Origin of the sequence: Curtobacterium sp. 179-B 9B NHS (assembly GCF_045370965.1) — a bacterium.
GTDB lineage: Bacteria > Actinomycetota > Actinomycetes > Actinomycetales > Microbacteriaceae > Curtobacterium.
In genome coordinates this window covers 1-102,181 of the sequence record NZ_JBIQDQ010000013.1, presented here as the reverse complement: position 1 = coordinate 102,181, position 102,181 = coordinate 1, and the positions used below count along the sequence as shown (strand labels likewise).

Sequence of the window (102,181 nt, the reverse complement as noted above, 5' to 3'; positions counted from 1 at the left end):
CCGTCGGACCGCGACCGCCGGGGCCGCGTCGTGAGCGCCCTGGCGACCGTCGCCGCACGGGCGGACGCGACCACGGGCCTCCCGTCCGTCCACCCGGTGGTCCCGGACCGCGACGCCGCCGTCGTGCAGGCGTGGCTCGCCGCCCCGGCGTCCTCGTGGTGGGCGATGTCCGACCACGACACCGACGCGGTCCGCACGTACCTCCGTTCGGTGCAGGAGGACCCGGCGCAGGCGGGGTGGGTGCTCCGGTGGGAGGGCGAGCCCGTCGCGTACGCGGAGACCTACGACCCGGCGGCCGTGCTGCTCACCGACGTGTGGGACGCGGAACCGGGCGACGTCGGCATGCACCTGCTCGTCGCTCCGCCGCCCGACGAGGGACGTGTCCACGGGCTGACACGTGCCGTGATGCGAGCGGTGGTCGAGCACTGCCGCGACGCCCTCGGCGCGCAGCGGGTCGTCGTCGAGCCGGACGTGCGCAACACGGCGGTGCAGCGGAAGAACGCCGAGGTCGGGTTCCGTGTCCTGCGCGAGGTCGACGTCGACGGCAAGCGCGCGCTGCTGTCGGTCCTGGACACCGGCCGGATCGGCACGCCCGACGACGACGGACCCGCCGCGCACCTGCGGCCGGAGCACCTCGAGCCGGCCGAGCGGCACCTCGTCGCCAAGGCGATCGCGGAGTTCACGCACGAACGGTTGGTCGCCCCACGGCCCGACGGTGCGGGCTGGGTGCTCGACGCCGGGGACTCGACCTACCGCTTCCGCGCGCGGGTGCACACGCTCGAGCACTGGGTCGTCGACGAGGCCTCGCTCACCCGCAGCCGCGCGGGCGTCCCGGCGCCGCTCGATGCACAGGACCTCGTGCTCGCGCTGCACGAGCAGCTCGGGATCCCCGACGCCCTCCTCGGGACGTACCTGGAGGAGATCGCCTCGACGCTCGCCAGCGCCGCGGCGAAGCACCGGCGCGGCGGCCCCTCCGCCGCGCAGCTCGCCCGCGGCCGGTCGGACGGCGACGTGGTCGCGGGGTTCCAGGACGCCGAGGCCGCGATGACCGAGGGGCACCCGGCGTTCGTCGCCGCGAACGGGCGGATCGGGTTCGGGCTCGACGAGTACCGCGCGTTCGCCCCCGAGTCCGGCGGGCGCTTCCGGTACCGGTGGCTCGCAGCCCGTCGTGAGCACACGCACCTGGCGCTCGCCGCGGACCGGTCCGAGCACCATCACTGGGACGCCGAGCTCGACGCGTCGACGGTCGCGCGCTTCCACGAGGTGCTCGACCGACGCGGGCTCGACCCCGCGGAGTACACGTGGTTCCCGGTGCACCCCTGGCAGTGGCAGCACCGGATCGCGGTGACGTTCGCCCCGGACCTCGGGCGGCAGGACCTCGTCGACCTCGGCGAGGGGCCGGACGACCACCAGCCGCAGCAGTCGATCCGCACCGCGTTCAACCGTTCCCGGCCGGAGCGGTCGTACGTGAAGACGGCGCTCGCCGTGCAGAACATGGGCTTCCTGCGGGGAATGTCACCGGCGTACATGCGGACCGCGCCCGCGGTGAACGACTGGGTGGCCGACCTCGTGGGGTCCGATCCGGTCCTGGCCGACGCCGGCTTCGGGGTGCTCCGCGAGCACGCGGCGATCGGGTACACGGGGGACGTCTGGCACCGGATCGGGGCCGTGTCCGCGCAGCAGGGTGCACCGCAGCGGAAGATGCTCGCGGCGCTCTGGCGGGAGAGCCCGGTGCCGCGCCTGCTGCCGGGGGAGCGGCCGATCACCATGGCGGCGCTGCTCCACCGGGACGCGAGGGGGCGGTCGGTGGCTGCTGCGCTCGTCGCGGAGTCGGGGCTCGACGCCGCGTCGTGGGTCGAGCGGTACCTTCACGCGTACCTCCGCCCCGTCGTGCACTGCCTCACCGAGCACCAGCTGCTGTTCATGCCGCACGGCGAGAACCTCGTGCTCGTGCTGCGCGACGGTGCGGTGTCCCGCGTGTTCATGAAGGACATCGGGGAGGAGGTCGTGGTCGTCGGGGACGTCCCGGTGCCCGCCGGGATCGAGCGGATCGTGCACCCCGTGGACGACGACGAGGCGGCGCTCGGCGTCTTCACCGACGTGTTCGACGGGGTGCTCCGGTACCTCGCGGCGATCCTCGACGACGACGGAGTCCTGCCGAGCCGCGTCTTCTGGCGGCTCGTCGGCTCCTGCGTGGACGACGCCGCGGCGGGACGGGCGCGGCCGATCGACCTCCGCGTGCCGGACTTCGAGCACTCGTGCCTGAACCGGCTGCAGCTGCGGAACACCCTGCAGATGGTCGACCTGTCGGCGCAGACCGACTCGCTCATCCGGGCGGGTCGCACGGCGAACCCCGTCGCACGCTGAGGGTCCGCTCACACGGGCGGCTCCGGGCCGGTCCCGCGGGCGGCGGGCACGCTCCCGCGGGTCCGGTCGTGGCAGGCTGGCAGGGTGACCAGCGCCGTGCAGCTCATCCGCTCCGACCGACTCAGCTCCGTGGCGGAGTACGCGTACGCCGCCACCGCGCCTGCCGGTGCCCGACTGGTGTTCCTCGCCGGGGCCTGCCCGCTCGACGAGCAGGGTCGCACCGTCGCCGTGGGGGACCACCGTGCCCAGGCCGCTCGGTGCATGGCCAACCTCGAGACGGCGCTCGCCGCGGCCGGCGCCGGACTCGGCGACCTCCTGCACACCCGCGTGCTCGTGGCGTCGTCCGACCGGGCCGACCTCGTCGCCGCGTGGGAGGTCGTCCGGGCCGCGATGGGGGACCACGACGTGCCCAGCACGCTGACGGGGGTGACCGTCCTCGGCTACGACGACCAGCTCGTCGAGGTCGAGGGCGTGGCCGCCCTGGTGGACTGACGTCCGTGGACACCCGCACGACCGACCGGCCCCCGCACCGTCGCTGGCGGTACCTCGGACTCGTCGCGCTCGGCGGTGCGATCGGCACCGGCGTGCGGGCTGCGCTCGCCGCAGCGTTCCCCGCGGTGGACGGCATCAGCTGGACGATCCTCGGCATCAACGTCGTCGGAGCGTTCTGCCTCGGGGTGCTCCTGGAGGCACTCGCGCACGCGGGTCCGGACCTCGGCCGACGTCGGGCGCTCCGGCTGTTCGTCGGCACGGGCGTCCTCGGTGGTTTCACGACCTACTCGACCCTCGCCGACGACACCGCCCGGCTGCTCGACGTCGGGCGGTGGGGCGCCGGCGCCGGGTACGCGCTGCTGTCGGTGGTGCTCGGGCTGGCCGCCGCGGCAGCGGGAGCGTGGGTCGCCGGCGCTCGGCGCTCCCGGGGCGCTCGGAGCGGGGGTGCCCGGTGACCGTGCTCGGACTCCTGCTGGTCTCCCTCGGCGGCGGGGTCGGCGCTGCGCTGCGCTGCTGGCTCGACGGCACCGTCAAGGCCCGGGTGGACGGCACCGCGCTCGGACGCTTCCCGCTCGGCACGCTCGTCATCAACGTCACGGGATCGCTCGTGCTCGGGCTCGTCACCGGGCTCGGGGAGACCGGCGCCCTCGGCCCCTCGGTGGTCGCCGTGCTCGGGACGGGCATGATGGGCGGGTACACGACGTTCTCGACGGCGAGCGTCGAGACCGTGCAGCTCCTCCGATCCGGCAAGACCCGGACCGCCGTCCTGAACGGCCTCGGGATGCTCGTCGTCTCGGTCGGCGCAGCCGCGCTCGGCCTGCTCATCGGAAGGAACACATGACCTCGGAACGCCCCGGCGAACTCGTCCTCGTCCGCCACGGAGAGACGGAGTGGTCGAAGAGCGGTCAGCACACCGGCCGCACCGACATCCCGCTCACCGACGAGGGCATCGAGCAGGCGAAGCGCGCCGGCCGGTACCTCGCCGACCGCACCTTCGCGCTCGCGCTCTCGAGCCCGCTGCAGCGCGCGCGGGACACCGCTGCGCTCGTCGGCGTCGACCCCGAGCTCGACGAGGACCTGTACGAGTGGGACTACGGCGCGTACGAGGGCCTGACCACCCCGCAGATCAAGGTCAAGCGGCACGGCCCGTGGGACCTCTGGACCGACGGGGTCCCTGCCGGCGACACCCCGGGGGAGAACGCCGCCGAGGTCCGGGTCCGCGTCGAGCGGGTCCTGAACCGCGTCCGTCCGGTCCTCGCCGAGGGCGACGACGCGATCGTGGTCGCGCACGGACACGTGCTCCGCGCGCTCGGTGCCGCCTGGATCCGCCTCGCGCCGCAGGACGGAGCCGTGCTCAAGCTCGGCACCGCCACCGTGAGCTCGCTCGGCTACGAGCACGGCCGCCCCGTCATCGACTCCTGGAACGTCGCCCCGCGCGACTGACGCGCGCGCGCTGGTGCGTCCTGCTCCCGCACGACCCGGGGCACGTCGCGCCACGTGTTCCCGCGGCGCGACGTGCTCGCAGTCGTGCGCGCGACAGGCGACCCGGTTGCGGTCGGGAGGCGCGGTGCGGGCTGACCACGCGCCTCCCGTCCGGCGCGCGCTCGCTGGTGCGTCCTGCTCCCGCACGACCCGGGGCACGTCGCGCCACGTGTTCCCGCGGCGCGACGTGCTCGCGGCTGTGCGCGCGACAGCGGCGCCGGCACCGGCGCGCCGCGTCGGCGCCGCGCCCCGTCAGACGGTGCGGATCGCGCTCGTCGCGCCGAGCGGCCGGCCTCGTCGACGCTCGACGAACCGCCCGACCACCAGGAGCGCGACGCTCACGAGCGCACCGAGCAGCGTCTGCGCGATGCGGTCGAGTGCGAGGAGCTCCGGCGCCTCGGGCAGGCTCAGCCACGACACGGCGAGCGCGAGCGGCGTGAGGAAGAGCAGGGTCACGGCGTAGTGCCGCGCGACGAAGATCTCCGCGAAGAACTGCCCGACGACGGCGATCACGACGATCCACCAGACGCTCGGCTCGAGCAGCAGGATCCCCACGGCCACGACCGTGCCCCCGACGGTGCCGACCACCCGCTGCCAGGCGCGACGCAGCGTGTGCCGCTGCCGGAGCGCGGGGAGCGTCGACACCACAGCGATCACCGCCCAGTACGGGTGTCCGAGCCCGGGGATCGTGACGGCGACCGCTCCGGCCACGACGGACCCGACGACGTTGAGGGCGACGGTCTCCCGCAGCGCCGGCGTGCGCAGGACGTCGAGCGTGCGGTGCTTGCGTGCCGCCAGCGGCCGGAAGCGGTGCGGCGCCCGTGGGTGCAGGAGTCGACGGAGCACCGCGCCCGACATCGCCACGAGCCACGCCCACGCGACCGAGCCGACGATGATCAGCAGGACCGTCGGCAGGTCGGCGGGCCGCAGCGGGACGAGCGAGGAGACGACGAACGCGAAGACCGGGAAGATCGGCTGCGCGGGGATCGTCTGCAGCGCCGTGAGCGTGCACACGGCGACGACGAGCACCACCACGAGCCCGACCGCCTGCAGCCACAGCGGGTGCCCGAGCAACGCGACGCCGATGCCCGCGAGCATGCACGCCGCCTGGAGCGCACCGGCGACGCCGGTCGTGACGGCACGCTGGCGGTACGGCTCGGTCGCGCCGAAGATCGCCGTGAAGCCGGCGAACATCGCGAACGCCGCGTAGCCCGGCATCCCCAGGGCGATGAGCAGCGCGAGCGGTGCGCCGCCCGCGATCGCGGCGCGGGCTGCGCCCTCGAGGTTGGTGGTCCGGGTCGAGTGCGCAGGCGTCGTCATGTCGTCACCATCTTCCCACCGCGACGGGTGTCGCCGACGCGGGTCGCCTCGTCCGAACCGCACCACGGCCGGACGGGAGGCGCGTGGCGGCGCCGAACCGCGCCTCCCGTCCGTCCCGGCCCGCGTTGGTATACCAACCTGCTAGACTCGCCGGACCGAGCCGCGAGAGCGGTACCGCAACGTCGATGAGGAAGGGCCGGGCCGATGGGAAAGACGCTCGCCGAGAAGGTGTGGGACGACCACGTCGTGGTCAAGGGCGAGGACGGGAGCCCGGACCTCCTCTACATCGACCTCCACCTCGTGCACGAGGTCACGAGCCCGCAGGCCTTCGACGGCCTCCGCCAGGCCGGCCGCCCGGTGCGTCGCCTCGACCTGACCATCGCGACCGAGGACCACAACACCCCGACCCTCGCGATCGACCGGCCCATCGCCGACCCGACGAGCCGCACGCAGATCGAGACCCTGCGTCGCAACTGCGAGGAGTTCGGCGTCCGTCTGCACTCGCTCGGCGACAAGGAGCAGGGCATCGTCCACGTGGTCGGCCCGCAGCTCGGCCTGACGATGCCCGGCATCACCGTCGTGTGCGGCGATTCGCACACGTCGACCCACGGTGCGTTCGGTGCGATGGCGTTCGGCATCGGCACGAGCGAGGTCGAGCACGTCCTCGCCACCCAGACCCTGCCGCTGAAGCCGTTCAGGACGATGGCGATCACGGTCGAGGGCACCCTGCGCCCGGGCGTCACGGCGAAGGACATCATCCTCGCCGTGATCGCGAAGATCGGCACCGGCGGCGGGCAGGGCTACGTGCTGGAGTACCGCGGCTCGGCGATCCGCTCGCTCTCGATGGAGGGGCGCATGACGATCTGCAACATGTCGATCGAGGCCGGTGCCCGCGCCGGCATGGTCGCCCCCGACCAGACCACCTACGACTACGTGCAGGGCCGCGATCACGCACCGACCGGTCAGGACTGGGACGACGCCGTCGCGTACTGGGACACGCTGGCGACCGACGACGACGCCGTCTTCGACGCCGAGGTCTTCATCGACGCGGACGAGCTCGAGCCCTTCGTCACGTGGGGCACGAACCCCGGCCAGGGCGTGTCGCTGTCCGAGACGGTCCCGGACCCCGCGGGCTACAGCGACCCGAACGACCAGGCCGCCGCGCAGCGTGCGCTGGAGTACATGGACCTCGAGGCCGGCACACCGATGAAGGACATCGCGGTCGACGCGGTCTTCATGGGGTCGTGCACGAACTCGCGCATCGAGGACCTCCGGGCCTTCGCGTCGGTCATCCGGGGACGGAAGAAGGCCGACGGCGTGCGGGTCATGGTCGTGCCGGGGTCCGCCCGGGTCCGGCTCGAGGCCGAGGCCGAGGGGCTGGACAAGGTGTTCACCGACTTCGGCGCGGAGTGGCGGTTCGCCGGCTGCTCGATGTGCCTCGGCATGAACCCCGACCAGCTCGCACCGGGGGAGCGGTGCGCGAGCACCTCGAACCGCAACTTCGAGGGGCGGCAGGGCAAGGGCGGCCGCACGCACCTGGTCTCGCCGCTCGTCGCCGCCGCCACCGCGGTCCGGGGCACGCTGTCGAGCCCGTGGGACCTGGAGACCGACGACGCGATCGCGACGGTCACCGACGACACCGCCGCGACGGCAGCGACCGCTGAAGGAGCCAACTGATGGACAAGATCACCACCGTCACCGGGATCGCCGCGCCGCTGCAGCGCTCGAACGTCGACACCGACCAGATCATCCCCGCGGTCTACCTCAAGCGCGTCACGAAGACCGGCTTCGAGGACGCCCTGTTCGCCGGGTGGCGCCAGGACCCCGACTTCGTGCTGAACCAGCCCGTCTACCAGGGGGCGCAGGTGCTGGTCGCGGGCCCGGACTTCGGGACCGGGTCGAGCCGCGAGCACGCGGTCTGGGCGCTCCGCGACTTCGGCTTCCGCGTGGTGGTGTCGAGTCGTTTCGCGGACATCTTCAAGGGCAACGCGGGCAAGCAGGGCCTGGTCACCGCGATCGTGACCGAACCGGAAGTCGAGGCACTCTGGGCCGAGATCGCGGCGAACCCGGGCATCGAGGCGACCGTCGACCTGGTCGCGCAGCGCGTGTCGCTCGGCGCGGTGGACGTGCCCTTCGAGATCGACGCCTACACTCGTTGGCGGTTGATGGAAGGGCTCGACGACATCGGGCTCACCCTCCGTGACGAGTCCTCGATCACGGAGTTCGAATCCCGCCGCTCCCGATGGCGGCCGAAGACATTGCCGGTGAAGTAGTGAACTCCCTCGTACAGGACGCAGCAGCAGCAGGGGCCCGCGTCGGCCTCAAGTCGGACGAGATCGTCATCCGGGGCGGCAAGCCGCTCGTGGGGCGCATCGAGGTCCGCGGCGCGAAGAACCTCGCGACCAAGGCGATGGTCGCCTCGCTGCTCGGCGACACCCCGTCGATCCTCAAGGACGTGCCGGACATCTCCGACGTGAAGGTCGTCCGCGGCCTGCTCGAGGTGCACGGTGTGCGGATCACGGACCCTGCACGAGGCGAGCTCATCCTCGACCCGGCGAACGTCGAGTCGGCGCACTTCGCCGAGATCGACGCCCACGCCGGCTCGAGCCGCATCCCGATCCTGTTCTGCGGTCCGCTGCTGCACAAGCTCGGCGAGGCCTTCATCCCCGACCTCGGCGGCTGCCGCATCGGCGACCGTCCGATCGACTTCCACCTCGACGCCCTGCGCGCGATGGGTGCCGTGGTCGACAAGCAGCTCAACGGCATCCACCTCACGGCCCCGGACGGTCTCAAGGGTGCGAAGATCGAACTGCCGTACCCGAGCGTCGGGGCGACCGAGCAGGTCCTGCTCTCGTCGGTCCTGGCCGAGGGCGTCACCGAGCTCCGCAACGCGGCGATCGAGCCCGAGATCATGGACCTCATCGCGATCCTGCAGAAGATGGGCGCGATCGTCACGGTCGAGCCGAGCCGCACGATCTTCATCGAGGGCGTCGAGTCGCTGCGCGGGTACACGCACCGCGCGATCAACGACCGCAACGAGGCCGCGAGCTGGGCCTCCGCCGCGCTCGCCACCAACGGCGACATCTTCGTCGAGGGTGCCGACCAGCAGGACCTCATGACGTTCCTCAACGTCTTCCGCAAGGTGGGTGGCGGGTTCGACATCCAGGAGGACGGCATCCGCTTCTACCGCGAGCGCGAGACCCTGCGCCCGGTCGTCGTCGAGACTGACGTCCACCCCGGCTTCATGACGGACTGGCAGCAGCCGCTCGTCGTCGCGCTGACCCAGGCCGAGGGCACGAGCATCGTGCACGAGACCGTGTACGAGAACCGCTTCGGCTTCACCGACGCCCTGAACGAGATGGGTGCCGACATCGTCGTGCACAAGGAGGGGCTGCCCGGGCACGACCGCCGTGTCGCCCGCCGCCCGTTCGAGCAGGCCGCGGTCATCACCGGCCCGACGACGCTGCACGCCGCGAACGTCCGCGTGCCCGACCTGCGCGGCGGCTTCAGCCACCTCATCGCCGCCCTGACGGCCGAGGGCGAGTCGCACATCACGAACGTCGGCATCATCAGCCGCGGGTACGAGCACTTCATCCCGAAGCTGCGCAAGCTCGGCGCCGACTTCGACTTCGCGGGCTAGGCGCGTGGAGGGCACGACGGGCGGCGACGGCACGGCGAGCGGCGCGGGTGACGGCCTGGAGGCACGGCGTGCGTCCGCCTCCGACGTCACCACGGGCCTCCCGAACCCGGGGCGCCGGTGGCGGCGCGGCGAGCTGAACACCGCCTTCCGCATCACGGCGTCCGTGGTGATCCCGGTCTTCCGGTTCACCGCCCGCTACCACTGGCACGGACCGAAGCGCCTGCCGGAGGGCGGCGCCTTCGTGCTGGCCCCGAACCACTTCACGAACATCGACCCGCTCGTGGTCGGCACCGCCGTCTGGCTGTCCCGCCGTGCGCCGCGGTTCCTCGCGAAGGCGTCGATCTTCCGGGTGCCGGTCGTCGGCAAGCTCATGGCCGGTATGGGGCAGATCCCGGTCGAGCGTTCCGGCCGCACGCGCCTGAACGACCCGCTCGGCGGCGGCAGGTCCGTCATCGAGCAGGGTGGAGCGATCATCGTCTACCCCGAGGGCACGCTCACCCGTGACCCCGACCTGTGGCCCATGCGCGGCAAGACCGGCGCGGTGCGGATCGCGCTCGAGAACGACGTCCCGCTCATCCCGATGGCCCACTGGGGCACGCAGCGGATCATGGGCCGGTACGCGAAGAAGCTCCGGCTGTTCCCGCCGTCGCGCGTCGACGTGATCGTCGGCGACCCGGTCGACCTGTCGGCGTACCGCGGGAAGCCGCTCGACCAGAAGACCCTGCTGGCGGCGACCGACCTGCTCATGCGCCGGATCACCGAGCTGCTCGAGGAGCTCCGTGGCGAGCAGGCACCGGCGACCCGGTGGGACCCGGCCGCCAACGACCAGAAGGAGACCGGGAAGTTTGACTGACGACCGCTCGGGCCTGCGCCCGCACGACGACCACCCGGACCCCGCCGTGGCAGCCCCAGGCGCCGTCGACACCGCAGCCATCCGCGTGGTCATGCAGTCCACCGACAAGCCGCGCGTCGCCGTCATCGGTGCGGGCAGCTGGGGGACCACCTTCGCGAAGGTGCTGGCCGAGGGCGGTGCCGACACCGTCGTCTGGGCACGTCGGCCCGAGGTCGCACGGGAGATCACCGAGACGAAGCGGAACTCCGACTACCTGCCGGGCATCAACCTGCCGCGCACGCTGACCGCGTCGACGTCGCTGTCCGCGGTGCTCGACGGCGCCGAGCAGGTGTACGTGTCGGTGCCGTCGCAGACGCTCCGGTCGAACCTGTCCGCGATCGCGCCGCTGCTGCCCGAGGGCGTCCCCGTCGTGAGCCTGATGAAGGGCGTCGAGAAGGCCACGGGCCTGCGGATGAGCGAGGTCCTGCACGAGGGTCTCGGCATCGATCGCGACCGGATCGCGGTCGCGAGCGGACCGAACCTGGCGCTCGAGATCGCCCGTCGGCAGCCGACCGCCGCGGTCGTGTCGTCGACGTCGCTCGAGACGGCGACCGCGGTGGCCGCGGTCGCCACGAACCCGTACTTCCGCTCGTTCACGAACACCGACGTCATCGGCACGGAGTTCGGCGGCGTGCTGAAGAACCTCATCGCGGTCGCGATCGGCATCGTCGACGGCGTCGGCTACGGCGAGAACACCAAGGCGTCGATCATCACCCGCGGGCTCGCCGAGATGACCGACTTCGCGGTGTCGCTCGGTGCGCAGCCGTCGACCCTGTCCGGGCTCGCCGGCCTCGGCGACCTGATCGCGACCTGCCAGTCCCCGCTGTCGCGGAACAACACGGCCGGCCGCCTGCTCGGTCAGGGGTACCGCTTCGACGAGGTCGTGCGCCAGATGAACCAGACCGCGGAGGGCCTGGCATCGGTGGCCCCGATCCTCGAACTGGCGGCGGCGAACGGCGTCGACATGCCCATCGTCGGCCAGGTGGCCGAGGTCCTCGCCGGTAGGCTCGACCCGCGCAACATCGCGCCGCACCTCACCGAGACCGACGAGCCGCAGGGCGAGTGACCGGTCCGGTCCCGACCACCAAGGGGACTGCCATGCCCACGATCGCTCCCGCTCCCACGACCGTCGCCGTGCTGTTCGGCGGCCGGTCCAGCGAGCACGAGATCAGCTGCGTGACCGCCGGCGGGATCATGGACGTCGTCGATCGCTCGGTCTACGCGGTCGTGCCGATCGGCATCACGAAGGAGGGCGCCTTCACCCTGCAGTCCGACGACCCGGCACAGTGGGCGCTCCGGGACGGTGCGCTCCCCGTCGTGCCGGACAACGGCACCCGTGTGGCGTTCCCCACGTCGCCAGCCACGAACGAGCTGGTCGTGTCGCACCCGGACGGCTCGGTCACGACGATCGCGGTCGACGTGGCGTTCCCGATCCTGCACGGTCCGTTCGGTGAGGACGGCACGGTCCAGGGGCTCCTCGAGGTCGCCGGGCTGCCGTACGTCGGCGACGGCGTCCTCGCGAGCGCCCTGGCGATGGACAAGCACACCGCGAAGGCCGTGCTCGAGCACGCCGGGCTGCGGGTCGCGCCCTGGACGACCGTGCTCCGCCGGCAGTGGTCGGCCGACCCCGACGGCGTCGCCGAGGCCGTCGCGGTGCACGGGTGGCCGCTCTTCGTGAAGCCGGCCCGCGCCGGGTCGAGCATGGGCGTGTCCCGGGTCGACGAGCCGTCGCAGCTCGCGGCCGCGATGGACCTGGCGTTCGCGCACGACGCGAAGGTGATCGTCGAACCGCGCGTCGTCGGGCGCGAGGTCGAGGTCGCGGTGCTCGAGGGCCGCGACGGTGTCCCGCGCACGAGCCTGCCGGGCGAGATCGTCGTGGCGGAGGACGGTTTCTACGACTTCGCGTCGAAGTACCTGGGCGGCGACGAGGCGCTCCTCTGCCCCGCGCCCCTGACCGCCGACGAGACCGACGCGATCCGGTCGATCGGTGCACGGGCGTTCGAGGCGATCGGCGGTGCGGGTCTCGCGCGCGTGGACTGCTTCCTGACCGACGACGGCTTCGTCGTGAACGAGGTCAACACCATGCCGGGGTTCACGCCGCTGTCGATGTACCCGCGCTGCTGGGCGGCGTCCGGGATGTCCTACGGCGAACTCGTCGCCGAGCTCATCGAGCTGGGACGGGTCGCCGTCCGCTGACGTCCGGCGTCGCGTGCAGCAGGCCGTGCGCGCCGCACGCGGTCGTCAGCCCTGGACGTCCGAGGGGTCGAGGCAGCGGTGCCCGTCCTCCGGCAGCGTCGACACGACGTCGGACAGGTCCTGCACGACCTGGTCGGTGGTCTTCGTCGAGTCGATGACGACCTGCACCGCCGGTGACCGGCCGAAGGTCGTGTAGACGACCTGCGCCCCGCGGTCGTCGCGGATCCAGTCGACCCCGCCCTTGCTGAAGCACGGCAGGTCGGACACCGTCGGCACCGCGACGCCGCAGTGGTAGAGCGCTGCGGCCGGGTCGCCCCACGCGGCCGTCGACTGCGCGTTCGTGTTCCGCAACGGCAGGTCGTTCCCGACGGTCGTGGGGAGGCGGACCTGCACGGCTGCGCACGCGGCGGTGTCGGCGGACGGAGCGGGTGCCATCGACACGGCGTTCGTGCACCCGGTCAGCCCGGCGGCGAGTGCCACGGCGACACCCGCGATCGCGGTCCAGCGGAAGGGTCGGCGCACGGTGTCCATCGACGTCCAGGCTACCGTTGCGGACGTGGACGAGATGGACGACGCCTGGACCGGACCGACCGTGGGACAGCTGGGGGAGCTCGCCGTGCTGGACCGGATCGTCCGTCGACTGCCGGCGGGTGCACCGGACGTCGGTCCCGGTGACGACTGCGCCGTCGTCGCGGCCCCGGACGGCCGGTTCGTCGTCACGACGGACATGATGGTGCACGGGCCCGACTTCCGGTGGGCGTGGTCGTCGCCGGCGGACGTCGGGTGGAAGGCGGCAGCGACGAACCTGTCCGACGTCGCAGCGATGGGCGCGACGCCGAGCGGACTCGTGATCGCCCTGGCCGCGCCGCAGGAGACCCCCGTCGCGGTGCTCGAGTCCTTCGCGGACGGGGTGCGGGCTGCCGTGGACGCGCTCTCCCCGGGCTGCGGCGTGGTCGGCGGGGACCTGTCGACCTCGGCCGTGTTCACGGTCTCGGTGACGGCGTTCGGCGACCTCGGCGGGCGAGCGCCGGTGCTCCGCTCGGGTGCTCGCCCCGGGGACGTCCTCGCGGTCTCGGGGGAGCTCGGCCGCGCCGCTCGTGGCCTCGCACGGCTGTTCCGCGACGGCGTCGACGCGCACGGGGAGCCCTCGCGGTCGGCGACCGTCGCGAGCGGCGCGGACACCGACCCCGACGTGGACCGGCAGCGTCGCCCGGTCCCGCCGATCGCCGACGGTCCGCGCGCGGCCACGGCCGGGGCGACCGCGATGCTCGACCTGTCCGACGGGTTGGCGATCGACGCCGGGCGGCTCGCCCGGGCCAGTCGGGTGACGCTCGACCTCGACATCGACCCGGACGCCGACGGTGTCGCGGGCGCCGACGACCTCGCACTGCACGGCGGCGAGGACCACGGGCTGCTCGCGACCTTCTCGCCCGGCGTGGCGCTGCCCGGCGGCTTCCGGCGCATCGGCGCGGTCGTCGCCCGCGGCGGCGCGGACCTGGTGCGCGGAGGCGAGCCGGTCCCGACGACCGGGTGGGACCCGTACGCCGACTGGGACGGCGCCGCGGGCTGACCGTCGGGGCCGCGCCGGGCCTCCCGGCCGCCCGATCGCGCGACCGCGCGCGTCCGACCGCCTGCGTCAGGCCGGGGTGACGGCCTCCCACGCCACGGTCTCGCCGTAGCTGCGCTTGCTGAAGGGCTCCAACCCGGCCGGCCACGTCGGCTCCGGCGACCGCTTGCTCCGCTCGACGACGACCACCGCGCCCGCCGTCAGGCGCGGCACGAGTGCTTCGAGCACGTCCGCGATCTCCTGCTCGGCGACCTCGTACGGCGGGTCGACGAAGACGAGGTCGAAGGTCCGCACCGTGCTCCGCAGGTAGCCGAGCGCCGGCTGGGGCTGCACGTCGATCCGCACCCCCGGCACCCGCTGCTGCACGGCCTTCGCGTTCGCCCGGCACGCCTGCGCGGCAGCGGACGCGCGGTCGACGAGCACGACCTCCGCCGCCCCGCGGGACGCCGCCTCGAGCCCGAGCGCGCCCGTCCCGGCGTAGAGGTCCGCGACCGAGGTGCCCTCCACGAGCCCGCGCGCGCCGAGCGACGAGAACAGGGCCTCGCGCACGCGGTCGCTCGTCGGCCGGGTGCCGGACTTCGGCACCCGGAGCGTCGTGGAACCGGCGGCGCCGGCGATGATGCGGGTCATGCAGCCACCGTAGCGGCGTGCACGGTCTCCACAGGCCGGACGGGAGGCGCGCGGTGCGTCGGACCGGCCCGGTACCGTGGTCGCGTGGTCACCTCCGACACCCCCGACACCGAGGCGCCGCCGGTGCGGCCCGACCTCGGCCCCGCGCCCCTCGACGCCCGGCTGGGCGGGGTCCTCGGCGGGCGGACGGCGAAGGCGATCGAGAAGGCCTTCGGGTACCGCACCGTCGGTGAGTTCCTCGAGCACGCACCCCGGCGGTACGCGGAGCGCGGCGCCCTGACGGCGCTCGACTCGCTCGCGATCGGCGAGTCGGTCACGATCGTGGCCGAGGTCATCGACGTGCGCGAACGGACCATGCGCGCTCGACGCGGGTCGATCCTCGAGGCGAAGATCGGTGACGGCAAGGGCCTGCTCACGCTCACCTTCTTCAACCAGGGGTGGCGCACGAAGGACCTCGTGCCCGGTGCCCGTGGGATCTTCGCCGGCAAGGTCGGCGACTACCGGGGTGCGCGGCAGCTGGCCCACCCGGACTACGAGCTGTTCGACCGCGACGACCCCCGCGCGACGGCGGACCCCGAGGACGAAGAGGCGATCCGCTGGTCACGGCAGCCCATCCCGATCTACCCGGCGACGGCGTCGCTGACCTCGTGGCAGATCGCGAAGGCGATCGCCGTCGTCCTCGACACCCTGCCCGACGTGCCCGACCCGATCCCGGCACCCGCGCGAACGCGACTCGGCCTGGTGCCGTTCCGCCGAGCACTCGAGCTCCTGCACCGTCCGGAGAAGGTCGCCGACTTCAAGCGCGCGCAGGACGCGCTGCGCTACCGCGAGGCGTTCGTGCTGCAGACCGCCCTCGTGCAGCGGCGCATCGCTGCCCGGGCGACCGCTGCCACCCCGCGTCGGGCGGCGCCCGGCGGGACCCTCGAGCGTTTCGACGCCTCGCTGCCGTTCACCCTGACCGACGACCAGCAGGTGGTGGGGGCCGAGATCGCGCACGACCTGGCGGGGGACTGGCCGATGCACCGGCTGGTGCAGGGCGAGGTGGGCTCCGGCAAGACCCTGGTCGCGATCCGGGCGATGCTGACGGTCGCCGAGTCCGGTGGGCAGTCGGCCCTCATCGCCCCGACCGAGGTGCTCGCGGCGCAGCACCTCCGGTCGATCGTGAAGTTCCTCGGGCCCGACCTGGCGGCCGAGCTCCGGCCGGTCATCCTGACGGGCTCGCAGTCGACCGACGAACGGCGCCGGGCACTGCTCGCGGCGGCATCCGGCAGCTCACGGCTCGTCGTCGGCACGCACGCGCTGCTGGGCGACCGGGTCGACTTCGCGGAGCTCGGCCTGGTCGTGGTCGACGAGCAGCACCGGTTCGGCGTCGAGCAGCGCGAGGCCCTGCGGACGAAGGGCGCGACCCCACCCCACGTGCTCGTCCTCACCGCGACGCCGATCCCGCGCACCGTCGCGATGACGGTGTTCGGCGACCTCGACGTGTCCACCATCACCGGGCTGCCGTCGGGCCGTGCCGGGGTCGAGACCTTCGCCGTCGGGCTGGCCGAGCACCCTGGGTGGGAGGGGCGCATCTGGACCCGGATGGCCGAGGAGCTCGCCGACGGGCGGCAGGCCTTCGTGGTCTGCCCGGCGATCGACGACGCCCACGCCGAGGACGACGGCGGCCCCGAGCCCGCCGAGGACGACGCGCCGAAGCACGCACCGGCGACGGTGCTCGCGACGGCCGAGCGGATGCGGGCCATGCCGGTCCTGCAGGACCGACGGATCGAGGTCCTGCACGGGCGGATGACCGCGGACGAGAAGGACCGCGTCATGACGTCCTTCGCGGCCGGCGACGTCGACGTGCTCGTCGCGACGACCGTGATCGAGGTCGGCGTGGACGTGCCGAACGCGTCGATGATGGCGGTGCTCGACGCCGACCGCTTCGGGGTCTCCCAGCTCCACCAGCTGCGCGGTCGCATCGGTCGTGGGCAGTACGCCGGGGTGTGCCTGCTCGTGACGACGGCCGAGGCCGAGACGACCGCACGCGAGCGCGTCGACGCGGTGGCGGCGTCCGACGACGGCTTCGAGCTCGCCCGCGTCGACCTGGAGCTCCGGCGCGAGGGCGACGTGCTCGGCGAGCGGCAGTCCGGCGGCCGGTCGTCGCTGAACCTGCTCCGCGTCGTCGAGCACGCCGACCTCATCGTCGACGCACGCGGCGAGGCCGAACGCGTGCTCGAGCCCGACCCCGAGCTGCGGGACCACCCCGCCCTGCGCGAAGCCCTGGCACGGCGGCTCGACGAGTCCGACGCCGCGTTCCTCGGGAAGAACTGACGCCGGCGGCCGGTAGCGTGACGGACATGGCCCAGATCGCCGTCGTCCCCGGATCCTTCGACCCCGTGACCCTCGGGCACCTCGACGTCATCGGGCGTGCTGCTCGGCTGTTCGACGAGGTGCACGTGCTCGTCGTCCACAACCCGGACAAGCAGCCCGCGATGTTCGCCGCCGCCGACCGGGTGCGGTTGATCGAGCAGTCCCTCGTCGAGACCGGGGCGCCGGACAGCGTCCGGGTCGGGGAGTGGACCTCCGGCCTGCTCGTCGACTACTGCCGACAGGTGGGTGCGGGTGTGCTCGTGAAGGGTGTGCGCTCGGGCGAGGACGTCGCGTACGAGACCCCGATGGCCATCATGAACCGGCACCTGGCCGACGTCGAGACGGTCTTCCTGCTGCCCGAGGCGTCGCGGGCGCACGTGTCGAGCTCCCTCATCCGCCAGGTCGCGACGCTCGGGGGCGACGTGACGCCCTACGTGCCCGTCGTCGTCGCGGACGCGCTGGCCGAGCACCTCGGGCGCTGACACGCCGCGTCCCGGGCGTCCTCGACGTCCGCAGGAGATCGCGGTAGACTCGTCGATCGTGTCTTCCCCCGTGAACAGCCCCTTCGCCCTGCGCGTGCGCGACCTCGCGCACCGGCCGGGCGAGATGCGCGAGCACTCGCTCGACGTCGAGGTGCCGGACGCGATGGGCGCCGGCGTCATCGCCGTGCGCGAGGGCGCCACGCTGCAGCTCGACGTGAAGCTCGAGGGCCTGCACGAGGGTGTCCTGGTCTCCGGACACGCCTCGGCCGAGGCCACGGGGGAGTGCTCGCGCTGCCTCATCGACATCAGCGAACCGGTCGAAGTCGACTTCGCCGAGCTGTTCGCGTACGATGTCTCGGAGGATTTCGACTTCTTCGTTCACGATGACCACGTGGATTGTGAACCGGTCGTTCGAGATGCGGTAGTGCTGGCGCTGCCGTTCCAGCCGGTCTGCCGGCCGGACTGCCCCGGCCTCGACCCCGTCACGGGTGAGCGGCTGGCCGACCTCGGCGAGGTCACCCCGCGCGAGGTCGTCGACCCGCGTTGGGCCGCGCTGAGCGGCTTCCGGGGCGCCGACACGGACAGCGCCGACGCCGACAGCACCGACGCCGACGACAGCACCCCCACCCAGAGCCCCGAGGGCGACGGCCGCACGGCCTGACGCACCTCGACCCTGACCACCGACCAACCGAAAGAGAACCACCATGGCCGTTCCCAAGCGCAAGCAGTCCCGTGCCAACACGCACGCCCGTCGTTCGCAGTGGAAGGCCGCGCCGGTCCAGCTCGTGAAGACGATCGAGAACGGCAAGGTCACCTACAGCCTCCCGCACCGCGCGAAGGTCGTCGAGGACTCGGCCGGCACCGCCCTGTACATGGAGTACAAGGGCCGCAAGGTCGCCGACGTCTGATCGGACCGGACCACATGACAGCGACGTCCGGCGCCACGGGGTCCCGCCCCGTGGGGCCGGACGTCGTTCGTCTGCAGGGCATCCTCGACGTCCAGATCGACGCCGAGCTGCTCCAGCTCGCCCTCACGCACCGCTCGTACGCGTACGAGCACGGGGGCATCAAGCACAACGAGCGCCTCGAGTTCCTCGGGGACTCCATCCTCGGCCAGGCCGTGACCGTGAAGCTCTTCCGGTCGTTCCCCGACCTCGACGAAGGTGAGCTCGCCAAGCGGCGCGCCAGCCTCGTCTCGACGGTCGCCCTGGCCGAGATCGCCCGCATGATCGGGCTCGGCTCCTACCTGCGCCTCGGCAAGGGCGAGGAGCAGACCGGCGGCCGGGGCAAGGCGTCGATCCTGGCCGACACGGTCGAGGCCGTCATCGGTGCGACGTTCCTGTCCGCGGGCCCCGACGCCGCCACGGACCTGGTGCTGCGACTGGTCGAGCCGCTGCTCGTCGACCCGGACCGCTTCGGCGCCGCCATGGACCCGAAGACGAGCCTGCAGGAGCTCGCCGCGAGCCTCTCCCTCGGCAACCCGGCCTACCGGGTGACCGAGGAGGGCCCCGACCACGACAAGACCTTCCACGCGACGGTCGTGCTGCAGGGCGAGGACGTGTCGACGGGGTCCGGTACCAGCAAGAAGACCGCCGAGATGGCCGCCGCGCTCGAGGCGTGGACGCGGCTCTCCGGCCGGGCGGCCTGACCGCGTGCCCGAACTCCCCGAGGTCGAGGTCGTCCGCGCCGGCCTCGAACCCGCCGTCAGCGGTGCCCGCGTGCTGCACGTCGACGTGGTCGACGACCGCGCACTCACCCGGCACGACGGCCCGGCCGAGGACTTCGCCGAACGCCTGACCGACCGCACGATCGCCGCGGCCGTGCGCCGTGGCAAGTTCATGTGGTTCCCCCTCGTCCCCGAGCGCGACGGCGACCGACCCGAGGCACTCGTCACCCACCTGGGGATGTCCGGTCAGGTCCTGCTCGGCCGCGACCGACCGGCCGCGAGGCACCGCCGCATCCTGATCGACGTGCAGCCGACGGGGACCGACCGCGACGGCCGTCCGGAGGCACCGGTCGAGCTCGAGTTCGTCGATCAGCGGACCTTCGGCTCGATGGCGATCGACGCCATGGTGCCGACGGCGGACGGCGCCCCGGCCGGGTCCGCCGGTGCGGTCGACGCCCACGACCCCGACGCGCCGTGGCGGAGGAGCATCCCGACCCAGGTGTCGCACATCGCCCGGGACCCGCTCGACCCGGCGTTCGACGACGACCGCTTCGTCGCGATGGCGCGGAAGCGTTCCAGTGGCATCAAGCGCGTCCTGCTCGACCAGGGCGTGGTGAGCGGCATCGGCAACATCTACGCCGACGAGTCGCTCTGGGCCGCGCAGCTGCACTTCGACCGTCCGGCCGACCGCCTGCCGCGGGCCGACCTGCACCGGCTCCTGGCCGAGGTCCGCAGCGTGCTCGCCCGTGCCCTCGAGGACGGCGGGACGAGCTTCGACGCGCAGTACGTCAACGTGAACGGGCAGTCCGGGTACTTCTCGCAGCGTCTCGCGGTGTACGGGCAGCAGGGGAAGCCGTGCCCGCGCTGCGGCACGACCATCGTGCGCGAGGCCTTCATGAACCGGTCGAGCCACCGGTGCCCCGTGTGCCAACCCGCTCCGCGCCGACGCAGGCGTTAGCCTGACGCGCAACCGAGCACCCGGAGACCCGCATGTACTTGAAGAGCCTGACCATCAAGGGGTTCAAGTCCTTCGCGCAGCCGACGACGTTCGCGTTCGAGCCCGGCGTCACCTGCATCGTCGGCCCGAACGGCTCGGGCAAGTCGAACGTGGTGGACGCCCTCGCCTGGGTGATGGGGGAGCAGGGTGCGAAGACGCTCCGCGGCGGCAAGATGGAGGACGTCATCTTCGCGGGCACCTCGACGCGCGGTCCGCTCGGTCGCGCGCAGGTGCTCCTGACCATCGACAACACCGACGGCCTGCTGCCGATCGAGTACTCCGAGGTGACGATCGCCCGCACGCTCTTCCGGAACGGTGGCAGCGAGTACGCCATCAACGGCGAGAACTGCCGGCTGCTCGACGTGCAGGAACTCCTGAGCGACACCGGGCTCGGTCGCGAGATGCACGTGATCGTCGGGCAGGGCCAGCTCGACAAGGTGCTGCACGCCACGCCGGAGGACCGCCGCGGCTTCATCGAGGAGGCCGCCGGGATCCTCAAGCACCGGCGTCGCAAGGAGAAGACGCTCCGCAAGCTCGACGCCATGCAGACGAACCTGACGCGGTTGTCCGACCTCGCGGGGGAGATCCGTCGGCAGCTGAAGCCGCTCGGTCGGCAGGCCGAGGTCGCGCGCAAGGCGCAGTCCGTCGCCGCGGTGGCCCGCGACGCCAAGGCCCGCCTCCTGGCCGACGAGGTCGTCCGGCTGCGCCGTGAGCTCCACGATCACCAGGAGGTCGAGACGGGCCGGAAGTCCGAGCGCATCGTCCTGCAGGAGCGCCTCGACCAGACCCGTGCCCGGCAGCAGCAGGTCGAGCAGAGCATGGTCGGTGACGCCGTCGACCGCGCCCGGACCGTCGTGCACCGGCTGGAGAGCGTGCAGGAGCGGCTCCGCGGGCTGTCGAGCCTGGCGAACCAGCGCCTGATGTTCCTCGCCCAGCAGGCCGACGCGCCGCAGCAGGGCCCCACGATCACGCCGGAGCGGGTGCAGGGCGTCCGTGCCGAGGCGGACCGGCTCGAGGCCCGTGCCGCCGAGATGGCAGCCGGGTCCGGGGCAGCGGCGGCGGCCGTCGAGCAGGCGCGGGCCCGCCTGGACGCCCTCGACGAGCAGATCGCCGCGCAGGCCGCGCTCGTCTCGCAGCACGACCTCGAGGCCCAGCGCCTCCGCAACGCCGTGGACGTGCAGCGGTCGCGCCGCGCCTCCGTCGTCGCGGACCGCGAGCGCCGGACCCGGGCGCTGGCCGAGGCCGAGGACCGAGCGGCCCGTGCCGCCGGGGCCCTGCACGACATCGGGGACGACCCCTCCGCCGGGGTGGACGCGGACGCACTCGCCGCCGCGCACGACACGGCGCGGCAGCGGCTCGAGGCAGCGCAGACGGCGCGCGAGACCCTGCGCGACCGGCTCCACGCCCTGGAACGCGAGCGCGACGCACTCGATGCCCGGGTCGCGGCCCTCGGCATGTCGATCGACGTCCGGGACGGGTCGCAGGCGGTGATCGACGCCCGGCGCGACGGCGTGCTCGGTCGCCTCGCCGACGCGCTGACGGTCGAGCCCGGGTTCGAGGCCTCGATCGCCACAGCGCTGGACGGGCTCGCCGACGCGGTCCTCGCCACCGACCGCGGCACCGCCCTCGCCACGGTCGCCCACGCGCGCGGCGCCGACCTCGGCCGCGTGGACGTCGTCGTCGCGGACGCGGAGCTCGACGGGCCGGGGCTCCCCGCGTCGCTGCCGCCGGGCGTGCGTCCCGCCCTCGACGTGGTGCAGGGGCCGACCGCGATCACCGCGGTGCTCCGCGGGACGTTGGTCGCCGTGGCGGACGACGTCGACCTGGAGGCCGTGCTCGCCGCCGCCCCGCACGCGACGGTCGTCACGCGGTCGGGTGACCTCGTCCGCACCGTCCGGGTGACCGGCGGTGGCGCGCGCACGGTGTCCCGCATCGAGCTCGTGGCGGAACGCGACGACGCGGAGGCCCGCCGTGACGCGGTCGCGGCGGACGCGGCGGACGCGGCCACGGGCCTCCAGGCCGCGCGCCAGGAGGTCGAGGACGTGCGCCGCCGTGCCGACGAGGCCGATCGCGCGCTGCGCGCGCACACCGCGGCGGTCGCCGACTACGACCGCTCCAGTGCCGCGGTCCGCGCCGGGGCGGAGAACGCCGCGGCCGAGGTGGAACGTCTGCGCGCCGCCCTGGGCGAGACGGACGGTGCGGTCGAGGCGGTCGACGCCGCGCTGGCCGGGGCCGAGGACGCGCTGCGGGGGTTCGAGGAGCGACCGCGACCCGTCTTCGACGCGTCCGGGCGCCCGGCGCTGCAGGACGCCGTCGAGTCCGCGCGGGCCGCGGAGATCGAGCAGCGCATCCAGGTGGAGACCGTGCGGGAGCGGGCCCGGTCGGAGCGGAACCGTGCGGCCGGTCTGCAGCGGCAGCTCGAGGCGGAGCGTGCGGCTGCGGAGGAGGCAGCGCGGCTCGCGGTGATCCGGCGCGGACAGATCGCCGTCGCCGAGGGGGTGCTCGCCGACCTGCCGGGCGTGCTCGGCGCGGTCGACCGGTCGCTCGCCGAGGCCCGGGTGCAGCTCGCGACCGAGGAGGCCGAGCGCACGAAGCGGAACACCGAGCTGCAGGTCGTCCGCAACGAGGAGCGCGAGCTCCGCGAGCGGCTGCAGACCATCACCGACGGCGTGCACTCGCTCGAGATGGAGATCTACGAGAAGAAGCTGCACGTGTCCGGCGTGCTCGACCGCGCGCAGAGCGACCTCGGGCTGAACGAGGCCGTGCTCGTCGCGGAGTACGGGCCGGACGTGCCGGTGCCGGTGGACGTCCTGGTCGACCCACGGGTGCTCGCGCGTCGGCACCGCGAGGCCGACCGGGCACGGGCGGCGGCGGAGGCCGCAGCGGCGCCCGACGCGGACGCTCCCGATGGCGACGCCGCCACGACCGCCGTCGCCGATGTCGATGTCGACGCCGACCTGCCCGGGCTCGTCGACGCCGAGTCGACACTGCCCGGCGGTCCGGCGCTGCCCGAGCTCGACACCACCGACGAGGTCGACCCCGCCGACGTCGAGACGGTGCCGTACGTCCGCGCGGAGCAGGAGCAGCGGCTCGCAGCGGCGGAGCGGGACCTCGGCCGGCTCGGCAAGGTGAACCCCCTCGCGCTCGAGGAGTTCCAGGCGCTCGAGCAGCGGCACGCCTTCCTCGCGGAGCAGCTCGACGACCTGCAGAAGACCCGGACCGACCTCCTCACCATCATCGAGGAGCTCGACACGAAGATGCAGACGATCTTCGAGGCGGCGTACAACGACACGAAGGCCGCGTTCGACGTGATCTTCCCGATCCTGTTCCCGGGCGGCACGGGATCGATCACGCTGACGGACCCCGACGACATGCTCGCGACGGGGCTCGACGTCCAGGTGAAGCCCGCGGGCAAGAAGATCGACCGGTTGACGCTCCTGTCGGGCGGTGAACGCTCGCTCGCGGCGGTGGCCCTGCTCGTGGCGATCTTCACCGCCAGGCCGTCGCCGTTCTACATCATGGACGAGGTCGAGGCGGCGCTCGACGACGCCAACCTCGGGCGGCTGCTCACCGTGTTCGAGCGACTGCGGGAGTCGTCGCAGCTCATCGTGATCACGCACCAGAAGCGCACGATGGAGATCGCCGACGCGCTGTACGGCGTCTCGATGCGGCAGGACGGCGTGTCCGCCGTGGTCGGCCAGCGCGTGCAGCGGCGCGAGCCCGCGGACGCGGTCGTCGCGTAGCGCGCCCGCGCCCGGCCCGCGTCGCGCTGGCGCGCTGGCGGCCGCACGGCGAGACTCGGCTCGGCGGGCACGTTCGCGATCGGGACACCGCGAAACCGTCCGCTGGGGCGAGTCTCGGGGTGCGGAGACGGACGGGAGGCGCGGTGCCAGCCGGCACCGCGCCTCCCGTCCGCCACGTGGTCGCGACTACTTCGCGTCGGCCTCCACGGCCTCCTTCGGCTCGCCCGTCGGGGTCAGGCCGCGCTCCTGGCGCTTCTTCGAGACGATGAGCGAGGCGGCCGTGGCCACCGCGATCGTCAGCGCGATGAAGCTCAGCGAGAACCAGATCGGGATCTCCGGGGCCCACTCGATGTGCTCGCCGCCGTTGATGAAGGGCAGCTCGTTGACGTGCATGGCGTGGAAGACGAGCTTGACGCCGATGAAGGCGAGGATGACGGCCAGGCCCTGACCGAGGTAGATGAGGCGCTCGAGCAGCCCCGCGATGAGGAAGTACAGCTGACGCAGACCCAGCAGGGAGAACGCGTTGGCGGTGAACACGATGAACGCGTCCTGCGTCAGACCGAAGATCGCGGGGATCGAGTCCAGGGCGAACAGCACGTCGGTGAGGCCGATCGCGACCATGACGAGCAGCATCGGGGTGAACAGGCGCTTGCCGTCGACACGGGCCGTGAGCTTGTCACCGTGGTAGTCGTCCGTGGTCGGGATGATGCGACGCAGGACACGGATGAGCTTCGAGTCGCCCTCGGTCTCGTCGTGCCCGCCGCCCTTCGCCTGCGACCAGGCGAGCCAGAACAGCAGTGCGCCGAACAGGTAGAAGACCCACGAGAAGTTCTCGATGATCGTGACGCCGAGGGCGATGAAGACGCCTCGGGCGACGAGGGCGATCGCGACGCCGACCAGCAGGACCTTCTGCTGGAACTCCTTCGGCACCGCGAAGCTCGACATGATGATGAGGAAGACGAACAGGTTGTCGACCGACAGGGCCTTCTCGGTCAACCAGCCGGCGAAGTACTCGCCACCGGCCTGACCGCCGCCGAAGACCAGGATCCCGACACCGAACAGGATCGCGAGCCCGACGTAGAACGCCGACCAGAACGCGGACTCCTTGATGTGCGGCACGTGCGGGGTCCGCACGTGCGAGTAGAAGTCGAACACCAGCAGCGCGAGGATGCCCGCGATGGTGAGGAGCCAGACGAAGAGGGGAACGTCCAAGGGATGTCCTTCAGGTTCGGGGCGTCCCGCGGAGCGGGTACGCCGATGCCTGAAGGTCTCCTCCGCCGTGTCGACCGACTGGTCGGACACGACCGGCGTCCCGGGTCTGGATCGTCCCAGACCGTACTGACGGGTGCGCCGCGCGGGAGTACTCCCCTTCAGGAACCGAGGATACCGGGCGCAGCGCCCACTGGTCGCGCCCTAAGCTGGGAGCATGGCGAGTTCCTGGTCACTGTCCACCCGTCTGCGCGGCCTGTTCCAGCGGAAGACCATCGACGAGACCACGTGGGACGATCTCGAGACCGCGTTGATCGGTGCGGATTTCGGCCCCGACATCGCGGACGAGGTCATCGAGGACCTCCACGCCCGCGTCGACCGGTACGGCACGACGGACCCCGCCGACCTGCAGCGCATGCTCCGCGAGGTGCTCGAGGAGCGCCTGTCGAAGCTCGACACGACCCTCAAGCTCAGCAACCGCCCGGCGGTCGTGCTCGTCGTCGGCGTCAACGGCGTCGGCAAGACCACGACGATCGGCAAGTTCGCGAAGTTCCTCAAGACCTACGACCGCACGGTCGTGGTCGGCGCGGCGGACACGTTCCGCGCGGCGGCGGTCGAGCAGGTCGCGACGTGGGCGCAGCGCGCCGGGGTCGAGGTCGTCCGACCGGCGCAGCCCGGCCAGGACCCGGCCTCGGTGGCGTACCAGACGGTCGAGAAGGCCATGCGCGACGGCACCGAGATCGTCGTGATCGACACCGCCGGCCGACTGCACACCAAGGCCGGCCTGATGGACGAGCTCGGCAAGATCAAGCGCGTCGTCGAGAAGCAGACCGAGATCGCCGAGGTGCTGCTCGTCCTGGACGCCACCACCGGGCAGAACGGTCTCGCCCAGGCGCAGGCCTTCATCGAGGGTGCCGGCGTCACCGGACTCGTCATCACCAAGCTCGACGGATCGGCCAAGGCCGGCTTCGTGCTCAGCGTGCAGGAGAAGACCGGCATCCCCATCAAGCTCATCGGGCAGGGTGAGGGCATCAACGACCTCACCGGCTTCACCCCGCACGTCTTCGTCCAGAACCTGGTCGGTTGAGCGCCGTGGTGTCGTCCGCGACCGCGCCGTCCACGACCGGCGGGCGAGGGACCCGACCGCCGGCCACCGTCTCGGTGCTCGAGGTCGTCGTGATGTGCGTGGTCGCGGTCGGGCTGACGATCGGCAGCCTGGTGCACAAGCTGCAGTGCGCCGCCCCCGGGGTCGACTTCGTGACCGCCACCCGCAAGGCCTGCTTCGCGGACACCGTGAGCCTGTTCTCCAGTCGCGAGCTCGCGTCGCACGTGTTCCCGTACGTGCAGCCGCTCGGCGAGAACGGGCTGCCGCCGGGGAGCCTCGAGTACCCGACGCTCAGCGGGATCTGGGCGTGGCTGAGCGCGCTGCCGGTGAGCTCGCTGCACGGGTTCCTCGTGGTCACCGCGCTGACCTTCGTGCCCGTGGTCGTCGTCACCGTCGTGGCGCTGGCCCGCGTCGCCGGACGCCGGGCGTGGTTCTTCGCGGCCACGCCGCCGCTCTTCCTCTACGCGCTCTACAACTGGGACCTGCTCCCGGTGATGTGCACGGTCGTCGCGATCGCGGTGGCGGTCTGGTGGCCGGCCGGGCGGTCGCTGGTGTGGCGGGCCGTCGTCGTCGGTGCGCTGTTCGGTCTCGGCGGTGCCTTCAAGCTGTACCCGCTCGTCTTCGTCGCGCCGTTCGTCCTCGCCCTGCTCGTCGACGCGACCGCGTCGTGGGGCGATCGCGTGCGCCGTGCCCTCGGCGCGGTGGCGGGCTCGGTGGGCGTGGTCCTCGTGGCGAACCTGCCGTTCGTGCTCATCAACGCCGAGTCGTGGTTCTCCGTGATCCGCTACCAGGGCATCCGGAACATCGACGGGGCGACGCTCTCGGTCTGGTACTACGCCTTCCAGCCGTGGTCGGCCGAGGACTCGCCCGCTTTCCAGCACACGCTGAACCTGCTGGCGACCGGAGCGACGGCGGTGGCACTGCTCGCGGTGCTGGTCACCGGGTTCGTCCTCGGGGTCCGTCGCGGTCGCATGCCCTGGATCGAGACCAGCGCGGCGCTCCTCTGCGCCTACCTGGTCGCGAACAAGGTGGACTCGCTGCAGTACGCGCTCTGGCTCGCGCCGTTCTTCGTGTTCGTCCGGATCCGCAGCGGTTGGGTGATCGCCTACCTGGCCGCGAACACGCTGCTCTTCGCCGGGTGGTTCCGGCACATCTACCTGCAGGCGATCGGGACCACCGTGCGGACCTACGCGGACGAGGCGATGTCGATCGGTGTCTGGGCGCAGATCGTCCTGCTCCCGATCCTGGCGGTCGTGTTCCTGCGCAGCCGGGCGGTGGACCGCGACGACGAGGTGTCGGTGGTGCACGGAGCGCCGGAGCCGCAGCGGACGCCCACGCCGAGCGCGTGAACGCGCGCGCGATCGCCGGCAGCAGCAGCGTCCGTCCGGCCGGCGGGGTCGCCGCCGTCGAGCTCGTCGTGATGTGCGTGGTCGCCGTCGGCCTGACCGTCGGGAGCCTGTTCCAGAAGCTGCAGTGCGCGGGCGAGGGTCTCGACCTGGCGTACGTGACACGGCACGCCTGCCTCGGCGACACCCTGAGCCTCTGGGGCATCCGCGATCTCGCATCGCACGTCTTCCCCTACGTCGGGCCGCTGACCACCCGCGGCCTGCCGCCCGGCACGCTCGAGTACCCGACCCTCACCGGGCTGTGGGCCTGGCTCAGCGCCCTGCCGGTCGGGTCCAGCCGCGGGTTCCTCGTCGTGACGGCGCTCACGTTCGTGCCGGTGGTGGTGGTCGTGACCGTCCTCCTCGCCCGGATGGCCGGCCGGCGCGCGTGGATCTTCGCCGCGACACCGCCGCTGTTCCTCTACGCGCTCTACAACTGGGACCTGCTCACCGTGGTGTGCACGACCGCGGGCGTCTTCGCCGCGGTGCGGTGGCCGGCCGGACGTGCGCCGGTGTGGCGTGCCGTCGTCGTGGGCGCGCTGTTCGGACTCGGCGGAGCGTTCAAGCTGTACCCGCTCGCGTTCGTGGCACCGTTCGTCCTCGCACTCCTCGTGGACGCCGGGCCGTCCTGGCCGAACCGGGTCCGTCGTGCCGCCGGGGCGGTGGCCGGCGCGCTCGGCGTGGTCCTCGCCGCGAACCTGCCGTTCGTGCTCGTCAACGCCACGTCGTGGTTCTCCGTGATCCGCTTCCAGGGCACCCGGGACATCGACCCGAGCACCCTGTCGGTCTGGTACTGGGCGCTGCAGCCGTGGTCCGCGCAGAGCAGCCCGGAGGTCCAGCTCCGACTCAACCTGCTCTCGACGGCGGCGACCGCCGTGGCCGTGCTGGCCGTGCTCGCCGTCGGTCTGGTCATCGGGCTCCGGCGCGGCCGCATGCCCTGGATCGAGACGAGCGCGGCGCTGCTGTGTGCGTACCTCGTCACGAACAAGGTCGACTCGCTGCAGTACGTGCTCTGGTTGACGCCGTTCTTCGCCGTCGTGCGGATCCGCCTCGGGTGGGTGGTGGCCTACGTGACCGCGAACCTGCTGCTCTTCGTCGGGTGGTTCCACTCGTTCGCGCTGAAGGCCGTGGGCGTCTCCGCCCGGACCTGGGCGGACGAGGCGCAGACCATCGGGATCTGGGGGCAGATCGTCCTGCTGCCGATCCTGGCGGTGGTGTTCCTGCGGAGCCGTGCGGTGGACCGCGACGCGGACCGCCCGGGGCCGGATCCCCGACCGGGGGCAGCTGCCGGGCTCCGTGCTCGGGGAACGGCGTTGCCGGCTCGCGAGTAGTGTCCGCTTCGGCCCGGGCGTCCGCTCGGTCTCGTTCCAGGGATTGGAGACCCTCATGCCCGCACTGCTGATCATCGCGATCATCGTCGGCCTCGTCCTGCTCTTCAGCGGCATCTTCGTCGGTGCGCTGAAGTTCCTGCTCTGGGTGGGCATCGTGCTCATCCTGCTGGCGGTCATCGGCTGGCTCCTCCGGAGCATCCGCGGTCGCGCGTAGCGTCGGCCGGTCACGTCGGACGTGACCACGGACGGACGGGAGGCCCGGTACCAGCTGGTACCGGGCCTCCCGTCCGTCCGTCGGTCGCCGGATCGGCGCTACACGGCCTGGCGACCCGGGGTCGCCTCGAGCAGGTGGGCCAGGTGCGGCGGCACCGTGCCGCCGCGCGCAACGGTGGCGCGTGCCCACAGCCGTCCGGCTCGGTAGGACGAGCGCACGAGCGGACCCGCGAGCACACCCGCGAAGCCGATGTCCTCGGCGATCTCGCGCAGGTCGACGAACTCCTCCGGCGTCACCCACCGCGCGACGGGCAGGTGCCGCGGCGACGGACGGAGGTACTGCGTCAGCGTGATGATGTCGGTACCCGCCTCGTGCAGCTGCTCGAGTGCGTCGACGACCTCGTGCCGTTCCTCGCCCATGCCGAGGATGAGGTTCGACTTCGTCACCAGGCCCGCGTCGCGGCCCTGCGTGAGGACGTCGAGCGAGCGCTCGAAGCGGAACGCGGGCCGGATGCGCTTGAAGATCCGGGGGACCGTCTCGACGTTGTGCGCGAAGACCTCCGGGCGGGCGTCGAACACCTGCCCGAGCTGGTCGGGGCGGCCGTTGAAGTCCGGTACGAGGATCTCGACGCCGGTGCCGGGGGAGTGCTCGTGGACCTGTCGGATGGTCTCCGCGTAGAGCCAGGCGCCGCCGTCGTCGAGGTCGTCCCGGGCGACCCCGGTCACGGTCGCGTACTTGAGGCCCATCGACACGACCGAGTCCGCCACACGCCGGGGTTCGCCCCGGTCGAGCGGGCTCGGCTTACCGGTGTCGATCTGGCAGAAGTCGCAGCGCCGGGTGCACTGCGAGCCGCCGATCAGGAAGGTGGCCTCCCGGTCCTCCCAGCACTCGAAGATGTTCGGGCAGCCGGCCTCCTGGCAGACGGTGTGCAGCTGCTTGTCCCGGACCAGTACGGAGAGGTCCCGGAACTCCGGGCCCTGCGTCGCGCGGGTCTTGATCCAGGCGGGCTTCGTCTCGATGGGTGTCGCGGCGTTGCGGGCCTCGACCCGGAGCATGCGGCGGCCGTCGGGGGCGAGGGTCATGCGGCGACCTCCTGTCGCGTGGTGCTGCTGATGCGGTGACCGGCGTGCATGCCGTCGACCGCCTGCTGGATCCGCGGCCCGACGAGGGCGGCGACCTCGTCGACCGTGACGTGGCGGCCGGTCGCGCGGCTGAGGGTGGTGACGCCCGCGTCGGCGATGCCGCACGGGACGATCGCGCCGTAGGGGGCGAGGTCGTTGTCGCAGTTGACCGCGATGCCGTGGCTCGAGACGTGCTCAGCGACGTGCAGGCCGATCGCGCCCACCTTGTCGTGCGGGCCGCCGCCCGGTCGGGGCACCCAGACACCGCTGCGCCCGTCGACCCGTCCGGCGGTGACCCCGACCGAGGCCGCCGCGTCGAGGACGACCTGCTCGAGGTCGCGGACCCAAGCGACGACGTCGAGCGGGTCGGCGAGCCGGACGATCGGGTAGGCCACGAGCTGCCCCGGCCCGTGCCACGTGATCCGTCCGCCCCGGTCGACGTCGATGACCGGGGACCCGTCGGTCGGCAGGTCAGCGGCTTCGGTGCGGCGCCCGGCCGTGTAGACGCTCGGGTGCTCGCAGAGCACGACGACGCCGGGGGAGCGGCCGGCGACGACGTCGGCGTGGAACGACCGCTGGACGGCGAGGCCCTCCTCGTAGTCGAGGAGCCCGGGCCAGCGGATGATCTCGAGCTGGGGCACGTCGAGCACGCTACCCCTGTTCCTGGACGCAGTCCAACAACCGGTCGGCGGGCGGTCCGGGGCGGTCGGAGGTGGCCCTGTAGAATCGTCGGACCATGGCACAATTCGGCTCACTCTCCGATCGGCTGACCGAGACCTTCCGCAACCTGCGGAGCAAGGGTCGTCTGTCCCCGTCCGACGTCGACGGCACCGTCCGCGAGATCCGCCGGGCCCTGCTCGACGCGGACGTCGCGCTCGAGGTCGTCAAGGCCTTCACCGCCTCGGTGCGGGAACGTGCGCTCTCGGACGAGGTCAACAAGGCGCTCAACCCCGCGCAGCAGGTCGTCCAGATCGTCAACGAGGAACTCGTCGGCATCCTCGGCGGCCAGCAGCGCCGACTCGAGTTCGCGAAGCGACCGCCGACCGTGATCATGCTCGCGGGCCTCCAGGGTGCCGGCAAGACGACGCTCGCGGGCAAGCTCGGCAAGTGGCTCAAGAAGGACGGCCACACGCCGATGCTCGTCGCGGCGGACCTCCAGCGTCCCAACGCCGTGCAGCAGCTCCAGGTCGTGGGCGAGCAGGCCGGCGTGCACGTGTTCGCTCCCGAGCCCGGCAACGGCGTCGGCGACCCGGTCAAGGTCGCGAAGAACGCGATCAAGGCCGCGGTCGACCAGCAGTACGACACCGTCATCGTGGACACCGCCGGTCGACTCGGTGTCGACGCCGAGCTCATGAAGCAGGCGGCGAACATCCGCAAGGCCGTCGACCCGGACGAGGTCCTGTTCGTCATCGACGCCATGATCGGTCAGGACGCCGTCGCGACCGCGCGCGCCTTCCAGGAGGGCGTCGACTTCACCGGCGTCGTCCTGTCCAAGCTCGACGGCGACGCCCGCGGTGGTGCGGCCCTGTCGGTCGCCAGCGTCACCGGCCGTCCGATCATGTTCGCGTCCACGGGTGAGGGGCTCGACGACTTCGAGCCGTTCCACCCGGACCGCATGGCGAGCCGCATCCTCGACCTCGGCGACATCCTGTCGCTCATCGAGCAGGCGCAGTCCGCGTTCGACGAGGACGAGGCGCGCAAGGTCGCCGAGAAGATCGCGACCGACTCGTTCACGCTGAACGACTTCCTCGCGCAGATGCAGCAGCTCCGCAAGGCCGGGTCGATCAAGGGCATGCTCGGCATGCTCCCGGGCGCGAAGGGCATGCGCGAGGCGCTCGACAACTTCGACGAGAGCGAGATCGTCCGGACCGAGGCGATCATCCAGTCGATGACGAAGCAGGAGCGCGAGCTCCCGAAGCTCCTCAACGGCTCCCGCCGACTCCGCATCGCGAAGGGCTCCGGCACCACGGTGACCGAGGTCAACGCGCTCGTCAACCGCTTCGAGCAGGCCGCGAAGATGATGCGCACCGTCGCCCGTGGTGGCGTGCCGCAGATGCCGGGCATGGGGCCGATCCCGGGCATGCACGGCGGCAAGAAGAAGCAGCAGCAGGGCGGCGCCAAGAAGAAGAAGGTCGGCAACCCCGCCAAGCGCGCGGCGCTCGCGTCGGGTGCGGCGGCGCAGCCGCAGCAGCAGGCGCCCACCGGGTCCGGTCTCGGACTCGGCGGTCCGAAGGGCGGCAAGGCGCCCACCGAGGAAGAGCTGGCCAGCCTGCAGAAGTTCCTCGGCCGCTAGTCGCGACCCCATGACCGACGGGAGGCCCGGTACCAGCTGGTACCGGGCCTCCCGTCCGTTCCGTGGTGTCGTCTAGAGCGACTCCCGCAGCTCCGTCACCAGGTGGCGGACCACCGCTCGGAGGTCCCCGCCGTTCTCCTGCGCCACCCGCAGCTGCCGCTGGTACGACGCGCCGTCGGCGATCATCGTGTCCAGGTGGTGCAGCTCCTGCTGGCAGCCCAGACGGTCGGCGATCGGGTCGAGCCGCTCGACCAGGTCGTGGACCTCGTCGGTGACCAGGCGCTCGTGGCCGGCGGCGTCGGTGATGATCTCGGCCTCCATGCCGTAGCGGGCGGCGCGCCACTTGTTCTCGCGGATGAACCACGGCTGCATCGACGGCAGCGTCTCGCCGCGGTCGAGGCGGTCCGACAGTGCGGTGACGAGGCACTGGACGAACGCGGTCACGGCGCCGACCTCGTGGAGGGTCGAGATGCCGTCGGAGACGCGGTTCTCGAGCGTCCCCCACCCCGGCGAAGGGCGGATGTCCCAGCGCAGGTCCTTGAACCCGTCGATCACACCGGTCTTCGTCAGGTCGTCGACGACGGTCTCGAAGCCGGTCCAGTCGTCGATGCCCGGCGGCAGGCCGCCGGTGGGGAGCTGCTGGAACATGAGGGCACGGTTCGAGGCGTACCCGGTGTCGGTCCCGCCCCAGAACGGGCTCGACGCGGTGAACGCCTGCAGGTGCGGGACGTACGCGAGCATCGCGTTCATGATCGGGACCGCCTTGTCGCGGTCGTCGATCCCCACGTGCACGTGCACGCCCCAGATGAGCATCTGCCGACCCCACCAGCGCGTGCGGTCGATCAGCGTGGTGTAGTGCTCGCTGTCCGCCGTGATCTCCTGCTGGTCCCACTGCGCGAACGGGTGGGTGCCGGAGCACATCACCTGCGCGTCGAGCGGTTCGGCGGCGTCGATCACCTCGCCGATGATGCCCGCGAGCTCGCTCGTCGCCCCACCGACGGTGTCGTGCACCCCCGTGACCACCTCGACGGTGTTCGTGAGGAGTTCTTCGGTCACCCGGTCGGGATCGCCGAGGCGCTCCTGCACGGCGGAGAGCACGGCGGGGGCACGGGGCGCGAGGTCGCCGGTGCCGCGGTCGACCAGCGGGAGCTCCCACTCGACGCCGAGGGTCGACGGGCGGGACTCGGTGAAGCGGATGTCCATGGGGCCATCCTGCCCGTCGGCTTGGAGGGTCGGCACAAGGAGTTCGGTCCCGGGCACGTCGTCCGGCAGAGTGGTCGCCATGAGCAGCGTTGCCGTGCCCGACCTCGCAGTCCTCTCCTCGTCCTGGAACCTCGGACCGCTCCACCTGCGGAACCGGGTGGTGATGGGGTCGATGCACACCGGGCTCGAGGTCCTCGACGACGGCGGTGCCGCGATGGCCGCGTTCTACCGCGAGCGCGCGGCGGGCGGCGTCGGCTGCATCGTCACCGGCGGGATCGCGATCAGCGACGAGGCCCGTGGTGGTCCGGACTTCGCGGTGTTCGGCAGCGGGGGCGCGGACGACCGGTTCCGGATCGCCGTCGCGGCCGTGCACGACGAGGGCGGAGCCGTGCTCGCCCAGCTCTTCCACGCCGGCCGGTACGCCCTCGCGAACGGCCTGGTCGACCGGTACGGCCGACCCCAGCGCGTGGTGGCTCCGTCGGCGCTGCCGTGGGCGGCGGCGCGCGGGGTCCAGCCGATCGCGCTCACCGACGCCGAGGTCCGCCGGACGATCGACGACTTCGCCGCCGCCGCCCGGTCTGCCGCGGCGATCGGCTTCGACGGCGTCGAGATCATGGCGTCCGAGGGCTACCTGGTCAACCAGTTCCAGTCGCCGCTGACGAACCTCCGCGACGACGACTGGGGTGGGGACGCCGAGCGACGCCGCCGCTTCGCGATCGAGGTCGTCCGGGCCGTCCGCACCGCCGTGCCCGACCTGGCCGTCACGATCCGGCTGTCCGGTGCCGACCTCATGCCCGGGTCGACGACGGACGCCGAGGTCGACGCGCTCGTGCACGACCTGCTGCCGCTGGGCCTCGACGGGATCTCGGTCGGCATCGGTTGGCACGAGTCGCGCACGCCGACCGTGCAGGCCGCGGTGCCGCACGGCGCGTGGCTGGCGTACGCCGAGCGGGTCGCGGGCGTGGTCCGCGAGTCCGCGCACCCCGAGGTGCAGGTGATCGCGTCGAACCGGATGACCGACCTGCGCGACGGCGAGGCGGTGCTCCGCGGCGGGCAGGTCGACGCCGTCGCGCTCGCCCGTCCGTTCCTCGCGGACCCGGACATCGTCCGCCGGTCGCTCGACGGTCGCTTCGACCTGGTGAACACCTGCATCGGCTGCAACCAGGCGTGCCTCGACCACTCCATCGTCGGACGGCCCGTGTCCTGCCTCGTGAACCCCCGCGCCGGCCGCGAGCTGACCATGCCGCTCCGGCCGACCGTCGAGCCGAAGCGCGTCGACGTGGTCGGCGGTGGCCCGGCCGGGCTGGCCGCCGCGGTGGACGCCGCGCGGCGCGGGCACGCCGTGACGCTGTGGGAGGCGACCGACGCCCTCGGCGGGCAGTTCGCCCTGGCCGCGGCGATCCCCGGCAAGGAGGACTACGCCGCGACCGTCCGGGCGGCGCGCGCCGAGCTCGACGACCGCGGGGCGACCGTGCACACCGGCCGTGCCGCCACCGTCGCCGACCTGCTCGACAGCGACGCCGTGGTGCTCGCGGCAGGGGTCGTGCCCCGCGTGCTGGACGTCCCGGGCGCCGAGCTGCCCCACGTGGTGTCCTACGAGGACGCCCTGCGCGACGGGGTCCCGCCCGGCACCGTCGCGGTGGTCGGCGGCGGCGGCATCGGGGTCGACACGGCGGCCTTCCTGGTCGAGTCGCCCGACGAGGCGGTGCGCGCGGCGGAGTTCGCGGCGCGCTGGGACGTCACCGTCGCCGACGACCTGGTCGGCGACGTCCCGCAACGGCTTCCCGCGGTGGCACGGACGCTCCGCCCCGGCGCCGACGTCACGGTGCTCCGTCGGTCCGGGAAGTTCGGCCAGGGGATCGGCATCACCTCGCGCTGGGTGGCGGTCGGACGACTGCGCGACGCCGGGGTGCGGATGGTCGGCGGGGTGCAGGAGTACCTGCGCATCGAGCCCGGGACGCTGTGGATCCGGGACGAGGACGGTCGGGAGACCGCGGTACCGGCCGACCACGTCGTCGTGTGCGCCGGGCAGGAACGTGCACCCGCGGTCGAGGGCGACGAGGCCGAGGACGCGTCGGGGGTCGCCGTCGCAGGGGGAGGGCTCGCACCGGGCCTGGCCGCCGCGGGGGTGCCGTACGCCGTCGTCGGCGGTGCCCGGGACGCCAGGAGCGTCGACGCGGTCCGTGCCACGAGCGAGGCGATCGAGGCCGTGCGCGCCCTCGCACCGTGACGACACGGCGGCCACGGCGCGTCCCGGCTCGCTTCTCCGGCGGAAACCTGCAAGAATGAACGGTCGAATCGCGTCTGCTCGACCCTCTATCCAGCAGGTCGCGACTTCCTTCGAGCTTCCACCGCGCGTGCCCCCACGCCCGCGGTTCCGGTTCAACCACAACAACACGCAACAGGAGTAATTGTGGCTGTCAAGATCCGTCTCAAGCGTCTCGGCAAGATCCGTGCGCCCTACTACCGCATCGTCGTCGCCGACTCGCGCACCAAGCGCGACGGTCGTGTGATCGAGGAGATCGGTCAGTACCACCCGACCGAGGAGCCCTCGGTCATCAAGATCGAGTCCGAGCGTGCGCTCTACTGGCTCGGCGTCGGCGCGCAGCCGACCGAGCAGGTCGCGGCGCTCCTCAAGCTCACCGGCGACTGGGGCAAGTTCAAGGGCGAGGGCAACACCGAGTCCACCGTCAAGGTCGCCGAGCCGAAGCAGGCCTTCGTCGCGGACACCGCCAAGAAGGCCGTCCTGAAGCCGAAGTCGGAGAAGACGGCCCCCGCCGCCGCTCCGGCCGAGTCGGCCGACGACGCCGCCGAGACGACCGAGGCCTGATTCCTTGCTCGACTCTGCGCTGACGCACCTCGTCAAGGGGATCGTCGATCACCCGGACGACGTCCGCGTCGCCAGTTCCACCTCTGCGCGTGGCGAGGTCCTCGAGGTGCGTGTGCACCCCGAGGACCTCGGTCGCGTGATCGGTCGCGCCGGACGGACCGCAAAGGCGCTCCGCACCCTCGTCTCGGCTCTCGCCGACGGCAAGCGGGTGCGGGTCGACGTGGTCGACACCGATTCCTAGGGAGACGACCCAACTCCGGGTGGGTCGCATCACGAAGGCGCACGGGCTCAAGGGCGGCATCAAGCTCGAGCTCTACACCGATGACCCGGATCGTCGGTTCACGCCGGGGGCGGAGTTCACGCTCCAGGTCCCCTCGGACTCGCCGTGGTCGGGCAAGACCCTGACCATCGACGAGCTCCGCTGGTACAACGGCCACCCGGTCGCCTTCTTCGAGGGCGTCGCGGACCGCACCGCCGCTGAGTCCCTCGCGCGGGCGATCCTCTGGGTCGAGCAGGACGCCGACGCCGAGACCGGTGAGGACGACGCCTGGTACGACCACCAGCTGGTCGGCTTGCGCGTGCTCCGCGACGGCGTCGAGGTCGGTACGGTCGCCCGCGTCGACCACCTGCCCGCGCAGGACCTGCTCGCGATCGACACCCCGTCGCGCGGCGAGGTCCTGGTGCCGTTCGTCTCGGCGATCGTGCCGACGGTCGACATCACGGCCGGGACCGTCACGGTGACGCCCCCGACGGGACTGTTCGAGGACCCCGAGGACACCTCGCGGCCCGAGACGGTCACGCCGACCGACCGCGAGGGCTGATCGTGCGCATCGACATCGTCACGATCTTCCCGGAGTTCTTCTCCGTCCTCGACGTCTCGCTGCTCGGCAAGGCCCGCTCGGACGGGCTGCTCGACGTGCACGTGCACGACCTGCGGCACTGGACGACCGACCGGCACCGCACGGTCGACGACACCCCGTACGGCGGTGGCGCGGGCATGGTGATGAAGCCCGAGCCGTGGGCGCAGGCGCTGTCGTCGATCCTGCGCGAGGACGGTTCGTCGACGCTCGTCGTCCCCACGCCGGCCGGCACCCCCTTCCGTCAGTCGATCGCCCGGTCGCTCGCGTCCGAGCACGACCACCTCGTGTTCGCCTGCGGGCGGTACGAGGGCATCGATGCCCGCGTGTTCGCGTGGGCGGCCGAGCGGTGCTCGGTCGTCGAGCTCTCGCTCGGTGACTACGTGCTGAACGGCGGCGAGGTCGCGGCCATGGCGATGATCGAGGCGGTCGGCCGTCTCGTCCCCGGGGTCGTCGGCAACCCGGAGTCGCTCGTCGAGGAGTCCCACGAGGACGGCCTGCTCGAGTACCCGTCGTACACGAAGCCGGCCCTCTGGCGGGACCTCGAGGTGCCGGACGTCCTGCTCAGTGGGCACCACGCGCGCGTCGCCGCCTGGCGGCACGAGCAGCAGGTGGAGCGGACCCGTCGCGTCCGCCCGGACCTGCTGCCCGACGCGTAGCGCCGGCCGCATCGCCGCGGTGCCGGCGCCTCCGGCAGTGGTGCTCCGCGCCGTTCCGGTCGCACGACGTGCCGCCGGCGCACGTTCCGGTCGCGCGACGTGCCGCCGGGCTGGATCGTGAGCGGCAGGTCGCGCGACGAGGGCGCCCGTGTCCCGACGGATGGACGAACGGACGGGAGGCGCGGGGCGGGGTCTCGCCGCGCCTCCCGGCCGTCAGGCGGTCGCCTCGGTGCGCTGGGCGCGTCGCAGGGTGAGCACCTCGGGACCGTCGTCGGTGACCGCCACGGTGTGCTCGACGTGCGCGGCACGGGATCCGTCGACGCTCTTCAGCGTCCAGCCGTCCTCGTCCTGCACGAGTTCGTCGGTGCCCTGCATGAGCCACGGCTCGATCGCGACCACGAGGCCCGTGCGGAGCTTCAGGCCGCGGCCGGGGCGGCCGTCGTTCGGCACGTGCGGGTCACCGTGCATCGTGCGGCCGACGCCGTGCCCACCGAACTGCGTGTTGACGCTGTAGCCGGCGTCCTTCGCCACCCTGCCGATGGCGTAGGAGACGTCGCCGAGCTTGTTGCCCGGTCGGAACTGCTCGATGCCGGCCAGCAGCGCGCGCTCGACCGTCCCGACGAGTCGCTGGTCCTCGTCGCGGGCCGTGCCCACCTGCACCGTGACGGCGGAGTCCGCCACCCAGCCGTCGACGCTCGCGGCGAAGTCCAGGCTGACGAGGTCGCCGTCGACGAGCACGCGGTCGTACGGCAGGCCGTGCAGGGCCGCGTCGTTCACCGACGTGCACAGGTTCCGGCCGAAGGGGGAGTTGCCGAACGAGGGGTGGTAGTCGACGTAGCAGCTCACGGCGCCACGGTCGGCGATCATCCGAGCGGCCACGCGGTCGAGGTCGAGCAGGTTCACGCCCACGTCGACGGTCTCGAGCAGCTCGTCGAGGACGTCGGCGACGAACCGTCCGGCGGCGCGCAGGCCCTCCAGCTCGGCGGGGGTGCGGAGTTCGATCATGCGTCCATCCTGGTCGTTTTGCGAGCGGGCTTCCCTGTGGCATGATGGACCGCTGTGCCCTGGCTGGACTCTGCCACGGGGGAGTCGCCGATTCCGGGCACGCACACTTCTTTCCACACACCGATCCGCGGCGACCCGTGCGCGTCCGCAGAGAGTGAACGAACATGCAGCTCCTCGACCACGTCGACGCAGCGTCCCTGCGCACCGACGTCCCGGACTTCCGCCCCGGCGACACCATCAAGGTGCACGTCAACATCATCGAAGGCACGCGCTCGCGTGTCCAGGTGTTCCAGGGTGTCGTCATCGCCCGCCAGGGCCACGGCCTCGGCGAGACCTTCAAGGTCCGCAAGGTGAGCTTCCAGGTCGGCGTCGAGCGCTGGTTCCCGGTGCACTCGCCGATCATCGACCACATCGAGGTCGTCACCCGCGGTGACGTCCGTCGCGCGAAGCTCTACTACCTGCGCGAGCTCCGCGGCAAGGCGGCCCGCCGCAAGATCAAGGAGAAGCGCGACGCCTGATCGCCTTCACAGTGAGGGCCCGCGAGCCGGGTTCCACTGGACGCCCCCCGCCGATGTACGGTTGTGCATCGACGGGGGGCTTTCCCGTTGTGCGCGCTCCACGGAGCGCAGGGTCTTCCACGTCCGACGAGTGCGGGTGTGGGTCGGCACGCTGGTCGAGCGTGCATGTGAACGAGAGCGGACATGACGGACACCACCGAAGGATCGGGACGCCGCCCACGGGCTGAGCACAAGGGCAACGGCGTCCTGACGTTCCTGCGGGACCTCGTCATCATCTTCCTCGCGGCACTGCTCGTCTCGTTCCTCGTCAAGACGTTCCTGATCCGGTCGTTCTACATCCCGTCGGAGTCGATGGAGAACACCCTGCAGGTGAACGACCGGGTGATCGTCAACGAGCTCGTGCCGGACGTGGTGTCGCTCAAGCGCGGTGACGTCGTGGTCTTCAAGGACCCGGGCGGCTGGTTGACCGGCACGAACGTGCCGGGCGTCGCGCCGACCACGCAGCCGGCGAAGGCGATCGACTGGCTCCTCACCCAGGTCGGTCTCGGGACCGGCGACAGCGACGACCACCTCATCAAGCGGGTCATCGGCCTGCCGGGGGACAAGGTCACGTGCTGCAACGACCTCGGGCAGATGTCCGTGAACGGCGTGCCCATCAAGGAGCCGTACACGCTGCTGCCGAGCGGCGCCCCGGCGTCGGCCGACCCGTTCTCGGTGACCGTCCCCGAGGGCACGATCTGGGTGATGGGCGACAACCGCAACGACTCGAAGGACTCGCGCTACAACCGCGACACCCCGTCGAAGGGCTTCGTGCCGCTGTCGGACGTCACCGGCAGGGCGTTCGTCATCTCGTGGCCCACGAGCCGCTGGACGTGGCTCGACGACTACCCCGACGTGTTCGCGGGTGTGGAGGAGAAGGACCGGTGACCCCGGTCCGGCCATCGCTCCGGGTCGAGAAGAAGCTGCTCGGCTCCGGTCGCGTGACCGTGATCGGCATGGACGAGGTCGGCCGTGGGGCGATCGCCGGTCCGGTGGCCGTCGGGGTCGCGGCGGTGACGATCGACATCGGACGCGTGCCCCAGGGGCTCGCCGACTCGAAACTGCTGTCAGCCGCTCGGCGCACCGAGCTCGAGCCCGTCGTCCGACGGTGGGCACGGACCGCCGTGGGCATGGCGACGGCGGACGTGGTCGACCAGCAGGGGATCGTCCCCGCGCTCGGCCAGGCCGGTACGGCGGCGCTCGGCGCGCTCGTCGACGACGGGCTGTGCCTCGACGACGCCGTCGTGGTGCTGGACGGCTCGTTCGACTGGTTGTCCCGTGCCGTCCCCACAGCACTGGTCCCGTCCGCCCGGCCGCTCGACGTCGTGGTGCGCGTGAAGGCGGACCGCGACTGCGCCTCCGTCGCCGCAGCGTCCGTGGTGGCGAAGGTCGAGCGCGACGCCCTGATGGTCGCTGCGCACGAGGGGGCTCCGCACTACGGGTGGGCGTCGAACAAGGGGTACGGGTCCACGGCGCACTACGACGGGATCCGGTCCGTCGGGGCGCACGCGCTGCACCGGAAGAGCTGGCTGCACCAGGCGTCGAGCGTCGCCCTGGACGGGTTCGACGAGCTGGCCGTCACCGGCTGACCCACCCCGTCGTCCATCGTCGGTCGGCTCGCCGTAGACTGTGCGGGCGATGGATGACGACGAATTCGACGACTACGACCGCGAGGTCGAACTTGCCCTGTACCGCGAGTACCGCGACGTCGTGTCGCAGTTCCGGTACGTGGTCGAGACCGAGCGGCGGTTCTACCTGGCGAACGAGGTCGACCTCGTCCGCCGTGACACCGAGCACGACTTCTACTTCGAGCTCACGATGAACGACGTGTGGGTGTGGGACGTCTACCGTTCCGACCGGTTCGTGAAGTCCGTGCGTGTCCTCACGTTCAAGGACGTGAACGTCGAGGAACTCACGTCGCGGGAACTCGAACTGCCCAAGGAACTCGCACTCGACGAGTGATCCACAGCTTTTCTGGAATTGCGACTCGGGCTTCTTCCGACGACATTTCCGCAATTGTCGCGCTACGGTGGTGGTGAAGCTTTTCCCGTGACCCACCGTCACGGGCATCACCACCCCTCGACCCAGGAGCACGACATGGCACAGAAGGTCACCGTCCAGCTCGTCGACGACCTCGACGATTCGCCCATCGCCGCCGGCGAAGGCCGCACCGTGGAATTCGCGTTCGACGGTTCGAACTACGAGATCGACCTGTCCGACGACAACGTGGACAAGTTCCGCGAAGCGATCTCGGACTACGTCGCAGCGGCACGGAAGGTCTCCGGTCGTCGTTCCGGTGGCAGCAGTGGTTCCGCGCCGAAGTCCGCACCCAAGCGCGGGAACTCCGAGGAACTCGCGAAGATCCGCGACTGGGCGAAGGAGAACGGTTACGAGGTCTCGAGCCGCGGCCGTATCTCGACCCAGGTGCAGGAAGCGTACGCAGCCGCGCACTGACGCACGACCTCACGAGACCCCGGATGTCCTGACGACATCCGGGGTCTCGTCATTCCTGCACAACATTTCCATCACGAGTGCTCATCCACAGTTCCGCCATCCGACCGACGGCGCCGGTTGCATTGCCGCATCGTCGTCGGTGGAGGCAACGACATGGAACGACGAACACTGGGGCAGTACGGCGAGGACCGCGCGGTGGAATGGCTCACGGCGCGCGGGTACCGATTGGTGGAACGGAACTGGCGGTGCGCACGCGGCGAGGTCGACGTGGTCGCCTGGCACGGGCGGACACTCGTGTTCATCGAGGTCAAGACGCGAGCGGGCACGGCGACCGGGCACCCGTTCGAGGCGATCACCACGGCGAAGACCGCGCGCCTCCGACGGCTGGTGCCGATGTGGTTCGCGGCGCATCCCGACACGCACGCCCCGGCGGTCCGTCTCGATGCGCTGGCGGTGCACGTGGCCGGTGACCGGCACGGCATCGAGCACCTCACGGGGATCCTGTGACCGGCATCGGTCGGTCCGCCGCGGTCGCCCTGCTCGGCGTGACCGGACGGCGGATCGAGGTCGAGGCGCACCTGACGAGCCAGCTGCCCGCCTTCAGCATCATCGGACTGCCGGACACCTCGTTGGGCGAGGCCCGAGAGCGGGTCCGGGCCGCAGCGGCGAACGCCGGGGCGCCCCTGCCGGCCCGGCGGATCACGGTCAACCTGACGCCGGCGGCGATCCCGAAGCGCGGATCGGGCTTCGACCTGGCGATCGCCATGGCGGTGCTCGCCGGCGCGGACGTCGCGCCCTGCGTGAGCGAACGGGTCGTGTACATCGGGGAGCTCGGGCTCGACGGGCGACTCCGGCCCGTACCCGGGGTCGTGCCGATGCTGCTCGCGGCACGGGACGCCGGAGCCGAGCGGGTGGTGCTCCCCACGGGGAACGCCGAGGAGGCCCGTTTCGTGCGCGGCGTGGACGTCCGCGCCGTGGACTCGCTCCGTGCCGCCGCGATCGACGCCGGGGCGCTCCTCCCGCCGGTCGAGGTCGACCCGGTCGCCGCACCGCCGGTGCTCCCCGAGCGTTCACCCGTCGCCGAGCTGGCCGAGGTCGTGGGCAACCCCACCGGCGTCCGTGCCCTCGTCGCGGCGGCCGCCGGCGGACACCACGCCCTGCTCGTGGGACCGCCCGGTGCCGGCAAGACGATGCTCGCGGAACGGCTGCCGGGCCTGCTGCCGGACCTCGACGACGACGCGGCGCTCGAGGTCGCGGCGGTCCGGTCGGTCGCCGGGCACGGGGTCGCATCGTGGACCACGAGACCTCCGTGGGAGGCCCCGCACCACTCGGCGTCCGCGGTGTCCCTCATCGGTGGCGGCTCCGGCACGGTCCGACCGGGCGCCGTCTCGCGCGCGACTCAGGGCGTGCTGTTCCTCGACGAGGCCCCGGAGTTCCCGCGCGCGGTGCTCGACGCGCTGCGACAGCCCCTGGAGTCCGGACGGATCACGGTGCACCGGGCCGCCGGCGCCGCCGAGTTCCCCGCACGCTGTCAGGTCGTGCTCGCGGCGAACCCGTGTCCGTGCGGCAACGCCGGCTCGATGCGGCAACCGTGCGAGTGCGCGCCGGCCACCGTCCGCCGGTACCTCGGCCGCATGTCCGGGCCGTTGCTCGACCGCATCGACATCCGGGTGCGCGTGCCGCGGGTGACCACCGGCCTGATCCGCGGTGAGGACGGCACGACGCCCAGCACGGCGCAGGCTCGAGCGACCGTCGAGGCGGCACGCCACTCGATGCGCACCAGGCTCGTCGGTACGGGGTGGACCCGGAACGCCGAGGTGTCGGGGGCGTGGCTCCGCGGCCCCGGGCGGGTGGACCGGCGGGCGACGACGGCGCTCGACCAGGCGCTCGACCTCGGCACGCTGACGATGCGCGGCTGGGACCGGACGATGCGCCTCGCCTGGACGCTCGCGGACCTGCAGGGGGACGACCGGCCGGGCGAACGGCACGTGCGCGAGGCCCTCGCCCTCCGGAGTGCGCTGTGACCGGGGCGCCCGACCTGCTCGAGACGGTCGCGGTGCTCCTCGGTCGGGCTGGGGCCGACGCGGTGGACCCGGTGGAGGCAGCGGCGCGCGTGGCGTGGTCGGCCGTCGTGGAGCCGGGGGACGCGGTGGCGGGGATGCTCGTCCAGGGACTCGGGGCCGAGCGCTCGTTCGCGCTCGTCCGGTCGGCGTGCGACGACGGACCCGTTGGCCTGCTCGACTCCTGCATCGACCGGGGTGTCCCGGGGGCTGAGTCCCCGGCACCCTTCGCCCGCACGCTGCGGGTCGCCCTCGAGCGTTGGCGCCCACGGCTCGCCCGGGTCGACGTGCTGACGACGCTCGAGGCCGCGCGCGCGGTCGGTGCGCGGCTCGTCGTGCCGGGCACGGCCGGGTGGCCCACCGGCGTCGACGACCTCGGGCCGCACGCGCCCGTCGTGCTCTGGACGCGGTCGGGGCGTCGGGCCTCCGGTCCTGCCCTGGCCGTCGTCGGTTCGCGGGCGAACACCGTCGCAGGGGCCGAGGCGACCGCGGAGATCGCCTCGGCGGCCGCCGACGCCGGGTGCACGGTGGTGAGCGGTGGGGCCTACGGCATCGACGCGACCGCGCACCGGGTCGCGGTCGCGGCGGGCACGCCGACGGTGGCGGTCCTGGCCGGCGGGATCGACCAGCTCTACCCGACGGGCAACGTCGAACTGCTGCGGAACGTCGCACGGCAGGGCAGCCTGCTGGCCGAGTCCCCGCCGGGTACCCGGCCGACACGGTGGCGGTTCCTCGCACGGAACCGACTGATCGCGGCGCTGGGTGCGGCGACCGTCGTGGTCGAGGCCGGGGCCCGCTCGGGCGCGTTGAACACGGCGCACCACGCTGCGCAGCTCGGCCGACCCGTGTTCGCCGTCCCGGGGGCGTTCTCGTCGTCGGCGTCGGTCGGGTGCCACCGTCTCGTGGCGCAGGGGCGTGCTCAGATCGTCGTGGGTCCGGGCGACCCCGTCGAGGCCGTCGTCGGACGACGCGGATCCGGGCGAGGACACCCGTCGAGGGACGGTGGGCCGACGTGCGCCGACGAGCCGATCGGTGGTCGGCAGGACCCCGAGGTGGTCCGGGTCCTGGACGCATTGGGACGGCGGGCGCTCGGCGAGCAGGAGATCGCCGTGCGCTCGGGCATGTCGGCGGGTGCGGTGGCGGACGCGCTCGCGCTGGCCGAACTGCAGGGGCTCGTCACGCACACCGTCGGCGGGTGGACCAGGTCGTGACGGCGCCGGACGCTTACCCTGGGGCCCGTGACGGCGCCGGACGCTTACCCTGGGGCCCGTGGCGGAGCAGACGGACGGGCGACTCGTGGCGGCGGTGGAGTCGTTCCTCGACCACGTCCGTGGCGCCGGGGGTCTGAGCGACCAGACCGTCCGTGCCTACGCGAACGACCTCGACCAGCTGGTGCAGTTCGCCGACGAGCGGGGGATCGCCGCCACCGCGGACCTCGGTCTCGAGGTGCTCCGCGACTGGCTGTGGGAAGCGGACCGACGCGGGCTCGCCCGGTCCACGATCGCGCGCCGGTCGTCGTCGGTGCGGGTGTTCACCCGCTGGGCCAGCGAGACCGGTCTGCTCGACACCGACCCCGGCGCCCGGCTGCGCGCGCCCAAGGGGGCGGGACACCTGCCGCGCGTCGTGTCGACCGACCAGGTCCGGACGGTGCTCGACGGACTCGCGGCTCGGGCGGACACGGACGACCCTGCTGCGCTCCGCGACCTGGCGGTCGTCGAACTGCTCTACGCCGCGGCGATCCGGGTGAGCGAGCTCGTCGGCATCGACGTCGAGGACGTCGACCGAGACCGCCTGACCGTGCGAGTGCTCGGCAAGGGCGGCAAGGAACGGGTGGTGCCGTTCGGCGTGCCCGCAAGGGACGCGCTCGAGGCCTGGCTCGGACGGGGTCGCCCGGTCCTCGCTGCGCGCGCTGCCGAGCGGTCACCGGCCCCCGCCCGGCAGTCGGACACCTCCCCGCAGCCGGTCCCCTCCGAGCAGCAGGTGCAGCGCTCCGGCGGGCCCGCGCTCTTCCTCGGCGACCGGGGTGGCCGACTCGGGGTCCGCAGCGTGTACCGGGTGGTCGCTCGAGCGCTCGGAGACCTGCCGGGCGCGGGTCCGAGCGGGCCGCACACCTTCCGGCACACCGCGGCGACGCACCTGCTCGACGGGGGAGCGGACCTCCGGGCCGTGCAGGAGCTCCTCGGGCACGCGAGCCTCGGGACGACGCAGATCTACACGCACGTCTCGTCCGCCCGGCTCCGGGAGGTCTACCGAACGGCGCACCCCCGCGCTTGACGGCGAACGGCCGGGCGGGAGTCCCGACGCCGTTCCGCCGCACGGCCTCGCGGCCTCGCGGCCTCCGGCACGTCACCCCGGCCACGCCGAGTCCGGGAGCAGGACCGGCCAGGCAGCCGGCGACAGGAACCGCAGTGGATCGACGTAGCGACCCTCGACCCGTGCGCCGAGGTGCAGGCACGGATCGGCGGCGGGACAGTGTCCGACCGTGACGGCACCGACCACCATCCCCTGCTGGACGGCGTCGCCCGTCGCCACCGAGGGTTCGACGGAGTCCAGCGTGCTCACGAGGCCCTCCCCGTGGTCGATGGTCACGACGCCCCTGCCGGCGACCTGCCCGGCGAACGACACCGTGCCGTCCGCCACCGCGACCGCAGGGGTACCGACGGACGTAGCCAGGTCGATGCCGCGGTGACCGGGCGCGTAGTCGTCCGCGGGTGCCTCGAACGGTCGGACCACCTCGCGCGTGCCCGTCGGCCAGACCCACGGCGCCGGAGCGACGTCCTCGCTCGCCACGATCGTTCCGGCCGAGCGGCCAGCCTCGTCGGACGTCGTCGGGTGCCCCGACAGGAGCGCACTCGCGAGCGCGACCACGAGCGGACCCGCGAGTGCGACCAGGAGTGCGACCGCGAGGACGAGGAGCCCACCCGGCCGCCCGGGCCGAGGGAGGAGCGGTGACCGTCTCATGTGACGAGGGTCGTCGAGACGCACCCGGGCACGGGCGGCGGCAGGCCGATCTGGGGACGGTGCCCGCTGCCTCCAGGGCTGTGCAGGGACGGCTGTCGGACGGCGCCGCGCCGCACCACGTCCCCTCGCGGTGCCGGCTGCGACACGACACGCGTCGATCGACGCGTGCAACGTCGGCGAACCCGTGCGATCCACGGCGACCCCAGAACGCGTCCAACCCCGCATGCCTCGCCGCGCCGCCGCGCCGCCGCGCCCCGATGTGCCCCGCGAGCCGCCAGCGAGTACAGTCGGGGCCGCTCCGGAACACGCAACGCCGCTCGGACGGCGAACCAGCCGACCGCCGGGGCACCGTGCGCCACCCAGCACGGCGGCAAGAACCTGGAGCACCGTGTCGAACACGTCCACCCAGCACGGCGAGGACCGTGCGTTCAAGGGGAAGGTCACCCTGTTCGCCATCGCGGCGGCAGTCGGCGGCTTCCTCTTCGGATTCGACTCCTCCGTCATCAACGGAGCCGTCGACGCGATCAAGGGCGAGTTCGGCCTGTCCGAGGCCGCCAGCGGCTTCGCGGTCGCCTCCGCGCTCATCGGCTGTGCCTTCGGTGCCTACTTCGCCGGTCGCCTGGCCGACCGCTGGGGCCGGACGCGCGTCATGTTCTGGGCAGCGGTGCTGTTCTTCGTCAGCTCGATCGGCTCCGCCTTCGCGTTCGCGACCTGGGACCTCGTCATCTGGCGTCTCGTCGGTGGCCTCGGCATCGGTACCGCGTCGGTGATCGCCCCCGCCTACATCTCCGAGGTCTCCCCGAAGGCGATCCGCGGCCGACTGGCGTCCTTCCAGCAGCTCGCCATCACGCTCGGCATCTTCGCCGCCCTGCTCTCCGACCAGCTCTTCGCGGTGACCGCCGGTGGCGCCTCGGAGCAGGTCCTCGGCCTCGCCGCCTGGCGATGGATGTTCCTCGTCGGTGTCGTGCCGTCCGTCGTCTACGGCGTGCTCGCGATCACCCTGCCGGAGTCCCCGCGCTTCCTGCTCTCGAAGGGCCGTGCCGACGACGCCCGTGAGGTCATGGGCAAGATCGTCCCGCGTGACACCGTGAACACGAGCCTGGAGGAGATCCAGGACGGCATCAAGAAGGAGGCCAACGAGAAGAAGGGCTCCATCCGGGGCAACCGCTTCGGCCTGCAGCCCATCGTCTGGGTCGGCATCATCCTCGCCGTGCTGCAGCAGTTCGTCGGCATCAACGTGATCTTCTACTACTCGACGACCCTCTGGCAGGCGGTCGGGTTCAAGGAGAGCGACTCGTTCCTCATCTCGACGATCACGTCGATCGTCAACGTCGCCGTCACGTTCATCGCGATCTTCACCGTGGACAAGCTCGGCCGGAAGCCGCTGCTCGTGGCGGGCTCGTCGGGCATGTTCGTCTCGCTCACGATGGTCGCGATCGCGTTCTCGCAGGCCACGATCGTGGACGGCGCGCCGAGCCTGCCCGGCTCCTGGGGCATCATCGCGCTGATCTTCGCCAACCTGTTCGTGGTCTCCTTCGGCGCCACCTGGGGTCCGCTCATGTGGGTCCTGCTCGGCGAGATGTTCCCGAACCGCATCCGCGCGACCGCGCTCGGCGTCGGCTCGGCCGCCAACTGGATCGCGAACTTCGTGGTCACGATCTCGTTCCCGGTGCTCTCCGGCTTCAACCTGACGGTGACCTACGGCATCTACGCCCTGTTCGCCCTGCTCTCGCTGTTCTTCGTCATCGCGAAGATCCCGGAGACGAAGGGCCGCTCCCTCGAGGAGATGGGCATCACGGCAGAGGGCGACACGGTGTCGGCGAAGTAGCGTCCACCGGCGTCACCACCTGACGGGAGGCGCGGTGCGGGTCGGACCCGCACCGCGCCTCCCGTGCGTCCCGGCTCCGTCGTGTCCCGGGCGCGGTCGTGTCCCGGGCACGGTCGTGTCCGGGCGCCGTCGTACCGGGCGCGGTCGTGTCCGGGCTCCGTCGTGTCCGGCGACGGCCTGGGCGTCCGGACCTGCTAGCATTGCGACCGCAGCGCGCTCCGGCGCGCTGACTTCGCGCGTCCACAGTGCTCGTGCAACAGCAGTGCTCGTCCAACAGCAGTGCTCTCGCCACGACACGTTCCGCGGCCACCGGTCCTGCTCTCACGAGCGGGCGGCCGCGCGGACAGGGCGCCAGGGGTCACGGCCACCGGTCGCGACCGACACAACCGCAACCGTGCGCACGGCCGAACAGTCGTGTGCCGAGAACAAGGAGGGACGGCATGGCCGTCGTCACCATCCGCCAGCTGCTCGACAGCGGCGTCCACTTCGGACACCAGACCCGTCGGTGGAACCCGAAGGTGAAGCGCTTCATCCTCGCCGAGCGCTCTGGCATCCACATCATCGACCTGCAGCAGTCGCTGGCCTACATCGACCGCGCGTACGACTTCGTCAAGGAGACGGTCGCGCACGGTGGCACGATCCTCTTCGTGGGCACCAAGAAGCAGGCGCAGGGCTCCATCGCCGAGCAGGCGACCCGCGTCGGCCAGCCGTACGTCAACCAGCGTTGGCTCGGCGGTCTGCTCACGAACTTCCAGACGGTCTCCAAGCGCCTCGCGCGCATGAAGGAGCTCGAGGAGATCGACTTCGACGACACGACGAAGGGCTTCACCAAGAAGGAGCTCCTCATCAAGAAGCGCGAGCTGGACAAGCTCCACAAGACCCTCGGTGGTATCCGCAACCTCACGCGGACCCCGAGCGCGCTCTGGGTCGTCGACACCAAGAAGGAGCACCTCGCGATCGACGAGGCGCAGAAGCTCGGGATCCCGGTCATCGGCATCCTCGACACCAACTGCGACCCCGACGAGATCACCTACCCGATCCCGGGCAACGACGACGCGATCCGCTCCGTCGGTCTCCTCACCCGCATCGTCGCCGACGCCGCGGCCGAGGGCCTGAAGACCCGCCACAACGGCGGCGACGAGGAGACGGCCGAGCCGCTGGCCGAGTGGGAGCAGGAGCTCCTCTCCGGTGAGCAGGGTGGTGCGCAGGCCGCTCCGGCAGCCGAGGCCGCCCCCGCAGCCGAGGCTCCCGTCGAGGAGAACGACGCCGACGCGCAGGTCGCCGCGAAGGAGATCGGCGAGCCGATCGCCGACGAGGCCAAGAACGCCGAAGCCACCTCGGCCGAGTAGTCACCGGGGGCGTCGGGCCGGTCGGCTCGGCGCCCCTTCCCTCTCTCTCCACAACACCAGTCCAGAAAGGACTCCAGTCAATGGCCAACTACAGCCTTGCTGACGTGAAGAAGCTCCGTGAGGACCTCGGGGCCGGCATGATGGACGCGAAGAACGCGCTCGTCGAGGCCGACGGCGACTACGACAAGGCCGTCGAGCTGCTCCGCATCAAGGGCGCGAAGGCCGTCGCCAAGCGCGACGACCGTGCGACCTCCGAGGGTGTCGTCGTCGCGACGACCGAGGGTGGCGCCGCCACCGTCGTCGAGCTCGCGAGCGAGACCGACTTCGTCGCGAAGAACGAGAAGTTCACCACCCTCGCCGACAAGGTCGTGGCCGCGGTCGCCGCCGCCGGTGCGTCCGACGTCGAGGCCGGCAACGCCGCGCCGCTCGACGGCAAGACCGTCGCCGAGACGATCGACGAGGCCGCCGCCGCGCTGGGTGAGAAGCTCGCGCTGCGCACCGTCGTCCGTGTCGAGGGCGACGCCTTCGAGGTCTACCTGCACAAGACCAGCCAGGACCTGCCGCCCCAGATCGCCGTCGTCATCGCCTACGCGGGCTCCGACGCCGCCGAGGCGCGGTCGATCGCCCAGCACGTCGCGTTCGCGAACCCGACGTACCTGACCCGCGACGAGATCCCGGCCGAGGCCATCGAGAAGGAGCGCGCGACCGTCGAGGCGATCACGCGCGAGGAGGGCAAGCCGGAGGCCGCCCTGCCGAAGATCGTCGAGGGTCGCCTCAACGCGTACCGCAAGCAGGTCGCGCTCCTCGAGCAGGACTACGCGAAGGACAACAAGCTGTCCGTCGCGAAGGCCGCCGAGAACGCCGGTCTGACGATCCAGGGCTTCGCCCGCGTCAAGGTCGGCGCGTAACGAACCCGTGACGGGGCTCGGAACCACATCGGTTCCGGGCCCCGTTTTCTGCGCGCTGCGACACGCGCGGAGCCGGCCGGGAGGCACGACCTCCTCCGCCGGACCGGCTGCGGCCGGGTAGATTCCCACGAGACATTCGACGAAGGGTGCGCCACATGACGAACGAGAAGACCGGACGCCGCCGGGTCCTGCTGAAGCTGTCGGGGGAGGCGTTCGGGGCGGGGTCCCTCGGAGTGAACCCGGACGTCATCAGCACCATCGCCAAGGAGATCGCGCAGGCCGCGCAGGACGTCGAGGTGGCCATCGTGGTCGGCGGCGGCAACTTCTTCCGCGGTGCCGAGCTCTCGCAGCGCGGCATGGACCGCGGTCGTGCCGACTACATGGGCATGCTCGGCACCGTGATGAACGCGCTCGCGCTCCAGGACTTCCTGGAGCAGGCCGGAGCGGCGACCCGGGTGCAGTCCGCGATCAGCATGACGCAGGTCGCCGAGCCGTACATCCCGCGGCGCGCCGAGCGGCACCTCGAGAAGGGGCGCATCGTGATCTTCGGCGCCGGTGCGGGCCTGCCGTACTTCTCGACCGACACGGTCGCCGCCCAGCGTGCGCTCGAGATCGACGCGCACGAGGTCCTCGTGGCCAAGAACGGCGTGGACGGTGTGTACACCGCCGACCCGAAGAAGGACGCCACCGCCGAGAAGCTGCACCACGTCACGTACCAGGACGCCCTGCTGCAGGGCCTGAAGGTCGTCGACGCGACGGCGTTCTCGCTCTGCATGGACAACGGCATGCCGATGCACGTCTTCGGCATGGAGGGCGAGGGCAACGTCGCGGCCGCCATCCGCGGGGAGCGCATCGGCACGGTCGTCAGCAACTGACCCGCACGCTGACTAGACTCGACGCAGTACCGAAGGAGAACCACCGTGATCAGTGATGTCCTGACCGAAGCCACCGAGAAGATGGCGAAGGCCGTCGACGTCGCCAAGGACGACTTCGCGACCGTCCGTACCGGACGCATCAACGCCGCCCTCTTCCAGAAGATCCCGGTCGACTACTACGGCACCCCGACGCCGCTCGCGCAGCTCGCGTCGCTCCAGACGCCCGAGGCACGCACGCTCATCGTCACGCCGTACGACAAGTCGGCCCTCAAGGAGATCGAACGCGCGATCGCGACGTTCCCGAACCTCGGCGCCAGCCCGTCGAACGACGGCGAGATCGTCCGCGTGACGATCCCGGAGCTCACGCAGGACCGCCGCAAGGAGTTCGTGAAGCTCGTGCGTGGCAAGGGTGAGGACCACAAGGTCGTCATCCGGAACATCCGTCGCCGCGCGAAGGACGACCTCGACGCGCTGAAGGGTGAGATCTCCGACGACGAGATCGCCCGGGGCGACAAGGACCTCGAGGCCCTGACGAAGAAGCACGTCGACCAGATCGACGACGCGCTGAAGAAGAAGGAAGCCGAACTCCTCGAGGTCTGATGCGTCTCCCCGAGCCGGGCGGCGACCGCCCCACAGAACCGCGCCCGACCGGAGCAGCGCCGACCACGAAGAAGGGGCTGCGACAGGACTTCGATGCCCGTGCCCGTGCGGCGCGCGCCGACTTCGAGGCGCAGCTCAAGCAGCGCAAGGCGGACTTCGGCGCGCGCAACGAGGCACTGACCGCCCGCACCGGCCGCAACCTGCCGGCCGCGATCGCCATCGCCCTGGCGTTCGCGGTCGTCATGCTGGGGTCACTCCTCATCTGGAAGCCGGCGTTCATGGTCGTCGCGGCCTTCCTGCTCGGGGTGGCCGTCTACGAGCTCGCGAGTGCGATGCGGTTCGCCGGGCGCGACGTGCCGCGCATCCCGAGCGTGGCCGCGGCCGTCGTCATGGTCCCGGCAGCGTTCCTCGGAGGGCAGGTCGCGGCGCTGTTCGCGATCCTCGGCGGCATCGTCCTCATCGCGGTCTGGCGGCTCGTCGAGGTCGCGATCGCGCGGGAGAAGCCGCCGGCCGGTCACGTCGCCCGCGACCTGACGAACGGCCTGTTCGTGCAGGCCTACATCACCCTGCTCGGTGCGTGCATCGTGCTGCTCTCGGCCCAGCCCCGCGGTGAGCTGTGGGTGATCGCCTTCATCCTGGTGGTCGTCGCCGTCGACACGGGTGCGTACGCCACCGGGCTCAACCTCGGCAAGCACCCGATGGCGCCGCGGATCAGCCCGAAGAAGACCTGGGAGGGCTTCGCGGGATCGGTCGCCGCGAGCATCCTGGTCGGCATCGTGGTGACCTGGCTCATGCTCGGTCTGCCCTGGTGGACCGGCATCGTCCTCGGTGTCCTCATCTCGGGCTCCGCCACGCTCGGCGACCTGACCGAGTCGATGATCAAGCGCGACCTCGGCATCAAGGACATCTCGTCGTTCCTGCCCGGGCACGGTGGGCTGCTCGACCGCATCGACAGCATCCTGCCGTCGTCGGCCGTGGCCTACGTGTTGTTCCTGGTGGTCGTCCACTGACCTGAGCGCCCGACGCCCTGTCGGACCGCGCGTCCAGGTGGCGCCATGGTCCGGTGCTGGCAGAATGTCGCCGTGGCCACGACCTTCCCCTCCGCAGACCGCAAGTCCCTCGGGTACGACGTCGACGAGGTCGAGCGGTTCCTCGAGGACGCCCGTCGTGCGTACACCGCCGGCGACACCGCTCCCGGCATCGAGGCGGCGAAGATCCGCAGGACCGCCTTCTCCATGCGCAAGGGCGGCTACTCCACGGCACACGTCGACGCCGCGCTCGAGCGCCTCGAGGACGCCTTCGCCGCTCGCGAGCGGGAGCGCGAGATCGCCGAGACGGGTCAGAAGGCCTGGTACGCCGAGGCCCGCGCCAAGGCGTCGGACGTCGTCGCGCGACTCGAGCGTCCCACCGGGCAGCGGTTCGCACGCACCAGCCCGCTCGGCACCGGCTACCACCCGAAGGACGTCGACGTCTTCGCGGAGCGGCTGGCGGGCTACTTCCGCGACGGCAAGCCGCTCAGCCTGACCGAGGTCCGGTCGGTGGTGTTCCGCCCGAAGCACGGCGGCTACCGCGAGGCGCAGGTGGACGCGCTGCTCGACGCGGTCGTCGAGGTCATGCTCGCCGTCCGCTGACGACGCGCGGGACACCGGTGCTTCTCTTCCCGTGACCGTTCCGTTATCCTGGACCCACTCATGGGCAGGCACACGGCAGACCTCAGCTCCGACCGCGGTACCCGCGAGCACCTCGACCGTCCGGTCGTCGGTGAGCGCCGCGCGGCACGCGACCGACTCCGCACGACGGGGCACTCGGTCCTCCACGAGACCCCGCGGGTCGAGACGGCAGCGCTGCCGTCGACACCGCTGGGCGCACCCGTGACGGCGCCGACCCCGGTCGCGACGTCCGCCGCACCGGCGACCGCTCCGGTCCTCGTCCGCGGACCGATCGCACCGACCGGTGCTGCCGACCCGCGCATCGTCCAGCAGCGACGCGCGGTCGCCGCACCGGCGAAGCCGAAGGCCGCCCGGACCCTCAACTCGTTCATGCGCGGACGCGCGACCATCCCGACGCTGTCGTTCTTCGCCGTCTTCGGCTTCGTCGGCGGCTCGCTGTTCAACCCGATGCAGCCCGACGTCGCCCAGGCCGCCGTCGTCGCTCCGGTGCTCGTCAAGGCGCCCGTGGAGCCGCAGCAGTTCACGGCACACGGCACGTACGCCGCGTTCGACGTGACGCGGGACGGCTACGGCGTCACGCTGCCGAAGCCCAAGGTCGAGGAGAAGCCGGCCGAAGCCACCAACGACCAGGCCGACCCGGCAGCGAAGAGCACGGCCGTCACGCCGTCGAACACGCTCGCGGCGACGGCCGCGACGCCGAACCCGGGCAGCGCGCAGGAGATCGCCCAGCAGATGGTCGCCGCACGCGGGTGGGGGAGCGAGCAGTTCAACTGCCTCGTGTCGCTGTGGAACAAGGAGTCGGGTTGGCGCGTCAACGCGTACAACCCGAGCGGTGCCTACGGCATCCCGCAGGCGCTGCCCGGCAGCAAGATGGCCACGGCCGGTGCGGACTGGCAGACGAACCCCGCGACGCAGATCACCTGGGGTCTCAACTACATCTCCGGCGTCTACGGCACCCCCTGCGGCGCGTGGGGCCACAGCCAGTCCTACAACTGGTACTGATCGGCAGTTCCGGGGTGCCGCGCAGCAACCGACCGCGGCGACCCCGTGGTCGTGGTCCCGAGCCGACCGAGGACGAGACCGGTCTCGACCGCCTCATGAGTTCGTGGAGGCGGACCGAGGTCCGTCGCGGTCGTACCTTCACCGTGCAACCGGTGTCCGCGGCGTCCGCACAGAAGGAGTACGTCTGTCCGGGCTGCGGCCTGGCCGTGCTGCCGGGTGTCGCGCACGTGGTGGTCTGGCGCGCGGACGGTGTGCTCGGGGACGACGCCGACCTGGCGTCCCGCCGACACTGGCACAACCACTGCTGGAGCATCGCATGAGCACCGAGATCCGCTCGAACACCGAGCTCCCCGCCCGACGTACCGACATCGAACTGGTGACGGACGACCACCTCACCCTCGTCGGCGAGCTCGCCGAGCCGCTCGACCGGCCTGCGCGGGGCACGCTCGTGACGCTCCACCCGCTGCCGACCGCGCACGGGTTCATGGACAGTCACGTGCTGAAGAAGGCGGCCTCGCGCCTGCCCGCGCTGGCCGACATCGCGGTGCTGCGGTTCAACTTCCGGTCGGTGACCTCGCCACGGGGCACGTCCGAGGGCGTCTTCGGTGACGGTGAGTCCGAGGGCTTCGACCTCCGCGCCGCCGTGCACGAGACCGTCGGACGCGGACTGCCGACCCCGTGGCTCCTCGGCTGGTCGTTCGGCACCGAGGTCGTCCTCAAGCACGGCATCGAACACGTCGCCGCGGGGAACGTCGCCGGCGTGGTGCTGCTGTCGCCCCCGCTGCACCGGACCTCGGACGACGAGCTCCGACGCTGGGCGGACGTGGACGTCCCGGTCGTCGCGCTGGTCCCGGAGCACGACGACTTCCTGCAGCCGGAGGACGCGGTCCGCCGCTTCGCCGTCGCGCCGAACGTGCGGGTCGTCCCCGTCGCGGGCGCGAAGCACCTGTGGGTCGGGGAACGGTACGTCCGCACGGTCCTCGACGCCGTCGCGGACCTCGTGGTCCCGGGCAGCGCGCCGCTGCCGACGCACCTCGACGACTGACCACACGGTCGGCGTCGCGACCGGGCTGACGCCACCGACCGGTCAGGGCCGGACGGCGACCGTGCCCCGTGAGCCGACCGTCCCGGGTGAGCGGCGAGCGCCACGGCTGCCGCGGGGGACGCGACCCGGCCCGGAGGCGCGCGGTGCGCCTCCGGGCCGGGTCGCGGATGCCGTCCTCAGCGGGCGGTGGCGTCCTCGTCGAGGGCCTCGTCGTCCGCCGACCGGCCGGCCGCCACGGGGGACTCGTCGAGGAGCCCGGTGGCGTGCGTGAGCACGCCGCGCAGGTTCTCCAGGTACCCGGCGACCGCGTCGCGCTCGGTGCGGATGGCGGCGAGCCGGTCCTCGGACTCGGCGATGGTCGCGGCCGACCGTTCCTCGGCCTCCGCGATCATCCGGTGGACTCGCTCCTGGGCGTCGCTGACGATGGTGCGTGCACGTTCCTGTGCCTGCGCGGTGCTCGTGCGCTCGAGGTCGTCGGCCTCCTGCTGCAGCCGCTCGGCGCGCTCCCGCGCCTCGGACGCGCGGCGGGTCGCCTCGGCGAGCTGCAGGTTGGCCTCGTCGAGGTACTTCTGCGTCTCGGCCACCGTCTCCTGGTGCTTCTGCAGGTAGTCCTGCTCGGCGTCGTCACGGCGGGCGGCGAGCTCGGACTCGAGCGCCGCGCGGGCCTCGTCGCGTTCTCGGGCGATCGCCGTGCGGACCTCGTCGCGTTCCTGCTGCAGGTCGGCGCGCACCGTGTCGACCTCCTGCTGCAGCGCCGTGCGCTCGGCCTCGAGGTCGGAGAGCTCGGCCGTGCGGCGGTCGGCGATCTCGGTGTCGACCTCGGCGTGCTCCCGCTCGCGGCGCGCAGCGAGCTCGTCGGCGTGCTCGCGAGCGGCGCGCTCGGCGGCGGCGTCGGCCTCGGCGCGCTCGCGTTCGAGGCGGGCGCGGTGCTCCTCGAGTTCCGCGGCGATGCGGGCAGCGGTCTCCTCCACCAGGCGTGCGTTCTCGGCCCGGGTCTGCTCCTCGTCGACACGGAGCTGCGCACGGGCGGCCTCGAGCTCCTGGTCGAGGGCGGTGCGGGCCTCGGCTGCCTCGCGCTCCCAGCGTGCGCGGGCGGCACCGAGTTCGGCGTCGAGCTCACGACGACGGTCGCTGGTCTCCGCCTCGAGTGCGGCCCGGCTGCGCTCGACCTCGGACTCGAGCTCGGCCCGGCCGGTCTCGAGCGCGAGCTCGTGCGCTCGGCGCTGCTCGTCGCGCTCGCGCTGCCAGGCAGCGCGGCCCTCGGCGACCTCGCGCTCGAGGGCGGCGCGCCGCGTGGTCTCCTCGCGGTCGAGGTCCGCGGTGCGCCGGGCGTGGTCGGCCTCGAACACACTGCGTCGGTGCTCGGTCTCACGGTCGAGGTCGGCAGCGGCGCGACGGGCGTCCTCGGCCGCGCGCTGCGCGTCCTCGCGCAGCTCGGCGACCTCGCGCTCGACACGGGCACGCAGGGCATCGGTCTCGCGGATGGCGACCGAGCGGACCTCGGCGGCCTCGGTGACGGCTGCACCCCGGACGGCGGCGGCCTCGTTGCGGGCGTCCTGGGTCAGCAGGCCGGCCTCGGCACGGGCACGCTCGATCGTGTCGGACGACTCGGCCCGGGCGCGGGTGAGCTCGTCGGTCGCACGGGAGCGGGCGTCCTCGAGGGTCTCCGACGCCTCCTGCCGGGCTTCGCGGAGCAGACGCTCGGCCTCGTGCCGACTCGATGCGCGGAGCCGCTGGGCGTCGATGTCCGCCTGGCTGATGAGCCGTGTCGACTGCTCCTCGGCCACGCGCAGGGTGGACTCGAGGCGGGTGCCGAGCCCGCTGTAGGTCGGGGTGCCGGCCTCGTCGAGCTCGCCCTGCAGGTCCGCGACACGCGCCTGCAGGAGACGGATCTCCTTGGCGGCCTCGGCGCGGTCGGTGTTCGACTTGATGAGTTCGCGGCGGAGCTCGTTCACCGAGCGGTCCACCTCGTCGCGGCGGTACCCGCGCAGCTCGGTCCCGAACTCGGCCTCGTCGTTCGCCACGTGTTGCTCCTGGGGGTCGGCGGAGGGCCAGCCCTTGGCCCGCGGACGAGTCTAGTGGCGGCCCACCGGCGCCGACTGAGCCCGTGGACAGCGGTGGGGGATGCGATGTCCAGGGTGCCTCGCTATCCTGGAGCGCTGATTCGCGCGCCGATCCCCCCACCCCCGGCGCGGTAGGGAGAAGATCCGTGCGATTCGTCCTGGCGATCGTCAGTTTCGTCATCGGTCTGCTGCTCGTCGGTCTCGCGGTCGGGCAGCGCACCGTGTTCGCGCCACCCTCGTCGCTCGTCGCAGAGTCCTCGAGCACGGCCTCGGCCCCGGTGACCGTGATCCCGGGGTCGACGCTCAACGCGAACCCCGGGTACCAGCGCATCGACGTCTCGGGTTCCGGGACGGTGTTCGCGGCCTACGGCAGGACCGCCGACGTCGACGCGTGGATCGGTGACGCGAAGCACACCACCCTGCGCTTCGACGCCGAGCAGGACCGCCTGGTCGGCCGCACGACGGGATCGGCCGACTCAGTGCCGGACCCGAAGGGCAGCGACCTCTGGTACCAGGAGTGGGATGGTGCGGGACGGTTCACCGTCCGGTTGCCCGCCGACGTGTCGGTCGTGGTGCTCGCCGACGGGTCCGACGCCGCGCCGACCGACGTGTCGGTGACCTGGCCGCGGGACACCGCGACGCCCTCCGTCGGTCCGCTCCTCGTCGCGGGCGGACTCTTCCTGGTCGGTGGCGTCGCGCTGCTGGTCTGGGCGTTCCTGCACCAGCGTCGTGGTCGTGGTCCGCGTCGCCGCAGCGGTGGGTCGCGTCCGCCGCGCGTGCGGGCGTCGCGTCGTGCAGCCGCCGCGGGGGCACAGGTGCCGGTCCGCGGTCGTCGTGGCCGTCGTTCCCTGGTGGCCGTGCCGATCGTGCTCGTGGGGGCGCTCGGTCTCGCGGGCTGCTCGTCGGACTACTGGCCGCAGGGCGGTGGCTCCGGCGCCACCCCGACGCCGACCGCCTCGGCCACCGGCGCCGCGGACTCGACCGAACCGACCGCTGCGACCGAGCAGCAGATCCGCCGGATCGTCGAGCGGGTCGCCGAGGTCGCGTCGAAGGCCGATGCCGACCGTGACGCGACGCTGCTCGAGACCCGCTTCACCGGGGCCGCCCTCGACTTCCGCAAGGCGAACTACGCGATCCGCGAGAAGGACACCGACGTCGAGACGCCGCCCGCGATCTCGGCCGGTCAGGTCTGCGTGGCACTCCCGCAGCAGACCGACAGCTGGCCGCGCACGATCTTCACGGTCGTCGCCGAGGACTGCTCCGCGAAGACCGCTCCGCAGGCCCTCACCCTGGTGCAGGACAGCGCGCGCGACGACTACAAGGTCGCCTACGACGTGTCGCTCGAGGCCGCTGCGGAGATCCCGAGCCTGGCGCCGACGTCGATCGGTGCGGCACGGCTCGCCGGGGACACGAAGCTCCTGCGCATCGCACCCGACGACATCGCGGCCGCGTACGGCGACGTGCTGGCGAAGGACTCCGACAGCGACTCCGCCTCGCTCTTCGCCTCCGACGGCGACGGTCTGCGCTCGACGATCGGCAAGGCGTACAAGGACAAGAAGGCCGAGTCGCTGCCGGACACCGCGAAGATCGAGTACTCGTCCGAGGTGCCCGACGACGGCGCCGTGGCGATCGCCACGGACGGTGCGGGTGCGCTCGTGTCGGCCTCGCTCGACGAGGTCGAGAAGGTGACCCCGACCGCGGCCGGCGCCGAGGTCAACACCGAGGGGGCGGTCAAGGCCCTCTCCGGCGTCGACTCGAGCACGAAGGGGATCAGCGCGACGTACAGCGTCCAGCTGCTGTTCTCCGTGCCGCCGGTCGGCAGTGATGAGAAGGTGGTCCTGCTCGGGTTCACGCAGGGCCTGACCGCAGCGAGTGAGGTGCAATGACCAACGTCCCCCCGACCCCGTCCGGTCTCCGCGGAGCCGTCGACCTGTCGTCCCTCGTCGACCGCGCTCAGCGGCCGACGCAGCAAGCGGGTGCTCCCGCCGGAGGCCCGGGCGCAGCCGCGGGCACCGGCGGCGCCGGCGCCGCTGCCGTGCCGGGCGGCGTCCCGGCGACCGGTGCCGGTCCCGATGCCGACCTGACCGTCCCGTCGCTCGTCATCGACGTCACCGACCAGAGCTTCCAGGACGTCCTGCAGCTCTCGTCCGTCGTCCCGGTGATCGTCGACATCTGGGCGGAGTGGTGCGGGCCGTGCAAGCAGCTCTCGCCGATCCTCGAGCAGCTGACCGCGGAGTACGACGGTCGCGTGGTGCTCGCCAAGGTCGACGCGGACACCAACCCGCAGCTCGTGCAGGCGTTCCAGGCGCAGTCGATCCCGACCGTGGCCGCCGTGATCGGTGGTCGGCCGCTCGGACTCTTCGTCGGCGCGCTGCCCGAGGCGCAGGTGCGCGACGTCTTCGAGCAGGTCGTCGCCGCTGCCGAGCAGAACGGCGTGACCGGTCGGGTCACCGTCGACGGCGCTGCCGAGACGGAGCCCCAGGGCGAGCCCGCTCCCGAGCCGCTGCCGCCGCACCACCAGGCAGCGTACGACGCCATCGAGCGGGGCGACTACGCCGCCGCCGTGCAGGAGTACAAGACCGCGATCGCGCAGGACCCGAACGACCAGATGGCCGTCGCCGGGCTCGCGCAGGTCTCGTTGCTCGACCGGTTGAACGGTCGCACGGCCGACGAGCTCCGCAGTGCCGCGGCCGCGGCACCGCAGGACGTCGAGGCGCAGATGGCCGTCGCCGACCTGGACATCAGCGGAGGGCACGTCGAGGACGCCTTCGGGCGGCTGCTCGACCTGGTCCCGACGGTGTTCGGTGCGGACCGTGAGACGCTGCGCGTCCGGCTCGTCGAGTACTTCGAGCTGATCGGGGTGGACGACCCGCGTGTGGCCGCGGCACGGCGCCGTCTGGCGAGCGCACTGTACTGATCGACGCACGACCGTCGGCCGGTACGAGACGCCGGCGCCGGTGCGAGACGCCGGCGTCAGTGCGAGACGCCGCAGGAACCACGAGACGCCCCCGGGAACGGGGGCGTCTCCTGTGTTCGGGGGCGTCTCGCGCGGCGTGCACCGCGGACGACACGGGCGGACGACGGACGGGAGGCCCGGTGCCAGCTGGCACCGGGCCTCCCGTCCGTCCCGTGGTCGCGTCCGCGCGGCGGCGGGGTCAGTCGGCCAGTCGCAGCCAGACCGCACCCAGCGGCGGGACCACCAGGTGGGCCGAGGCCGGGCGGCCAGCCCACGGCGTCTCGTCGGCCGTGACCGAACCCATGTTGCCGACACCGGACCCGCCGTACTCCGTGGCGTCGGTGTTGAGCACCTCGTGCCAGGTACCCGCAGCGGGCAGCCCGAACCGGCGCTCGACGGGTACCCCGGAGAAGTTCACGAAGACCGCGAGGCGGTCGTCGCCGTCCTTGCGGAGGAACCCGAGCGTCGAGTGCGGCGCGTCGCCGCCCTCGATCCACTCGAAGCCCTCGGGCGAGGAGTCGTGCGTCCACAGCGCCGGGGTCTCCTTGTAGACGCGGTTCAGCGACGCCACGAGGTCCTGCACGCCGAGGTGTCCCGGATCGTCGAGGAGCCACCAGTCCAGCCCCCGGGCCTCGGACCACTCCGACGGCTGGGCGAACTCCTGGCCCATGAAGAGCAGTTGCTTGCCGGGGTGCGCCCACATGAACGCGAGGTACGCCCGGACGTTCGCGAGCTTCTGCCACTCGTCGCCGGGCATCTTCCCGTAGAGCGAGCCCTTCCCGTGCACGACCTCGTCGTGGCTGATCGGCAGGGTGAACTGCTCACTGAAGGCGTAGACCAGCGAGAACGTGATCTCGTCGTGGTGGTACGCGCGGTACGCCGGGTCACGCTCGACGTACTGCAGCGAGTCGTGCATCCAGCCCATGTTCCACTTCTGGCCGAAGCCGAGCCCGCCGGCGCTCGTCGGCTGGGTGACACCGGGCCACGAGGTGCTCTCCTCGGCGATCATCACGATGCCGGGGTAGCGCTTGTAGGCCGTGGCGTTCGTCTCCTGCAGGAACGAGATCGCCTCGAGGTTCTCGCGACCGCCGTGGATGTTCGGCAGCCACTCGGTGCGGGAGTAGTCGAGGTACAGCATCGAGGCCACGGCGTCGACCCGCAGGCCGTCGATGTGGAACTCCTCGAACCAGTAGAGCGCGTTCGCCACCAGGAAGTTGCGGACCTGCGGGTGCCCGAAGTCGAACACGAAGGTGCCCCAGTCGAGCTGCTCACCGCGACGCGGATCCGGGTGCTCGAACAGCGCGTAGCCGTCGAACTTCGCGAGTGCCCACTCGTCCTTCGGGAAGTGTCCCGGTACCCAGTCCATGATCACGCCGATGCCGGCGCTGTGCAGGCGGTCGATCAGGTAGCGCAGGTCGTCCGGCGTGCCGAAGCGCGCGGTCGGAGCGTAGTACCCGGTGACCTGGTAGCCCCACGAGCCACCGAACGGGTGCTCGGCGAGCGGCAGGAACTCGACGTGGGTGAACCCGAGGTGCTGCACGTGGCCGATGAGCGCATCGGCGGCCTCGCGGTAGGAGAGCCCGGGGCGCCACGATCCGAGGTGCACCTCGTAGACGCTCATCGGCGCATCGTGGGTCGTCGTCTGCGCTCGACGCTCCATCCAGGCGGTGTCGCCGTCGGACCACGTGTGGTCGGAGGCGGTGACGACCGAGGCGGTCAGCGGCGGGACCTCGGTGCGTCGGGCGAACGGGTCCGCTCGCTCGACCCAGCCGGAGTCGGTGAGGATCTGGAACTTGTACCGCTGCCCGACGAGGGCGCCGGGCCAGAAGAGCTCCCACACGCCGAGGTCGTTCAGGCGACGCATCGCGGTGGTGCGGCCCTCCCACCCCTCGAAGTCCCCGATCACGCGGACGGCGGTGGCGCGGGGTGCCCACACGGTGAACGCGACGCCGTCGACGCCGTCGACGGTGCGGACGTGCGCGCCGAGGTGCTGCCAGAGCTGCTCGTCACGGCCCTCGCCGAACAGGTGGAGGTCGAGCTCGCCGATGGTCGGCGCGAAGCGGTAGGCGTCGTCGGTGGTCCACGTCGCGTCGTCGGCGTCGGTGGACTCGTCGAGGTCGTAGTCGGCCTCGACGCGGTACCGACCGAGCGTGCCGGTCGTGGCGCCCGCCCAGAGACCGTCGCCCTCGTGGGTCAGTTCGACGTCGTCGCCGTCGGGGCGCACGATGCGGACGGCCGTCGCGAGGTGCCGGACGACGCGCACGCTCGTGCCCCCGTCCACCGGGTGCGGACCGAGCACGTCGTGCGGCTGGGACCAACGGCCCTCGGCCACCTGCTGGCGGAGCCAGTCCTCGACCGGCGCCGGCCGGGGAGCCGCTCCCGAGGTCGGGGCGACGTCGGAGCCGCCGGCGGGCGCTGCGTGCTGCGGTGCTGCGTGCTGCGGTGCCGCGGGCTGTGGTGCTGCGGACTCGGGTGCTGGGACGAGGTCCGCCGCGGTCGCCGTCGCTCCCGGTGCCGCCGAGCGTCCACCCTCGGAGAGCGGTGCGTCCGCGCCGTCCGCCGACAGACCGGTCGGGTCCGTGGGCTCCAGGCCGGTCGGTGCCGGGGAGCCGTCACGAGCTGCGCCGGCGAGGGTCGCCGACTCCGGGACCCCGCGGTCCGGCGTCTCCTTCGCCACGGGCGCGGCGCCGGGGAGGTCCTCGTGCGGTGCCGAGACCCGTGGCTCGTACCGGGGGGCCGGTTGGTCGGCCGGCGGGACCACGCCCGGGGCACGGGAGCGGGTCACGGGCGGCGGCGGGGGCGGCACCGGCGGGACGCTCGGCCCCTGGCCTCGGTCCGGGGTGGCGGGGGTGGGACGGTCGGAGCCCATCGGCGGGGTCCCCTTCGGGTCGCTGTCGGTCATCGGACGGGTCCCTCCACGACGAGCAGGTGCACGGGCTCCTGGAAGGCGTCGAGGCGGACGTAGTTGGACGAACCCCACTCCCAGCGCTGCCCGGTGACGACGTCGCGGACGACGAACGGCTGCTCGTTCGGCAGCCCGAGCGCGGCGAGGTCGAGGTGCACGGTGGTCTCGCGCGCCGAGTGCGGGTCGACGTTCGCGACGACGATCACCGTGTCCGCGCGGCCCGACCGGATGAACTCGGCGGGCAGGTGCTTCGAGTAGACGACGATCGCCGGGTCCTCGGCGTCGTGGACGTGCAGGTTCCGGAGCTGACGCAGCGCGGGGTGGGCCTGACGGAAGCGGTTGAGCATCGTGACGTACGGCGCGAGGCTCGCGCCCTCGGCCTCGGCCAGGGCGAAGTCGCGCGGCTTGTACTCGTACTTCTCGTTGTCGATGTTCTCCTCGGACCCCGGGCGTGCGACGTCCTCGAAGAGCTCGTACCCGGCGTACATGCCCCAGGTCGGCGCCCCGGTCGCGGCGAGCGCGGCGCGCACCTTGTAACCGGCGCGACCGCCGAACTGCAGGTACTCGGTGAGGATGTCGGGGGTGTTCACGAAGAGGTTCGGGCGCAGGTAGGCGCTCGTCTCGTGGCTGAGCTCGGAGAAGTAGTCCTCGATCTCCTCCTTCGTGTTCCGCCACGTGAAGTACGTGTACGACTGCTGGAACCCGGCCTCGGCCAGGGCGCGCATCATCGCCGGGCGGGTGAAGGCCTCGGCGAGGAACACCGTGTCCGGGTGCTGGTCGCGGACCTCGCGGATGACGCGTTCCCAGAACCAGAGCGGCTTGGTGTGCGGGTTGTCGACGCGGAAGATGCGGATCCCGAACGCGATCCAGTGCTCGAGGACCCGCAGGACCTCGGTGACGATGCCCTCGGGGTCGCTGTCGAACTGGATCGGGTAGATGTCCTGGTACCGCTTCGGCGGGTTCTCGGCCGTGGCGATCGACCCGTCCGCCCGGACCGTGAACCACTCGGGGTGCTGGTCCACCCACGGGTGGTCGGGGGAGCACTGGAGTGCGAAGTCGAGCGCGACCTCCATCCCGCTGTTCTTCGCCGTCTCGACGAAGACGCGGAAGTCGTCCTCGGTGCCGAGGTCGGGGTGGATCGCGTCGTGCCCACCCTCGGGACCACCGATCGCCCACGGGCTGCCCGGGTCGTGCGGTCCCGGGGTGAGCGTGTTGTTCGGGCCCTTGCGCGCCGTGGTGCCGATCGGGTGGATCGGCGGGAGGTAGACCACGTCGAAGCCCATGCGCGCGACGGCCGGGAGCCGGCGGGCCGCGGTGCGGAAGTCGCCGCTCCTCCACGAGCCGTCGGCGTTCTTCTTCGCCCCTTCGCTGCGGGGGAAGAACTCGTACCAGGCGCCGACGCCCGCGCGCTGCCGCTCGACGTCGAGGAGCTGCGTGGGGGAGTGCGTCCGGAGCGAGGTCAGCGGGGAGTCCTCGACCTCACCCGTGATGCGCGGGTCGTCGACGGCCGCGAGGCGCTCGGTCGGCTCGAGGTCGGTGTCCCGCAGCTGCTCGGCCGCGCGGACGGCGGCGCTGGAGTCGGTCTCGGCGGCGAGTCGGTCGAGCAGGACGGCGCCGTCGAGGAGCGTCGCCTCGGTGTCGACACCGGCGGCGATCTTGAGCCGGGCGGCGTGCAGCCACGTCGCCCAGTCGTCGGAGAACGACTCGACGTGCCACGTCCAGACGCCGACGTGGTCGACCTGCACGGTGGCCTCGTAGCGGTCCGTGCCGGGGGCGCCGAGCAGCATCGGCACGGTGCGTGTGCCGCCGTCCGGGCGTTCGAGCACGAGGTCGGCGCCGATGACCCCGTGGCCCTCGCGGAAGACGGTCGCGCCGAACGTGATCACCTCGCCGTCGAACGCCTTGCCCGGGAACCCGTTCGGGGTCGTCGGCGCGAGCTGGGTGATCGGGATGCGTCCGATCTTCGGTCGGCGGGGTCGATCTGCGGTGGCCACGGAGGCGACGCTACCCGGCCGGAGCGCTCGCGTTCCCCGGAACGCGTTCCCTGTGCAGTGTCGGGCGCGTCACCCGGCCTGTGCAGGACGCGCACGTGCGGGCTCCGTCGCCCGTTCCTTCCCCGGACGGGCGCGCGGAGGGCCACGACCCCCCTACGCCACCTCGAAGACGTGGATGCCGGGGCCGTACGCGGTGAAGACCTGCCCGCCCGGCCGGAGCCGCTCGTGGTCGCGGTGCTTCTCGCTCGACCAGGCCAACCGGTACCCGAGCACGTCCTGGCGCGCCGGCAGCGTCAGGTCCCGCGTCCGCCCGCTGCCGTGCACGACCACGAGCACCCGGTCGAACGGCTCGTGCTCCGGGGTCGACTCGGCGAAGTACTGCACGACCCGGTGGATGGGTTGGTCCCACCCCTCGGGGGTCATCGGCTGCCCGTCCGGTCCGTACCACGCCATGCGCGACGCTCCGGGCGTCTCCCGCCCCTCGACCCCGAAGCGCGTCGGCCGGAGCGCCGGGTGCGCTGCGCGCAGCCGCGTGAGCGCCGCGACCGCCTCGGTCATCGCCTCGGCGTCCTCGTCGTCCGACCAGTCGACGGCGGTCAGGTCGTTGGACACGACGTAGGCGTTGTTGTTGCCGTGCTGCGTCCTGCTGCGCTCGTCGCCGGCGGTCAGCATCGGGATGCCCGCCGAGAGCATCAGGGTGCCGACGAGGTTCCGCATCGACCGGCCCCGGGCGGCACGCACCCCGCGGTCGGCCGTGTCGCCCTCGATCCCGTGGTTGAACGAGCGGTTGTCGTCGGACCCGTCCCGCCCGTCCTCGCCGTTCGCCTCGTTGTGCTTGCGGTCGTGCGAGACGAGGTCGAGCAGCGTGAAGCCGTCGTGGGCCGTGACGAAGTTGACGCTCGCGAGGGGGCCGCGCTCCTGGCCGAAGGTGCCGCGGGACCCGGTGAGCGCCTCGGCGAGCCGACCGATGCCCGCCTGCGGGGTGCCGTTCCGGCGTTCCTCGGCGACGTCGGTCAGCCAGAACTGGCGGACGGTGTTCCGGAACCCGTCGTTCCACTCGCTCGTGCCGGGGCCGAACGCCCCCGTGCGCCACCCGTCGGGACCGACGTCCCACGGCTCGGCGACGACGAGCACGTCCTGCAGGTCCGGGTGCTGCCGGATGCGCTCGAGCAACGGGTGCGCCGGGTCGAACACGTGGTGCTCGTCGCGGGCGAGCGCCGCCATCAGGTCGAACCGGAACCCGTCGACCTGCACCTCGCGCGCCCAGTAGCGCAGGCTCTCGACGACCATGTCCGCGGTGGCCTCGACCGAGGTGTCGAGCGTGTTCCCGCAGCCGGTGGTGTCGTAGTACGACGCACCGTCCTCGGTCCAGCGGTACCGCCCCGCCCCGTCGATGCCGCGCAGCGAGGTGGTGGGTCCGCCGGTGCCCTCCTCGGCGGTGTGGTTGTAGACGACGTCGAGCAGCACCTGGATGCCCGCCTCGTGCAGGAGTCGCACCATGCCCTTGAACTCGCGGAGCACCGCGGAGGCACCCGCGGCACGGGCGTCCGACGAGGCGTGGGCCGCGTGCGGTGCGAAGAACCCGAGGGTGTTGTAGCCCCACGCGTTCTCGCGACCGGCGTCCCGGAGCCACGCCTCGGTGTCGAACGCGTGCACGGGCAGCAGCTCGAGGGTCGTCACGCCGATGCGGCGCAGGTGGGCGATGGTGCTCGGGTGCGCGACGCCGGCGTACGTCCCGCGCAGGTGCTCGGGGACGTCGGGGTTCGCAGCGGTGAGCGTGCGGACGTTCGCCTCGTACACGACGGTCCGGTCCAGGGGGACGTCGGGCTTCGGCACACCGCCCCAGTCGAAGGCATCGTCGACCACGACGCTCGTCCACCGTGGGCCGCCGCTCCCAGCGGCCGTCGCCGCGGGGACGATGCCACGCGCGTACGGGTCGAGCAGCGGTCGCGCGGGGTCGAACGCGTGGCGGGGTCCGTCCGGACCGTCGACGAGCAGGTGGTACCGATCGCCCGGCCGCACGTCCGGCGTCTCCGCCGCCCACCGGTCGGTGCCGTCGGTCCGCGACAGGACGTGGCGGGTCTCGACACCGTCGGCGTCGACGACCACGAGGGTCACCGCGGTCGCGGAGGCGGAACGCACCGAGAAGCGGGGCACGCCGTCACCGAGGCGGAAGCCGGGGGTCTCGTCGATCGCGGTGCGGTGCATGACGACCAGGGTACGAGGGGCCGGAGGTATCCTGTGAACGCACACGGAAGGGGCGCAGTCATGCCGGTCTACCTCGACCACGCGGCGACGACGCCCATCCTGCCCGCGGCGCTCGCCGCGTTCACCCGGGCCCTGGCCACGGTGGGCAACCCGTCGTCGATCCACAGCGCCGGCCAGCGCGCGAAGATGCTGCTCGAGGACGGTCGCGCCGCGGTCGCCCGGTCGCTCGACGCGGAGCCGGTCGAGGTCGTCTTCACCTCCGGCGGCACCGAGAGCATCAACCTCGCGGTCAAGGGGCTGTACTGGGCGCGGCAGCAGGACCGTCCGCGGCCGCGCATCGTCGTGCCGGCGGGCGAGCACCACGCCACCGTCGACACGGTTGAGTGGCTCGAGCGCCACGAGGGCGCCGTCGTCGACGTGGTCCCGCTGGACGCGCAGGGTCGCGTCGACCTCGTCGGCCTGGAGGCACGGCTCGCCGACGCCTCGGACGTCGCCCTGGTCACGTTCCTGTGGGCGAACAACGAGGTCGGGACCCTGCAGCCGGTCGACCGCATCGTCGAGCTGGCGCACGCCGCCGGTGTGCCGGTGCACAGCGACGCCGTCGCGGCGTACGGGCAGGTCCCGGTGTCGTTCGCGGCCTCCGGCCTCGACGCGCTCAGCGTGTCGGCGCACAAGATCGGTGGGCCGGTCGGGATCGGCGCGCTGGTCCTCGGGCGCCGTGCGACGGTCGAGCCGCTCATCCACGGCGGTGGCCAGCAGCGACAGGTCCGCAGCGGGACGCAGGACGCCCCGGCGGCGGCGGCCTTCGGGGTCGCCGCCGACGCCGGGCTGCACGACGCGTCGGCCCTGCGCGACCGGCTCGTCGCGGGGGTCCTGGAGCGCGTCCCGAGCGCCGTGCTCATGGGCGACCCGGTCGACCGGCTCCCCGGCAACGCCCACTTCACCTTCCCCGGGTGCGAGGGCGACTCGCTGCTGTTCCTGCTCGACGCGGCCGGGGTCGCCGTGTCGACCGGGTCCGCCTGCCAGGCCGGCGTCCCCGAGGCGTCGCACGTGCTGCTCGGCATGGGCCTGTCCGAGGACGAGGCCCGCGGCGCCCTGCGCATCACGCTCGGGCACACCTCGACCGAGGCCGACGTCGACGCCTTCCTCGCCGCGCTGCCCGACGCGGTCGCCCGGGCCGGCGCAGCCGGCCTGGCGTCCCGGACGCCTCTGCTCGGACGCTGAGCGACCAGGTCCCCACGGCCCTCCACAGCGGCCACCTGCCGGACGCGAGCCCACACGGCGGAGTGCGGCGAGCCTCCCGGCCGGTGGGCACCGGTAGGATCGGTGACCATGGTCGAACTTGACTTCACCGAGCAGCTGTCCGCCCTCCGCGAGACCTTCGGCAACATCCGCTCGGTCGTCGACGTCGACCGGCTCCAGCGCGAGATCGCCGAACTGAGCGAGCAGGCGGGTGCCCAGGACCTGTGGGACGACGTCGAGCACGCGCAGCAGGTGACGAGCGCGCTCTCGCACAAGCAGGCCGAGCTCCGGAAGATGACCGACACCGAGCAGCGCATCGACGACCTCGAGGTCCTCGTCGAGATGGCGAACGAGGCCGACGACGCCGACTCCGCGGCCGAGGCGCAGGACGAGCTCAAGGCCATCCAGAAGACCATGGGCGACCTCGAGGTGCAGACCCTCCTCGACGGCGAGTACGACGAGCGCCCCGCGGTGATCACGATCCGCGCCGGTGCCGGCGGTGTCGATGCGGCGGACTTCGCCGAGATGCTCCTCCGCATGTACCTGCGCTACGCCGAGCAGCACGGCTTCAAGACCACCGTCATGGACACCTCCTACGCGGAGGAAGCGGGCATCAAGTCCGCGACGTTCGAGGTCGACGCGCCGTACGCCTTCGGCACGCTCTCGGTCGAGGCCGGCACGCACCGCCTCGTCCGCATGTCGCCGTTCGGTGCCGCGGGCAAGCGCCAGACCTCGTTCGCCGCGGTCGAGGTCATCCCGCTCATGCCGGAGACCGCGGTCATCGACATCCCGGAGAACGACATCCGGGTCGACGTGTTCCGGTCCTCCGGCCCCGGTGGCCAGTCGGTCAACACCACGGACTCCGCCGTCCGCCTGACCCACCTGCCGACCGGCACCGTCGTGTCCATGCAGAACGAGAAGTCGCAGATCCAGAACCGCGCAGCCGCCATGCGCGTGCTGCAGTCGCGCCTGCTGCTCCTGAAGAAGGAGGAGGAGAACGCGAAGAAGAAGGAGCTCGCCGGCAACATCACGGCGAGCTGGGGTGACCAGATCCGCTCGTACGTCCTCGCGCCGTACCAGATGGTCAAGGACCTCCGGAGCGAGCACGAGGTCAACAACCCGTCGTCGGTGTTCGACGGGGACCTGGACGGCTTCATCAACGCGGGCATCCGCTGGCGCAAGCAGGGCGACGATTCCTGAGCGAGCTCGCGGGGGAGTCGAGCCGCGCGCCTCGGTTGACTTCCGGCCCACCCGACCTAGCCTGATCCGGTCATGATCAAATTCGACCAGGTCACCAAGGTCTACTCGGGCAACCCGAGTCCCGCGCTCGACGACCTCTCCCTCGAGATCCTCAAGGGTGAGTTCGTCTTCCTCGTCGGCGCGTCCGGCTCCGGCAAGTCGAGCTTCCTCCGCCTCGTGCTCAAGGAGGAGAAGCCGACCCGCGGGCAGATCCACGTGCTCGGCCAGCGCCTCGGCGCGCTGTCGTCGCGCAAGGTCCCGTACTTCCGCCGCAACCTCGGTGTGGTCTTCCAGGACTTCCGGCTCCTGCCGAACAAGAACGTCTTCGACAACGTCGCGTTCTCGCTCCAGGTGATCGGCAAGAGCAAGGGCTTCATCAGCGAGGCCGTCACCGACGTGCTCAAGCTCGTCGGCCTGGCCGGCAAGGCCACCCGGATGCCGCACGAGCTCTCCGGTGGTGAGCAGCAGCGCGTCGCGATCGCCCGTGCGGTCGTCAACAAGCCGGCGATCCTGCTGGCCGACGAGCCCACCGGCAACCTCGACCCGACCACCTCGGCGGGCATCATGGCGCTCCTCGAACGCATCAACCAGGGAGGCACCACCGTGCTCATGGCGACGCACGACGCCAGCATCGTGAACCAGATGCAGCGCCGGGTCATCGAGCTCTCGAACGGCACCGTCCTGCGCGACGAGCAGTCCGGCGGGTACCAGACGCAGGCGCTGCCGATCCAGCGCGGCTCCGGCGTCTCGAACACGACCGGCATCCAGACGATCCCGGGGCTCATCCGATGAGGCTCGGGCTCGTCATGTCCGAGGTCGGCTCGGGCCTGCGGCGCAACGCGTCGATGGTGGTCTCGGTCGTCCTGGTGACCTTCATCTCGCTCACCTTCGTGGGCACGGCGATCCTGCTGCAGATGCAGATCAACCAGATGAAGGGGTACTGGTACGACCGGGCGCAGGTCGCGGTGTACCTGTGCACCGACACCGACACCACCGGCAACTGCACCGGTGCCAAGGCGACCGAGGACCAGCGCGAGCAGGTCCAGGCGCAGCTCGACTCGTCCACCCTGAAGCCGTACATCGAGAAGACGTACTACGAGGACCAGGACCAGGCGTTCACGCGGTTCAAGGAGCAGTTCAAGGACTCGCCCGCGACCGAGTTCGTGAAGCCGGAGTACCTCAACGAGACCTTCTGGGTGAACCTGAAGAACCCGTCGCAGGCGGACGTGCTCGTCGAGAGCCTGTCGAAGGTCGCCGGCGTGCAGAGCGTCGTCGACCAGCGCGGGTACCTGCAGCCGATCTTCAACCTGCTCAACGCATCGTCGTACACGGCGATCGGCATCGCGTCGCTGATGCTCGTGGCGGCCGTGCTGCTCATCGCGACCACCATCCGACTCTCGGCGTTCAGCAGGCGACGTGAGCTCGGCATCATGCGCCTGGTCGGGGCGTCGAACCGGTTCATCCAGACACCCTTCGTGCTGGAAGGGGTGATCGCCGCCGCGATCGGAGCGGTGCTCGCCGGTGGCGCGATCACCGCGGTGGTCTGGTTCTTCGTCCGGAACTACCTGGCGCAGCGGTTCTCCGGCACCGCCTTCATCGGCATGAGCGACGCGGCCGTGGTCGTGCCCGCGGTGATCGTGATCGGCGTGCTCCTGGCCGGGGTCTCGGCGCTCATCGCGATCCGCCGGTACCTGCGCGTCTGAGACAGCCCGGGCGGCGGTCGATCGTCCGGCGCGAGGCTCGCCGTGGCGGACATCTTCGCGGTGGTCCTGCCGTGAACGTGTCCGCATGCGCGAGCCTCGGGTCGCCGGCGCACCGCGGCGCGCCGGGAAGGTGCGCCGCGGTCGTCGTGTTCACTAGGCTGTAGGGCTGCGCAGCAGCACCGGGGCCCGTGCCCGGTCACGAAGGGAGTCATCATGGCGAAGGAACGCGGCGAGAAGATCGTGGCGACCAACCGTCGCGCGCGCCACGACTACCTGATCGAGGACACGTACGAGGCGGGCATGGTGCTCTCGGGTACCGAGGTGAAGTCCCTCCGCGAGGGGCGGGCCTCACTCGTCGACGGCTACGCGTTCATCGACGGTGGCGAGGCCTGGCTCGACTCCGTGCACATCCCCGAGTACACCGAGGGGACGTGGAACAACCACGCGCCGCGGCGGAAGCGCAAGCTCCTCCTGCACAAGCAGCAGATCGTGAAGATCTCGCACAAGACCGCGCAGGGCGGGTACACGCTCGTGCCGATGAAGATCTACTTCCACGACGGCCGGGCGAAGGTCGAGATCGCGGTCGCCAAGGGCAAGCGCGAGTTCGACAAGCGTCAGGCCCTGCGCGAGAAGACCGACAAGCGCGAGGCCGAGCGCGCCATGCGCTCGCGCAACCGCCTCGGCGAGTGAGCGCGGCGGGGTGAGCCCTCGGCGAACGTCGGTGGCGTCGTCCAGCACACCCCGCTAGGCTGGGGTCCGCTCCTCACGGGGAGCATTGGCAACTCAACAGCGTGACAGCGGCTCGCACGTCACGGCCCGTACGGGGATGATCGGTTTCGACATTGCCTGTGTGCCGACGGGAAGCGGGCCGAGGACCCACGGTCATCTCGTGAACGATCCGTGGAAAACAACAAGTGCCAATTCCAAGCGCACTGACTTCGCTCTCGCTGCGTAAGCAGCCCAGCACATGAAGTCCGTCGGCCAGGTGATCGTCTTCTAACCTGAGTTCCGGCGTCATCCAGAGGACTTGCTGCACGGTTGCGCCTCAGGGCCGTGCGGGACTTGCACTGAGACTGGGCCCGTCGTCCTAGAAGCCGGTAGCAAAGGACGGGGCCGAGCAGAACGACTCATCCGGATACGCCCGTAGAAGACGTCGAACCGCAGCGATGGACGGGGGTTCGATTCCCCCCATCTCCACCAACGCCGTGCCGTCGAGCCGCTGTCGCGCTGATCGAACCGAGATCGCCACCCGAACGCCCCGTCGTCGTCCCCCAGGACGGCGCCGGGGCGTTCGTCGTTCCCCCGGGGTCCCGGACTACTGTCCGGAGCGAGCGCGGGGCTGGTCCTGCGTCGACCCGACCGGGAGGGCAGCACGTGGTGCAGGAGATCGCGATCCGAGTCCGTCTGCGCGAGCAGGACCGTCTGGGACTGGCGGAGTACGAGCGGATCGTGGGGTCCGTTGCGACCGTCGCCGCCGTCGTCGCCTGGCTGCCGACGCCCGGGTCACGGCTCGTCGTCCGCGGTCGTGGTGCCGAGCCGGTGCGCCTCGAGACGGTGTCGTACGGCACCGTGTTCGAGATGCTCGTCGTGCTCGACCAGCGCTCGGCCGCGGTGGAACGGGCAGCGTCGGCGGTGGCCGCGCTGGTGACGTCGGTGCGCGACGAGCACGTCGAGGACGACGTCGCGGGCATCGCCGGCGAGTTCGACCGCCTCGATCGGTCGGCGCCGCGTGGTCGCTCGGCGGTGGAGCGGGCGCTGCGTGGGTTCCTCGAGGGAGCCCGGGCCGACGTGCTCGCACGGAGGACCACCACGCGGGTCCGTGCTGCCCAGGCGCTCCTGCGGCTCGCCGAGGACGGGGCGGAGCTCGTGGTGGAGCGGGTCGAGGACGCCCTGGCACCCGTGGTCGAGGAGCAGCAGGTCGACGTGCTCTCGGACACCGGCACGTCCGTCGTGGTCGAGCCGGTCGACGGGATCGCGCCCTCCGGTGTCCGCGCCCCGCGCACGGCGGTCGACGACGACTTCCCGGCGGAACAGCCCGGCGAGCAGGACGAGGGCAAGAAGACCAAGGACAAGGACGAGAAGCAGTCCGACAAGAAGAAGAAGGACAAGAAGAAGAAGTCCGGCAAGAAGAAGGACAAGCAGAAGTCCGACAAGAAGAAGTCCGACAAGAAGCAGTAGGACCACGCGGTAGGGCCGGGTCAGAAGTCGAACAGGTTCGCCCGCAGGCCGCCGTTGCCGTACTCCCGGCGCAGCAGCCCCCGGCGGCGCAGTGCGGGCACGAGGTCGCCCGTCAGCCGGTACACCTGCGCCGGGTGCAGGTCGCCGGACAGGATGAACCCGTCGTTGTCCGCGTCCGCCCCGAGCTCCTCCACGAAGTCCGCGAACTCCTCGGCCGTCCCGACGAACCCCGCGCGCGCGCTGATCCGCCCGAGCCGGGCCTTCCGGGTCAGGAGTTCCCGGAGGGGCGCGTCCGGCGTGTCCCCGACCAGCCCACGGACCGTGCCCGCGGACACGTGGTCGCCGAAGGTCCCGTCCGGGATCGGTGCGTCCAGGTCGAGGGCGAGCAGGTCCGTCTCGGAGTCGCTCGACCACGCGACCGCCGCGGCGCGGAGGTCCGCGTCGGACGGGTGGCGCGATGCCGCGACGACGCGCTCGGCCTCCTCGACCGAGGGCACCAGGACCGGCTTGAGCACGAACAGCACCCGCAGGTCGTCTGCGCTGCGCCCGGCGTCGGCCGCGGCGGTCAGCACCCGGGACCGGTACGCACGGACCGCCTCGGCCGTCAACGGTGCGAGTGCGAGCTGCACGTCCGAGTGCGTCCCGGCGAACCCGAGCCCGCGTCCGGATCCGCCGGGGGAGACCACGACCGGGTCAGCGTCGAGCGGGAGCGCGTTGAGCGGGCCGTCGGCGGTGAAGTACGCGCCCTCGTGGTGGAACGCGTCGAGTGCGTCGCCGTCGGCGAAGTGCCAGTCCGTCGGGTCCCCGACGTAGCCGTCGCTCCACGAGTGCCAGAGCCGTCGGAGCAGCGTGATCCACTCCTCGGCGCGGTCGTACGCGGCGTCGTGCGGGAGCGGTGCCGCACCGACGTGCCGGGCGCTGCCGGTGTCGGTCACGACGTTCAGCCCGAAGCGGTCCGAGGACAGATGCGCGAGTGTCGCGGCCTGCCGCGCGGCGAGGTACGGCGGTGTGATGCCGGCGTTCACCGTCGGTGCGATGCCGATGTGCTGCGTCACCGCGAACAGGTACGGCGCGAGCAGCAGCGGGTCGTGCTTCGGACCGCCGTACGCCTGCCGGATCCGCAGGTCGAGGGTCGCCGGACTGCCGAGGGAGATCGCGTCCTCGGCGATCACGAGGTCCATCCCCGCCTGCTCGAGCGCCCGGACGGACTCCTGGTACAGGTCGGGCTTCGTCCAGTCGTGGCCCCAGTCCCAGTCGGACCGTCCCCAGGCCTGCGGGCCGAACCCCCGCGAGAAGAAGTACCCGAAGTGCTGCAGGTCGCCCACCGTCAGACCTCCTGCGCGACGAGGTGGCCCTGCGCAACGGCGCGTGCGAGGGCCGCGACCTCCGTGGCGGGGGCGGGGCGGGCCTCCAGGCCGTCGCCGTCCCGTCCGGTGGCCGCACGGACCGCCGCGAGGCCGCGCTCCACGTCGGCGAGCAGGTCGGTGACGTCCTCGATGCCGACGGACAGCCGGACCAGGCCGTCGCCGATGCCGAGCTCGGCCCGCTCAGCCGCGGTGCGGCCGGCGTGCGTGGTGGTCGCGGGGTGCAGCACGAGCGAGCGCACGTCACCCAGGTGGGTCATCCGACTGATGAGCTGCACCGCGTCGATGAAGGCGCGGGCGGCCGGCTCGCCACCGGCGAGCGTGAAGGCGAAGACCGAGCCGGCCCCACGGGGCAGGTAGCGCTGGGCGAGGTCGTGGTACGGACTGGAGGCGAGCCCCGCGTGGTCGACGCTCGTCACCTCCGGCTGGCGCTCCAGGAAGGACGCGACGGCCAGCGCGTTCGCGACGTGGCGCTCGACGCGGAGCGACAGCGTCTCGATGCCCTGACGCAGCAGGAAGGCGTTGAAGGGCGACGGCGTCGGACCGATCCGTGACGCGACGACGTCACGCGCGTACACCGCGAAGGCCCGGCTGCCGTGGCGCTCGACGTAGCTCTGCCCGCCGAGGGCGCGGTCCGGCGTCGTGAGGTGGGAGAAGCGTTCCGGCGTGCGGCCCCAGTCGAAGGTCCCGCCGTCGACGACGAGCCCGCCGAGGCCGGCACCGTGCCCGGAGAGGAACTTCGACGCGGAGTGCACCACGACGTCGGCGCCGTGCTCGACCGGGCGCACCAGGTACGGCGTCGCCAGGGTGTTGTCCACGACGAGCGGTACACCCGCCCGGTGTGCGGTGTCGGCGACCCCGGCGATGTCGAGGACGTCGTTCTTCGGGTTGGGGATCGTCTCGGCGAAGAAGAGCTTCGTGTTCGGTCGGACCGCGCGGGCCCACGCGTCGAGGTCGCGCTGGTCCGCGACGAAGTCGACCTCGATGCCGAGGCGCGCCAGGTTCTGCAGGAGCAGGCCCTTCGTGCCCTCGTAGATGCTCCGGGCGCTCACGACGTGGTCGCCCGCCTGCAGGAGCCCGAGGAGCGCCACCGTCACCGCCGCCTGGCCGCTGCCGACGAGGATCGCCTCGGCGCTCCGTTCGAGCAGTGCGACGCGGCGCTCGACGTCGGCGTTCGTCGGGTTGCCCAGCCGTGTGTAGGTGTACCCGTCGTCGGCACCGGCGAAGCGCTCGCGGGCCTGCTCGAAGTCGTCGAAGAGGAAGCCCGAGGTCATGTGGATCGCGGGGACCCGCGCTCCGTGTGCGGTGTCGGGCAGGAACCCGCCGTGCACCTGCTCGGTGGCGAAGCCGTGGCCGTCGTTCGACATGGGGTCCTCCTGGCGTGTCCGTCGTGCGGGTACTCTCGCAGGCCGGACGGGCCGGTGGGGCATTGCGGCGTCGGGTTACGGGCCGGCGGTGCCACCCCGAGCGGGAGCGGCCGTGCTCACGTCTGCGTCTGTGTCTGTGTCTGTGTCTGTGTCTGCTCCGGCGAGCAGTGCGGCGAGGCGTCGGGGGAGTCCCGGGGCGGTCGGATCCGGGAGCCTGTCGACCGGGAACCACCGGACGTCCTCGCTCTCGTGGCTCACCGTCGTCCGGGTGGATGGGTCCGCCGTGGCGACGAAGCCGACGTCCCAGTGCGCCGCGCAGGAGAAGCCGCCGTGCAGGTCGTGGCGGTCCAGGTCGGCCACGACGCCGTCGTCGAGCTCGAGACCGACGATGCCGGACTCCTCGCGGGCCTCGCGCCGAGCCGCCCCGGCCAGGTCGGCGTCCTGCGGCTCGAGGTGTCCGCCGAACTGCACCCAGAACCGGCCCTTGCGGTGCAGGCAGAGCAGGACGCGGGACCGGTCGGGCGAGAACACGAAGCACGACGCCGTCAGGTGCTCCGTGCCGAGGGAACGGTCGAGTGCAGCGTCCCCGGTGCTGCGGACGAACCCGACGAACCGCTCGCGGTCGGGCGACGGCGCGTCGGTGAGCGCGGCGAGGGCATCGGCGGGGCGCATCCGACGATCGTGGCACGGCGGACGGGTACGTGTACGCGACGAGACGCGTGTCGATCGACGCGTGGGACGTCGGTTCGTGCGCCGGCATCGTGTGCGTGTGCATCGTTCGACATCGCACCGGTCGATCGACGCGTGCGATGTCGCAGGAGCGCGGCCGGGCTGCCGACGCCGGTCCGCCGACGCCTCGGCCCCGGGTCAGAACAGCGCGCGGACCCCGGCGGCGACGGTGTCCCACGTGGCGAGGAGCGGCTCCCGGGCGAGCCACACCGCCACCCCGTTCACCGCCACGAAGAGCACGAACCACAGCACGGCCGGCACCCGCATCTCGGCGGCGGCGATGTGGAAGTCCGTCTGCACCCGGGCGCCGGTCAGCAGCCAGCGGGCGACGTGCACGAGGGACCGCAGACCGTCCACCACGAACGCGGTGCCGACCGCGGCGACGACGAGCACGGTGGCCTCCGACGGCCGGACCGCCACCCACAGCGCGAGCGCGTCGAAGCCGAGCACGACGAGCAGGCCGAACCAGTTCCGCACGAACGCCAGGGCCACCAGGCCGACGACGGCGAGCACCACCACGGGGAGCCACCGCGAGCCCTGGAGCACCCCGGAGACGAGCAGCACCCCGGCCCAGAGCGGCGCGCTGTACCCGGCGAAGAGGTTGAGGACCCGGACCAGCCAGCGGATCGCCGCCGGCACACGCCCGAGTCGGACCCAGGCCTCGCCGGAGCCGTCGGCGTGCAGGTCGATCCGGTCGATGCGTCCGCCGAACGGCACCACGACGACGCAGTGGCCGACCTCGTGCACGATGGTGGCCGCGATCCGGGCGACCCGGCCGACCAGGGGCAGGACGGGCAGGACGGCGCCGACCAGGACGGCGACGAACACGAGGGGCGGGGCTGCTGCGGTCAAGACGCCAGGATGGCAGCACCCACCAAGAGGACGCTGACCGCGCGGGCCGTCGGGTCAGCGGACGGCGTCCACGACGACGAGCACCACCACGACGACCGTCGCGACGACCGCGAGGCCGGTCAGGACGACGAGGAACACCGTCACCCGGTTGCGCTGCACGTGCCTGGCTACTCGACCGTCACCGACCTCGCGGCGGCGCGGGGCTTGTCCACCGCGCAACCGAGCTGCAGCGCGAGTTCACGCGCCAGCATCTGCAGGGGCACGACCGCCTCGACCGGACCCCAGGGTGCGAGCGACCGTCCCCAGGCCAGGTCGGTGGCCTCCGCGCGGTCGGTGATCGCCGGTACGTCGGAGCCCGCACCGCCGATCGTGACGACGAGGCCCCCGCGGGCCCGGACCTCGGCGACGGCGGAGGCGATGCGCGGGTCCCCGTGGTCGACCACCACGACCGGGGTGCCGTCGTCGACGAGCGCGAGCGGACCGTGCTTGAGCTCACCGACGGGGCAGGACCGTGCCCACCGGTAGGCGAGCTCCTCCACCTTCAGCGCACCCTCGGCTGCGTAGGGCAGCCCGGGCCCGCGGCCGACGAACAGGAAGCCGGGCGCGTCACGGACCGTCGCGGCCAGGAGCGGGATGCGCTCGGCTGCGACCGCGGCGGCGGCCGCCATCCGCTCGGGCAGTCCGGAGAGCTCGTCGACCAGGGCTGCGGCGCGGGTCGGCTCGAGCCGGCCCGAGGCGACCAGTGCCGACAGGACCGCGGTCACGCCGACGACCACCTGCGCCGTGAAGGTCTTCGTCGCGGCGAGCCCGACCTCGGGGCCGGTGTGGCAGGCGAGCACCGCGTCGGCTCGGCGGGCGAGGGACGAGTGCACGTCGTCCGTCAGCGCCAGGACCGGGTACCGGTCGTCGAGCCGGTCGAGCGCCCGGAGGACGTCCGCGGTCTCCCCGGACTGGCTGATGGCGACGACGAGGGTGTCGCGACCGAGGACGGCGTGGTCCACCTCGCTCGCGACGACGATGTCGGTGGGCACGCCGCCGAGGGTGCGCGCGGTGCCGGCGACGACCTGGCCGGCGTGCAGCGACGTCCCGCAGGCCACCACGGCGAGCCGATCGAACGCCGGCAGCCCGAGCCCCGTCCAGGTGCTGCCGTCCGCCGTGCGCTGCCGGACGCGCTCGAGCAGGTCGGCGACGACCCGGGGCTGTTCGGCGATCTCCTTGGCCGTGTGGTCCGGGTGGTCGCCGAGGTCGACGTCGAGCGCGGTCGTGGCGAACGGGGACGGGGTGGGGAAGGGCACGGGCACGGCGATGCCCTCCGACGACCAGCTCCACGCCTCGCCGAGCTCGACGACGTCGCCGTCCCGGAGCGGCACGAAGGTCTCGCACCACCGGGCGATGGTGCCGACGTCGCTCGCGACGAAGTCACCCCGTGCCGAGCGTGCGACGACGAGGGGCGACCGGTTCGCGGCGGCGACCATGCGGCCGTCCCGGGCGTCGAGCACGACGATCGCCCAGGAGCCCCGCAGTTGCGCGGTCGCGATCTGCACCGCGAGCACGAGGTCGGGGTCGACGCGGAGTGCACGCTCGACCAGGTGCCCGATGACCTCGGAGTCGACCTCGGATCGGAACACGTGCCCCTGCTGCTCGAGCGTCGCCCGCAACCGTCCCGCGTTCTCGACGGTCCCGTTGTGCACGACGCTGATCCGGCCGGAGCAGTCGGCGTGCGGGTGCGCGTTCTCCTCGCGCACCGTCCCGCAGGTCGCCCAGCGGGTGTGCCCGATCCCGAGCCCGGTCGAGGCGTCCTCGGCCGGTACTGCGGCCGCCCGTGCAGCGAGGTCCGCCCGCAGGTCCGCGACGCGGGACACCGACCGGACCGTGGCGATCCGACCGGCGGCGGTCCGCACCGCGACGCCGACGGAGTCGTACCCCCGGTACTCCAGCCGTTCGAGACCGTCGAGCAGGAAGGGGGTCACGTCGTCGCTGACGCGCGCCGCGATGATGCCGCACATACGGTGTCCGTTCGGGTGGTGGACCGGCCCGGTGCCGGGGAGCGGCACCGACCGCCGCCGGGTCTGCCGCGGGTCCGGGTCCGTCGCCCGGCCGGTCCACCCGCGGATCAGGCGGGGGCGGACCGGGAGGGTCGGCGGTTCGGGTACCGGACGGTCGTGATCCGCGGACGGGCCCTTCCGGGAAGGGCACGACGGTCGGTGCACCACGAGCCTCGCCCGGCGGGTCCGCCGGGACAACACCGCGCAGCGGCTCTTGCGGTTCACCGCGCGAGCGGTGCGACCCGACGTGTCGTCGGTGCGGACTCCCGCAAGCCGGCTCGCGGTCCGACGTCGGGCGTGACGGACGGGAGGCCCGGTACCAGCTGGTACCGGGCCTCCCGTCCGTCGAGCGGTCGCCCTGCGTCCGCGGGTCGCGCGATCAGGTGAGCAGCGCGACGAGGTGCGAGCGTGAGCGCGCACCGACCTTCCGGTAGATCTGCGTCAGGCGCAGCTCCACGGTGCGCTGGGACATGAACAGCGACGAGGCGATCTCGCGGTTGCGGTAGCCCTCGGTCACCTTCTGCACCACGGCGCGCTCCTCCGCGGTCAGCTGGGTGAGCACCACGGACGCGTCCGGGGCGCTCCGCGGCGACCCGGGGACCGGGGCGGACAGCACCGGTCCGGACCGCAGCGACGTCGGCACGCCGAAGGCCGGCATGACCGCCGTCGGCGCGGGCGTCGCCAGCGGTCGTCGCAGACCGGCCGCCTCGTACGCGGCCGCGGCGGCGGCGCCGAGGCGGGGCCGCTCGGCGTCCGTGCCCACCGCCGTCAGGGCGGCGAAGGTGCGAGCGCGCTCGTACTGCGAGTCGTGCGGCTGGAACAGCTCGAGGGCTCGTCGACGCGCCGTCTCACGGGTGGCGTCGTCGGCGACGAGCGCCAGGCTGCGGGCCAGCACGAGCGCGCCCCAGCGGGACGGCCGGGCGTGGTGGTCGGCCGCGAGCCGGGCCGTCGCGTTCCGGGCGTCGTCGATCCGGCCGAGGCGCACGTAGCCCTCGACCAGGTCGCCGAGGTGCCGCAGCACGGTCGGGTTGCGCAGCGACCGGCCGACGGCGTCCGCCGCCTCGAGGGCGGTCACCGCCTCGTCGACACGACCGTCGAGCAGCAGCACACGCCCGCGGAGTGCGTGCAGCCGGGCCGTGGTGCCCCAGAGCAGCACCGTGGAGCGGAGCGCCAGGCACCGGTCCACCACCTCGAGCGCCTCGAGCGAACGACCCTCGGCGAAGTGGCGCCACGCGACCGCGACCGCCCGCGACGGCTCGCGGAGCCGCTGCGCGGACAGGGCGCTCCCGGCCTCCCAGGCGTCGATCGCGCGGAGGGCCTGCCGGAAGTTGCCGGAGCGCAGCTCGTTCTCGGCGGACAGGTAGCGGGCTCCCTCGACCCACACGGCCTCGGTGTCCTGCCCGCGGGCGACGACGAGCGCGAAGACGCGACGTGCGCTCCGGTACCGCTCGGCGAGGCTCAGCGCGTGTGCCACGAGCAGGAGTGCCGGGTCGGACATCGCCATCAGCCGCGCCGTCGAGAGTCCGTCGTAGAGCTCCGTGTCGGCGGGCAGCGAACCGTCGAGCGCGGCGACGAGGCACTGCACGGCGCCGGCGATCTCCGCGGTGTGCGGGGTGACCACCGAACCGAGCTGCTCGACCCGGGCGAGCAGGTCGCGGGCCTGCTCGAGGTCCCACGTCTCCGCCCGGAAGCTCGCGACCATCGCCAGGAGCCCGGCGGTCGCGGGGGCTTCGGGTGCCTCCGCGTCCACGGGCACGAGGAGCTCGTCCGCGTGCACGGTCTCGCCGCGCAGGTACTGCACGGAGTACAGGACCCGCAGGCGCCGGACCTCGTCCGACCCGCGCCGGAACGGGCGCATCGCGGTGAGGTAGCGCGCGGCGAGCCCGAGCTGACGCTGTGCGAACAGCGCCTCGGTGACGGCGAGCAGTGCCGTCCGCTCGTCCTCACCGCCCGAGCCGACGTGCAGGGCACGCTCGGCCAGGGCGACCGCGGCGTGCGGTGCCCCGTCGGCGACGTAGCCCGCGGCGGCGTCGAGCAGCGCGACCACGTCGGGGACGTCGTCGACGAAGCTCCGGTGCCACGCGGCGGCGCGCGGGTCCGCCTCGGCGCTCGCCGCGGCGAGCTCGCGGTGCAGCGTGCGCCGGGTGCGTGCGGACATCCGCCAGTACAGGGTTGACCGCAGCAGCGGGTCGCGGACCGTGACGGTCTGGCCGCGCACGACGACGAGCCCGGCGTCGGCGAGGTCGTCGACGGCGTCGCGGTCCCATCCGGTCGTCCTGGCGACCGGCACGAGGGACAGCCGGGCGAGGACGTCCAGACCACGTCCCGCGTCGTCGGTGTCCGTGTCGGCGGCACCCTCGACCACGTCGAGGGTCAGCGCCGCGATGGCCTCGGTCGTGGCGGTCGGGCGCAACGGCAGCACGAGCGGCTCGGTGCCGGTCAGCTGGGCGGTCGAGAGCACGTCGAACTGCTCGCGGAGCGCGCCGGGGTTGCCGCCCGTCGCATCGGCGAGGATCGCGAGGACGCCGTCGTTCGCGCCCTCCGGTGCCATCGACCGGGCCAGCGCGAGGGACACGTCGGCGGCCAGCGGTTCGAGCCGCAGCACGGGGAGGGCCGTGAGCGGACCGTCCGACGGCACGGTCCGGACCGTGGCGACCAGGCGCAGTGCCGTGCCGGCGAGCCGACCTGCCAGGAACGCGATGAGCTCCTGGCTCTCGCGGTCCATCCGGTCGAGGTCGTCGATCAGGACGACCGTCGGCGGCAGGGTCAGGGTCTGCACGGCCTCGAGGAAGTCGTGCGCGGCGGCGAGCCCGCTCGTCGCGCCACCGGCCTGCAGCAGGTGCGCGATGTGGGCGGTCGCCCGGGGATCGTCGAGTGCGGTGAACAGGGAGGTCACGCCGGCCAGGGGCCAGCGGGACTCGCTCCCGTTGACACCGACCCGCACGACGGGGAGGGAGACGCGGTCAGCGACCGCGTCGAGGACGCTGCTGCGCCCGGAACCAGGGTCGCCGACGACGACCATCGCGGACTCACGAGGGAGTACAGCGAGGGTCGCGATCCGGTCGACCTCGAGACGGCGACCGGTGAGTGCCATGACTCACCGGCCTCCGGGTCCGGGGACGGAGACTGCGGTGGGCGTCCGGTCGGCAGCGCGGCGGGAGACCACGGCGACGGACGGGATCCGGTCGGCGTCACGGGCAGGGACCGTGGCGACGGACGGACGCGAGGCGGCGACGGAGCGCACACCAGGGCTGTCGGTGAGATGACGCGGACGACGAGTGAGGGTGCACTCGGTTCCGCCTGGGAACGATGAAGTCATCGTCTGGACCACCCCTCGGGTCAGGGTTTTCGGACGAGTAATGGACGACGGACCCGACACGGTCCGGGTCTAGGGAACCCGGTGCGTCCGATCAGCCGTGAGCACGATAACCCGCCCATCGGACGCCACCGAAGTGCTCGTCAGCAGAGTGTCCGACTCGCCTGGCCCCAGTCCGGGGGGTCCCTGCCCCCGTCCGGGGGTCCGGCACCGTCGGCCGGGCCGCGCGCAGGGGACAAGCGGGGTACACCGCGGCGCAGCGCCCGCCCTGCCCCGGTGTCGCCCGTGTCGGGACGACCAGGGGCTACGGACGCCGGATGACGTCCACGACGGCGTCGTGCACGTGCCCGTTCGTGGCGAGGGCGCTGCCGTGCCACGGGCCAGGGTCGCCGTCGAGCGAGGTGAAGCGGCCGCCCGCCTCCTCGACGATCGGCACGAGGGCCGCGATGTCCCACGGCTTGAGGTCGGGTTCGCCCGCGACGTCGAGGACCCCCTCGGCGACGAGCATGTACGACCACATGTCGCCGTACGCCCGGGTGCGCCAGACCTTGCGGGACAGGGTGACGAGGGCGTCGAGCCGGTCGTCCTCGTCCCACTGCTGGATGCTGTTGTAGCTGAGGCTCGCCTCGGACAGGGCCGTGACGCCGGAGACCCGCAGGGGCCCGTCGGTCGAGTGCGCGCCGAGCCCCTCCGCGGCCCACCAGCGCTTGCCGAGCGCCGGGGCGCTGACGACGCCGAGCACCGGGCGGCCGTCGACGGCGAGGGCGATGAGGGTCGCCCAGACCGGCACGCCCCGCAGGTAGTTCGCGGTGCCGTCGATCGGGTCGACCACCCACTGCCGGTGCCCCTCGCTCAGGGCGTCGGCACCGGTGTCCGCCGTCGTCTCCTCGCCCAGGAACGCGTCGTCCGGGCGCTCGGCCGCCAGGCGCTCGCGCAGGGCACGCTCGACCGCCTGGTCGGCGTCCGTGACGTGCGTGCTGTCGGCCTTCGTCGTGACGTGCAGGTCGGCGGCGCGGAACCGCTCGAGGCTGATCGCGTCGGCGGTGTCGGCGAGGGAGCGGGCGAAGTCCAGGTCGGCGCTGAGGTCCACGGAGGTCAGGCTAGCGCCCTAGGCCGCGACGACCTGCTCCTCCTCGTAGCGCGACACCGCGCGCTCGCGGGCGATGCGGGTCCGGCGTGCGGCGAGCCCGTGCACGAGGACACCGAGCAGCACCGCGACGACCAGCCACAGCACGAGCACGACCACCGACCGGGTCAGCGACGCTCCGGGGAAGTACACGAGGTCCTGCGCGGCGCCGAGCCAGGCCGCGCCGCTCCAGAACGTGTTGAGCGCCGCGAAGAAGCCGGGCTGGAACGACGGCTGGAAGATCCCGCCGGAGCTCGTGAAGTTGAGCATCACGAAGAGCATCGTCAGGATCGGGGTGGTCCACCGCCCGAGCAGCGGGTGCAGCCCGACGCCGAGGGCGACGATGACGGCGTCGTAGAGCCACGCGAACAGGAAGACCTGCCAGCGGTGGTCCGGGATGACGCCGTACAGCGGTCCGGCGACCAGGACACCGATGCCGGCGACGACCCCGGCGGTGACGGCGCCGACGGCGACCGTCCAGAGCGCGCGGAGCTTCGCGGCCGCCGCGGCGACGGCGATCGCCGAGGCGTACCCGCCGACGCTCAGGCCGACGAGCAGGAAGAAGAGTCCCTGGCCGGTCGGGTCCTCGTCACCGGTGGGCACGACGTCGTGCACGGTGAACGGCAGGTGCTGCTCGTACGCGATCGGCAGGAAGACCTTCTGGGCTGCGGTCGCGGTGGTCTCGCTCGCGGCCGTGGAGACGTAGAGCACGGCGCCGTCCGTCCCCGGGGCGTACACGGCGGCGAGGTCGCGGTCCCGGACCTGCCGTTCGGCCTCGGCTGTCGAGCCGACGACGTGCGCGACCAGCCGGCCGTCGGAGCCGTCGGTGACGGTCTGGGCGAACACCTGGGCCTCCGGGCCCTGGCCGACGATGCCGACCGGGAGCTCGTGCGGGGTCGGAGCGTGGAACGCGCCGAGGTAGGCGAGGCTCATCCCGACCGCCAGGAACAGCGGCACGAGGATGTGCGACCCGAAGGACCGCAGCGACCGTCCGAGGTGCTCGGGGCGCAGGACCGCCGCGATCGCCGCCGTGGGGCGGTCGGCTCGCGCCGGGTGCTCCGCCGCGTGGTCACCGTGGTGGACCGGTTCGGGTCTGGCTGTGTTGTTCTCTGCAACTTCGGGCACGAGGGGCAACGGTACACCCGCGCCGCACGCGACGGTCCCCACGCACGCGACGGCCCCCGCGCCCGGTCGGTCCCCACGGGCGCGACGGTCCCCGCGCGCGGGACGGCCGCCGCGCGCGGGACGGTCCCCACGCGCGGGACGACCCCCGCCTCGGGTCAGTCCGCGCCGGGGTCGTCCGCACCCATGCCGGTGAGCAGGGCGCGGAAGGAGTCGAGCCGCTCGACGCCGGTCGCCCCGAGCTCCCCGTCGTGCACGCGGTCGACGATCTCCCAGTCGTGCGCCTGCGCGAGCGGGATGCCGTCGGCGGGCTCGCGCACCGGGACGGCGTGCGCCGCGAAGGCACGGAAGACGTTCTCGGGCTGCACGTGCCCGAGCCCGAACGACCGCACGCCGGGGGTGTCGATGATCCACCCACCGTCACGGACGCGCAGCGCGATCGAGGACGACGAGGTGTGCCGCCCGCGACCGGTGACCGCGTTGACCACGCCGGTCGCGCGGGTCGAGCCGGTGATGGCGTTCACGAGCGTCGACTTGCCGACGCCGGAGTGCCCGACGGTGACGGTCACCGTGTCGTCGAGCACCTCGTGCAGGGCGTCGAACGGCACGTCGTCCGACCGGCTCGTGACGATCCGGAGGTCCAGGCAGGCGAAGTGCGCCAGGAACGGTGCCGGGTCGGCCAGGTCGGTCTTCGTGATGCAGAGCACGGGGTCCAGGCCGGCGTCGAACGCCGCGACGAGGTACCGGTCGATGAGTCGCGGGCGCGGCTCGGGGTCCGCCGCCGCGACGACGATCAGCATCTGGTCGGCGTTCGCGACGATCACGCGCTCGACCTCGTCGCTGTCGTCCGCGCTCCGTCGGAGCAGGGTCGACCGCTCGGCGACCTTGACGATCCGCGCGAGCGAACCGGCGTCGCCCGAGACGTCCCCGGCGAGCGACACGTGGTCGCCGGTCACGACCGACTTCTTGCCGAGCTCCCGGGCCTTCGTCGCCGTGATCACCCGCTCGTCGTCCTGGCCGGCCGACACCAGCACGCCGAAGCGCCCGCGGTCGACGTTCGTCACCCAGCCGGTCGGGGCGTCGTCGTAGTTCGGACGGGTCTTCGTGCGGGGCCGGTTGCCCTTCGGGTTCGGCCGGATCCGCACCTTCGACTCGTACTGTCCGTACGGCTCGTCCTCGTCGGTGTCGTCCCTGTCGACGTCGTCCCACCAGCTCACGGCGTCACGCTCCCGTCCCGGTGGCCCGCAGCCTGGTCCGCACCGGTCGCCACCAGGTCCGCCCAGAGCTCGGGGAACTGCGGCAGCGTCTTCGCCGTGCAGCCGACGTCGTCGACGGCGACGCCGTCGACGACGAGGCCCACGAGGGCGCCCGCGGTTGCCATCCGGTGGTCGTCGTACGCGGCCCAGCCACCGCCGTGGAGGCGGGCGGGCGCGATCCGCAGGCCGTCGTCGAGTTCCTGCACCGAGCCTCCCGACCGGTTCACGTCCGCCGCGAGCGCGGCGAGGCGGTCCGTCTCGTGGCCACGCAGGTGGCCGATCCCGGTGATCTCGCTCGGCCCGTCGGCCAGGGCCGACAGCGCGACGAGCGCCGGTGCGAGTTCGCCGCCGCGGGACAGGTCGAGCGTCACACCCGGCAGGGAGGCTCCACCCGCCACCCCGACGCCGCCGTCGAAGACGAGGTCGTCGCCGTCCCGCGTGACGGTCGCGCCCCACAGGGGCAGGAGCGTCTCGAGGTCGGCACCGACCTGCGTGGTGTCGGTCGGCCAGGTACGGATCCGGACGGTGCCGCCCGCGACGAGCGCAGCCGCCGCGAACGGTGCGGCGTTCGACAGGTCGGGCTCGATGACGACGTCGCGCGCCGCGATCGGGCCCGGGTGCACCACCCACTCGCCGACGGTCGGCTGGTCCACGCGGACACCGCGAGCGCGGAGCGCCGCGACGGTCATGTCGATGTGCGGCAGGCTCGGCAGCCGCTCGCCGACGTGGGTGAGGTGCAGGCCCTCGTCGAAGCGGGGCGCCGACAGCAGCAGCCCGGACACGAACTGCGACGACGCCGACGCGTCGATCTCGAGACGGCCCCCGCGGACCGATCCGGTGCCGGTGAAGGAGAAGGGCATCGCGCCGTCGCCGTCGTCCGTCACGTCGACCCCGAGGTCGGCGAGGGCGCGGATGATCGCGCCCATCGGTCGCTTCCGCGCGTACGGGTCGCCGTCGACCGTCACGGGGCCGGTCGCCAGCGCGGCGAGCGGCGGCAGGAAGCGCATCACGGTGCCGGCCAGCCCGCAGTCGACGGCGACGTCGCCGTGCATCGGCGCGGGTGTGATCCGGAGGTCCGGCCCGTACGGGTTCGGAGCCGTGCCGTCCGCGGGGACGACCTCGTCGATCCCGACGCCGAGCTGCCGGAGCGCGGCGACCATCAGGGCGGAGTCGCGCGAGTGCAGGGGGAGCCGGATGGTCGAGGGGCCGTCGGCCAGCGCCGCGAGGACCAGCTCCCGGTTCGTCAGCGACTTCGAGCCGGGCAGGGCGACGTCGCCGCGCAGGGGTCCGCGGGCGAGGGGTGCGATCCAGGGATCGGGCTGCTGGGAATGCGTCGACTGGGCCATCGGTTCACCAGGGTACTGAACACCGCGGGAGGACCATTGGCGACAGCGACACTCGAACGCGCACGGACGGCACTGCCGACCGTGCGGACGACGATCGACGGCTCGCTCGGCGGGCTCGGCCTAGACTCGTCCGTGATGACGACCGACGAACCGCAGGCAGCACCGCACGACCTGGTCGAGGAGACCGAGGCGCAGCTCGACGCGGTGTCCGAGGAAGCGGACGCCCTCGAGCCCGAGGCCGAACCGGCGGACGAGAAGACCGTGTCCGAGGCCGAACTGCGCTCCCTGTTCGAGGACCAGGCGCTCCCGTTCATGGACCAGCTCTACGGCGCCGCGATGCGGATGACCCGCAACCCGGCCGACGCGTCGGACCTGGTGCAGGAGACCTTCGTCAAGGCGTACGCGGCGTTCCGGCAGTTCCGTCAGGGCACGAACCTCAAGGCGTGGCTCTACCGGATCCTCACGAACACGTTCATCAACACGTACCGCAAGAACCAGCGGAACCCGTACCAGGGCACGATCGACGAGCTCGAGGACTGGCAGCTCGGCGGCGCCGAGAGCGTCACGCAGTCCGTCTCGGCGCGTTCCGCCGAGGCCGACGCGATCGACCACCTGCCGTCCTCCGCCGTGAAGGACGCGCTCCAGTCGATCCCCGAGGACTTCCGGATGGCCGTGTACTTCGCGGACGTCGAGGGCTTCTCCTACCAGGAGATCGCCGACATCATGAAGACCCCCGTGGGGACGGTCATGAGCCGTCTCCACCGTGGACGCCGGCTCCTCCGCGGGCTCCTGGCGGACCACGCACGCGAGACCGGCATCGTCCCGGACGCAGCGTCGACGGCGACGATGCGCGGGCGGGGCCGGAAGACGACTGCGGCCGCTGGTCGCACCGACGGGAAGGACGCACGATGAGCGGCTGCGACTGCTCGAAGGCCAAGGCCGAGCTCGAGGAGTTCCTGCACGACGAGCTCTGCCGCGAGGACGCCGCGGACATCCGCGAGCACATGGAGTCCTGCGAGGACTGCACGAGCGAGCACCGCGTGGGCGTCGTCCTCATGGAGACGGTGAAGCGCGCCTGCGCCGAGACCGCGCCGGACCAGCTCCGGACCGAGATCCTCGCGCGCATCCGCGTGGAGCAGGCGACGCACTAGGCGCGACCGTCCGCGGTCGTCACACGTCGCCGGCGCTGGGTAGGGTCGCCCCATGACCCTCACCGCCGAGTCGATCACCACCTGGTCCGACACGGACGTCGCCGACGTCACCGCCCTCGTCCGTCTGCTCGGGCACGTCGTCGACGAGTCCGCGATGCGCGCACGGCTGGAACGGCTCGTGCCCGAGGCCGGACACCGCACGTGGCTGGTCCGTGGCGACGACGGCCGAGCGGTCGCCGTGGCGGGTGCGCAGGTCACGTGGTCGTACGCGAGCGACGAGCCCACCGCGCAGCTCCTGCTGCTGGTGGTCGACCCGTCGGCCCGGAGGCTCGGGACCGGTTCCGCGCTCATCGACACGTTCGAGACGTGGGCGAGTGAGCAGGGGGCGCACCGGCTGAGCGCCGTGTCCGCCGCCGCCACGGACAGCGCGCACCGGTTCTACCAGAAGCGCGGGTACCACGAGGCCGGGGTCCGCTACACGAAGCTGAAGTAGCGTCGGGCAGCCCCTGGCGCTGCACGTCGGTGCTGCTGCGTGCCGCGTGCGGCTGCCGCTGCTGCCGCCGCCGTCGGTGCGTCTGCGTGCCCGGGAGATGCGCCCCCTGACGAACGATGCGCCCCGTCTCCACGGGGCGCATCGTTCGTCAGGGGGCGCGGCGGGTCAGCCGAGCGCCTTCCGGACGACGTCGGCGGCCTCACCCGCGGAGCGCTTCGACGACCCCGTCGCCGGTGCGGCACTCGCCGGGCGCGAGGCCACGGAGAGCGGACGGCCGTCGAGGTGCGGCGACAGGTTCATGCACACGAACGGCCAGGCGCCCTGGTTCTCCGGCTCCTCCTGTGCCCAGACGACCTCGGCCTGCGGGTAGCCCGCGAGCACCCGGAGCAGCTCGTCGAGGGGGAGCGGCGCGAGCTGCTCCAACCGGACGAGGGCGACGTCGGTCGCGCCGGACTTGTCGAGCTCGGCGCGGAGGTCGTGGTGCACCTTGCCGGAGTGCAGCACGACGCGGCGCACCGTGGCCTTGTCGGTCACGCGGTCGTCGTCGAGCACCTCGTGGAAGGAGCCGTTCGTGAAGGCCTCGACCGGGCTCGTCGCCTGGCGGAGGCGGAGCATGGCCTTCGGCGTGAAGACGACGAGCGGCTTCTGCGGGCGCTCCCACGCCTGGCGACGGAGCAGGTGGAACCACGACGCCGGCGTCGAGGGACGCGCGACGATCATGTTGTCCTCGGCGCAGAGCTGCAGGTACCGCTCGATGCGCGCCGAGGAGTGGTCCGGCCCCTGGCCCTCGTAGCCGTGGGGGAGCAGGAGCACCAGACCGGAGCGCTGTCCCCACTTCTGCTCGGCGGACGAGATGAACTCGTCGATGACGGTCTGCGCGCCGTTCGCGAAGTCGCCGAACTGCGCCTCCCACAGCACGAGGGCCTCGGGACGTTCGACCGAGTAGCCGTACTCGAACGCCATCGCCGCGTACTCGCTGAGCAGCGAGTCGTAGATGTACAGGCGGGCCTGGTCCTCGGCGACGTTGGCGAGCGGCAGCCACTCCTGCCCGTTCACCCGGTCGTGGAAGACCGCCTGGCGCTGCACGAAGGTGCCGCGTCGGGCGTCCTGGCCGGCCAGCCGGACGGGCTTGCCCTCGACCAGCACCGACCCGATCGCCATGAGCTCCGCCATCGCCCAGTCGATGCCGCCGGAGCGGGTCATCTCGGTGCGCTTGGTGAGGAGCTGCTGCAGCTTCGGGTGGATCGAGAAGCCGGCGGGCGGGTTGCTGTGCGCGTCGCCGATGGCCCGGACGAGTTCCTCGGAGATCGCCGTCTCGTGCACCTCGACCTCGGCGTCGTCACGCTGGGCCGTCGGACGCTCGAGACCGTCCACGGCGCCGTCGTCGTCCGTCGTGATGACGGGCATCGTGCCGGTCTGCGCCTCGTGGGTCTCGGCGAAGGCGCGCTCGAGGCGGTCCTGGAAGTCGCGGTGCGCCTCGTCGTACTCCTCCTGCGTGATGTCGCCGCGACCGACGAGGGCCTCGGTGTACAGGGTGCGGACGGAGCGCTTCGCCTCGATGAGGTTGTACATGAGCGGCTGGGTCATCGAGGGGTCGTCGCCCTCGTTGTGGCCGCGGCGGCGGTAGCAGACCAGGTCGATCACGACGTCACGGTGGAACTCCTCGCGGTACGCGAAGGCGAGCTCGGCGACGCGGGCCACGGCCTCGGGGTCGTCCCCGTTGACGTGGAAGATCGGCGCCTGGATCGTCTTCGCCACGTCGGTGGAGTACACCGAGCTGCGCGCGGACTCCGGGGGCGTGGTGAACCCGACCTGGTTGTTGATGACGAGGTGCACCGTGCCACCCGTGCGGTAGCCGCGGAGCTGCGACATCTGCAGCGTCTCGACGACGACGCCCTGGCCGGCCATGGCCGCGTCGCCGTGCACGAGCACCGGCAGCACGCCGAAGGTGCCGGGCGGGGTGCGGTCCTGCTTGGCGCGCACGATGCCCTCGAGCACGCCGTCGACGGCCTCGAGGTGTGACGGGTTCGCGGCGATCGTGACGGGGATGCTCGAGCCGTCCGACGCGCGGAAGACGCCCTCGGTGCCGACGTGGTACTTCACGTCGCCGGAGCCCTGACCGGACACGGAACCCGGGAGCGACGACCCCTCGAACTCGCGGAAGATCTGCCCGTAGGTCTTGCCGGCGATGTTCGTCAGCACGTTGAGGCGGCCGCGGTGGGCCATGCCGATGGCGACCTCGTCGAGGCCGGCGCCCGCCGCGTGCTGGATGAGGGTGTCGAGGAACGCGATGGTCGACTCGCCGCCCTCGAGCGAGAAGCGCTTCTGGCCGACGTACTTCGTCTGCAGGAAGGTCTCGAACGCCTCGGCCTCGTTGAGCTTGCCGAGGACGCGGAGCTGCTCGTCCTTCGACGGCTTCGAGTACGGCACCTCGATGTGGCCCTGCACCCAGCGGCGCTGTTCCGGGTCCTGGATGTGCATGTACTCGACACCGACGGTGCGGCAGTAGGCGTCGCGCAGGATGCCGAGCACGTCGCGCAGGGGTGCCGTCGTGGTGCCGGCGAGGCCGCCCGTGACGAACTCGCGGTCGAGGTCCCAGAACGTCAGCCCGTGGTTCTCGAGCTCGAGGTCGGGGTGGGTGCGCTGCCGGTACTCGAGCGGGTCGATGTCGGCCATCAGGTGCCCGCGCACGCGGAAGCTGTTGATGAGCTCCTGCACGCGCGACGTCTTGTTGACGCGGTGGGCCAGGTCGACGTTGATGTCGTTCGCCCACTGGATGGGCTTGTAGGGGATGCGCAGCGCCGAGAAGATGCCCTCGTAGAACCCGTGCTCGCCGATGAGTCGCTCGTGCACCTTCTTGAGGTACTCGCCCGAGCCGGCGCCCTGGATGACCCGGTGGTCGTAGGTGCTCGTCAGCGTGATCGTCTTGCCGACGCCGAGCTCGACCAGGGTCTTCGTCGCGGAGCCCTGGAACTGCGCCGGGTACTCGAGCGCACCGGCGCCGATGATCGAGCCCTGGCCCTTCGTCAGGCGCGGGACCGAGTGCACGGTGCCGATGCCGCCCGGGTTGGTGAGCGAGATCGTCGTGCCCTGGAAGTCGGCCGGCGTGAGCTTGTTGTCGCGGGCGCGCTTGACGAGGTCCTCGTACGCGGCGAGGAACTGGCCGAAGGTCAGGGTCTCGGCGCGCTTGATGCTCGGGACGAGGAGCGAGCGGGTGCCGTCCTTCTTGGGGACGTCGATCGCGATGCCGAGGTTCACGTGCGCGGGCTCCACCACGAAGGGCTTGCCGTCGCGCTCCTCGTAGAACACGTTCTGGCTCGGGAAGTCCTTCAGCGCCTGCACCATCGCCCACCCGATCAGGTGGGTGAAGGAGATCTTGCCGCCCCGGGCCCGGCGCAGGTGGTTGTTGACGACGATGCGGTTGTCGATCATCAGCTTCGCCGGGATCGTCCGGACGCTGGTCGCGGTCGGGACCGTGAGCGAGGCGTCCATGTTCGAGGCCAGCGTCTTCGCCATGCCCCGGAGCGGGGTCGCCACGTCCTCGTGGGTCTCCTCGTGGTCGTCGGCCTCGTCGTTGGCCTCGGCCGGGATCGGCTGCGGGGTGGGCTGGCGCGAGGTCGTCTTCGCCTGGATCGGACCGGCGGGCTTCGCCTCGCCCGGGGCGTCACCCGTGGCGGGCTGCTGCGTGGTCGACTGCGACGAGGACTGCGCGGGGGCGGGTGCGCTGGGCGCCGAGCCGGCGGCGGAGTCGCCCCCGGTCTGCGAGCGGTGGTAGCTCTCGAGCACGGGCCACCACGACTTGTCGACGGACTCCTTGTCGGCGACGAACTGCTCGTAGAGCTCGTCGACCAGCCACTCGTTCGCCCCGAATTCGCCCGCGGTCTCGTCCGTACCCGTCAGATGGCTCGACACAGCCGATCGCCCACTCTCCGTCGATAGATGCTCGTGTGTGTCGTGCGGGGCAACCCTGCTCCGCACTGGCCGCCAGCCTAGCCGTTCCGCGCCGACCGTTCGGTGACCGTCGGACGCGCGCCGCGCCTCCCGGCCGTGCTCGCGCGTGTCGGGACGGGGGCCGCCCGCCGGACCGGTGGACCCGACGACGGGTGTCGCGCAGCAGGGGTCCTGCTCCGGCGTCGACGGTGCGCCGGGGAGACCTCCCGCACGCGTGTCCGCGCGGCTGCGGAGCCGTACAGTGGCACCCATGAGGTTCTACGAGACGCGGCCGACGCACGACCTGACCTACTCCGACGTCTTCCTCGTGCCGAGTCGGTCCGGGGTGACGAGCCGCTTCGACGTGGACCTCGCCACGAACGACGGCACGGGCGCCACGATCCCGATCGTCAGCGCGAACATGAACTCGGTGACCGGCCCGCGGCTCGCCGCGACCCTCGCCCGCCGCGGTGGGCTCGGTGTGCTGCCGCAGGACATGCACCTGCAGGACCTCGACGCCGCGATCCGCTGGGTCAAGGCGCAGCCGGTCGACTTCGACACCGCCTACGACATGCGCGCCGACACCACCGTCGCCGAGGCGCTCGAGCAGCTGCTGCCGGTGGCAGGTCGCGGGGTCGTGGTCCGCGACGGGGCGGGGGAGTACCTCGGCTGCGTGCCCGCCGCCCGGCTCGGCACCGCGGGTGCGGACGCGACGATCGGTGACCTGCTGCACGGACCCTCGACGGCCATCGACGCCGACGACGCCGGTACCCCGCGGCACGTGTACGACGTGCTCTCCGCCGCCGAGGTCGACTTCGCGCCCGTGGTCCGGCACGGCAGGGTCGTCGGCACCACGAGCCAGACCAGCGCGATCCGCTCCGACATCTACACGCCCGCCGTCGACGGGGACGGTCGCCTGCGGGTCGCCGCCGCGGTCGGCATCAACGGCGACGTCGCCGCGAAGGCGAAGGCCCTGGCCGCCGCCGGGGTCGACGTGCTCGTGCTCGACACCGCGCACGGCCACCAGGAGGGCATGCTCCGCGCGCTCCGCACGGTCTCGGCGCTGGGTCTCGGCCTGCCGATCGTCGCCGGCAACGTCGTCACCGCCGACGCAGTCGCGCACCTCGTCGACGCCGGTGCGACGATCATCAAGGTCGGCGTCGGACCGGGCGCGATGTGCACCACGCGCATGATGACGGCCGTCGGTCGCCCGCAGTTCTCCGCCGTGCTCGAGACCGCCGCGGCCGCCCGGTCGCTCGGCGCACACGTCTGGGCCGACGGCGGCGTCCGCTACCCGCGCGACGTGGCACTCGCGTTGGCCGCCGGAGCCTCCGCCGTCATGATCGGTTCGTGGTTCGCCGGCACGCTCGAGGCGCCGGGCGTGCTCCGTCGCGACGCCGCGGGCAAGGCCTACAAGGAGAGCTGGGGCATGGCGTCGGCGAAGGCCGTGCGGGAGCGCTTCGAGCGCCTCGACCCGTACGAGCGGGCCCGCAAGGCGCTCTTCGCCGAGGGCATCTCGTCGTCGACGATCTACCTCGACCCGGAGCGGCCGAGCGTCGAGGACCTGCTCGACATGATCACCACCGGCATCCGCAGCTCGGCGACGTACGCAGGGGCGTCCTCGCTGACCGAGTTCGCCGAGCGGGCGCTCGTCGGCATCCAGTCGGCCGCCGGCTACGAGGAGGGCAAGCCGCTCCCCGTGAGCTGGTAGCGGCGCGGGGCGCGGCCGTCGGCGGGCCGCCGTCGGCGCCCGAGTCTCGGTTCCATGGACAGTTTCGCGGTCCCACCGCCCCGAACGTGTCCGCCTGGCCGAGTCTCGACCAGGACCGACAGACGGACGGGAGGCGCGGTGCCAGCTGGCACCGCGCCTCCCGTCCGTCGTCCGGTCGCGGTCAGCGCCGCCGGGTCGCGTCCTCGACGGTGCCCACCAGTTCCTCGAGGATGTCCTCGAGGAACAGCACGCCGATCGTGCGCCCCTCGGCGTCGAACGCCCGCGCCACGTGACGGCCCGCCGCACGCATGGTCGCGAGGGCGTCCTCGAGGTCCATGTCCGTGTACAGGGAGATGAGCTGCCGGATCCGCTTCGGGGGCACCGGCACGTCGAACTCGTCCGGACGCAGGTCGATGACGTCCTTGACGTGCACGTAGCCCGTCGGGTCGCCGTCGTCGCCGACGAGCACGTACCGCGAGAAGCCGCGCTGGGCGACCGCGCGCTCGACGTCCTCGGGCGTGGCGTCCTCGGGGAGGGTGACCAGGTCGGACATCGGCACCGCGACGTCCTTGACCTTCTTCTCCGTGAACTCGAACGCCATCGCGAGCTTGCCGTCGTCCGTCAGGGTGCCCTCGCGGCGGGACTGCTCGACGATCGTCTGGACCTCCTCCACGGTGAACGCGCTGACGGCCTCGTCCTTCGGCTCGACCTTGAACAGACGGAGCACGGCGTTCGCGGTCTCGTTCAGGCCGACGATCACCCAGTGCAGGGCGTGGCCGATGTACCAGAGCGTCGGGACGAGCAGCAGTGCGGCCCGGTCGGGCATCGAGAACGAGATGTTCTTCGGCACCATCTCGCCGAACACGACGTGCAGGAAGGACACGAGCAGCAGCGTGAAGACGAACGCCACGGTGCCGATCACCTCGACGCTCCAGCCGGTCAGTCCGAGCGGGACCTCGAGCAGGTGGTGGATGGCCGGCTCGGACACGTTGAGGATGAGGAGCGAGCAGACCGTGATGCCGAGCTGCGTGGTGGCGAGCATGCGCGTGGCGTGCTCCATCGCGGCGAGCGTCGTCTGGGCGGCCTTCGACCCGGCCTCGGCGCGCGGCTCGATCTGCGAGCGGCGGGCGGAGATCACGGCGAACTCGGCGGCGACGAAGTAGGCGTTGCCGAGCAGCAGGACGACGAGCCAGAAGATGCCCCACCAGTCGGAGCCGCTCGACGCGGACTCACCGGCGGCGAGGACGACCATGCCGTCGTGGACGGACGCGGCGCTCATCGGGAGCCCTCCTTCGTGGCGGGGATGATGATCCCGGTGGCCGGGCGCTGCGCGGTCGCGGTGCTGCCGGTGGTCGGGACGGGATCGGGGTGCGTCGGGGTCCAGCGGACGCGGTCGACACGGCGACCGTCCAACCGCTCGACGCGGAAGACGCCGTCGTCGAGCGCGACCTCGTCACCGACGGCGGGCAGGCGTCCGAGGGAGGACATGATGAACCCGCCCACGGTCTCGTACGGACCGTCCTCGGGGACCGTCACGCCGGCACGGTCCTCGAGCTCGTCGGGACGCAGGAGTCCGGGGAAGGTCAACCAGTTCCGGGAGCGCACGACGTCGATGCGTGCGCGGTCGTGCTCGTCGGACACCTCGCCGACGATCTCCTCGACGAGGTCCTCGAGCGTGACGACACCGGCGGTGCCGCCGTACTCGTCGACGACGATCACCATCTGGTAGCCGCGGCTCCGGACCTCGGCGAGCAGGGTGTCGCCGGGCATGGTCTCGGGGACGCGCTCGGCCTCGGTCATCAGGGCGCCGACCGGCACCTCGGGGCGCTTCTCGCGCGGGACCGCGACGGCCTGCTTCACGTGCACGATGCCGACGACGTCGTCCGCGTCCTCCTCGATCACGGGGAAGCGGCTGAAGCCGGTGCGGCGCGCGAGCGCGATGACGTCGTCCGCCGACTCCGAGACCCGGATGGTCGACAGTCGCGGGCGCGGGGTCATCACGTCGCTCGCGTCGAGCTCGGAGAACGCGATGGTGCGCTGGAGCAGCGTCGCGGTGTCCTGCTCGAGCGAGCCCTCCGACGCCGAGCGGCGGAGGAGCGAGCTGAGCTCCTCGGCGCTGCGGGCACCGGACAGTTCCTCCTGGGGCTCGATGCCCATCGACCGGAGGACGGCGTTCGCGGTGCCGTTGAGCAGGGCGACCGCGGGCTTGAACACGGTGGTGAAGGCGACCTGCAGCGGCACGACGAGCCGCGCGGTCTGGAGCGGCAGCGCGAGCGCGAAGTTCTTCGGCACGAGCTCGCCGAGGATCATCGACAGCAGCGTCGCGATGACGAGCGCCACGATCGAGCCGACGGTCTCGACGAGTGCCTCGGGCAGCTGCATCGCGAGGAACGGCGCCTCGAGCAGCGTCGCGATCGAGGGTTCGAGCAGGTAGCCGGTCAGCAGGGTCGTCAGCGTGATGCCGAGCTGCGCGCTCGACAGGTGCGTCGACGTGACCTTCAGCGCTGCGATGACGGGCGCCAGGCCGGACTCGCCGCGGTCGCGCCGTGCCTCGACCTCGGCGCGGTCGAGGTTCACGAGCGCGAACTCCGAGGCGACGAAGACACCGGTACCGAGGGTCAGCAGGATGCCGCCGACCAGCATGACGATGTCGAGGGGACTCATTCTCCACCTCCCGACGCACGGAAAGCGGGGCTGCTCACCGAGTGAGCGCCGGATGAGTGGGAAGGCGAAACGGAATTCGGAGGATCGTCCACAGTGAGAGTCATGGTAGCGGGTGCGCAGCGTCGGAGCCGAGAGGACGTACAGGGAGCGCGCCGTGCCTCCCGGCCCGCACGCCGCGCGCCCCCGGCCGGTGTCGGTGACCGGTCGTGAGGCGCGCGGTGCGCTGGGTGCGCCGGCCTACGCCGTGACGCGCGCGCGGTGGTACTGCTGCGGCTCGTAGTCGATCGCCACGCCGAGCTCGGCGGCGGCGCGCAGGGCGAAGGACGGGTCGCGGAGGAACTCGCGGCCGACCATGACGACGTCGGCCTGGCCGGTGGCGACGACCTGCTCGGCCTGGAAGGCGGTGGAGATCATGCCGACGGCGATGGTGCCGATGCCGGCCTCGCGCTTGACCGTCTCCGCGAAGGGCACCTGGTAGCCGGGCCCGACCGGGATCGGGGCCTTCGCGACGTTGCCGCCGGTGGAGACGTCGGCCAGGTCGGCGCCGTGCTCGGCAGCCCAGCTGGCGACCTGCACGGTGTCCTCCACCGTGAGTCCGCCGTCGACCCAGTCGGTGGCCGAGAAGCGGACGACCACGGGGAAGCCCTCGCCGACCTCGGCGCGGACGGCGTCGATCGTCTCGAGCAGGGCGCGGGCGCGGTTCTCGAGCGAGCCGCCGTAGGCGTCGGTGCGGTGGTTGCTCAGCGGCGAGAGGAACTGGTGGAGGAGGTACCCGTGCGCCGCGTGCAGCTCGACCAGGTCGAAGCCGGCCTCGACCGCGCGGCGAGCGGCCGCCGCGAACGCGAGCGCCACGACGCGGATGTCCTCGGTCTCGAGCTCGCGCGGCACCGCGTAGCCGTCGAAGGCCACGGCCGACGGAGCGACCGTCGCCCAGCCGCCCTCGGCCTCCGGCACGCTGCCCGAGGCCTCGGACCAGGGGCGGTGGGTCGATGCCTTGCGCCCGGCGTGTGCGAGCTGGATGCCGGCGGCGGCGCCCTGCGCGTGCAGGAAGTCGACGATCGGCCGGAAGGCGTCGCGCTGCTCGTCGTTCCACAGGCCGACGTCCTGCGGGCTGATCCGACCCTCGGGCACGACGCCGGCGGCCTCGACGACGACGGCGCCCGCGCCGCCCTTGGCGAACCCGCCGAGGTGCACGAGGTGCCACGGGGTCGGGACGCCGTCCTGCTGCTCGACCGAGTACTGGCACATCGGGGAGACCCAGAGCCGGTTGCGGACGGTCAGGTCGCGGATGGTGATCGGTTCGAACAGGGCGTGCGTCACGCGGGTGCTCCTTCGTCGGTCCGTGCCGCCAGGTCCTGCAGGAAGGTCCGCAGTCCGGCCGGCGACGTGAAGTGGTGGCCGACCGCCCCGATCGCGTCTGCACCGGCGGCGTTCTCGGCCCTGTTGTCGACGAACACCATCTGCTCGGGCGTGATTCCCAGGCGCTCGCACGTCGTGCGGTAGACGGATGCGTCCGGCTTGAGGACGTGCTCCTCGGCACTGACCACGACCGTCTCGAACACCGAGCCCATCGGCGACCAGCGGTACGGGTCGCCGAAGTCGCGCCCGGCGTTGGACAGCAGGGCGAGCCGGGTCCCGGCGGCGTGCAGCTCCTCGACGATCGCCAGCGCCTCGGGGTCCACCTCGAACCAGCCCGTGAAGTCGACCGCCCAGAAGCGGTGGATCTCGGTGAGGCTCCACCGCCGGCCGGTCCGCGCCGCGATCGCGCGCCAGTACTCGAGCACCGTGAGGTCGCCCCGGTCGAGGTCGTGTCGCAGCTCCTGGTACACCGGCAGCAGCTCGTCCGCGGGTACGCCGGTCATCGCGACGAGGGCGTCCCACGCGCCGTGCGGTGTCCGGCTGATCACCTCGCCGTAGTCGAAGACCACCACGCGACCGGGCAGGAACAGGCTCATGCGCTCCACCGTAACGTGGCGGTCGTGAACGACTTCGCCCCCTTCGCCCCGACCGACGCCGCTGCCTGGACCACCGCTCCGCACGGCGAGTCGACCAAGTACCGCCGGGGTGTGCTCGGCGTCGCGACCGGCTCCGACCGGTACCCGGGGGCGGCGGTGATGGGCGTCGACGCAGCGGTGCACACCGGCGTCGGGATGGTCCGCTACGTCGGACCGGACCGTGCCACCGACCACGTGCTCGCCCGCCGTCCGGAGGTCGTCTCGGGTGTCGGTCGCGTGCAGGCGTGGCTCGTCGGCTCCGGGATCTCCGCGGACTCGCTCGACGAGCTCGACCCGTCCACCGCCGACGCGTTCCGGAACGCCTCGGACGACGGCGTGCCGGTGGTCGTCGACGCCGGGGCGATCCCGCTGGTCGACCTCGGACCGCTGGCGGTGCTGACGCCGCACGCGGGGGAGCTCGCCCCGGTGCTCGAGACCTCACGCGAGGCCGTCGAGCGTGATCCGGCGACGGCTGCGGTGCGCGCGGCGGAACGGACCGGCAGCGTCGTCCTCCTCAAGGGCTCGGACACGCACGTGGCGACACCGGACGGGTCGGTCCGGCTCGTGGCGTCGTCGGCCACGCCGTGGCTCGCGGCGGCCGGCGCGGGGGACGTGCTCGGCGGGGTGCTCGGGGCGCTCGTCGCCGCACGGCAGGGCGCTGCGGAGGCGTCCGGTGCGTCGCTGTCCCCGTCGGACCTGGCGCACCTGGCCGCGACCGCCGCGGTCGTGCACGGGATCGCCGCCCGTCGTGCGTCCCGGGGAGGTCCGTTCACGATGACGGCGCTGATCGAGCAGCTGAGCGGCGTGGTCCGGGACCTGGTCGTCGACGGCGACGCGCGGGGGTAGGGCGCGCGGCCGGGCAGGCGCGGGTGCCGGG

Annotated in this window: 89 protein-coding genes and 1 other RNA gene; 62 read left to right on the top strand and 28 right to left on the bottom strand. The window is 72.3% G+C overall.

Going from position 1 to position 102,181, the window contains the following annotated elements; all coding sequences use genetic code 11:
- Positions 1 to 30 precede the first annotated feature (30 nt).
- From ACH0A8_RS12020 to ACH0A8_RS12000, 5 genes are all read left to right on the top strand, one after another.
- Positions 31 to 2,367 carry a GNAT family N-acetyltransferase gene (locus tag ACH0A8_RS12020; RefSeq protein WP_066654878.1) on the top strand — a complete coding sequence of 779 codons (2,337 nt, stop codon included), beginning with the start codon at positions 31 to 33 and terminating at the stop codon, positions 2,365 to 2,367.
- Between the two features lie 84 nt (positions 2,368 to 2,451).
- On the top strand, positions 2,452 to 2,859 hold the full coding sequence (locus ACH0A8_RS12015) for a RidA family protein (RefSeq protein ID WP_066654877.1): 408 nt from the start codon (positions 2,452 to 2,454) through the stop codon (positions 2,857 to 2,859).
- Between the two features lie 5 nt (positions 2,860 to 2,864).
- Complete coding sequence (locus ACH0A8_RS12010) at positions 2,865 to 3,314, top strand: CrcB family protein (RefSeq protein WP_066654875.1); 450 nt, start codon at positions 2,865 to 2,867, stop codon at positions 3,312 to 3,314.
- Positions 3,311 to 3,700 carry a fluoride efflux transporter CrcB gene (gene crcB, locus ACH0A8_RS12005; RefSeq protein ID WP_066654873.1) on the top strand — a complete coding sequence of 130 codons (390 nt, stop codon included), beginning with the start codon at positions 3,311 to 3,313 and terminating at the stop codon, positions 3,698 to 3,700. The genes ACH0A8_RS12010 and crcB overlap by 4 nt, the downstream gene beginning before the upstream one ends.
- On the top strand, positions 3,697 to 4,302 hold the full coding sequence (locus ACH0A8_RS12000; RefSeq protein WP_066654871.1) for a histidine phosphatase family protein: 606 nt from the start codon (positions 3,697 to 3,699) through the stop codon (positions 4,300 to 4,302). Before crcB ends, ACH0A8_RS12000 begins: the two co-directional genes overlap by 4 nt.
- Before the next feature lie 291 nt (positions 4,303 to 4,593).
- On the opposite strand, the gene ACH0A8_RS11995 is transcribed toward ACH0A8_RS12000, so the two are convergent.
- Complete coding sequence (locus ACH0A8_RS11995; RefSeq protein ID WP_066654869.1) at positions 4,594 to 5,661, bottom strand: FUSC family protein; 1,068 nt, start codon at positions 5,659 to 5,661, stop codon at positions 4,594 to 4,596.
- 204 nt (positions 5,662 to 5,865) lie between these two features.
- On the opposite strand from ACH0A8_RS11995, the gene leuC reads away from it, so the two are divergent.
- From leuC to ACH0A8_RS11965, 6 genes are all read left to right on the top strand, one after another.
- Positions 5,866 to 7,338, top strand: coding sequence for a 3-isopropylmalate dehydratase large subunit (gene leuC, locus ACH0A8_RS11990; RefSeq protein WP_251155123.1), 1,473 nt, complete (start codon positions 5,866 to 5,868; stop codon positions 7,336 to 7,338).
- The gene (gene leuD / locus ACH0A8_RS11985) at positions 7,338 to 7,934 is read left to right on the top strand and encodes a 3-isopropylmalate dehydratase small subunit (protein WP_066654867.1); all 597 of its coding nucleotides are present in this window, start codon (positions 7,338 to 7,340) and stop codon (positions 7,932 to 7,934) included. Before leuC ends, leuD begins: the two co-directional genes overlap by 1 nt.
- The gene (gene murA, locus ACH0A8_RS11980; RefSeq protein ID WP_066654865.1) at positions 7,934 to 9,301 is read left to right on the top strand and encodes a UDP-N-acetylglucosamine 1-carboxyvinyltransferase; all 1,368 of its coding nucleotides are present in this window, start codon (positions 7,934 to 7,936) and stop codon (positions 9,299 to 9,301) included. Before leuD ends, murA begins: the two co-directional genes overlap by 1 nt.
- A gap of 4 nt (positions 9,302 to 9,305) precedes the next feature.
- Positions 9,306 to 10,154, top strand: a complete 849-nt coding sequence (locus ACH0A8_RS11975; protein WP_235426341.1) for a 1-acyl-sn-glycerol-3-phosphate acyltransferase — start codon at positions 9,306 to 9,308, stop codon at positions 10,152 to 10,154.
- 91 nt (positions 10,155 to 10,245) lie between these two features.
- Positions 10,246 to 11,259 carry an NAD(P)H-dependent glycerol-3-phosphate dehydrogenase gene (locus ACH0A8_RS11970; RefSeq protein WP_066658371.1) on the top strand — a complete coding sequence of 338 codons (1,014 nt, stop codon included), beginning with the start codon at positions 10,246 to 10,248 and terminating at the stop codon, positions 11,257 to 11,259.
- Between the two features lie 32 nt (positions 11,260 to 11,291).
- Complete coding sequence (locus ACH0A8_RS11965; RefSeq protein ID WP_406907269.1) at positions 11,292 to 12,389, top strand: D-alanine--D-alanine ligase family protein; 1,098 nt, start codon at positions 11,292 to 11,294, stop codon at positions 12,387 to 12,389.
- Between the two features lie 45 nt (positions 12,390 to 12,434).
- On the opposite strand, the gene ACH0A8_RS11960 is transcribed toward ACH0A8_RS11965, so the two are convergent.
- Positions 12,435 to 12,920, bottom strand: coding sequence for a DUF3515 family protein (locus tag ACH0A8_RS11960; RefSeq protein WP_209682191.1), 486 nt, complete (start codon positions 12,918 to 12,920; stop codon positions 12,435 to 12,437).
- A gap of 34 nt (positions 12,921 to 12,954) precedes the next feature.
- Here ACH0A8_RS11960 and thiL point away from each other — a divergent pair, with 34 nt between their 5' ends.
- Entirely contained in the window at positions 12,955 to 13,959 is a 1,005-nt protein-coding gene (thiL, locus tag ACH0A8_RS11955; RefSeq protein WP_406907272.1) for a thiamine-phosphate kinase, read from the top strand.
- Between the two features lie 66 nt (positions 13,960 to 14,025).
- On the opposite strand, the gene ACH0A8_RS11950 is transcribed toward thiL, so the two are convergent.
- Complete coding sequence (locus ACH0A8_RS11950) at positions 14,026 to 14,586, bottom strand: RsmD family RNA methyltransferase (protein WP_066654862.1); 561 nt, start codon at positions 14,584 to 14,586, stop codon at positions 14,026 to 14,028.
- A gap of 123 nt (positions 14,587 to 14,709) precedes the next feature.
- Between ACH0A8_RS11950 and ACH0A8_RS11945 the strand changes: the two genes are divergently transcribed.
- The 7 genes from ACH0A8_RS11945 to ACH0A8_RS11915 all read left to right on the top strand — a co-directional run bounded on the left by ACH0A8_RS11945 (position 14,710) and on the right by ACH0A8_RS11915 (position 23,829).
- A complete protein-coding gene (locus tag ACH0A8_RS11945) occupies positions 14,710 to 16,902 on the top strand; it encodes an ATP-dependent DNA helicase RecG (RefSeq protein ID WP_406907271.1) in 2,193 nt (730 codons plus the stop codon).
- A 26-nt stretch (positions 16,903 to 16,928) separates the two neighbouring features.
- A complete protein-coding gene (coaD, locus tag ACH0A8_RS11940) occupies positions 16,929 to 17,423 on the top strand; it encodes a pantetheine-phosphate adenylyltransferase (RefSeq protein ID WP_066654861.1) in 495 nt (164 codons plus the stop codon).
- Between the two features lie 70 nt (positions 17,424 to 17,493).
- A complete protein-coding gene (locus ACH0A8_RS11935; protein WP_406907270.1) occupies positions 17,494 to 18,084 on the top strand; it encodes a YceD family protein in 591 nt (196 codons plus the stop codon).
- 43 nt (positions 18,085 to 18,127) lie between these two features.
- Complete coding sequence (gene rpmF / locus ACH0A8_RS11930) at positions 18,128 to 18,331, top strand: 50S ribosomal protein L32 (protein ID WP_058728177.1); 204 nt, start codon at positions 18,128 to 18,130, stop codon at positions 18,329 to 18,331.
- A 14-nt stretch (positions 18,332 to 18,345) separates the two neighbouring features.
- Positions 18,346 to 19,071, top strand: a complete 726-nt coding sequence (gene rnc / locus ACH0A8_RS11925) for a ribonuclease III (RefSeq protein WP_066654858.1) — start codon at positions 18,346 to 18,348, stop codon at positions 19,069 to 19,071.
- Positions 19,072 to 19,075: 4 nt separating this feature from the next.
- Entirely contained in the window at positions 19,076 to 20,047 is a 972-nt protein-coding gene (gene mutM / locus ACH0A8_RS11920; RefSeq protein ID WP_406907268.1) for a bifunctional DNA-formamidopyrimidine glycosylase/DNA-(apurinic or apyrimidinic site) lyase, read from the top strand.
- A gap of 32 nt (positions 20,048 to 20,079) precedes the next feature.
- The gene (locus ACH0A8_RS11915; protein WP_406907267.1) at positions 20,080 to 23,829 is read left to right on the top strand and encodes a chromosome segregation SMC family protein; all 3,750 of its coding nucleotides are present in this window, start codon (positions 20,080 to 20,082) and stop codon (positions 23,827 to 23,829) included.
- A 186-nt stretch (positions 23,830 to 24,015) separates the two neighbouring features.
- Here the strand turns inward: ACH0A8_RS11915 and ACH0A8_RS11910 are convergent, their stop codons facing one another.
- Complete coding sequence (locus tag ACH0A8_RS11910) at positions 24,016 to 25,041, bottom strand: TerC family protein (protein ID WP_066654849.1); 1,026 nt, start codon at positions 25,039 to 25,041, stop codon at positions 24,016 to 24,018.
- Positions 25,042 to 25,255: 214 nt separating this feature from the next.
- On the opposite strand from ACH0A8_RS11910, the gene ftsY reads away from it, so the two are divergent.
- The 4 genes from ftsY to ACH0A8_RS11890 are packed head-to-tail and all read left to right on the top strand — an operon-like array spanning position 25,256 to position 29,073.
- Entirely contained in the window at positions 25,256 to 26,125 is an 870-nt protein-coding gene (ftsY, locus tag ACH0A8_RS11905) for a signal recognition particle-docking protein FtsY (RefSeq protein WP_058748735.1), read from the top strand.
- Positions 26,122 to 27,492 (top strand): hypothetical protein, encoded by a 1,371-nt coding sequence (locus ACH0A8_RS11900; RefSeq protein ID WP_406907266.1) that lies wholly within the window; start codon positions 26,122 to 26,124, stop codon positions 27,490 to 27,492. Before ftsY ends, ACH0A8_RS11900 begins: the two co-directional genes overlap by 4 nt.
- Positions 27,489 to 28,859, top strand: a complete 1,371-nt coding sequence (locus tag ACH0A8_RS11895; protein ID WP_406907265.1) for a hypothetical protein — start codon at positions 27,489 to 27,491, stop codon at positions 28,857 to 28,859. Before ACH0A8_RS11900 ends, ACH0A8_RS11895 begins: the two co-directional genes overlap by 4 nt.
- A gap of 55 nt (positions 28,860 to 28,914) precedes the next feature.
- Positions 28,915 to 29,073, top strand: a complete 159-nt coding sequence (locus ACH0A8_RS11890; protein WP_137767577.1) for a DUF4175 domain-containing protein — start codon at positions 28,915 to 28,917, stop codon at positions 29,071 to 29,073.
- 98 nt (positions 29,074 to 29,171) lie between these two features.
- Here the strand turns inward: ACH0A8_RS11890 and lipA are convergent, their stop codons facing one another.
- Positions 29,172 to 30,155 (bottom strand): lipoyl synthase, encoded by a 984-nt coding sequence (lipA, locus tag ACH0A8_RS11885; protein ID WP_251159679.1) that lies wholly within the window; start codon positions 30,153 to 30,155, stop codon positions 29,172 to 29,174.
- Positions 30,152 to 30,835, bottom strand: coding sequence for a lipoyl(octanoyl) transferase LipB (lipB, locus tag ACH0A8_RS11880; protein ID WP_374109578.1), 684 nt, complete (start codon positions 30,833 to 30,835; stop codon positions 30,152 to 30,154). The genes lipA and lipB overlap by 4 nt, the downstream gene beginning before the upstream one ends.
- Positions 30,836 to 30,930: 95 nt before the next feature.
- Here lipB and ffh point away from each other — a divergent pair, with 95 nt between their 5' ends.
- The gene (ffh, locus tag ACH0A8_RS11875) at positions 30,931 to 32,487 is read left to right on the top strand and encodes a signal recognition particle protein (RefSeq protein WP_066654840.1); all 1,557 of its coding nucleotides are present in this window, start codon (positions 30,931 to 30,933) and stop codon (positions 32,485 to 32,487) included.
- Positions 32,488 to 32,559: 72 nt separating this feature from the next.
- On the opposite strand, the gene ACH0A8_RS11870 is transcribed toward ffh, so the two are convergent.
- The gene (locus tag ACH0A8_RS11870) at positions 32,560 to 33,690 is read right to left on the bottom strand and encodes a glutamate--cysteine ligase (protein ID WP_406907264.1); all 1,131 of its coding nucleotides are present in this window, start codon (positions 33,688 to 33,690) and stop codon (positions 32,560 to 32,562) included.
- A gap of 79 nt (positions 33,691 to 33,769) precedes the next feature.
- Here ACH0A8_RS11870 and ACH0A8_RS11865 point away from each other — a divergent pair, with 79 nt between their 5' ends.
- From ACH0A8_RS11865 to trmD, 5 genes are all read left to right on the top strand, one after another.
- Positions 33,770 to 35,920: an FAD-dependent oxidoreductase gene (locus ACH0A8_RS11865; RefSeq protein WP_406907263.1), complete on the top strand. Its 2,151-nt coding sequence runs from the start codon at positions 33,770 to 33,772 to the stop codon at positions 35,918 to 35,920.
- 183 nt (positions 35,921 to 36,103) lie between these two features.
- On the top strand, positions 36,104 to 36,520 hold the full coding sequence (gene rpsP / locus ACH0A8_RS11860; RefSeq protein ID WP_066654835.1) for a 30S ribosomal protein S16: 417 nt from the start codon (positions 36,104 to 36,106) through the stop codon (positions 36,518 to 36,520).
- 4 nt (positions 36,521 to 36,524) lie between these two features.
- Positions 36,525 to 36,761, top strand: a complete 237-nt coding sequence (locus ACH0A8_RS11855) for an RNA-binding protein (RefSeq protein WP_058730104.1) — start codon at positions 36,525 to 36,527, stop codon at positions 36,759 to 36,761.
- A gap of 19 nt (positions 36,762 to 36,780) precedes the next feature.
- The gene (gene rimM, locus ACH0A8_RS11850; protein WP_307810335.1) at positions 36,781 to 37,341 is read left to right on the top strand and encodes a ribosome maturation factor RimM; all 561 of its coding nucleotides are present in this window, start codon (positions 36,781 to 36,783) and stop codon (positions 37,339 to 37,341) included.
- 2 nt (positions 37,342 to 37,343) lie between these two features.
- Entirely contained in the window at positions 37,344 to 38,036 is a 693-nt protein-coding gene (gene trmD, locus ACH0A8_RS11845; protein ID WP_066654831.1) for a tRNA (guanosine(37)-N1)-methyltransferase TrmD, read from the top strand.
- A 213-nt stretch (positions 38,037 to 38,249) separates the two neighbouring features.
- Here trmD and map read toward each other — a convergent pair whose 3' ends face one another.
- Positions 38,250 to 39,041, bottom strand: coding sequence for a type I methionyl aminopeptidase (gene map / locus ACH0A8_RS11840; protein ID WP_066654828.1), 792 nt, complete (start codon positions 39,039 to 39,041; stop codon positions 38,250 to 38,252).
- Between the two features lie 164 nt (positions 39,042 to 39,205).
- On the opposite strand from map, the gene rplS reads away from it, so the two are divergent.
- The 9 genes from rplS to ACH0A8_RS11795 all read left to right on the top strand — a co-directional run bounded on the left by rplS (position 39,206) and on the right by ACH0A8_RS11795 (position 46,386).
- Positions 39,206 to 39,559: a 50S ribosomal protein L19 gene (rplS, locus tag ACH0A8_RS11835; RefSeq protein ID WP_058730094.1), complete on the top strand. Its 354-nt coding sequence runs from the start codon at positions 39,206 to 39,208 to the stop codon at positions 39,557 to 39,559.
- A 183-nt stretch (positions 39,560 to 39,742) separates the two neighbouring features.
- A complete protein-coding gene (lepB, locus tag ACH0A8_RS11830; protein WP_066654826.1) occupies positions 39,743 to 40,486 on the top strand; it encodes a signal peptidase I in 744 nt (247 codons plus the stop codon).
- Positions 40,483 to 41,187, top strand: coding sequence for a ribonuclease HII (locus ACH0A8_RS11825; protein ID WP_406907262.1), 705 nt, complete (start codon positions 40,483 to 40,485; stop codon positions 41,185 to 41,187). Before lepB ends, ACH0A8_RS11825 begins: the two co-directional genes overlap by 4 nt.
- Before the next feature lie 49 nt (positions 41,188 to 41,236).
- On the top strand, positions 41,237 to 41,560 hold the full coding sequence (locus tag ACH0A8_RS11820; protein ID WP_058730091.1) for a DUF2469 family protein: 324 nt from the start codon (positions 41,237 to 41,239) through the stop codon (positions 41,558 to 41,560).
- 135 nt (positions 41,561 to 41,695) lie between these two features.
- Positions 41,696 to 42,052, top strand: a complete 357-nt coding sequence (locus ACH0A8_RS11815) for an Lsr2 family protein (protein ID WP_066654821.1) — start codon at positions 41,696 to 41,698, stop codon at positions 42,050 to 42,052.
- Positions 42,053 to 42,205: 153 nt separating this feature from the next.
- Positions 42,206 to 42,559 carry a YraN family protein gene (locus ACH0A8_RS11810; protein ID WP_066654820.1) on the top strand — a complete coding sequence of 118 codons (354 nt, stop codon included), beginning with the start codon at positions 42,206 to 42,208 and terminating at the stop codon, positions 42,557 to 42,559.
- Positions 42,556 to 44,076, top strand: coding sequence for a YifB family Mg chelatase-like AAA ATPase (locus ACH0A8_RS11805; RefSeq protein ID WP_251159683.1), 1,521 nt, complete (start codon positions 42,556 to 42,558; stop codon positions 44,074 to 44,076). Before ACH0A8_RS11810 ends, ACH0A8_RS11805 begins: the two co-directional genes overlap by 4 nt.
- Positions 44,073 to 45,323: a DNA-processing protein DprA gene (gene dprA / locus ACH0A8_RS11800; RefSeq protein WP_406907261.1), complete on the top strand. Its 1,251-nt coding sequence runs from the start codon at positions 44,073 to 44,075 to the stop codon at positions 45,321 to 45,323. Before ACH0A8_RS11805 ends, dprA begins: the two co-directional genes overlap by 4 nt.
- Before the next feature lie 58 nt (positions 45,324 to 45,381).
- Complete coding sequence (locus ACH0A8_RS11795; RefSeq protein ID WP_406907260.1) at positions 45,382 to 46,386, top strand: tyrosine recombinase XerC; 1,005 nt, start codon at positions 45,382 to 45,384, stop codon at positions 46,384 to 46,386.
- Positions 46,387 to 46,458: 72 nt separating this feature from the next.
- Here the strand turns inward: ACH0A8_RS11795 and ACH0A8_RS11790 are convergent, their stop codons facing one another.
- On the bottom strand, positions 46,459 to 47,073 hold the full coding sequence (locus tag ACH0A8_RS11790; protein ID WP_406907259.1) for a M23 family metallopeptidase: 615 nt from the start codon (positions 47,071 to 47,073) through the stop codon (positions 46,459 to 46,461).
- Between the two features lie 388 nt (positions 47,074 to 47,461).
- Between ACH0A8_RS11790 and ACH0A8_RS11785 the strand changes: the two genes are divergently transcribed.
- The 10 genes from ACH0A8_RS11785 to ACH0A8_RS11740 all read left to right on the top strand — a co-directional run bounded on the left by ACH0A8_RS11785 (position 47,462) and on the right by ACH0A8_RS11740 (position 56,350).
- On the top strand, positions 47,462 to 48,901 hold the full coding sequence (locus ACH0A8_RS11785; RefSeq protein ID WP_066654813.1) for a sugar porter family MFS transporter: 1,440 nt from the start codon (positions 47,462 to 47,464) through the stop codon (positions 48,899 to 48,901).
- A 440-nt stretch (positions 48,902 to 49,341) separates the two neighbouring features.
- Complete coding sequence (gene rpsB / locus ACH0A8_RS11780) at positions 49,342 to 50,250, top strand: 30S ribosomal protein S2 (protein ID WP_066654811.1); 909 nt, start codon at positions 49,342 to 49,344, stop codon at positions 50,248 to 50,250.
- Positions 50,251 to 50,330: 80 nt separating this feature from the next.
- Positions 50,331 to 51,158: a translation elongation factor Ts gene (gene tsf / locus ACH0A8_RS11775; protein WP_066654809.1), complete on the top strand. Its 828-nt coding sequence runs from the start codon at positions 50,331 to 50,333 to the stop codon at positions 51,156 to 51,158.
- 155 nt (positions 51,159 to 51,313) lie between these two features.
- On the top strand, positions 51,314 to 52,033 hold the full coding sequence (gene pyrH / locus ACH0A8_RS11770) for a UMP kinase (RefSeq protein ID WP_058729969.1): 720 nt from the start codon (positions 51,314 to 51,316) through the stop codon (positions 52,031 to 52,033).
- Positions 52,034 to 52,078: 45 nt separating this feature from the next.
- Entirely contained in the window at positions 52,079 to 52,633 is a 555-nt protein-coding gene (frr, locus tag ACH0A8_RS11765) for a ribosome recycling factor (protein ID WP_066654807.1), read from the top strand.
- Positions 52,633 to 53,643, top strand: a complete 1,011-nt coding sequence (locus tag ACH0A8_RS11760) for a phosphatidate cytidylyltransferase (RefSeq protein ID WP_081984918.1) — start codon at positions 52,633 to 52,635, stop codon at positions 53,641 to 53,643. The genes frr and ACH0A8_RS11760 overlap by 1 nt, the downstream gene beginning before the upstream one ends.
- 72 nt (positions 53,644 to 53,715) lie before the next feature.
- Positions 53,716 to 54,264, top strand: coding sequence for a DivIVA domain-containing protein (locus tag ACH0A8_RS11755; protein WP_200884098.1), 549 nt, complete (start codon positions 53,716 to 53,718; stop codon positions 54,262 to 54,264).
- A 60-nt stretch (positions 54,265 to 54,324) separates the two neighbouring features.
- The gene (locus ACH0A8_RS11750; RefSeq protein ID WP_245171041.1) at positions 54,325 to 55,305 is read left to right on the top strand and encodes a transglycosylase SLT domain-containing protein; all 981 of its coding nucleotides are present in this window, start codon (positions 54,325 to 54,327) and stop codon (positions 55,303 to 55,305) included.
- A gap of 14 nt (positions 55,306 to 55,319) precedes the next feature.
- A complete protein-coding gene (locus tag ACH0A8_RS11745; RefSeq protein ID WP_251159688.1) occupies positions 55,320 to 55,625 on the top strand; it encodes a hypothetical protein in 306 nt (101 codons plus the stop codon).
- Positions 55,622 to 56,350, top strand: coding sequence for an alpha/beta hydrolase (locus ACH0A8_RS11740; protein ID WP_400428942.1), 729 nt, complete (start codon positions 55,622 to 55,624; stop codon positions 56,348 to 56,350). The genes ACH0A8_RS11745 and ACH0A8_RS11740 overlap by 4 nt, the downstream gene beginning before the upstream one ends.
- Positions 56,351 to 56,526: 176 nt before the next feature.
- Here the strand turns inward: ACH0A8_RS11740 and ACH0A8_RS11735 are convergent, their stop codons facing one another.
- Positions 56,527 to 58,374 carry a hypothetical protein gene (locus ACH0A8_RS11735; protein WP_406907258.1) on the bottom strand — a complete coding sequence of 616 codons (1,848 nt, stop codon included), beginning with the start codon at positions 58,372 to 58,374 and terminating at the stop codon, positions 56,527 to 56,529.
- Between the two features lie 185 nt (positions 58,375 to 58,559).
- Here ACH0A8_RS11735 and ACH0A8_RS11730 point away from each other — a divergent pair, with 185 nt between their 5' ends.
- Positions 58,560 to 60,299, top strand: a complete 1,740-nt coding sequence (locus tag ACH0A8_RS11730) for a hypothetical protein (RefSeq protein WP_066654797.1) — start codon at positions 58,560 to 58,562, stop codon at positions 60,297 to 60,299.
- The gene (locus ACH0A8_RS11725) at positions 60,296 to 61,330 is read left to right on the top strand and encodes a tetratricopeptide repeat protein (RefSeq protein ID WP_406907257.1); all 1,035 of its coding nucleotides are present in this window, start codon (positions 60,296 to 60,298) and stop codon (positions 61,328 to 61,330) included. Before ACH0A8_RS11730 ends, ACH0A8_RS11725 begins: the two co-directional genes overlap by 4 nt.
- 238 nt (positions 61,331 to 61,568) lie before the next feature.
- Here ACH0A8_RS11725 and glgB read toward each other — a convergent pair whose 3' ends face one another.
- The 3 genes from glgB to glgX form a co-directional block, all read right to left on the bottom strand.
- Positions 61,569 to 64,271, bottom strand: coding sequence for a 1,4-alpha-glucan branching protein GlgB (glgB, locus tag ACH0A8_RS11720; protein ID WP_406907256.1), 2,703 nt, complete (start codon positions 64,269 to 64,271; stop codon positions 61,569 to 61,571).
- Entirely contained in the window at positions 64,268 to 66,268 is a 2,001-nt protein-coding gene (locus ACH0A8_RS11715; RefSeq protein WP_209682244.1) for an alpha-1,4-glucan--maltose-1-phosphate maltosyltransferase, read from the bottom strand. Before ACH0A8_RS11715 ends, glgB begins: the two co-directional genes overlap by 4 nt.
- Before the next feature lie 153 nt (positions 66,269 to 66,421).
- A complete protein-coding gene (gene glgX / locus ACH0A8_RS11710; protein ID WP_406907255.1) occupies positions 66,422 to 68,476 on the bottom strand; it encodes a glycogen debranching protein GlgX in 2,055 nt (684 codons plus the stop codon).
- Between the two features lie 60 nt (positions 68,477 to 68,536).
- Here glgX and ACH0A8_RS11705 point away from each other — a divergent pair, with 60 nt between their 5' ends.
- The 7 genes from ACH0A8_RS11705 to ACH0A8_RS11675 all read left to right on the top strand — a co-directional run bounded on the left by ACH0A8_RS11705 (position 68,537) and on the right by ACH0A8_RS11675 (position 74,838).
- On the top strand, positions 68,537 to 69,700 hold the full coding sequence (locus ACH0A8_RS11705) for a cysteine desulfurase family protein (protein ID WP_066654788.1): 1,164 nt from the start codon (positions 68,537 to 68,539) through the stop codon (positions 69,698 to 69,700).
- A gap of 108 nt (positions 69,701 to 69,808) precedes the next feature.
- Complete coding sequence (gene prfB, locus ACH0A8_RS11700) at positions 69,809 to 70,918, top strand: peptide chain release factor 2 (protein WP_066654787.1); 1,110 nt, start codon at positions 69,809 to 69,811, stop codon at positions 70,916 to 70,918.
- Between the two features lie 72 nt (positions 70,919 to 70,990).
- Entirely contained in the window at positions 70,991 to 71,749 is a 759-nt protein-coding gene (gene ftsE / locus ACH0A8_RS11695) for a cell division ATP-binding protein FtsE (RefSeq protein WP_066654786.1), read from the top strand.
- Positions 71,746 to 72,660 carry a permease-like cell division protein FtsX gene (ftsX, locus tag ACH0A8_RS11690; protein WP_209682249.1) on the top strand — a complete coding sequence of 305 codons (915 nt, stop codon included), beginning with the start codon at positions 71,746 to 71,748 and terminating at the stop codon, positions 72,658 to 72,660. Before ftsE ends, ftsX begins: the two co-directional genes overlap by 4 nt.
- A gap of 213 nt (positions 72,661 to 72,873) precedes the next feature.
- Positions 72,874 to 73,350: an SsrA-binding protein SmpB gene (smpB, locus tag ACH0A8_RS11685; RefSeq protein ID WP_066654782.1), complete on the top strand. Its 477-nt coding sequence runs from the start codon at positions 72,874 to 72,876 to the stop codon at positions 73,348 to 73,350.
- A gap of 132 nt (positions 73,351 to 73,482) precedes the next feature.
- Positions 73,483 to 73,860: a transfer-messenger RNA gene (gene ssrA / locus ACH0A8_RS11680) on the top strand.
- Between the two features lie 174 nt (positions 73,861 to 74,034).
- Positions 74,035 to 74,838, top strand: coding sequence for a hypothetical protein (locus ACH0A8_RS11675; protein ID WP_406907254.1), 804 nt, complete (start codon positions 74,035 to 74,037; stop codon positions 74,836 to 74,838).
- Between the two features lie 20 nt (positions 74,839 to 74,858).
- Here the strand turns inward: ACH0A8_RS11675 and ACH0A8_RS11670 are convergent, their stop codons facing one another.
- From ACH0A8_RS11670 to aroA, 10 genes are all read right to left on the bottom strand, one after another.
- Complete coding sequence (locus ACH0A8_RS11670; RefSeq protein WP_406907253.1) at positions 74,859 to 76,163, bottom strand: LLM class flavin-dependent oxidoreductase; 1,305 nt, start codon at positions 76,161 to 76,163, stop codon at positions 74,859 to 74,861.
- Between the two features lie 2 nt (positions 76,164 to 76,165).
- Positions 76,166 to 77,569, bottom strand: coding sequence for an O-acetylhomoserine aminocarboxypropyltransferase/cysteine synthase family protein (locus ACH0A8_RS11665; protein ID WP_406907252.1), 1,404 nt, complete (start codon positions 77,567 to 77,569; stop codon positions 76,166 to 76,168).
- Between the two features lie 75 nt (positions 77,570 to 77,644).
- Complete coding sequence (locus ACH0A8_RS11660; RefSeq protein ID WP_209682260.1) at positions 77,645 to 78,241, bottom strand: NUDIX hydrolase; 597 nt, start codon at positions 78,239 to 78,241, stop codon at positions 77,645 to 77,647.
- Between the two features lie 195 nt (positions 78,242 to 78,436).
- Positions 78,437 to 79,150 carry a M50 family metallopeptidase gene (locus ACH0A8_RS11655; protein ID WP_406907251.1) on the bottom strand — a complete coding sequence of 238 codons (714 nt, stop codon included), beginning with the start codon at positions 79,148 to 79,150 and terminating at the stop codon, positions 78,437 to 78,439.
- A 167-nt stretch (positions 79,151 to 79,317) separates the two neighbouring features.
- Positions 79,318 to 81,156, bottom strand: a complete 1,839-nt coding sequence (gene glmS / locus ACH0A8_RS11650) for a glutamine--fructose-6-phosphate transaminase (isomerizing) (RefSeq protein ID WP_406907250.1) — start codon at positions 81,154 to 81,156, stop codon at positions 79,318 to 79,320.
- Positions 81,157 to 81,574: 418 nt separating this feature from the next.
- Positions 81,575 to 84,289 (bottom strand): AAA family ATPase, encoded by a 2,715-nt coding sequence (locus ACH0A8_RS11645; RefSeq protein WP_406907249.1) that lies wholly within the window; start codon positions 84,287 to 84,289, stop codon positions 81,575 to 81,577.
- Positions 84,290 to 84,815: 526 nt separating this feature from the next.
- Positions 84,816 to 85,601 (bottom strand): inositol monophosphatase family protein, encoded by a 786-nt coding sequence (locus ACH0A8_RS11640; RefSeq protein ID WP_209682271.1) that lies wholly within the window; start codon positions 85,599 to 85,601, stop codon positions 84,816 to 84,818.
- A gap of 18 nt (positions 85,602 to 85,619) precedes the next feature.
- Entirely contained in the window at positions 85,620 to 86,762 is a 1,143-nt protein-coding gene (locus ACH0A8_RS11635) for a hypothetical protein (protein WP_406907248.1), read from the bottom strand.
- Positions 86,763 to 86,917: 155 nt separating this feature from the next.
- Positions 86,918 to 87,976, bottom strand: a complete 1,059-nt coding sequence (gene rsgA / locus ACH0A8_RS11630) for a ribosome small subunit-dependent GTPase A (protein WP_406907247.1) — start codon at positions 87,974 to 87,976, stop codon at positions 86,918 to 86,920.
- A complete protein-coding gene (gene aroA, locus ACH0A8_RS11625; RefSeq protein ID WP_406907246.1) occupies positions 87,973 to 89,361 on the bottom strand; it encodes a 3-phosphoshikimate 1-carboxyvinyltransferase in 1,389 nt (462 codons plus the stop codon). The genes rsgA and aroA overlap by 4 nt, the downstream gene beginning before the upstream one ends.
- A 135-nt stretch (positions 89,362 to 89,496) precedes the next feature.
- Between aroA and ACH0A8_RS11620 the strand changes: the two genes are divergently transcribed.
- Genes ACH0A8_RS11620 through ACH0A8_RS11610 form a run of 3 tightly spaced genes read left to right on the top strand, consistent with a single transcriptional unit; the run spans position 89,497 to position 91,005 of the window.
- Positions 89,497 to 90,273: a sigma-70 family RNA polymerase sigma factor gene (locus ACH0A8_RS11620; RefSeq protein WP_066658348.1), complete on the top strand. Its 777-nt coding sequence runs from the start codon at positions 89,497 to 89,499 to the stop codon at positions 90,271 to 90,273.
- Positions 90,270 to 90,512, top strand: coding sequence for a zf-HC2 domain-containing protein (locus ACH0A8_RS11615; protein WP_066654764.1), 243 nt, complete (start codon positions 90,270 to 90,272; stop codon positions 90,510 to 90,512). Before ACH0A8_RS11620 ends, ACH0A8_RS11615 begins: the two co-directional genes overlap by 4 nt.
- A gap of 52 nt (positions 90,513 to 90,564) precedes the next feature.
- The gene (locus ACH0A8_RS11610; RefSeq protein ID WP_066654762.1) at positions 90,565 to 91,005 is read left to right on the top strand and encodes a GNAT family N-acetyltransferase; all 441 of its coding nucleotides are present in this window, start codon (positions 90,565 to 90,567) and stop codon (positions 91,003 to 91,005) included.
- Positions 91,006 to 91,170: 165 nt separating this feature from the next.
- Here the strand turns inward: ACH0A8_RS11610 and ACH0A8_RS11605 are convergent, their stop codons facing one another.
- Positions 91,171 to 94,917 (bottom strand): multifunctional oxoglutarate decarboxylase/oxoglutarate dehydrogenase thiamine pyrophosphate-binding subunit/dihydrolipoyllysine-residue succinyltransferase subunit, encoded by a 3,747-nt coding sequence (locus tag ACH0A8_RS11605; RefSeq protein ID WP_326496722.1) that lies wholly within the window; start codon positions 94,915 to 94,917, stop codon positions 91,171 to 91,173.
- Positions 94,918 to 95,206: 289 nt separating this feature from the next.
- Between ACH0A8_RS11605 and ACH0A8_RS11600 the strand changes: the two genes are divergently transcribed.
- On the top strand, positions 95,207 to 96,646 hold the full coding sequence (locus tag ACH0A8_RS11600) for a GuaB1 family IMP dehydrogenase-related protein (RefSeq protein ID WP_209682282.1): 1,440 nt from the start codon (positions 95,207 to 95,209) through the stop codon (positions 96,644 to 96,646).
- 181 nt (positions 96,647 to 96,827) lie between these two features.
- Here the strand turns inward: ACH0A8_RS11600 and ACH0A8_RS11595 are convergent, their stop codons facing one another.
- The 4 genes from ACH0A8_RS11595 to ACH0A8_RS11580 all read right to left on the bottom strand — a co-directional run bounded on the left by ACH0A8_RS11595 (position 96,828) and on the right by ACH0A8_RS11580 (position 101,265).
- Complete coding sequence (locus tag ACH0A8_RS11595; protein ID WP_066658342.1) at positions 96,828 to 97,898, bottom strand: hemolysin family protein; 1,071 nt, start codon at positions 97,896 to 97,898, stop codon at positions 96,828 to 96,830.
- 23 nt (positions 97,899 to 97,921) lie between these two features.
- Positions 97,922 to 99,310 carry a hemolysin family protein gene (locus tag ACH0A8_RS11590; RefSeq protein WP_066654758.1) on the bottom strand — a complete coding sequence of 463 codons (1,389 nt, stop codon included), beginning with the start codon at positions 99,308 to 99,310 and terminating at the stop codon, positions 97,922 to 97,924.
- A 237-nt stretch (positions 99,311 to 99,547) separates the two neighbouring features.
- Complete coding sequence (locus ACH0A8_RS11585; protein WP_066654756.1) at positions 99,548 to 100,630, bottom strand: NADH:flavin oxidoreductase/NADH oxidase; 1,083 nt, start codon at positions 100,628 to 100,630, stop codon at positions 99,548 to 99,550.
- On the bottom strand, positions 100,627 to 101,265 hold the full coding sequence (locus ACH0A8_RS11580) for an HAD family phosphatase (RefSeq protein ID WP_066654754.1): 639 nt from the start codon (positions 101,263 to 101,265) through the stop codon (positions 100,627 to 100,629). The genes ACH0A8_RS11585 and ACH0A8_RS11580 overlap by 4 nt, the downstream gene beginning before the upstream one ends.
- Before the next feature lie 24 nt (positions 101,266 to 101,289).
- Between ACH0A8_RS11580 and ACH0A8_RS11575 the strand changes: the two genes are divergently transcribed.
- A complete protein-coding gene (locus ACH0A8_RS11575) occupies positions 101,290 to 102,150 on the top strand; it encodes an NAD(P)H-hydrate dehydratase (RefSeq protein WP_406907245.1) in 861 nt (286 codons plus the stop codon).
- Positions 102,151 to 102,181: the final 31 nt, after the last annotated feature.

Coding starts and splice junctions, on each gene's coding strand:
- ACH0A8_RS12000 (WP_066654871.1), top strand. CDS start 3,697: ATGACCTCGGAACGCCCCGGCGAACTCGTCCTCGTCCGCCACGGAGAG.
- ACH0A8_RS11995 (WP_066654869.1), bottom strand. CDS start 5,661: ATGACGACGCCTGCGCACTCGACCCGGACCACCAACCTCGAGGGCGCA.
- leuC (WP_251155123.1), top strand. CDS start 5,866: ATGGGAAAGACGCTCGCCGAGAAGGTGTGGGACGACCACGTCGTGGTC.
- leuD (WP_066654867.1), top strand. CDS start 7,338: ATGGACAAGATCACCACCGTCACCGGGATCGCCGCGCCGCTGCAGCGC.
- ACH0A8_RS11970 (WP_066658371.1), top strand. CDS start 10,246: ATGCAGTCCACCGACAAGCCGCGCGTCGCCGTCATCGGTGCGGGCAGC.
- ACH0A8_RS11965 (WP_406907269.1), top strand. CDS start 11,292: ATGCCCACGATCGCTCCCGCTCCCACGACCGTCGCCGTGCTGTTCGGC.
- ACH0A8_RS11960 (WP_209682191.1), bottom strand. CDS start 12,920: ATGGACACCGTGCGCCGACCCTTCCGCTGGACCGCGATCGCGGGTGTC.
- thiL (WP_406907272.1), top strand. CDS start 12,955: ATGGACGACGCCTGGACCGGACCGACCGTGGGACAGCTGGGGGAGCTC.
- ACH0A8_RS11950 (WP_066654862.1), bottom strand. CDS start 14,586: ATGACCCGCATCATCGCCGGCGCCGCCGGTTCCACGACGCTCCGGGTG.
- coaD (WP_066654861.1), top strand. CDS start 16,929: ATGGCCCAGATCGCCGTCGTCCCCGGATCCTTCGACCCCGTGACCCTC.
- rpmF (WP_058728177.1), top strand. CDS start 18,128: ATGGCCGTTCCCAAGCGCAAGCAGTCCCGTGCCAACACGCACGCCCGT.
- rnc (WP_066654858.1), top strand. CDS start 18,346: ATGACAGCGACGTCCGGCGCCACGGGGTCCCGCCCCGTGGGGCCGGAC.
- ACH0A8_RS11915 (WP_406907267.1), top strand. CDS start 20,080: ATGTACTTGAAGAGCCTGACCATCAAGGGGTTCAAGTCCTTCGCGCAG.
- ftsY (WP_058748735.1), top strand. CDS start 25,256: ATGGCGAGTTCCTGGTCACTGTCCACCCGTCTGCGCGGCCTGTTCCAG.
- ACH0A8_RS11890 (WP_137767577.1), top strand. CDS start 28,915: ATGCCCGCACTGCTGATCATCGCGATCATCGTCGGCCTCGTCCTGCTC.
- lipA (WP_251159679.1), bottom strand. CDS start 30,155: ATGACCCTCGCCCCCGACGGCCGCCGCATGCTCCGGGTCGAGGCCCGC.
- ffh (WP_066654840.1), top strand. CDS start 30,931: ATGGCACAATTCGGCTCACTCTCCGATCGGCTGACCGAGACCTTCCGC.
- ACH0A8_RS11870 (WP_406907264.1), bottom strand. CDS start 33,690: ATGGACATCCGCTTCACCGAGTCCCGCCCGTCGACCCTCGGCGTCGAG.
- ACH0A8_RS11865 (WP_406907263.1), top strand. CDS start 33,770: ATGAGCAGCGTTGCCGTGCCCGACCTCGCAGTCCTCTCCTCGTCCTGG.
- map (WP_066654828.1), bottom strand. CDS start 39,041: ATGATCGAACTCCGCACCCCCGCCGAGCTGGAGGGCCTGCGCGCCGCC.
- rplS (WP_058730094.1), top strand. CDS start 39,206: ATGCAGCTCCTCGACCACGTCGACGCAGCGTCCCTGCGCACCGACGTC.
- lepB (WP_066654826.1), top strand. CDS start 39,743: ATGACGGACACCACCGAAGGATCGGGACGCCGCCCACGGGCTGAGCAC.
- ACH0A8_RS11820 (WP_058730091.1), top strand. CDS start 41,237: ATGGATGACGACGAATTCGACGACTACGACCGCGAGGTCGAACTTGCC.
- ACH0A8_RS11815 (WP_066654821.1), top strand. CDS start 41,696: ATGGCACAGAAGGTCACCGTCCAGCTCGTCGACGACCTCGACGATTCG.
- ACH0A8_RS11810 (WP_066654820.1), top strand. CDS start 42,206: ATGGAACGACGAACACTGGGGCAGTACGGCGAGGACCGCGCGGTGGAA.
- ACH0A8_RS11790 (WP_406907259.1), bottom strand. CDS start 47,073: ATGAGACGGTCACCGCTCCTCCCTCGGCCCGGGCGGCCGGGTGGGCTC.
- rpsB (WP_066654811.1), top strand. CDS start 49,342: ATGGCCGTCGTCACCATCCGCCAGCTGCTCGACAGCGGCGTCCACTTC.
- tsf (WP_066654809.1), top strand. CDS start 50,331: ATGGCCAACTACAGCCTTGCTGACGTGAAGAAGCTCCGTGAGGACCTC.
- pyrH (WP_058729969.1), top strand. CDS start 51,314: ATGACGAACGAGAAGACCGGACGCCGCCGGGTCCTGCTGAAGCTGTCG.
- ACH0A8_RS11760 (WP_081984918.1), top strand. CDS start 52,633: ATGCGTCTCCCCGAGCCGGGCGGCGACCGCCCCACAGAACCGCGCCCG.
- ACH0A8_RS11750 (WP_245171041.1), top strand. CDS start 54,325: ATGGGCAGGCACACGGCAGACCTCAGCTCCGACCGCGGTACCCGCGAG.
- ACH0A8_RS11740 (WP_400428942.1), top strand. CDS start 55,622: ATGAGCACCGAGATCCGCTCGAACACCGAGCTCCCCGCCCGACGTACC.
- ACH0A8_RS11725 (WP_406907257.1), top strand. CDS start 60,296: ATGACCAACGTCCCCCCGACCCCGTCCGGTCTCCGCGGAGCCGTCGAC.
- glgB (WP_406907256.1), bottom strand. CDS start 64,271: ATGACCGACAGCGACCCGAAGGGGACCCCGCCGATGGGCTCCGACCGT.
- glgX (WP_406907255.1), bottom strand. CDS start 68,476: ATGCACCGCACCGCGATCGACGAGACCCCCGGCTTCCGCCTCGGTGAC.
- ACH0A8_RS11705 (WP_066654788.1), top strand. CDS start 68,537: ATGCCGGTCTACCTCGACCACGCGGCGACGACGCCCATCCTGCCCGCG.
- prfB (WP_066654787.1), top strand. CDS start 69,809: ATGGTCGAACTTGACTTCACCGAGCAGCTGTCCGCCCTCCGCGAGACC.
- ftsE (WP_066654786.1), top strand. CDS start 70,991: ATGATCAAATTCGACCAGGTCACCAAGGTCTACTCGGGCAACCCGAGT.
- ftsX (WP_209682249.1), top strand. CDS start 71,746: ATGAGGCTCGGGCTCGTCATGTCCGAGGTCGGCTCGGGCCTGCGGCGC.
- smpB (WP_066654782.1), top strand. CDS start 72,874: ATGGCGAAGGAACGCGGCGAGAAGATCGTGGCGACCAACCGTCGCGCG.
- ACH0A8_RS11665 (WP_406907252.1), bottom strand. CDS start 77,569: ATGTCGAACGACGGCCACGGCTTCGCCACCGAGCAGGTGCACGGCGGG.
- ACH0A8_RS11660 (WP_209682260.1), bottom strand. CDS start 78,241: ATGCGCCCCGCCGATGCCCTCGCCGCGCTCACCGACGCGCCGTCGCCC.
- glmS (WP_406907250.1), bottom strand. CDS start 81,156: ATGTGCGGCATCATCGCGGCGCGCGTCAGCGACGACGTGACCCCCTTC.
- ACH0A8_RS11645 (WP_406907249.1), bottom strand. CDS start 84,289: ATGGCACTCACCGGTCGCCGTCTCGAGGTCGACCGGATCGCGACCCTC.
- aroA (WP_406907246.1), bottom strand. CDS start 89,361: ATGGCCCAGTCGACGCATTCCCAGCAGCCCGATCCCTGGATCGCACCC.
- ACH0A8_RS11620 (WP_066658348.1), top strand. CDS start 89,497: ATGACGACCGACGAACCGCAGGCAGCACCGCACGACCTGGTCGAGGAG.
- ACH0A8_RS11615 (WP_066654764.1), top strand. CDS start 90,270: ATGAGCGGCTGCGACTGCTCGAAGGCCAAGGCCGAGCTCGAGGAGTTC.
- ACH0A8_RS11610 (WP_066654762.1), top strand. CDS start 90,565: ATGACCCTCACCGCCGAGTCGATCACCACCTGGTCCGACACGGACGTC.
- ACH0A8_RS11600 (WP_209682282.1), top strand. CDS start 95,207: ATGAGGTTCTACGAGACGCGGCCGACGCACGACCTGACCTACTCCGAC.
- ACH0A8_RS11595 (WP_066658342.1), bottom strand. CDS start 97,898: ATGGTCGTCCTCGCCGCCGGTGAGTCCGCGTCGAGCGGCTCCGACTGG.
- ACH0A8_RS11590 (WP_066654758.1), bottom strand. CDS start 99,310: ATGAGTCCCCTCGACATCGTCATGCTGGTCGGCGGCATCCTGCTGACC.
- ACH0A8_RS11580 (WP_066654754.1), bottom strand. CDS start 101,265: ATGAGCCTGTTCCTGCCCGGTCGCGTGGTGGTCTTCGACTACGGCGAG.